The organism is Sphingomonas sp. P4_G3 (genome assembly GCF_056401105.1).
Genome location: NZ_JBFUJZ010000007.1, coordinates 1 through 111,873 on the forward strand (window position 1 = coordinate 1; position 111,873 = coordinate 111,873).

At 64.2% G+C, this 111,873-nt stretch carries 108 protein-coding genes, 2 tRNA genes and 1 riboswitch (1 of these 111 only partly in view); of the genes, 62 read left to right on the plus strand and 48 right to left on the minus strand.

Annotation, left to right across the window (positions count from 1 at the left end):
* Window positions 1–171: 171 nt before the first annotated feature.
* From arsC to aroQ, 8 genes are all read right to left on the minus strand, one after another.
* The gene (gene arsC / locus AC1DQQ_RS16405; RefSeq protein WP_478028850.1) at window positions 172–510 is read right to left on the minus strand and encodes an arsenate reductase (glutaredoxin); all 339 of its coding nucleotides are present in this window, start codon (window positions 508–510) and stop codon (window positions 172–174) included.
* Window positions 507–1,733, minus strand: a complete 1,227-nt coding sequence (locus AC1DQQ_RS16410) for an MFS transporter (protein WP_478045833.1) — start codon at window positions 1,731–1,733, stop codon at window positions 507–509. Before AC1DQQ_RS16410 ends, arsC begins: the two co-directional genes overlap by 4 nt.
* A 26-nt stretch (window positions 1,734–1,759) precedes the next feature.
* A complete protein-coding gene (locus tag AC1DQQ_RS16415) occupies window positions 1,760–2,422 on the minus strand; it encodes a hypothetical protein (protein ID WP_478028852.1) in 663 nt (220 codons plus the stop codon).
* A 176-nt stretch (window positions 2,423–2,598) separates the two neighbouring features.
* Complete coding sequence (locus tag AC1DQQ_RS16420; RefSeq protein ID WP_478045835.1) at window positions 2,599–3,108, minus strand: hypothetical protein; 510 nt, start codon at window positions 3,106–3,108, stop codon at window positions 2,599–2,601.
* A gap of 36 nt (window positions 3,109–3,144) precedes the next feature.
* Window positions 3,145–3,624 carry a hypothetical protein gene (locus AC1DQQ_RS16425; RefSeq protein ID WP_478045837.1) on the minus strand — a complete coding sequence of 160 codons (480 nt, stop codon included), beginning with the start codon at window positions 3,622–3,624 and terminating at the stop codon, window positions 3,145–3,147.
* Entirely contained in the window at window positions 3,621–4,973 is a 1,353-nt protein-coding gene (accC, locus tag AC1DQQ_RS16430) for an acetyl-CoA carboxylase biotin carboxylase subunit (RefSeq protein ID WP_478028855.1), read from the minus strand. The genes AC1DQQ_RS16425 and accC overlap by 4 nt, the downstream gene beginning before the upstream one ends.
* A gap of 115 nt (window positions 4,974–5,088) precedes the next feature.
* A complete protein-coding gene (accB, locus tag AC1DQQ_RS16435) occupies window positions 5,089–5,571 on the minus strand; it encodes an acetyl-CoA carboxylase biotin carboxyl carrier protein (protein ID WP_478045838.1) in 483 nt (160 codons plus the stop codon).
* A 48-nt stretch (window positions 5,572–5,619) separates the two neighbouring features.
* On the minus strand, window positions 5,620–6,054 hold the full coding sequence (gene aroQ, locus AC1DQQ_RS16440; protein WP_478028857.1) for a type II 3-dehydroquinate dehydratase: 435 nt from the start codon (window positions 6,052–6,054) through the stop codon (window positions 5,620–5,622).
* A gap of 63 nt (window positions 6,055–6,117) precedes the next feature.
* On the opposite strand from aroQ, the gene thiS reads away from it, so the two are divergent.
* From thiS to AC1DQQ_RS16455, 3 genes are all read left to right on the plus strand, one after another.
* Entirely contained in the window at window positions 6,118–7,122 is a 1,005-nt protein-coding gene (gene thiS, locus AC1DQQ_RS16445) for a sulfur carrier protein ThiS (RefSeq protein WP_478045979.1), read from the plus strand.
* A 14-nt stretch (window positions 7,123–7,136) separates the two neighbouring features.
* Window positions 7,137–7,931, plus strand: a complete 795-nt coding sequence (locus AC1DQQ_RS16450; protein ID WP_478045840.1) for an alpha/beta hydrolase — start codon at window positions 7,137–7,139, stop codon at window positions 7,929–7,931.
* Between the two features lie 90 nt (window positions 7,932–8,021).
* On the plus strand, window positions 8,022–8,225 hold the full coding sequence (locus tag AC1DQQ_RS16455; protein WP_478042124.1) for a CsbD family protein: 204 nt from the start codon (window positions 8,022–8,024) through the stop codon (window positions 8,223–8,225).
* Between the two features lie 307 nt (window positions 8,226–8,532).
* On the opposite strand, the gene AC1DQQ_RS16460 is transcribed toward AC1DQQ_RS16455, so the two are convergent.
* Window positions 8,533–9,438: an AraC family transcriptional regulator gene (locus tag AC1DQQ_RS16460; RefSeq protein ID WP_478045842.1), complete on the minus strand. Its 906-nt coding sequence runs from the start codon at window positions 9,436–9,438 to the stop codon at window positions 8,533–8,535.
* Between the two features lie 188 nt (window positions 9,439–9,626).
* Between AC1DQQ_RS16460 and AC1DQQ_RS16465 the strand changes: the two genes are divergently transcribed.
* The 6 genes from AC1DQQ_RS16465 to AC1DQQ_RS16490 all read left to right on the plus strand — a co-directional run bounded on the left by AC1DQQ_RS16465 (window position 9,627) and on the right by AC1DQQ_RS16490 (window position 15,125).
* Window positions 9,627–10,592, plus strand: a complete 966-nt coding sequence (locus AC1DQQ_RS16465; protein WP_478045844.1) for an SDR family NAD(P)-dependent oxidoreductase — start codon at window positions 9,627–9,629, stop codon at window positions 10,590–10,592.
* 350 nt (window positions 10,593–10,942) lie between these two features.
* Window positions 10,943–11,860: an SMP-30/gluconolactonase/LRE family protein gene (locus AC1DQQ_RS16470; RefSeq protein WP_478045981.1), complete on the plus strand. Its 918-nt coding sequence runs from the start codon at window positions 10,943–10,945 to the stop codon at window positions 11,858–11,860.
* Between the two features lie 5 nt (window positions 11,861–11,865).
* The gene (locus AC1DQQ_RS16475) at window positions 11,866–12,606 is read left to right on the plus strand and encodes a glutathione S-transferase family protein (RefSeq protein WP_478045845.1); all 741 of its coding nucleotides are present in this window, start codon (window positions 11,866–11,868) and stop codon (window positions 12,604–12,606) included.
* Window positions 12,607–12,620: 14 nt separating this feature from the next.
* Window positions 12,621–13,718, plus strand: a complete 1,098-nt coding sequence (locus AC1DQQ_RS16480; protein ID WP_478045846.1) for a DUF2855 family protein — start codon at window positions 12,621–12,623, stop codon at window positions 13,716–13,718.
* Complete coding sequence (locus AC1DQQ_RS16485) at window positions 13,715–14,371, plus strand: HAD-IA family hydrolase (RefSeq protein ID WP_478028865.1); 657 nt, start codon at window positions 13,715–13,717, stop codon at window positions 14,369–14,371. The genes AC1DQQ_RS16480 and AC1DQQ_RS16485 overlap by 4 nt, the downstream gene beginning before the upstream one ends.
* A 55-nt stretch (window positions 14,372–14,426) precedes the next feature.
* Window positions 14,427–15,125 (plus strand): VIT1/CCC1 transporter family protein, encoded by a 699-nt coding sequence (locus AC1DQQ_RS16490; protein WP_478045847.1) that lies wholly within the window; start codon window positions 14,427–14,429, stop codon window positions 15,123–15,125.
* Between the two features lie 83 nt (window positions 15,126–15,208).
* Here the strand turns inward: AC1DQQ_RS16490 and AC1DQQ_RS16495 are convergent, their stop codons facing one another.
* Entirely contained in the window at window positions 15,209–15,805 is a 597-nt protein-coding gene (locus AC1DQQ_RS16495; protein WP_478028867.1) for an outer membrane protein, read from the minus strand.
* Between the two features lie 219 nt (window positions 15,806–16,024).
* Here AC1DQQ_RS16495 and AC1DQQ_RS16500 point away from each other — a divergent pair, with 219 nt between their 5' ends.
* The 20 genes from AC1DQQ_RS16500 to AC1DQQ_RS16595 all read left to right on the plus strand — a co-directional run bounded on the left by AC1DQQ_RS16500 (window position 16,025) and on the right by AC1DQQ_RS16595 (window position 33,459).
* Window positions 16,025–16,735 (plus strand): CoA transferase subunit A, encoded by a 711-nt coding sequence (locus AC1DQQ_RS16500; RefSeq protein WP_478028868.1) that lies wholly within the window; start codon window positions 16,025–16,027, stop codon window positions 16,733–16,735.
* Window positions 16,732–17,916 (plus strand): HAD family acid phosphatase, encoded by a 1,185-nt coding sequence (locus tag AC1DQQ_RS16505; RefSeq protein WP_478045849.1) that lies wholly within the window; start codon window positions 16,732–16,734, stop codon window positions 17,914–17,916. Before AC1DQQ_RS16500 ends, AC1DQQ_RS16505 begins: the two co-directional genes overlap by 4 nt.
* A 4-nt stretch (window positions 17,917–17,920) precedes the next feature.
* Complete coding sequence (locus AC1DQQ_RS16510; protein ID WP_478042133.1) at window positions 17,921–18,244, plus strand: DUF5076 domain-containing protein; 324 nt, start codon at window positions 17,921–17,923, stop codon at window positions 18,242–18,244.
* Window positions 18,244–18,906, plus strand: a complete 663-nt coding sequence (locus tag AC1DQQ_RS16515; RefSeq protein WP_478045851.1) for a CoA transferase subunit B — start codon at window positions 18,244–18,246, stop codon at window positions 18,904–18,906. Before AC1DQQ_RS16510 ends, AC1DQQ_RS16515 begins: the two co-directional genes overlap by 1 nt.
* A gap of 63 nt (window positions 18,907–18,969) precedes the next feature.
* Complete coding sequence (locus AC1DQQ_RS16520; RefSeq protein ID WP_478045852.1) at window positions 18,970–19,917, plus strand: NAD-dependent epimerase/dehydratase family protein; 948 nt, start codon at window positions 18,970–18,972, stop codon at window positions 19,915–19,917.
* Window positions 19,918–20,312: 395 nt separating this feature from the next.
* Window positions 20,313–21,752: a 3-isopropylmalate dehydratase large subunit gene (gene leuC, locus AC1DQQ_RS16525; protein ID WP_478028873.1), complete on the plus strand. Its 1,440-nt coding sequence runs from the start codon at window positions 20,313–20,315 to the stop codon at window positions 21,750–21,752.
* A gap of 109 nt (window positions 21,753–21,861) precedes the next feature.
* On the plus strand, window positions 21,862–22,491 hold the full coding sequence (gene leuD, locus AC1DQQ_RS16530; RefSeq protein ID WP_478028874.1) for a 3-isopropylmalate dehydratase small subunit: 630 nt from the start codon (window positions 21,862–21,864) through the stop codon (window positions 22,489–22,491).
* The gene (locus tag AC1DQQ_RS16535; RefSeq protein ID WP_174543071.1) at window positions 22,454–23,455 is read left to right on the plus strand and encodes an NADPH:quinone oxidoreductase family protein; all 1,002 of its coding nucleotides are present in this window, start codon (window positions 22,454–22,456) and stop codon (window positions 23,453–23,455) included. The genes leuD and AC1DQQ_RS16535 overlap by 38 nt, the downstream gene beginning before the upstream one ends.
* Before the next feature lie 99 nt (window positions 23,456–23,554).
* Window positions 23,555–23,878 carry a DUF1476 domain-containing protein gene (locus tag AC1DQQ_RS16540; protein ID WP_478045854.1) on the plus strand — a complete coding sequence of 108 codons (324 nt, stop codon included), beginning with the start codon at window positions 23,555–23,557 and terminating at the stop codon, window positions 23,876–23,878.
* A 1-nt stretch (window position 23,879) separates the two neighbouring features.
* Window positions 23,880–24,110 (plus strand): BolA family protein, encoded by a 231-nt coding sequence (locus AC1DQQ_RS16545; protein ID WP_066812599.1) that lies wholly within the window; start codon window positions 23,880–23,882, stop codon window positions 24,108–24,110.
* Window positions 24,111–24,123: 13 nt separating this feature from the next.
* The gene (gene grxD / locus AC1DQQ_RS16550) at window positions 24,124–24,456 is read left to right on the plus strand and encodes a Grx4 family monothiol glutaredoxin (protein WP_478028877.1); all 333 of its coding nucleotides are present in this window, start codon (window positions 24,124–24,126) and stop codon (window positions 24,454–24,456) included.
* 27 nt (window positions 24,457–24,483) lie between these two features.
* The gene (locus AC1DQQ_RS16555) at window positions 24,484–25,770 is read left to right on the plus strand and encodes a glycosyltransferase (RefSeq protein ID WP_478045856.1); all 1,287 of its coding nucleotides are present in this window, start codon (window positions 24,484–24,486) and stop codon (window positions 25,768–25,770) included.
* A gap of 588 nt (window positions 25,771–26,358) precedes the next feature.
* Complete coding sequence (locus AC1DQQ_RS16560) at window positions 26,359–26,727, plus strand: BlaI/MecI/CopY family transcriptional regulator (RefSeq protein ID WP_066812593.1); 369 nt, start codon at window positions 26,359–26,361, stop codon at window positions 26,725–26,727.
* On the plus strand, window positions 26,724–28,256 hold the full coding sequence (locus AC1DQQ_RS16565) for a M56 family metallopeptidase (RefSeq protein WP_478045858.1): 1,533 nt from the start codon (window positions 26,724–26,726) through the stop codon (window positions 28,254–28,256). Before AC1DQQ_RS16560 ends, AC1DQQ_RS16565 begins: the two co-directional genes overlap by 4 nt.
* A gap of 570 nt (window positions 28,257–28,826) precedes the next feature.
* Window positions 28,827–29,681: an MBL fold metallo-hydrolase gene (locus tag AC1DQQ_RS16570; protein ID WP_478045860.1), complete on the plus strand. Its 855-nt coding sequence runs from the start codon at window positions 28,827–28,829 to the stop codon at window positions 29,679–29,681.
* A complete protein-coding gene (locus AC1DQQ_RS16575; RefSeq protein ID WP_478028880.1) occupies window positions 29,666–30,379 on the plus strand; it encodes a DUF4230 domain-containing protein in 714 nt (237 codons plus the stop codon). Before AC1DQQ_RS16570 ends, AC1DQQ_RS16575 begins: the two co-directional genes overlap by 16 nt.
* Window positions 30,380–30,492: 113 nt before the next feature.
* Window positions 30,493–31,263 carry a hypothetical protein gene (locus tag AC1DQQ_RS16580; protein ID WP_478028881.1) on the plus strand — a complete coding sequence of 257 codons (771 nt, stop codon included), beginning with the start codon at window positions 30,493–30,495 and terminating at the stop codon, window positions 31,261–31,263.
* Window positions 31,264–31,317: 54 nt separating this feature from the next.
* Complete coding sequence (locus tag AC1DQQ_RS16585) at window positions 31,318–32,118, plus strand: hypothetical protein (RefSeq protein WP_478045862.1); 801 nt, start codon at window positions 31,318–31,320, stop codon at window positions 32,116–32,118.
* A gap of 25 nt (window positions 32,119–32,143) precedes the next feature.
* Window positions 32,144–33,154 (plus strand): quinolinate synthase NadA, encoded by a 1,011-nt coding sequence (gene nadA / locus AC1DQQ_RS16590; RefSeq protein WP_478045863.1) that lies wholly within the window; start codon window positions 32,144–32,146, stop codon window positions 33,152–33,154.
* Window positions 33,151–33,459 carry a hypothetical protein gene (locus AC1DQQ_RS16595; RefSeq protein WP_478045865.1) on the plus strand — a complete coding sequence of 103 codons (309 nt, stop codon included), beginning with the start codon at window positions 33,151–33,153 and terminating at the stop codon, window positions 33,457–33,459. Before nadA ends, AC1DQQ_RS16595 begins: the two co-directional genes overlap by 4 nt.
* 36 nt (window positions 33,460–33,495) lie before the next feature.
* On the opposite strand, the gene AC1DQQ_RS16600 is transcribed toward AC1DQQ_RS16595, so the two are convergent.
* Window positions 33,496–35,280, minus strand: a complete 1,785-nt coding sequence (locus AC1DQQ_RS16600) for a DUF885 domain-containing protein (protein WP_478045867.1) — start codon at window positions 35,278–35,280, stop codon at window positions 33,496–33,498.
* 57 nt (window positions 35,281–35,337) lie between these two features.
* Window positions 35,338–35,853, minus strand: coding sequence for a DUF1697 domain-containing protein (locus AC1DQQ_RS16605; RefSeq protein WP_478045869.1), 516 nt, complete (start codon window positions 35,851–35,853; stop codon window positions 35,338–35,340).
* A gap of 240 nt (window positions 35,854–36,093) precedes the next feature.
* On the opposite strand from AC1DQQ_RS16605, the gene nadC reads away from it, so the two are divergent.
* From nadC to AC1DQQ_RS16620, 3 genes are read left to right on the plus strand one after another with little or no spacing between them, the layout of a single operon-like run.
* Window positions 36,094–36,945, plus strand: a complete 852-nt coding sequence (nadC, locus tag AC1DQQ_RS16610; RefSeq protein ID WP_478045871.1) for a carboxylating nicotinate-nucleotide diphosphorylase — start codon at window positions 36,094–36,096, stop codon at window positions 36,943–36,945.
* Window positions 36,946–36,980: 35 nt separating this feature from the next.
* On the plus strand, window positions 36,981–37,391 hold the full coding sequence (locus AC1DQQ_RS16615; protein ID WP_478042142.1) for a hypothetical protein: 411 nt from the start codon (window positions 36,981–36,983) through the stop codon (window positions 37,389–37,391).
* Window positions 37,388–38,098, plus strand: a complete 711-nt coding sequence (locus AC1DQQ_RS16620; protein WP_478045872.1) for a ribonuclease T2 family protein — start codon at window positions 37,388–37,390, stop codon at window positions 38,096–38,098. Before AC1DQQ_RS16615 ends, AC1DQQ_RS16620 begins: the two co-directional genes overlap by 4 nt.
* Window positions 38,099–38,353: 255 nt before the next feature.
* On the opposite strand, the gene AC1DQQ_RS16625 is transcribed toward AC1DQQ_RS16620, so the two are convergent.
* Window positions 38,354–38,776 (minus strand): DUF4112 domain-containing protein, encoded by a 423-nt coding sequence (locus AC1DQQ_RS16625; protein ID WP_478028890.1) that lies wholly within the window; start codon window positions 38,774–38,776, stop codon window positions 38,354–38,356.
* An 8-nt stretch (window positions 38,777–38,784) separates the two neighbouring features.
* Window positions 38,785–40,248: an ABC transporter substrate-binding protein gene (locus AC1DQQ_RS16630; protein WP_478045873.1), complete on the minus strand. Its 1,464-nt coding sequence runs from the start codon at window positions 40,246–40,248 to the stop codon at window positions 38,785–38,787.
* Between the two features lie 594 nt (window positions 40,249–40,842).
* On the opposite strand from AC1DQQ_RS16630, the gene AC1DQQ_RS16635 reads away from it, so the two are divergent.
* Window positions 40,843–41,754, plus strand: coding sequence for an OmpA family protein (locus tag AC1DQQ_RS16635; protein WP_478028892.1), 912 nt, complete (start codon window positions 40,843–40,845; stop codon window positions 41,752–41,754).
* A 109-nt stretch (window positions 41,755–41,863) separates the two neighbouring features.
* Here the strand turns inward: AC1DQQ_RS16635 and AC1DQQ_RS16640 are convergent, their stop codons facing one another.
* Entirely contained in the window at window positions 41,864–42,253 is a 390-nt protein-coding gene (locus tag AC1DQQ_RS16640) for a cupin domain-containing protein (RefSeq protein WP_478045874.1), read from the minus strand.
* A 167-nt stretch (window positions 42,254–42,420) separates the two neighbouring features.
* Between AC1DQQ_RS16640 and AC1DQQ_RS16645 the strand changes: the two genes are divergently transcribed.
* From AC1DQQ_RS16645 to AC1DQQ_RS16670, 6 genes are all read left to right on the plus strand, one after another.
* The gene (locus AC1DQQ_RS16645; RefSeq protein WP_478028894.1) at window positions 42,421–42,618 is read left to right on the plus strand and encodes a hypothetical protein; all 198 of its coding nucleotides are present in this window, start codon (window positions 42,421–42,423) and stop codon (window positions 42,616–42,618) included.
* A 40-nt stretch (window positions 42,619–42,658) separates the two neighbouring features.
* Window positions 42,659–43,702 (plus strand): rod shape-determining protein, encoded by a 1,044-nt coding sequence (locus AC1DQQ_RS16650; protein ID WP_478028895.1) that lies wholly within the window; start codon window positions 42,659–42,661, stop codon window positions 43,700–43,702.
* A 710-nt stretch (window positions 43,703–44,412) separates the two neighbouring features.
* Window positions 44,413–44,700: a hypothetical protein gene (locus AC1DQQ_RS16655; RefSeq protein WP_478028896.1), complete on the plus strand. Its 288-nt coding sequence runs from the start codon at window positions 44,413–44,415 to the stop codon at window positions 44,698–44,700.
* 168 nt (window positions 44,701–44,868) lie between these two features.
* The gene (locus AC1DQQ_RS16660; protein WP_478028897.1) at window positions 44,869–45,156 is read left to right on the plus strand and encodes a hypothetical protein; all 288 of its coding nucleotides are present in this window, start codon (window positions 44,869–44,871) and stop codon (window positions 45,154–45,156) included.
* A 351-nt stretch (window positions 45,157–45,507) separates the two neighbouring features.
* On the plus strand, window positions 45,508–45,915 hold the full coding sequence (locus AC1DQQ_RS16665) for a hypothetical protein (RefSeq protein WP_478045876.1): 408 nt from the start codon (window positions 45,508–45,510) through the stop codon (window positions 45,913–45,915).
* A complete protein-coding gene (locus tag AC1DQQ_RS16670) occupies window positions 45,915–47,252 on the plus strand; it encodes a hypothetical protein (protein WP_478028899.1) in 1,338 nt (445 codons plus the stop codon). The genes AC1DQQ_RS16665 and AC1DQQ_RS16670 overlap by 1 nt, the downstream gene beginning before the upstream one ends.
* Before the next feature lie 249 nt (window positions 47,253–47,501).
* Here the strand turns inward: AC1DQQ_RS16670 and AC1DQQ_RS16675 are convergent, their stop codons facing one another.
* On the minus strand, window positions 47,502–48,611 hold the full coding sequence (locus AC1DQQ_RS16675) for an acyltransferase family protein (protein ID WP_478028900.1): 1,110 nt from the start codon (window positions 48,609–48,611) through the stop codon (window positions 47,502–47,504).
* 538 nt (window positions 48,612–49,149) lie between these two features.
* Here AC1DQQ_RS16675 and AC1DQQ_RS16680 point away from each other — a divergent pair.
* Window positions 49,150–51,129 carry a hypothetical protein gene (locus AC1DQQ_RS16680; RefSeq protein ID WP_478045878.1) on the plus strand — a complete coding sequence of 660 codons (1,980 nt, stop codon included), beginning with the start codon at window positions 49,150–49,152 and terminating at the stop codon, window positions 51,127–51,129.
* A gap of 142 nt (window positions 51,130–51,271) precedes the next feature.
* Here AC1DQQ_RS16680 and AC1DQQ_RS16685 read toward each other — a convergent pair.
* The 3 genes from AC1DQQ_RS16685 to rpsA form a co-directional block, all read right to left on the minus strand.
* Window positions 51,272–51,357, minus strand: a tRNA-Leu gene (locus tag AC1DQQ_RS16685).
* A 178-nt stretch (window positions 51,358–51,535) separates the two neighbouring features.
* Entirely contained in the window at window positions 51,536–51,817 is a 282-nt protein-coding gene (gene ihfB, locus AC1DQQ_RS16690; RefSeq protein ID WP_478028904.1) for an integration host factor subunit beta, read from the minus strand.
* Window positions 51,818–52,029: 212 nt separating this feature from the next.
* Window positions 52,030–53,742, minus strand: coding sequence for a 30S ribosomal protein S1 (gene rpsA / locus AC1DQQ_RS16695; RefSeq protein ID WP_066812708.1), 1,713 nt, complete (start codon window positions 53,740–53,742; stop codon window positions 52,030–52,032).
* A gap of 392 nt (window positions 53,743–54,134) precedes the next feature.
* Between rpsA and AC1DQQ_RS16700 the strand changes: the two genes are divergently transcribed.
* A complete protein-coding gene (locus AC1DQQ_RS16700; protein ID WP_478045880.1) occupies window positions 54,135–55,058 on the plus strand; it encodes a hypothetical protein in 924 nt (307 codons plus the stop codon).
* Here AC1DQQ_RS16700 and AC1DQQ_RS16705 read toward each other — a convergent pair.
* The 5 genes from AC1DQQ_RS16705 to aroA all read right to left on the minus strand — a co-directional run bounded on the left by AC1DQQ_RS16705 (window position 55,005) and on the right by aroA (window position 61,128).
* The gene (locus tag AC1DQQ_RS16705) at window positions 55,005–55,298 is read right to left on the minus strand and encodes an acyl-CoA thioesterase (RefSeq protein ID WP_478045881.1); all 294 of its coding nucleotides are present in this window, start codon (window positions 55,296–55,298) and stop codon (window positions 55,005–55,007) included. The two genes, AC1DQQ_RS16700 and AC1DQQ_RS16705, sit on opposite strands and share 54 nt — an antisense overlap.
* Window positions 55,298–57,601 (minus strand): 5-methyltetrahydropteroyltriglutamate--homocysteine S-methyltransferase, encoded by a 2,304-nt coding sequence (gene metE / locus AC1DQQ_RS16710; RefSeq protein WP_478045883.1) that lies wholly within the window; start codon window positions 57,599–57,601, stop codon window positions 55,298–55,300. The genes AC1DQQ_RS16705 and metE overlap by 1 nt, the downstream gene beginning before the upstream one ends.
* A 110-nt stretch (window positions 57,602–57,711) precedes the next feature.
* Window positions 57,712–57,931: riboswitch (cobalamin riboswitch) on the minus strand.
* 214 nt (window positions 57,932–58,145) lie between these two features.
* Window positions 58,146–58,784 carry a (d)CMP kinase gene (gene cmk, locus AC1DQQ_RS16715; RefSeq protein ID WP_478042152.1) on the minus strand — a complete coding sequence of 213 codons (639 nt, stop codon included), beginning with the start codon at window positions 58,782–58,784 and terminating at the stop codon, window positions 58,146–58,148.
* A 23-nt stretch (window positions 58,785–58,807) separates the two neighbouring features.
* Complete coding sequence (locus AC1DQQ_RS16720) at window positions 58,808–59,800, minus strand: proline iminopeptidase-family hydrolase (RefSeq protein WP_478045885.1); 993 nt, start codon at window positions 59,798–59,800, stop codon at window positions 58,808–58,810.
* Window positions 59,797–61,128, minus strand: a complete 1,332-nt coding sequence (gene aroA, locus AC1DQQ_RS16725) for a 3-phosphoshikimate 1-carboxyvinyltransferase (RefSeq protein ID WP_478045887.1) — start codon at window positions 61,126–61,128, stop codon at window positions 59,797–59,799. Before aroA ends, AC1DQQ_RS16720 begins: the two co-directional genes overlap by 4 nt.
* 101 nt (window positions 61,129–61,229) lie before the next feature.
* On the opposite strand from aroA, the gene AC1DQQ_RS16730 reads away from it, so the two are divergent.
* Both AC1DQQ_RS16730 and AC1DQQ_RS16735 read left to right on the plus strand, forming a co-directional pair.
* Window positions 61,230–61,550, plus strand: a complete 321-nt coding sequence (locus tag AC1DQQ_RS16730) for a TIGR02300 family protein (protein ID WP_066817326.1) — start codon at window positions 61,230–61,232, stop codon at window positions 61,548–61,550.
* Window positions 61,551–61,639: 89 nt separating this feature from the next.
* Window positions 61,640–61,715: transfer RNA gene (locus AC1DQQ_RS16735), tRNA-Ala, on the plus strand.
* 572 nt (window positions 61,716–62,287) lie between these two features.
* On the opposite strand, the gene AC1DQQ_RS16740 is transcribed toward AC1DQQ_RS16735, so the two are convergent.
* From AC1DQQ_RS16740 to AC1DQQ_RS16750, 3 genes are all read right to left on the minus strand, one after another.
* On the minus strand, window positions 62,288–62,914 hold the full coding sequence (locus AC1DQQ_RS16740; RefSeq protein WP_478045889.1) for a hypothetical protein: 627 nt from the start codon (window positions 62,912–62,914) through the stop codon (window positions 62,288–62,290).
* Between the two features lie 145 nt (window positions 62,915–63,059).
* Window positions 63,060–63,653: a hypothetical protein gene (locus AC1DQQ_RS16745; protein ID WP_478045891.1), complete on the minus strand. Its 594-nt coding sequence runs from the start codon at window positions 63,651–63,653 to the stop codon at window positions 63,060–63,062.
* Window positions 63,654–63,674: 21 nt separating this feature from the next.
* Window positions 63,675–64,475 (minus strand): hypothetical protein, encoded by an 801-nt coding sequence (locus AC1DQQ_RS16750; RefSeq protein WP_478042157.1) that lies wholly within the window; start codon window positions 64,473–64,475, stop codon window positions 63,675–63,677.
* A 422-nt stretch (window positions 64,476–64,897) separates the two neighbouring features.
* On the opposite strand from AC1DQQ_RS16750, the gene AC1DQQ_RS16755 reads away from it, so the two are divergent.
* Window positions 64,898–66,136 carry a tetratricopeptide repeat protein gene (locus tag AC1DQQ_RS16755; protein ID WP_478045892.1) on the plus strand — a complete coding sequence of 413 codons (1,239 nt, stop codon included), beginning with the start codon at window positions 64,898–64,900 and terminating at the stop codon, window positions 66,134–66,136.
* 171 nt (window positions 66,137–66,307) lie between these two features.
* On the opposite strand, the gene AC1DQQ_RS16760 is transcribed toward AC1DQQ_RS16755, so the two are convergent.
* The 3 genes from AC1DQQ_RS16760 to AC1DQQ_RS16770 form a co-directional block, all read right to left on the minus strand.
* Complete coding sequence (locus tag AC1DQQ_RS16760; RefSeq protein ID WP_478045894.1) at window positions 66,308–66,676, minus strand: response regulator transcription factor; 369 nt, start codon at window positions 66,674–66,676, stop codon at window positions 66,308–66,310.
* A complete protein-coding gene (locus tag AC1DQQ_RS16765; RefSeq protein ID WP_478045896.1) occupies window positions 66,673–67,548 on the minus strand; it encodes a S1C family serine protease in 876 nt (291 codons plus the stop codon). The genes AC1DQQ_RS16760 and AC1DQQ_RS16765 overlap by 4 nt, the downstream gene beginning before the upstream one ends.
* Window positions 67,549–67,866: 318 nt before the next feature.
* The gene (locus AC1DQQ_RS16770) at window positions 67,867–71,142 is read right to left on the minus strand and encodes a PAS domain S-box protein (RefSeq protein ID WP_478045897.1); all 3,276 of its coding nucleotides are present in this window, start codon (window positions 71,140–71,142) and stop codon (window positions 67,867–67,869) included.
* A 316-nt stretch (window positions 71,143–71,458) separates the two neighbouring features.
* Between AC1DQQ_RS16770 and AC1DQQ_RS16775 the strand changes: the two genes are divergently transcribed.
* Window positions 71,459–72,100, plus strand: coding sequence for a hypothetical protein (locus tag AC1DQQ_RS16775; RefSeq protein WP_478045898.1), 642 nt, complete (start codon window positions 71,459–71,461; stop codon window positions 72,098–72,100).
* A 68-nt stretch (window positions 72,101–72,168) separates the two neighbouring features.
* Here the strand turns inward: AC1DQQ_RS16775 and AC1DQQ_RS16780 are convergent, their stop codons facing one another.
* Genes AC1DQQ_RS16780 through AC1DQQ_RS16795 form a run of 4 tightly spaced genes read right to left on the minus strand, consistent with a single transcriptional unit; the run spans window position 72,169 to window position 77,244 of the window.
* Window positions 72,169–73,140, minus strand: a complete 972-nt coding sequence (locus tag AC1DQQ_RS16780; RefSeq protein ID WP_478045900.1) for a ComEC/Rec2 family competence protein — start codon at window positions 73,138–73,140, stop codon at window positions 72,169–72,171.
* Entirely contained in the window at window positions 73,137–73,844 is a 708-nt protein-coding gene (locus AC1DQQ_RS16785) for a hypothetical protein (protein ID WP_478045902.1), read from the minus strand. Before AC1DQQ_RS16785 ends, AC1DQQ_RS16780 begins: the two co-directional genes overlap by 4 nt.
* Window positions 73,844–75,925, minus strand: coding sequence for a sensor histidine kinase (locus tag AC1DQQ_RS16790; protein ID WP_478045904.1), 2,082 nt, complete (start codon window positions 75,923–75,925; stop codon window positions 73,844–73,846). Before AC1DQQ_RS16790 ends, AC1DQQ_RS16785 begins: the two co-directional genes overlap by 1 nt.
* Window positions 75,922–77,244 (minus strand): class I SAM-dependent methyltransferase, encoded by a 1,323-nt coding sequence (locus AC1DQQ_RS16795; protein WP_478045906.1) that lies wholly within the window; start codon window positions 77,242–77,244, stop codon window positions 75,922–75,924. The genes AC1DQQ_RS16790 and AC1DQQ_RS16795 overlap by 4 nt, the downstream gene beginning before the upstream one ends.
* A gap of 263 nt (window positions 77,245–77,507) precedes the next feature.
* On the opposite strand from AC1DQQ_RS16795, the gene AC1DQQ_RS16800 reads away from it, so the two are divergent.
* Genes AC1DQQ_RS16800 through AC1DQQ_RS16815 form a run of 4 tightly spaced genes read left to right on the plus strand, consistent with a single transcriptional unit; the run spans window position 77,508 to window position 81,794 of the window.
* Window positions 77,508–79,658: a TonB-dependent siderophore receptor gene (locus tag AC1DQQ_RS16800; RefSeq protein ID WP_478045907.1), complete on the plus strand. Its 2,151-nt coding sequence runs from the start codon at window positions 77,508–77,510 to the stop codon at window positions 79,656–79,658.
* Window positions 79,658–79,963 carry a DUF3649 domain-containing protein gene (locus AC1DQQ_RS16805; protein WP_478045909.1) on the plus strand — a complete coding sequence of 102 codons (306 nt, stop codon included), beginning with the start codon at window positions 79,658–79,660 and terminating at the stop codon, window positions 79,961–79,963. The genes AC1DQQ_RS16800 and AC1DQQ_RS16805 overlap by 1 nt, the downstream gene beginning before the upstream one ends.
* Window positions 79,960–81,480 (plus strand): PepSY-associated TM helix domain-containing protein, encoded by a 1,521-nt coding sequence (locus AC1DQQ_RS16810; protein WP_478045911.1) that lies wholly within the window; start codon window positions 79,960–79,962, stop codon window positions 81,478–81,480. Before AC1DQQ_RS16805 ends, AC1DQQ_RS16810 begins: the two co-directional genes overlap by 4 nt.
* On the plus strand, window positions 81,477–81,794 hold the full coding sequence (locus AC1DQQ_RS16815; protein WP_478045912.1) for a DUF3325 family protein: 318 nt from the start codon (window positions 81,477–81,479) through the stop codon (window positions 81,792–81,794). The genes AC1DQQ_RS16810 and AC1DQQ_RS16815 overlap by 4 nt, the downstream gene beginning before the upstream one ends.
* Before the next feature lie 160 nt (window positions 81,795–81,954).
* Here the strand turns inward: AC1DQQ_RS16815 and AC1DQQ_RS16820 are convergent, their stop codons facing one another.
* Together AC1DQQ_RS16820 and AC1DQQ_RS16825 are read right to left on the minus strand one after the other, a co-directional pair.
* Entirely contained in the window at window positions 81,955–82,308 is a 354-nt protein-coding gene (locus AC1DQQ_RS16820) for a RidA family protein (protein ID WP_478045914.1), read from the minus strand.
* A 32-nt stretch (window positions 82,309–82,340) separates the two neighbouring features.
* On the minus strand, window positions 82,341–83,246 hold the full coding sequence (locus tag AC1DQQ_RS16825; RefSeq protein WP_478045915.1) for a dihydrodipicolinate synthase family protein: 906 nt from the start codon (window positions 83,244–83,246) through the stop codon (window positions 82,341–82,343).
* A 139-nt stretch (window positions 83,247–83,385) separates the two neighbouring features.
* Here AC1DQQ_RS16825 and AC1DQQ_RS16830 point away from each other — a divergent pair, with 139 nt between their 5' ends.
* From AC1DQQ_RS16830 to AC1DQQ_RS16855, 6 genes are all read left to right on the plus strand, one after another.
* Window positions 83,386–84,081 carry a GntR family transcriptional regulator gene (locus tag AC1DQQ_RS16830; RefSeq protein WP_478045916.1) on the plus strand — a complete coding sequence of 232 codons (696 nt, stop codon included), beginning with the start codon at window positions 83,386–83,388 and terminating at the stop codon, window positions 84,079–84,081.
* Window positions 84,082–84,132: 51 nt separating this feature from the next.
* A complete protein-coding gene (locus AC1DQQ_RS16835; RefSeq protein ID WP_478045918.1) occupies window positions 84,133–85,164 on the plus strand; it encodes a proline racemase family protein in 1,032 nt (343 codons plus the stop codon).
* A 238-nt stretch (window positions 85,165–85,402) separates the two neighbouring features.
* Entirely contained in the window at window positions 85,403–86,188 is a 786-nt protein-coding gene (locus AC1DQQ_RS16840; protein ID WP_478045920.1) for a pyrroline-5-carboxylate reductase, read from the plus strand.
* The gene (locus AC1DQQ_RS16845; RefSeq protein ID WP_478045923.1) at window positions 86,188–86,913 is read left to right on the plus strand and encodes a helix-turn-helix transcriptional regulator; all 726 of its coding nucleotides are present in this window, start codon (window positions 86,188–86,190) and stop codon (window positions 86,911–86,913) included. The genes AC1DQQ_RS16840 and AC1DQQ_RS16845 overlap by 1 nt, the downstream gene beginning before the upstream one ends.
* Before the next feature lie 251 nt (window positions 86,914–87,164).
* Complete coding sequence (locus AC1DQQ_RS16850; RefSeq protein WP_478045925.1) at window positions 87,165–88,265, plus strand: pyridoxal phosphate-dependent aminotransferase; 1,101 nt, start codon at window positions 87,165–87,167, stop codon at window positions 88,263–88,265.
* A 23-nt stretch (window positions 88,266–88,288) separates the two neighbouring features.
* Window positions 88,289–89,251: a threonine/serine dehydratase gene (locus AC1DQQ_RS16855; protein WP_478045927.1), complete on the plus strand. Its 963-nt coding sequence runs from the start codon at window positions 88,289–88,291 to the stop codon at window positions 89,249–89,251.
* Window positions 89,252–89,530: 279 nt separating this feature from the next.
* Here AC1DQQ_RS16855 and AC1DQQ_RS16860 read toward each other — a convergent pair whose 3' ends face one another.
* Both AC1DQQ_RS16860 and AC1DQQ_RS16865 read right to left on the minus strand, forming a co-directional pair.
* Window positions 89,531–90,466 carry a hypothetical protein gene (locus AC1DQQ_RS16860; RefSeq protein ID WP_478045929.1) on the minus strand — a complete coding sequence of 312 codons (936 nt, stop codon included), beginning with the start codon at window positions 90,464–90,466 and terminating at the stop codon, window positions 89,531–89,533.
* Complete coding sequence (locus AC1DQQ_RS16865; RefSeq protein WP_478045931.1) at window positions 90,463–91,128, minus strand: TauD/TfdA family dioxygenase; 666 nt, start codon at window positions 91,126–91,128, stop codon at window positions 90,463–90,465. The genes AC1DQQ_RS16860 and AC1DQQ_RS16865 overlap by 4 nt, the downstream gene beginning before the upstream one ends.
* Before the next feature lie 209 nt (window positions 91,129–91,337).
* Between AC1DQQ_RS16865 and AC1DQQ_RS16870 the strand changes: the two genes are divergently transcribed.
* Both AC1DQQ_RS16870 and AC1DQQ_RS16875 read left to right on the plus strand, forming a co-directional pair.
* Window positions 91,338–93,668, plus strand: a complete 2,331-nt coding sequence (locus tag AC1DQQ_RS16870) for an AAA family ATPase (protein ID WP_478045932.1) — start codon at window positions 91,338–91,340, stop codon at window positions 93,666–93,668.
* Window positions 93,669–93,670: 2 nt separating this feature from the next.
* Entirely contained in the window at window positions 93,671–94,603 is a 933-nt protein-coding gene (locus AC1DQQ_RS16875) for a hypothetical protein (protein ID WP_478045934.1), read from the plus strand.
* Between the two features lie 863 nt (window positions 94,604–95,466).
* Here the strand turns inward: AC1DQQ_RS16875 and AC1DQQ_RS16880 are convergent.
* From AC1DQQ_RS16880 to AC1DQQ_RS16890, 3 genes are read right to left on the minus strand one after another with little or no spacing between them, the layout of a single operon-like run.
* On the minus strand, window positions 95,467–98,517 hold the full coding sequence (locus AC1DQQ_RS16880; RefSeq protein ID WP_478045936.1) for an efflux RND transporter permease subunit: 3,051 nt from the start codon (window positions 98,515–98,517) through the stop codon (window positions 95,467–95,469).
* Window positions 98,514–99,539: an efflux RND transporter periplasmic adaptor subunit gene (locus AC1DQQ_RS16885; RefSeq protein ID WP_478045938.1), complete on the minus strand. Its 1,026-nt coding sequence runs from the start codon at window positions 99,537–99,539 to the stop codon at window positions 98,514–98,516. The genes AC1DQQ_RS16880 and AC1DQQ_RS16885 overlap by 4 nt, the downstream gene beginning before the upstream one ends.
* Entirely contained in the window at window positions 99,536–100,879 is a 1,344-nt protein-coding gene (locus AC1DQQ_RS16890) for a TolC family protein (RefSeq protein ID WP_478045940.1), read from the minus strand. Before AC1DQQ_RS16890 ends, AC1DQQ_RS16885 begins: the two co-directional genes overlap by 4 nt.
* 137 nt (window positions 100,880–101,016) lie before the next feature.
* Between AC1DQQ_RS16890 and AC1DQQ_RS16895 the strand changes: the two genes are divergently transcribed.
* The 4 genes from AC1DQQ_RS16895 (at window position 101,017) to AC1DQQ_RS16910 (ending at window position 104,659) form a co-directional block, all read left to right on the plus strand.
* A complete protein-coding gene (locus AC1DQQ_RS16895) occupies window positions 101,017–101,682 on the plus strand; it encodes a response regulator transcription factor (RefSeq protein WP_478045941.1) in 666 nt (221 codons plus the stop codon).
* Between the two features lie 2 nt (window positions 101,683–101,684).
* A complete protein-coding gene (locus AC1DQQ_RS16900) occupies window positions 101,685–103,052 on the plus strand; it encodes a sensor histidine kinase (protein WP_478045942.1) in 1,368 nt (455 codons plus the stop codon).
* A 36-nt stretch (window positions 103,053–103,088) separates the two neighbouring features.
* Complete coding sequence (locus AC1DQQ_RS16905) at window positions 103,089–103,823, plus strand: COG4705 family protein (RefSeq protein WP_478045944.1); 735 nt, start codon at window positions 103,089–103,091, stop codon at window positions 103,821–103,823.
* A gap of 65 nt (window positions 103,824–103,888) precedes the next feature.
* Window positions 103,889–104,659, plus strand: a complete 771-nt coding sequence (locus tag AC1DQQ_RS16910; protein WP_478045946.1) for a transcription elongation factor SPT4 — start codon at window positions 103,889–103,891, stop codon at window positions 104,657–104,659.
* A gap of 221 nt (window positions 104,660–104,880) precedes the next feature.
* On the opposite strand, the gene AC1DQQ_RS16915 is transcribed toward AC1DQQ_RS16910, so the two are convergent.
* From AC1DQQ_RS16915 to AC1DQQ_RS16940, 6 genes are all read right to left on the minus strand, one after another.
* Window positions 104,881–105,237, minus strand: coding sequence for a hypothetical protein (locus tag AC1DQQ_RS16915; RefSeq protein ID WP_478045948.1), 357 nt, complete (start codon window positions 105,235–105,237; stop codon window positions 104,881–104,883).
* A 381-nt stretch (window positions 105,238–105,618) separates the two neighbouring features.
* Window positions 105,619–106,044: a hypothetical protein gene (locus tag AC1DQQ_RS16920; protein WP_478045949.1), complete on the minus strand. Its 426-nt coding sequence runs from the start codon at window positions 106,042–106,044 to the stop codon at window positions 105,619–105,621.
* Window positions 106,041–106,427 carry a hypothetical protein gene (locus AC1DQQ_RS16925; RefSeq protein WP_478045951.1) on the minus strand — a complete coding sequence of 129 codons (387 nt, stop codon included), beginning with the start codon at window positions 106,425–106,427 and terminating at the stop codon, window positions 106,041–106,043. Before AC1DQQ_RS16925 ends, AC1DQQ_RS16920 begins: the two co-directional genes overlap by 4 nt.
* Window positions 106,428–106,436: 9 nt before the next feature.
* Window positions 106,437–107,819 carry a hypothetical protein gene (locus tag AC1DQQ_RS16930; RefSeq protein WP_478045953.1) on the minus strand — a complete coding sequence of 461 codons (1,383 nt, stop codon included), beginning with the start codon at window positions 107,817–107,819 and terminating at the stop codon, window positions 106,437–106,439.
* Entirely contained in the window at window positions 107,816–108,085 is a 270-nt protein-coding gene (locus AC1DQQ_RS16935; RefSeq protein WP_478045955.1) for a VapC50 family PIN domain-containing toxin, read from the minus strand. The genes AC1DQQ_RS16930 and AC1DQQ_RS16935 overlap by 4 nt, the downstream gene beginning before the upstream one ends.
* Window positions 108,086–108,119: 34 nt before the next feature.
* The gene (locus AC1DQQ_RS16940; RefSeq protein ID WP_478045957.1) at window positions 108,120–108,839 is read right to left on the minus strand and encodes a hypothetical protein; all 720 of its coding nucleotides are present in this window, start codon (window positions 108,837–108,839) and stop codon (window positions 108,120–108,122) included.
* Between the two features lie 373 nt (window positions 108,840–109,212).
* Here AC1DQQ_RS16940 and AC1DQQ_RS16945 point away from each other — a divergent pair, with 373 nt between their 5' ends.
* Window positions 109,213–110,238, plus strand: coding sequence for an alpha/beta hydrolase fold domain-containing protein (locus AC1DQQ_RS16945; protein ID WP_478045958.1), 1,026 nt, complete (start codon window positions 109,213–109,215; stop codon window positions 110,236–110,238).
* Here the strand turns inward: AC1DQQ_RS16945 and acnA are convergent, their stop codons facing one another.
* Window positions 110,239–111,873, minus strand: partial view of an aconitate hydratase AcnA gene (acnA, locus tag AC1DQQ_RS16950; protein ID WP_478045960.1) — the 3' portion only. It continues 936 nt past the right edge of the window; 1,635 of the gene's 2,571 nt are visible here — the last part of the coding sequence; the start codon falls outside the window, past its right edge — the gene reads right to left on this strand; its stop codon occupies window positions 110,239–110,241. It abuts the gene before it with no gap.

The window sequence follows — 111,873 nt, forward strand, 5'->3', positions numbered from 1 at the left end:
GGGTTGAGCATGCCCCGCATGCTCAAGGATCGTCCGGGGGACGATCCGACCCGATGTTGGTCTCACGCGGTGACGCGATACCGCTTGAGATCCCAGCTTTCGCTGGGATGACGAGTTTTGGAAATGGGTCGCTTTAAGAACAACGGCTTATTTTGGTTCTCGACCTAGTGATCAGAGGATCTCGCGCACCTTTTCGGGTGGCCGGCCCAACCGGACGCCCTTGGGCGTCTCGACCAGCGGACGTTCGATCAGGATTGGATTGGCGGCCATCGCATCGAGGATCGCGTCGTCATCGGCCTGTTTCAGCGCCTTGGCGCCATCCTCGCTCTTGCGCAGTCCTTCGCGCGGGGTCAGCCCGGCCGCGGCGTAGAGCGCGGCCAGTTCGTCGCGCGATGGCGGGTTTTTGAGATATTCGACAATCTCGACCTGAACGCCGGGTGTCCCTTCCAGGATCGCCAGCGTCTCGCGCGACTTCGAACAGCGCGGATTGTGCCAGATCGTCGCCTTCAATTCGTCTTCTCCGTCAGGAAATCCACATCGGTGCGCTCGGGCCCGATCGCGGTCCACACCACCAATACGACCACGGTGATGCCTGCGACGATCGCCATGGCCAAGCCGAAATTGCCGCCATGGCTCTCCGCGATCGACGCCTGGATCGGACCATTGCGCGACGCGATCAGATTGCCCAGCTGATAAGCGAAGCCGGGGAACATGCCCCGCACCAATGAGGGCGACAGCTCATTGAGATGCACCGGCACGATCCCCCAGGCGCCCTGGACGGCAACCTGGATCAGAAAGGCTCCCAGACCCAGCATGACCGGCGTGCTGGCGAACGCCCATAACGGAATGATCGGGATAGCGAGCAGACTGGCGATGATGATCGCGCGCTTGCGCCCGATATGTTCGGACCAGATGCCGAAGGAGATTCCGCCTACGATCGCGCCGACATTGCCGATCATCGCGAGCAGGCCGATCGTCTTGGTGTCGAAGTGATGCTGCTCCTTGAGGAACGTCGGATACAGGTCCTGCGTGCCGTGGCTGAAGAAGTTGAACGCCGTCATCAGGATGACGAGATAGAGCGCGATCTTCCAGTTCCTGACCAGTTCGCCGATCGGATTTGCCGGCCGTTCGTGACGACGTTTCTCGAATGCCGGGCTCTCCTCGACGTGCATCCGGATCAGGAAGACCAGGATCGCCGGCGCGATCCCGACCATGAACAGGCCGCGCCAGCCAAGCGCGTCGAACAACAGGAAATAGATCAGGCTGGCGAGGAAATAGCCTGAGGGATAGCCCGATTGCAGCAGGCCGGAGACGGGCCCGCGCAGCTTGATCGGGATCGATTCCATCACCAGGCTGGCGCCGATTCCCCATTCGCCGCCCATGCAGAAGCCGAACAGGGTCCGGATCACGAACAGGCTGGTCAGCGACCAGGCGAAGGCCGAAGCGAACGAGAAGAGCGAGAATAACAGGATCACGATCATCATGATCGGCCGCCGTCCCCAGCGGTCGGCCATCCAGCCGAAGGCGAACGCGCCGAACGGCCGCGCGGCGAGCGTCAGGAAGGTCGCTTCCGACACCGTCTTGATGTCGGTGCCATATTCCTTGGCGATCGCCGAGAGCATGAAGACGAGCAGGAAGAAGTCGAACGCGTCGAGCGTCCAGCCGAGATAGCTTGCCCAGATCGAATGGACTTGCTTGCGCTGCAATCCCTTGAGCTCTGCGACCAACGACATCCGGTTCTCCCCGATTTGGGAAGGGGCTACGCCAAACGCCGCGTCCGCGCCACCCACCAGGCGAGCATGGCGAGCACAGCATAAGCGAACAGCCCGAGCCAGCCGGTTGAAGCGGGGGCAGGGCCCGCTTCACTCGGCTGCGGCGTGGTCCAGTTGACCGCCTGGAGCACCGCCATGCCGATGGCGAGGGCCCAGGGCGACCATTTGCCCATTGCGCCGATCGCCCGCGTCCGGCTGACGAAGAACCACAATCCCCCGAACGCGAAGACGAGCTCCAGCGGGATTTCGATCCAGGGATGGTTCCACAAGCCGAGGCCGAGTTTGGGCGCGCTTCCTGCCAGCGTGAGGTCGGGGCGATGGACCAGCAGATCGATCAGCCAGTGCGACACCACCACCGCGCCACCGATCAGGCCCGCGGTCCAGCTACCGCGCAGCGCTTTCACCGCAACCGCGAACAGCACGCCCCAGCCGATCGCTCCGGCCAGACTGTGCGTCCAGGGCATGTCGTACAGGTCCATGCCGTTCATCACGGTCGCGCCGGGCAGCATCCGCATCTTTTCGACGCCCAGGATCAGGAAGCTGAAAAAGGCGATGTCGACCAGTTGCGCGGCGACGAACAGCGCGCCGAGCCGCGGCGATTTGGGCGATGTCGCGGCCGCGAAGGCCGGCGCGTAGTGACCGATGAACATATGAGTCCCCCCTCCGCGATTTAAGCCCTCTCCCGCTTGCGGGGAGAGGGTTTGGGTGAGGGTCTTCTTTCTTCTTTTTCAGTCTCTTCCACTTGGAAGAAGAAAGAAGACCCTCACCCTCCCACCGCTTCGCGGCGGGCCCCTCCCTCTCCCGCATGCGGGAGAGGGTTTAGGCTTCAGTCGGTCTTGCCCGATTTCCAGGCGTCGATCGCGCCCTTATATTCGCTCGACCCTTTGAGCCGCGCCATATAGCTGATCGGCCGTTTCGATGAGAGCGGGATCAAGTCGAATCCGCTGAGCGAACCGCGCGCGCCGCAATAGGATTGGCAACTGCCGTCGCCGTCGTCGAGCAACAGGCTCTTGCCCTTGGTCGTGATGGTCAGATGACAGGTCGGTCCGCCGTCATAGCTCGGCTGCTTCTCACTATAGACGAGCTTGCCGCCGGCCGCCTTGGCGACACCGGCGATCGAGCAGCTATGGCCGTTGTAGAAAGCGAGCTCGGCGCGAAAAAAGGCGTGGCCCGCGTCGACCGGAACGATCTCGACCACGTCGTCGGACCAGAATTTCGACCCGTCGACCATCCCGTTCTGGAAATGCTTCGAATAGCGTCCGGCCAGCGAGGTGACGGGGGAGACGGGCGCCGCGGCGATCACCGCGAGCGTTAAGATGACGATGGCTTTCTTCATCGCTCAATTCTCCCCGTTGAGAATCGGCGTTGCCCGTCAATAGCCCAGATCGGGAACGCCGGTCGGTTGGCACATCATCGAAAAGGTCATGCGCAGGGTGCGATGGTCCGGACGTTCCATCGCCACCATCATGTCGACATGGTTCGCCGCCCGGTCGTACCGAAAGCTCTGCGAGCCCGTGAGAGCTCCCATCGCGAACTTGCCGGTGTCCGCGACGATCAGCGTGTCGGAAAAAGCCGAATAACAGGCGGCGTCGCGCGACACGCACATGTCCTCCAGCTTCGCCGGCGGACCGGTTAGGAGGTGCGCGACGCGGCGGGCCTCCTCGTCGATCACGAAGACCTGGTCGGCCTTCTGGGTCTCGGTCCTAGGGAGGCCGCCGAGCGCGCGCTCGTCTATATTGAGCGTGCCGGCGCAGGCGATTGCGAAGCGCTTCGCCTCTGCGGCTGCCGGGGCGAGCGCTGCGGCCAGCGCCCACGAGATCAGCAATGCGGCAGCCCCCCGGCGCTTCATCATGCTCCCTGCCTGTCCAACCACTCCTCGAGCCACTTGATCGTGTACTGCCCCTGCAGGAACTCAGGATCCTCGATCAGTGCCTGGTGCAGCGGGATGGTGGTCTTCATCCCCTCGATCACGAATTCCTCGAGCGCGCGGCGCAAGCGGCGGATCGCGCCCTGACGGGTCGTGCCATAGACGATCAGCTTGGCGATCATCGAATCGTAATAAGGCGGCACGCGATAGCCGGCATAGAGCCCGCTATCGACGCGGACGTTCATGCCCCCAGGCGCGTGATATTGCTTCACCAGGCCCGGCGAGGGCGCGAAGGTTCGCGGATCCTCGGCGTTGATGCGGCATTCGATCGCGTGGCCGCGAAACTGCACGTCTTCCTGGCGCAGTGTCAGGCCATGGCCCTCCGCAACGCGAATCTGTTCGCGGACCAGGTCGAGGCCAGTGATTGCCTCGGTCACCGGATGCTCGACCTGCAGGCGGGTGTTCATCTCGATGAAGTAGAACTCGCCGTCTTCCCACAGGAATTCGATCGTGCCCGCGCCGCGATAGGCCATGTCGGCCATCGCTTTGGCGACGATCCCGCCCATCCGCTCGCGCTCTTCGGGCGTGATGACCGGGGAGGGCGCTTCCTCCAGCACCTTCTGGTGGCGGCGCTGCAGCGAGCAATCGCGCTCGCCGAGATGGATGGCATTGCCATTGCCGTCGCCGAACACCTGGAATTCGATGTGGCGCGGATTGCCGAGATACTTTTCGAGATAGACGGTGGCGTCGCCGAACGCGGCCTTGGCCTCGCTCCCAGCCTGCTGCATCTGGGTTTCGAGCTCTTCGGGCGAATTGACGACCTTCATGCCGCGCCCGCCGCCACCCGATGCGGCCTTGATGATCACCGGATAGCCCGCCGCCTCGGCGATCTTCTTGGCTTCCGTGATATCGCTGATCGCGCCGTCCGAGCCGGGCACCAGCGGCAGGCCGAGCGCGCCGGCGGTGCGCTTCGCCTCGATCTTGTCGCCCATCGTGCGGATATGCTCGGGCTTGGGCCCGACGAAGATGATGCCGTGCGCCTCGACGATCTCGGCGAAACGCGCATTCTCGCTCAGAAAGCCATAGCCGGGGTGGATCGCATCAGCATGGCTGATCTCGGCCGCCGAGATGATGTTGGGGATGTTGAGGTACGATTCGGTCGCCGAGGGCGGACCGATACAGATCGCCTCGTCGGCCAGCCGCACGTGCATCGCGTCCGAATCGGCGGTCGAATGCACCGCGACCGTCTTGATCCCCATTTCATGGCAGGCGCGGTGGATGCGTAGCGCGATCTCGCCGCGATTGGCGATCAGCAGTTTCTTGATTTCGGGCATCGGTCGTTTTCCTAGGCGGTGCCGGCCCGCTCCCCCACCCGGCCTCCCAACGGCAGCATCATATGGGGGGCCGGGTGGGGGAGCGGGCCGGAGCGGCACATCGGCAAGAAACTTCTTACTCGACCACGACGAGCGCCTGGTCGAACTCGACCGGCTGGCCGTTTTCGATCAGGATCGCCGATACCGTGCCGGCGGCCGTCGCGATGATCGGATTCATCACCTTCATCGCTTCGATGATCACCAATGTGTCGCCCGCGGCGACCTTCTGCCCCACCGCAATGAACGGCTTCGCTTCGGGGTTCGCCGCCAGATAGACGGTGCCGACCATCGGCGACTTGACCGCGTTGGCGCTGATTGCAGCGGGTGCCGGATCGGCAGCCGCTACGGGAGCACCCCCCGGCGCAGCGGGAGCCGCAACGGCCGCCGGTGCCGCATAGTTCATCGCCGGCGCGGCATGCACCTGACGCGCGACGCGGATGCGGCGGTCGTTATCCTCGACCTCGATCTCGGTAAGATTGGTTTCGTCGAGCAGAGACGCGAGCTGGCGGACCAGCTCGACATCGACTCGCATGCCCCCGTCATTGTTATTGTCTGCCATTCGACCCTTCTTCGCCCTGTTGAGGCTGACTCAAAGGCGCGCCCTCTGTCAGAGTCGGGCGGCGGCTTCAAGCGCAAGCATATACGAAAGTGCGCCGAACCCGGAAACGGTTCCGCGCGCGGCACGGCCGACAAAGCTCTGGTGGCGGAATTCTTCGCGCGTCAGCGGGTTCGACAAATGCACCTCGATCACCGGCACTTTGATGCCCTTGATCGCGTCGTACAGCGCCACGCTGGTATGCGTCAGCGCGCCGGCATTGAGCAGGATCGCCTTCACGTCCGATCCCTGCGCCTCGTGCATCCAGGTGATCAGATGCCCTTCGTGATTCGACTGGCGCATGTCGATCTCGAGATTGAGTTCCCTCGCGCGCTCTTCCAGTCTCGCCGCGATGTCGTCGAGCGTATCGGCCCCATAGATTTCCGGCTCGCGCGTCCCGAGCAGATTGAGGTTGGGGCCGTTCAGCACCAGGATCGTTTCGGTCACCCTTGCCCTTTCGGTTGTGGCGCTATCGGTCGCGTCCCTATATCGCGATTTGCCATGAATACCATGCACACCGACGGAACCGTCTCGATCCGCGTCAATGGCGAGCATCGCCGCGTCTTTGCCGGGCTCACGCTCGCCCAACTTGCCGAGGAGCTTGGACTCCTCGCCGAGAAGGTTGCGGTCGAGCGCAATCTGGAGGTCGTGCCGCGCTCGACGCTTAGCCAAGTCCTGGTCGAGGATGGCGACGAGATCGAGATCGTCCACTTTGTCGGCGGCGGCGACCATGCGTCCGCGGTGAAGGAAGATACCTGGACCGTTGCGGGCAAGACGTTCCGCTCGCGGCTGATCGTCGGTACCGGCAAATATAAGGATTTCGCGCAGAACGCCGCCGCGCTCGAAGCGTCGGGGGCGGAGATCGTCACTGTCGCAGTGCGCCGGGTCAATGTCAGCGACCCCAAGGCGCCGATGCTGACCGACTATATCGACCCGAAAAAGATCACCTACCTGCCCAACACGGCGGGCTGCTTCACTGCCGACGAAGCGATCCGCACCTTGCGGCTGGCGCGCGAGGCGGGCGGCTGGGATCTGGTCAAGCTCGAAGTGCTGGGCGAGGCGCGGACGCTCTATCCCGACATGGTCGAAACGCTTCGGGCGACCGAGATCCTCGCCAAGGAGGGCTTCAAGCCGATGGTCTATTGCGTCGACGATCCGATCGCGGCGAAGCGGCTGGAGGATGTCGGCGCGGTCGCGATCATGCCGCTGGGCGCGCCGATCGGCTCGGGCCTCGGCATCCAGAATCAGGTCACGATCCGGCTGATCGTCGAAGGCGCCAAGGTACCGGTGCTGGTCGATGCCGGGGTCGGCACCGCGTCCGATTCGGCGGTGGCAATGGAACTCGGTTGCGACGGCGTGCTGATGAACACGGCGATCGCCGAGGCCAAGGACCCGGTGATGATGGCGCGCGCGATGAAACTTGCGGTCGAGAGCGGGCGTTTGGCCTATCTCGCCGGCCGGATGGGCAAGCGGCGTTATGCCGATCCCTCCAGCCCGCTTGCCGGGTTGATCTGATCCAAGGAGGCTCGATGCGCCGTTTGCTGCCAATCACCGCGCTCGTTGCGCTCGCTGCCTGCCACTCCCAATCCAAGACCGACAATGCCGATGCGTTGATCAACGAAAGCGCAGCGGTGAAGGACCATGCGCCCCAGGCCGTGACGCTCACCGCACCCGACGGCGTGACCGTCTATGGCACTTATTATCCCTCCGGCAACGCGCGCGCGTTGATCCTGCTGTTCCATCAGGCGGGATCGTCGAAGGACGAATATGTCTCGATCGCGCCGCAGCTTCAGCGCGCCGGCTTTGCCGCTTTGGCGATCGACCAGCGCGTCGGCGGCGGCCTTTACGGCAACAACCAGACGATGGCCGGCTACAAGGACAAGGCCGATTATCTCGGCGCGCTTCCCGATCTCGAGGCGGCGCTGGCTTGGGCCAAGGACAAGGCGCAGGGCAAGCCGATCCTGCTCTGGGGATCGAGCTATTCGGCCAGCCTGGTGTTCCTGGTCGCCGCGTCGAAATCAGCGGATGGCAGCGTGAAGGGCGTGCTCGCTTTCTCGCCGGGCGAATATTTCGAGGACAAGAAGATGGTCGAACAGGCCGCGGCCAAGATCACCGTGCCGGTCTTCGTCACCTCGGCCAATACGCTGGTAGAGGAGCAGGAAGCGAAGGCGATCCTGTCGGCCACCAAGAGCACCGATCGGCAGCAATTCATTCCCAAAGCGGGCGTGCACGGGTCGTCGACCTTGATCGCCGCCAAGAATCCGGGCGGCGCCGACGATAACTGGCAAGCGGTGCTCGCCTTCCTGAAACGCGTTGCCCCTTAAGTCTTAGGAACTCCGCGTCCGTCAAACCGTTCTATTTCCGTAATTTCAACGCGCCGGCGATCCGCTGTCGCGAATGGAGAGGAACAACCGATGGGTGAGCTGACCGACAAGATCAAAGGCAATGTCAACGAGGCGGTGGGCAAGGTGAAGCAGGCGATGGCCGGCGACGCCGACGACCCCAACCGCACGCGCAAGGACGACGAATTGGCCGCCGAAGGCGCCGGCCAGGAACTGAAAGGCAAGGGCCAACAGTTCGTCGGCAAGGTGAAGGGCGCGCTGGGCGACGACATCTAGTCGCTGTCCGGCTTGCAGCGCTCACCGCGCTGACGTGGGGGCCGTGCGGTACCGCGCGGCCCCCTATTCGTGTGTCGCGACCAAAAGCCCTCTCCCGCGCGCGGGTGCACCGGGTCGGTCATGCCCCCGGCATGACCTGAACAGCGCGGGGCGCTGTTCACCCGGTGCAGGTTGGGTGAGGGTCTTCTTTCTTCTTCCCAGCAGCTATGGTCCAAGAAGAAAAAAGAAGACCCTCACCCTCCCACCGCCTCCGGCGGCGGGCCCCGCCCTCTCCCGCAGGCGGGAGAGGGGCTTCGGGCTAACTCGTTCACGCCAAGCCTGCCGCTTCCGCGAGATCCGCTACCTGCAGGCCGCGCAGCCGGTCGGCGTCGCGCGACGGCGGCGCGCCGAACATGCGGGCATATTCGCGGCTGAACTGCGAGGCGCTTTCATAGCCGACCGAATAGGCCGTGCGGCTGGCATCGTTGCTCGCGACCAGCATCCGCCGCGCCGCATGCAGCCTGAGCGTCTTTTGATATTGTAGCGGGCTCATCGCCGTCGCCGCCTTGAAGTGGCGGTGGAACGACGGGACGCTCATTCCTGCAATCTCGGCCAGCCCTTCGATCCGCATCGCCTGGTCGAAATGCGCCTGGATCCAGTGGATTGCTCGTCGCACACGCGACAATTGGCTGTCCTCGCGCGCGATCTGGCGCAGCAATCCGCCGTCTGGCCCCTGCAGCAAGCGATAGAGGATTTCGCGCTCGCGCAAAGGCGCCAGCACCGGAATGTCCTGCGGCGCGTCGAATAAGGCCAGCAATTGCGCCCAGGCGTCGAGCAAATCGGGCGTGACCGGCGTCACCGCGAAGCCGGCGGTTTGCCCTTCGGGAGAGGAAGGCATGGTCGCGAGCAGATCGGCCAAGATCGCGCGATCGATCGTCAGGCTGGCGGCGATATAGGGCTTGTCGGGCGACGCCTCGATCACACAGCCGGACACCGGCAATTCGAGCGAGGCGATGAAGGTGCATGCCGGGTCGTAGTGCAGAATGCGGTCGCCGATCATCACCTGCTTGGCGCCCTGCAGCACCAGGCAGATCATTGGTTCGTACACGGTCGGCATTGGCTTGCTCGGTTGATCGACCACCCCAATCCCGACTCGTGGGATCGCCGTGACGAATGCCACGCCTTGCGTGTGGCGCATGACGCGCCGGCTCATCTCGTCGAGTTTGTCCTGCATGATAGCGAAGGTGGTCGCGGCGACGGGAAGCGCAAGCGCTTCCGACCTGAAATCGTGCGCCGCTGATAGGATTGGGCAAGCGATCGAGACGATCGGGCTCCGCGGTGGCGACCTCCGCGCCCAAATAGGCGGCGAGGGCGCATGGCGATCGCTCCGGGCCCTCTTTCCGACATTCATGGAGAATGATGATGACGATCCAATTCGGCGAGAAATCGACTACCGAGGATGTGCTCGCTGGCGTTGATCTGACGGGCAAGCGCATCCTGGTCACCGGCGTTTCGGCCGGGCTTGGCGTGGAGACGGCGCGCGCGCTGGTCGCGCATGGCGCGGAAGTCGTCGGTGCCGCGCGCGATGTCGCCAAAGCGGAACGCGCGACGGCGGAGGTCCGCGCCGCGGCGGAAGCGGGCAAGGGCGCCTTTTCGATCGTCGAGCTCGACCTTGCCTCGCTCGCCAGCGTCCGCGCTTGTGCCGACGCGCTCAACGCCGATGGCCGCCCGTTCGACGTGATCATCGCCAATGCCGGCGTCATGGTCCCGCCGTTCGGACACACCGCCGACGGCTTCGAAACCCAGTTCGGCACCAACCATCTCGGCCATTTCGTGCTGATCAACCGCATCGCGCCGCTGCTCAAGGATGGCGGCCGGCTGGTGAATCTGTCCTCGGCCGGGCATCGCTATTCGGACGTCGACCTCGACGATCCCAATTTCGAGCACACGCCGTACGAACCGTGGATCGGCTATGGCCGGTCGAAGACCGCCAATGTCCTGTTCGCGGTCGAATTCGACCGGCGCCATCGCGATCGCGGCGTCCGCGCGACGGCGGTTCATCCGGGCGGCATCCAGACCGAGCTCAGCCGCCATATGGACGAAGGCCAGTTGGCCGCCTTGGTCGCTTCGATCAACGAAACCGCGGCCAAGGCGGGCGCACCGGCTTTCGAGCTCAAGACCATTCCGCAAGGCGCAGCCACCTCGGTCTGGGCCGCGATCGTCGCCGATCCGGCCGAAATCGGTGGGAAATATTGCGAGGATTGCCACGTCGCGGAACTACAGGAAGGCGAAGGCATCCGCGGCGGCGTGCGCGCCTACGCACTCGACGCCGATCACGCCAAGGCGCTCTGGGCGAAGAGCGAGGAACTGGTCGGCGAACGGTTCTGATTACTGCGGTGATACCCCTCTCCCGCTTGCGGGCGCATCAGGTCGGTCATGCCCCCGGCATGACCTAAACAGCGCGGGGCGCTGTTTACCTGATGCCGGAGGGGCCCGCCGCCAAAGGCGGTGGGAGGGTGAGGGTCTTCTTACTTCTTCCAAGCAGACGGGGCGAAAAAGAAGAAAGAAGAAAGAAGAAAGAAGAAAGAAGACCCTCACCCAACCCTCTCCCGCGAGCGGGAGAGGGCTAAGAGCGACGACCGCCCTCCGCCAAAACCATCTTCCTTTCGCCCGCGGGACGCGGCATGACCGTTTCGAAGACCGGGTATGAACCCGGCCATGACGAGCGGGAGTGGGGCATGGAGATCGTCGCCGACGGATTGCGGTTTCCCGAAGGCCCGGTGGCGATGGCCGATGGCAGCGTCATCCTGGTCGAGATCGCCGCCGGCCGCATCACGCGAGTCCGCCCCGACGGCTCGAAGGAGACGGTGGCCGAACCTGGCGGCGGCCCCAACGGCCTGGCGATCGGCCCTGACGGCAAGCTCTATTGCTGCAACAATGGCGGTTTCGATTATATCGACAATAAAGGCATGCTCGCGCCGCACGGCATCGCCCGCGACTATTCGGGCGGGCGGATCGAGCGGATCGACATCGCTACCGGCAGCGTGGAAATTCTCTACAAATCGGGCGATTTCGGCTGCGTGCTGCGTGGCCCCAACGATATCGTGTTCGATGGCGAAGGCGGCTTCTGGTTCACCGACCATGGCAAGGTCGATTACGACAAGCGCTGCCACGACATCGTCGGAATCTTCTACGGCAAGGTCGACGGCAGCCATCTCGAGGAAGTGATCTTCCCCAGCCAGAACCCCAACGGCGTCGGCCTGTCGCCCGACGGTAAGCGGCTTTACGCGGCGGAAACCTATACCTGCCGGCTGATGGCCTTCAACGTCATCGCCCCGGGCAAGGTCGACGGCAGCGCTGGTCCGGGCGGCCCCGGCATCCCGCTCTATCGCCCCGCCGGGTACAAATTCTTCGACTCGCTCGGAGTCGAGGAGTGCGGCAATATCTGCGTCGCGACGCTCGGCGAATGCGGCATTTCGGTGATTTCGCCCGGCGGCGATTTGGTCGAGTTCGTCGCCACCGACGACATCTTCACCACTAACATTTGTTGGGGCGGGGACGACATGATGGACGCTTATATCTGCCTGTCGGGGACCGGGCGCCTGGCCAAGCTCCGCTGGCCGCGCCCGGGCCTCAAGCTCAACTATAACGGATGAGCAGCATGATCCGCATCATCGGCAACCACGTCTCCCCTTATGCGCGCAAGGTCTTTCTGGCGCTCGACCATAAGGGCATCGACTATGAGATCGACCCGATCGTGCCGTTTTTCGGCGGCGACGAATTCACCCGGCTCAATCCGCTCAGGCGCATTCCGGTGCTGATCGACGGCGATCTGGTGATCCCGGATTCGACCGTGATCTGCGAATATCTCGACGATCGTTATCCCGAGAAACCGCTCTATCCGGCCGATCCCGCCCAGCGGGCGCGGGCACGCTGGCTGGAGGAATTCGCCGATAGCCGCTTGGGCGACGTGATGATCTGGAAGCTGTTCTTCCAGCGCAACGTCAAGCCGCGCGTGTGGAAGCAGGAGACCGATGAGGATGTAGTCGCCGCCGTCATCACGCGCGATCTCCCCGAAATCATGGATTGGCTCGAGCCCCAGGCGCCCGTCGCCGGCTTCGTGTTCGACGACCTGTCGATGATCGACCTGACTTTCGCCAGCTTCTTCCGCAACGCGGCGCTGGCCGGCTGGACGCCCGACGCCGCACGCTGGCCGCGCACCGCCGCGTGGATCGACCATGTCTTTGCGACCCCGCTGTTCGCGCGATCGGTGATGGTCGAGCAGATCATGCTGACCACGCGCGGCGCCGACCAGCGCGCGGCGCTTGAGGCGGCGGGATTGCAGGTTGCGGATTCGAGCGTGCGGGGCGACATAGCGCGACGCGGACCCATGTCGGTTTGACGCAGGAGACTATCATGGGCCGCTGGCAAATCGAGATCGCGCGCGACGACATCGCGCAGGCCAATGTCGCCGATTTGCCCGACCGCGCACCTGGGCCGGGCGAAGCCGAATTCGCGATCGATCTGGTCGCGCTGACCGCCAACAACATCACTTATGCCGCCCTGGGTCAGAAGACCCCGTTCCTCGGCGCCGACGCGGGCTATTGGGACTTTTTCTCGGCGCGTGATGAGCCGGGCCGGTTGCCGGTCTGGGGGTTCGCGACGGCGACGCGATCGGCGGCCGAGGGTATCTCGGTTGGCGACCGCTTCTACGGCTATTGGCCGCTCGCCAGCCACGCGGTGCTCGCCGCCGAGCAGATCCGCGGCACCGGATTCACCGAGGTGACGCCGCGGCGCAAATCGTTGCCGGGCGCCTATAACCAATATTCGCGGCTCAAGGCGTTGGGCGATCACCGTGAGGCCGATCACGATTGGTGGCCGGTCTATCGTCCTTTGTTCCTGACCGGCTGGCTGATCGCGGATCAATTCGAGGACGAAGACGATTTCGGCGCCGGCACCGTCATCGTCAGCGGCGCTTCGAGTAAGACCGCGTTGGCCTTCGCGCACGTGATGAAGGCGCGCGGACATGGCCCGCGACTGGTCGCGCTCGCCTCGTCGCGCAGCGCCGCCTTTACCACCGATACCGGATTGTACGACCAGGTCGTCGACTATGGCGCGATCGACGCGATCGCGGCTGAAGGGAAAGTCGCGTTGGTCGACTTCGCCGGTAATCCGGCGGCGACGCGTGCGGTGCACGAACGCTTCGGCGACGCGCTGGCGGTCGACATGGTAGTCGGCATCACGCATTGGGATTCCGAACGCGGTGGCGCCCCGCTGCCGGGGCCGCGTCCGATCGGTTTCTTCGCGCCGGGCAGGATGAAGAAGCGCTCGGCGGATTGGGGCGCGCACGGCTTGCGCCGGCAAAGCGAAGATGCATGGCTGGACTTCATGCCGATCGCCAAGCGGCTGACCGCGATCGATCGCCGCTCGGGCGCCGAGGCTGCGCTTGCCGCCTATCGCGACGCAGTCGCCGGCAATGTCGATCCGCGCATTGGTCTGCTCATCGAACCATGACGCGCGATACCGTGATCTTCGACTTCGGCGGGGTGATCACCTCCTCGCCGTTCGAAGCATTCAACCGGATGGAGGCCGAACGCGGCCTGCCGCACAATCTCGTCCGTCGGATCAATTCGGCCAATCCCGACGCCAATGCCTGGGCGCTGTTCGAGCGCGCCGAGATCGACTCCGACCGGTTCGATTCGCTGTTTGCGGAAGAGGCGCGCGCATTTGGTCATGAGCTTCCGGGGAGCGATGTACTCGCATTGCTGTCCGGCGACATTCGTGCCGACATGGTTGATGCGGTCGATTGGCTGAAGGCGAACGGCTATCGCATTGGCTGCATCACCAACAACGTTCCCGCCGGCCATGGCGCCCAGATGTCCTCGACCGCGGACAAGGCCGAGGCGATCGCGGCGATCATGGCGCGGTTCGACCATGTCGTCGAAAGCTCGAAAGTCGGCATCCGCAAGCCCGATCCGGCAATCTATCGCCTGGCTTGCGACGCGCTGGGCGTGACGCCCGACCGCTGCGCCTATCTCGACGACCTCGGGATCAACTGCAAACCGGCCGCGGCGCTCGGCATGGCGGCGATCAAGGTTTCCTCCAGCGAGCAGGCCTTGGCCGATCTTGAGGTTGCGCTTGGTCTTGAAGGTGGCACGTTAAGCTAAGGGTGCTCGGAAAAGCACTTATTGTTCCGGTCCGGAAACCATCTACGGGGGACGAATGGCGATCCGACGACATCGCGAGCGGCATCTGGTCCAGCGCATCGGCTGGCTGCGCGCGGCCGTGCTCGGCGCCAATGACGGCATCCTGTCAACCGCCAGCCTGATCGTCGGCGTCGCCGCCGCCAATGCCGACCGTACCACTGTCCTGCTGACCGGGATTTCGGGGCTCGCCGCCGGTGCCTTGTCGATGGCGGCGGGGGAATATGTGTCGGTCAGCAGCCAGGCCGATACCGAGCGCGCCGACATCGCGCGCGAAACCGCGGAATTGTCCGACGAACCCGAAGCCGAGCGCCAGGAACTCGCCGCCATCTATCGCCACCGCGGGCTCGACCATGATTTGTCGCTTCAGGTCGCCGATCAGCTGATGGCGCATGATGCCCTGGGCGCGCACCTGCGCGACGAATTGGGGATCAGCGAGGATCTCGCCGCGCGGCCCGTCCAGGCTGCGTTGGCCTCGGCCGCGAGTTTCGCCACCGGCGCGATCGTCCCGGTGCTGATGACCTTGTTGTTCGGCGGCCGCTCGCTGGTCCTCGCAGTGATGGCTGTCACGCTCGTGCTCCTCGCCGCGACCGGCGCGATCGGCGCGCATGCCGGCGGCGCGAGCCAGATACGCGGTGCGATACGCGTCGTGTTCTGGGGCGCGCTCGCCATGGCCGTCACTGCCGCCATCGGCCACGTGTTCGGGACGCAGGTCTAGCAACGAAAAGGCCGCGCGAGTTTCCCCGCGCGGCCCCTGCTGTCCGTATTGGGTCTGTACTCAGACCCTGGTCGATCGTCTGATCAGAACTTCACGCCGAAGCCGACCAGGCCCTGATGGCGAGCCACATCGCTGTCCGAATAGTTGGTGTAGCGATATTCGGCCCGAACGAGCAGGTTGTTAGCCAACGGCAGTTCGACGCCGGTGCCGACGCGCCAGCCGTCCGAATTGGTGCCATCCTTGGTGGTGGTCCCGCCGGCCGTGTAGGTCGCGTTGATGCGGCCATTGGCATAGCCGCCCTTGACGTAGAGCAGCGCCTTGTTGCCGACGACCACACCGGCGCGGACGCCGGCATAGAGATCGCGGCCAGCCTTGACGCAAAGACGATCGCCCGCGGCCAAGACGTTGTTGGCGCAATCCTTGGCGGTCGAACCGTCGATTTCACCTTCGACGCCGAACACGGCCTTGCCTGCCTGATAATCGTAGCCGACGACGCCGCCATAAGAGAGGCCGGTCTCGTTACCGGCCGAGCTGGTGACATGGTCGATGCCGGTCACGGCGAGGATCTTGAAACCCTGGAATTCCTTGCCCTCGGGGGCGGAGGCGGGGGCATCCTGCGCCAGGGCAGGGGTAGCGATGGCGGCACTGGCCAACAGGGCGGACGCGATAAGGAAACGCATAAAAACTCCTGTAAAAACAAAACCGGAGGGCCTCGCGACCCCCCGGTTCGTCGCGCTTTGAACACGGTTCATGGCGGGATTGGGGCGGAAGGACCGGGCGCCCGCCGCTATTTTGCCGCACATGCGAACAGTGAGTCCGGCCCGGCCGCAAAGTCGGTGCGCGCGCTTGCTCCTTCTCGCGCCGCCATCTATTCGGCGCGCATCACCCAAGGAGTCCGCATGGCCCGTAAGCTCTATTCCGATGCCGCCTCGGCGCTCGATGGCGTATTGTTCGACGGCATGACGATTTGTGCCGGCGGGTTTGGCCTGTGCGGCATTCCCGAGCGCCTGATCGACGCGATCCGCGATGCCGGCACCAAGGACCTGACGATCGCCAGCAACAATGCCGGCGTGGATGGGGAAGGGCTCGGCAAGCTGCTTCGCACACGCCAGGTCAAGAAGATGATCTCGTCTTATGTCGGCGAGAACAAGGAATTCGAGCGTCAATATCTGGCGGGCGAACTCGAGGTCGAATTCTGCCCCCAGGGCACGCTCGCCGAACGCTGCCGCGCGGGCGGCGCCGGCATCCCCGGTTTCTACACCAAGACCGGGGTCGGCACTCAGGTCGCCGAGGGCAAGGAAGTGAAGACGTTCGACGGCGAGGACTATATCCTCGAACGCGGCATCCGCGCCGATCTGGCGATCATCAAGGGCTGGAAAGCCGACGAGGCGGGCAACCTCATTTTCCGCAAGACCGCGCGCAATTTCAACCAGCCGATGGCGACTGCCGGCAAGGTCTGCATCGCCGAAGTCGAGGAAATCGTGCCCGTTGGCAGCTTCGATCCCGATCAGGTCCATTTGCCCGGCATCTATGTGAACCGGCTGATCGTCGGCAGCCCCTACGACAAGAAGATCGAATTCCGCACCGTGCGCGAGCGGGCCGCGGCGTGAGCAAGGCGCGCTTCGCACTGCTGATGCTGCTGGTCGGCAGCACCGCGACCAGCGGATGCGTCGCCGCAGCCGTGCCGGTCCTGGCGGCGGGCGCGATCGGCAAGAAACAATTCTTCGGCAAGAAGGATGAGGATCTGCCGTCGGCGACTCCGCCCGCGGTCGCCGCCGCCGGCACGCAGGCCGTGCCGACCGGAATCCCGGCGGCCGACGCAATCCCCTCCGCCGGCCCGACCACGCCAGCGGCACCTCCGCCGCCGGCGCCGGGCACCGTGCCGCCTGGAATGCAATATCTCTACGGCTCGGGCGAAGCGTCGGCGGTGTCGATCCAGGCCTATCTTACGCTGACCGATTTCCTGGTCGCGCGCGGCGGCGATTTCGCGGTCGGCCATCCGATCTCGTCGGTCGTGCTCGCACCCGACGCGACGTTGGATGCCCCCAAATTCCTCAAATGCGGCCCCAGGCAGCGCCCCGCGGTCGTGCTCGACATCGACGAGACCGCGCTGCTGAACCTCGGGTACGAAGCCGACGACAGCCAGCGCAGCGGTGCTTATGACCAGCAACGCTGGGATCGCTGGGAAGCGAGCGGCGTGACCGCGGTCAACCCGGTCCCGGGCGTGCTCGATGCATTGCGGGCGGCGCGTGCCAGCGGCATCGAAGTGGTGTTCAACTCCAACCGCGCCTCGGCAAACGCCTCGTCAACGATCGATGCGCTCACCCTGGCTGGCCTCGGTCCCGTGGTTCACTTGCAAAATCTGTGGTTGAAGGGCGACGACGCGACCGGCGGCAGCGGCAAGGATGCCCGGCGCTGGGCGATTTCGGCCAAATATTGCGTGATCGCGATGGTCGGCGACCAGCTCGGCGATTTCACCGACTTGTTCAACACGCCCGGCATGACGCCCGCGCAACGTCGCGCGCAGACCAACTCACCCAAGCTCAGGATGCTGTGGGGGCATGGCTGGTTCGTCCTGCCGAACCCGGTCTATGGGACCGCGCTCAAGGGCGATATCGACGACGTCTTCCCCAAGGACCGGCGCTGGACCGATCCGGGCGCGCAGCCGCTCGCGCCGGTCCCCGCGACCGCGCCTGTTCCCGTTGCCGCGCCGGTGCCCGCGGTACCCGCGCCGACACCCACAGCGCCCGCGCGCCCCGACCTGTGGCGGCGTCCGCCGCCCCGTCCGTGACGATATGACCGACAAACCGATCCCGATCGACCTCGTGTCGTTCGCCGAAACGCTCGGCGACAGCCGCGAATTCCTGCGCGTCTGGGCGAAGCACGGCGGCACGTTGAGTTTCGTCAATCCGCGCCCGCTCGGTGCCGACCCGGCCTTGTTCGGTATCGCGATGGTCGATGTCATCCGCAATGCGGCGTCGACCTACGCCAAGGCGATCGGCGTGCCCGAAGATCAGGCGCTCGACCGGATCTGGATGGGCCTCGATGCCGAGCGCGGCGCGCCCACCGAAGACGATGCTCTGCCGCCCGCCGTGGTGGTTGCCAGAAAGGATGATTGATGGCCCAAGAAAACAAGGGTTGGACTCGTGACGACATGGCCGCCCGCGCCGCCAAGGAGCTGCGTGACGGTTATTACGTGAATCTGGGCATCGGCATCCCGACCCTGGTCGCGAACCATATCCCGGCCGGCGTCGAAGTGACGCTGCAGTCGGAGAACGGCATGCTCGGGATCGGCCCGTTTCCTTTCGCCGGCGAGGAAGATCCCGACCTGATCAACGCCGGCAAGCAGACGATCAGCGAGCTGCCGCAATCGGTCTATTTTTCCTCGGCTGACAGTTTCGCGATGATCCGTGGCGGGCATATCGACCTGACCGTGCTCGGCGCGATGGAAGTCGCGGAGAATGGCGACATCGCCAACTGGATGATCCCCGGGAAGATGATCAAGGGCATGGGCGGCGCGATGGACCTCGTCGCCGGCGTCAAGAAGATCATCGTCGTGATGGAACATACCAGCAAGAACGGCGATCCCAAGTTCATCCCGGCCTGCACCTTGCCGCTGACCGGCAAGAACGTGGTCGACATGATTGTCACCGATCTATGCGTGTTCCAGCGGCCCGATCACCAGTCGCCGTTCCGCCTGATCGAGCTTGCGCCCGGCGTCACCGCGGACGAGGTCGCGGCGAAGACGACAGCCAAATACGAGGTGCTGGCCACGGCGTGACGCAAGCCACACCGAGCGGCAACCGGTGTGGACGGGAAATGGCGGAGATAGAGGCCGGATAGCATGCGCGTATTGTTGACGGGATCGACCGGTTGGCTGGGCCGCCATCTCGCGCCGATGCTGCGCGCCGCCGGTCACCAGGTGGTCGGAATGGACGTCGCGCCCGGTCCCGACACGCGCGTCGTCGGCAGCGTGGCCGATCGCGCCTTGGTAGAACGCGTGATGTTCAGCCATGGGATCGAGGGAGTGATCCACGGCGCCGCGCTGCACAAGCCGGATATCGTGCGCTATCCGCGCCAGGCGTTCATTGACGTCAATGTGACCGGGACATTGAACCTGCTCGAATGCGCGATTGCCGCGGGTGCCGACCGGTTCGTCTCCACCTCGACCACGTCGCTGATGATCACCCAGGCAATCCGCGACGAGACTGCCGACGAGGCGGTGTGGCTCGACGAGAGCAGCGGACCGCTCAGCCCGCGCAACATCTATGGCGTGACCAAGCGCGCGGCCGAGGAACTGTGCCGCTTGGTGCATGCCGAGACTGGCCTGCCGATCATCATCCTGCGCACCTCGCGCTTCTTTCCCGAAGATGACGACACGCATCGCGATCTGTCGGGCGAGAATATGAAGGCCAACGAGTTCCTCAATCGCCGGCTGACGGTCGAGGATTGTGCGCAGGCGCATATCGCCGCGCTCGAACGCGCCCCGACGATCGGCTTTGCCACCTACATCGCCTCGGCGCCGACGCCGTTTTCGCGCGACGATGTCGTCGAGCTGAAACGCGATGCACGAGCCGTGATCGCGCGGCTGTTTCCCGACGCCGCCGAGCTGTTCGCGGCGCGTGGCTGGCAGCTGCCGCAACAGGTTGGGCGCGTCTACGACGCTGGCGCGATCGAACGCGGGCTGGGCTTCCGCTGCGCGACCGATTTCCCGGCGATCCTCGCGGCGCTACGCGAAAATGGTCCGATGCCGTTCCAACATGACGCGAGCTATTCATCGCCCAAAGAGTGATTTAATCTCACGATAGGAAATTGGCCCATAATGGTGGCGAAATATTATTCGCCGCTTGGACTCTTGTCGAATCGATCTAAGGTTGAATCCGACGTAATTAATTTACGCAACTCCGTAAAAGTGCGTTTTCCCGCCAAAACATCATTTGTCAGCGGAAATTATATTTCAGCTGGGAGGAGAGCGGTCATGTCTGCTTCGGACGACGCCTTGCATGCGGTCGTGACGGCGACCGTCGATCAGATGGAATCTGAACCCGAACCAGCGGAATAGTATCCGGCCCACCCCCGGGCGGCGGCGCGGCGAATCCTGTCGCGTCGCCGTTTTCTTTCATTCTGACCGGCTGACAGTTTTCCTTTGTTGCTTGCGATCGGGCGCGGAGGGAGTAAGTCGCCGTCATGACCCCCCACCCGCAGACCCTCTATGAGAAAATCTGGAACGCGCACGTCGTCGAACGCCGCGACGACGGCACGTGCCTGATCTATATCGACCGCCACCTGGTCCACGAAGTCACCAGCCCGCAAGCGTTCGAGGGGCTCCGCGCCGCCGGACGCGCGGTGCGCCGGCCCGATCTCACGCTTGCGGTTCCCGATCATAACCTGCCGACGACGCCGCGCGTCGATGCCGCCGGGCACGCGATCCCGATCGCCGATCCCGAAAGCGCCAACCAGCTCGAGACGTTGCGCCACAACGTCGCCGAATTCGGCGTACCCTATATCGACGCGCTCGCCGCGGCGCAGGGCATCGTCCATGTCGTCGGCCCCGAACAGGGCTTCACCTTGCCCGGCACGACGCTCGTCTGCGGCGACAGCCATACCTCGGCGCACGGCGCGCTCGGCGCGCTGGCGTTCGGCATCGGCACCAGCGAGGTCGAACACGTCCTCGCCACCCAGACGCTGTTGCTCCAGCAATCGAAGACGATGGAAATCCGCGTCGACGGCGAACTCGGCTTCGGCGTGTCGGCCAAGGATGTCGTGCTGGCGATCATCGGCCGGATCGGCGCGGCTGGCGGTACCGGCTATGTCATCGAATATACCGGCGACACGATCCGCAATCTGTCGATCGAGGGGCGGCTGACCGTCGCCAACATGTCGATCGAGGCTGGTGCGCGCGCCGGCCTGATCGCACCCGACGACAAGACCTTCGCCTATCTCAAGGGGCGTCCGATGGCGCCATCGGGTGAGGAATGGGACAAGGCGGTGGCCTGGTGGCGGACGCTGCCGACCGATGCCCAGGCGGTCTATGACGCGACCGTCCGCCTGTCGGCGAGCGACATCGCGCCGTCGCTGACCTGGGGCACCAGCCCCGAAGACGTGGTTCCGATCACTGGACGCGTGCCCGATCCCGACAGCTTCGCGGATCCCTCGAAGCGCGTCGCGGCGCAAAAGTCGCTCGATTACATGGGCCTGACTCCGGGCACCGCGATGCAGGACGTTGGCGTCGATCAGGTCTTCATCGGCAGCTGCACCAACAGCCGGATCGAGGATCTGCGCGCCGCAGCCTCGGTGGCGAATGGTCGCCATGTCGCCGACGGCGTCCGCGCGCTGGTCGTGCCGGGCTCCGGTCTGGTCAAGCGGCAGGCGGAAATCGAAGGGCTCGACCGCATCTTCATTTCCGCCGGATTCGAATGGCGTGAGCCCGGATGCTCGATGTGCCTGGCAATGAACCCCGATAAAGTACCGCCTGGTCAAAGATGCGCTTCCACCTCGAATCGGAATTTCGTAGGAAGGCAGGGTCCCGGGGCGCGAACACATTTATTATCCCCGGCAATGGCGGCGGCGGCGGCGGTAACGGGCCGATTGACCGACGTCCGCGAGTTGATGGGGGATCGCCAATGAAACGCGTACTCGTTCTGCTGGTCGCCGGTTCCATCCTGAGCGGTATCGCCGCTTATGCCGCGATGGCGATGCCTGCTCCTCCCGAAAAGCCAAGTGAAAAGCCCAATAAGTGACCCCAGTCCGCAAGGTTGAAGGCCGCGCCTATCCCTGGGGCGCGAAGAACGTCGATACCGATGTGATCATCCCGGCGCACTGGTTGAAGACGATCAGCCGCGCCGGCCTGGGCAAGGGCGCGTTCGAAACGGTGCGCGCCCAGCCCGGCAATATCTTCGACGATCCGCGCTATGCCGGCGCGCCGATCCTGATCGCCGGAGACAATTTCGGCTGCGGGTCGAGCCGCGAGCACGCCGCCTGGGCGCTGATGGACATGGGTGTGCAGGCGATCATCGCGCCGAGCTATTCGGACATCTTTTCGGGCAATGCGGTCAAGAACGGGATCGTTCCCGTCGTCCTGCCGCAGGACGCGATCGATCGCCTGGTCGAGGTCGCGAAGACCGACGACGTGACCGTCGATCTCGAAACCATGACGGTCACCACGCCGTTCCAGGACCGCTTCGAATTCTCCATCGACCCTTTTCGACGCCAGTGCCTGATGGAGGGACTGGACGAGGTGGGATTGACGCTGGCAAGGGATACCGCGATTTCGAAATACGAATCCGCGGTCTCGTCAGAACGGCCGTGGTTGAGCCGGGAGAGAGACTATGCGGGCCTTGCTGTCGAAAGCGCCGGGCGGACCTGAAACGCTAATAATGGACGATCTGCCCGATCCCGTTGCAGGGCCGGGTCAAGTGGTCGTCGCGGTCAAGGCCTGCAGCATCAATTATCCCGACGTCCTGATCATCGAGGACAAATACCAGATGAAGCCGCCGCGCCCGTTTGCCCCGGGCAGCGAGATTTCGGGCGTGGTCGAGAGCGTCGGCGAGGGTGTGACCGACTTCAAGCCGGGCGATCGCGTCTTGTGCACGACGGGCGCCGGTGGCCTGGTCGAGAAAATCGCGGTGCCCGCCGCGTCGCTCTATGCGCTCCCCGCCGAACGCAGTTTCGAGGAAGGGGCGTCATTGCTCCTGACCTATGCCACCAGCATCCATGCGTTGCTCGATCGCGGTCACCTCAAGGAAGGGCAGACCCTGCTCGTGCTTGGCGCCGCCGGTGGTGTCGGCCTAGCCGCGGTCGAGCTCGGCAAGGCGTTCGGCGCGCGCGTCGTGGCGGCGGTGTCGTCCGAGGAAAAGGCGCAGGCGTGCCGCGACGCCGGTGCCGACGATGTCGTCATCTATGGCCGCGCCCCGTTCGACAAGGATCAGTCAAAGGCGCTCGCCGATCAGTTCAAGGCCGTGCTGGGCGCCGGCGGCGCCGACGTGATCTACGATCCGGTCGGCGGCGATTATGCCGAGCCGGCGTTGCGCTCGATCGGCTGGGAAGGGCGCTATCTGGTCGTCGGTTTCCCTGCCGGCATCCCCAAATTGCCGCTCAACCTGACCTTGCTCAAGAGCTGCGACGTCTGCGGCGTGTTCTGGGGCGCGTTCGCCGCGCGGGATCCCCAGGCCAATCGCGCCCATGTCGATCGCCTGTTCCGCTTGTGGAAGGACGGCAGCATCGCGCCGCGCGTGACCGAGGTCTTCCCGTTCGAACGCGGCGGCGACGCCATCGCCAAGATGGCGGCGCGCGGCGCGATCGGGAAGCTGGTGGTCAAGGTCGCGGACTAGCGCCTTCCCATCCGTGTTGGGGAGGAACGGATCCACCCCTTCCCATAGCCGCCGCGCAATCCTATCTCCCCAGGCGTAACGAAACGCCAGGGAGTAGCCATGACCACCTTCGACGACCGCGAACGCGCTTTCGAAACCAAGTTCGCGCGCGATGAAGAAATGGCGTTCCGCGTGATCGCCCGGCGCAACAAGCTGCTCGGCCAATGGGCGGCCGGGCTGATGAAGCTGACCCCCGAAGAAACCGACGCTTATGCCAAGGCAGTCGTCCAGGCCGATTTCGAGGAAGCCGGCGACGAAGACGTCGTGCGCAAGCTGTATGGCGACCTGACCGCTGCCGGGGTCGAGGTGGAGGAAGCCGATGTCCGCAAGGCGATCGAGGACCGAATGGTCGAAGCGCGCCGGCAATTGATGGAATCCAACTAAAATGCCGATGGCGGCCGATGACATACGCGCGTTGATCGTGGCGAATATTCCCGACGCGCGGGTCGAGATCACCGATCTGGCCGGCGACGGCGACCATTATTCTGCACGTGTGGTGAGCAAGTCGTTCAGCGGCCTGTCACGTGTGAAGCAGCATCAGGCGGTTTATGCCGCGTTGGGCGGCCGGATGGGCGGAGTGCTCCATGCGCTCCAGCTCACCACCGCCGCCGAATGAAGGAGTGAAGACGATGACCGACGCCGCACAGGCGCGTATTGCGGAACTGGTACAGCGTTCTGACGTACTGCTATTCATGAAAGGGAGCCCCTTATTCCCGCAATGCGGCTTTTCGAGCCGCGCTGTGGCGATTCTCCAGCATCTTGGGGTCGAGTTCGACAGCGTCGACGTGCTCCAGGATCAGGAAGTCCGTCAGGGAATCAAGGCGTTCAGCGACTGGCCGACCATTCCTCAGCTCTATGTGAAGGGCGAATTCGTCGGCGGCTCCGACATCATGATGGAAATGTACGAGAGTGGGGAGCTGTCGCAGCTTCTCGCCGCACAAGGAGCTACTCCCGCCGCCTGACCGGCGCGCGTGTAAAAGGGAATAAACATGCTGCTGCAAGGCGACCCCCCGCGCCGCGCAGGAGAGAGCGGTGCGCCGCTGATCCTATGCGATTTGACTCAAAGCTACGCGCCTTCGGGCGGTGGCGGTATCAGCACCTATCTGCGTGAAAAGCGCGATTATGTGCTGACTCACACCCCGCATCATCTGCTTCAGATCGTGCCGGGGCCGGAAGACAAGATCACGGTCAATGGCCGCCACATCTTCGCGGAGGTGGGCGCTCCGCCCGTGCACGGCAGCCCCAATTACCGGTTCATCCTGCGCACCGCCGTGGTCCGCGACATCCTGGCGAAATACCGGCCCGACGTGATCGAGTCGCTGTGTCCCTGGGTGCTGCCCTGGACCGCGATCAATCATCGCAGGAAATTCCCGGAAACGACGTTGGTCGCCGGCTATCGCACCGATTTCCCCAACGCGCATGTCTATCGCGTCGGCCGCGACAAGTTCGGCGAGACGATCGGCCGCGGATTGCAATGGCTGAGTTATGGCTATGCCGAGCTCACTTATCGCGAGTTCGACTGGGTCTATACGTTGAGCGAGGACGCCAGGGAGGTGCTGGCGCAGCGCCGGATCACGCGCACCGACGTGCTGCCGCTGGGTGTCGATATCGATATGTTCTCGCCGGCCAAGCGCGACCCTGCGTTCCGCCACGAGCTCGGCTTCGACTTTCGCGGGCCGCTGCTCGTCTATGCCGGCCGCGTCGATAACGAGAAGCGCGCCGACCGCTTGATCGCCATGTTCAAGCAATTGCCGCGCGATCTCGACGCCGCGATGGTGATGATCGGCGACGGCAAATTGATGGATCGGCTCAAAACCGAGGCGAGGGGCCTACCGGTCGCTTTCCCGGGGTTCGAAAAAAACCGCGCCGAACTTGCTCGCGCCTTGGCGTCATCGGACATCTATGTCTCGGCCATGGCCGATGAGACGTTCGGCATCTCGGTGCTCGAGGCCCAGGCTTGCGCATTGCCGGTCGTCGGCGTCGCGTCGGGCGCGATGCCCGATCGCGTGCCCCCGGGTCTCGGCCTGCTGGGGCCGGTCGACGACACGAGGGCAATGGCCGCGAACGTGCTCAAGATCTGGCGCGACGATCATCACGCGATCGGCATCGAGGCGCGCCATCACGTCGAAACCAACTTCAGCTGGAAGCGTACCTTCGAGCGCTTGCTCGGCGACATCTATCCCAAGGCGATGGCGCATAGCGCCGCGCGCGCGACCGCCGGCAAAAGCGGGTGGTTCGGCGGTGTCCGGGAGCCGCAACCGCTCGCTGCCGAGTGACCGCGAGGAAAGCTTGATCTGTGAGAAGCCGGGTGAGGGCGGACCGGCGCGAGATCGGGGGAGCGACCGGTCCGCCCTGCTGAAGCGGGAAACCGCTCGGGCACGCGATACATTGCAGAGGGCGTGCCAGTCCGTGCCAATGACGGATTTCCGCGGGACTCGATGGTTAACGGCCATCGGGTGGCCGTTGTCTCTGTAAGAAATCCCGACGTTTTCTATCGTCCGTCACGAATCCCTCTCCCGCTCGCGGGAGAGAGAGGGGCCCGCCGCCGAAGGCGGTGGGAAGGCGAGGGTCTTCTTACTTCTTTTTCTGCTTCTTGAATTTCATTCTCTTGGAAGAAGAAAGAAGCCCCTCACCCAACCTGCACCGGGTGAACAGCACCCCGCGCTGTTCAGGTCATGCCGGGGGCATGACCGACCCGGCGCACCCGCACGCGGGAGAGGGCTGATGGCATCACCGTTAGCCGCATGGCCAAGTCGATACCGGGACGAGCCCGGCATGACGGAATATCGCGAACGCCGCCCTCTGTTCTTGACTACACTCGTAATCAATGCGATTACATGCGTAGTCGTGAGGGAGAACGAGTCGTGGCCGAACGCATCAGCGATGCCGAACATGCGGTGATGGAAGTACTGTGGGAGGAAAGCCCCCTGACAGCACAGGACGTCGCCGAGCGCGTCCCGACCGAGCGCGGCTGGAGCGCCAATACCGTCAAGACCTTGCTTGGGCGCCTGCTCGCGAAGAACGCGATCGCGCATGAGGAAGAGGGTCGGCGCTACCTCTATCGTCCGCTCGTCGAGCGTGAGGATTATGTCGCGGGTGAATCGCAGCGGCTGATCGATCGCCTGTTCGGCGGCAAGCTGACCCCGCTCGTCGCGCATCTCGCCGACCGCGACCAATTGACCGCGCAGGACATTGCCGAGATCGAGGCCATCCTGAAGGAGCTCAAGGCGTGATTGCCTGGGCGATCGAGGCGCTGCTCGCCTCCACGCTGCTGATGGCGGTAGTGCTCGTCATCCGCGCGCCGGTCCGCCGTCAGTTCGGACCCGGAATCGCCTATGCGCTTTGGGCGCTTCCCTCGGTCCGGCTGCTGCTGCCGCCTCTGCCRCAACTGCACAGCGCGGCACCGCAATTGCTCAACCGGGCAAGCCAGACCGTCACCATTTACGTCATCGAGCCGCTCGGAGGCTCGGCCGCCGCGCCTACGTCCCTCTACTCCTCGCTTGGCGCGGCTCTGGCCGTGCTGTGGGGCGTGGGCGCGGCGGCATTCCTTGCCTGGCACGCGCTTGGCCATTGGCGCTTCTGTCGCCGGATGATCGACCAGAGCGTCTCCACCGAGCGCGCCGGCGACATCGAAGTGATCGAGACCTCGGCGGCGTCGGGGCCGCTCGCCTTCGGCATCTTCCGCCGTTACGTCGCCTTTCCCCGCGATTTCGCCGAGCGCTACGACGCCGACGAGCGTGAACTCGCGCTGCTGCACGAGCTTGGCCACCATCAGCGCGGCGACCTGATCGCCAATTGGGTCGCGCTGGCGGTGCTAGCCCTCCACTGGTTCAACCCGTTGGCCTGGCGCGCTTTCCGTGCATTCCGTGCCGATCAGGAAATGGCCAATGATGCGCTCGTTCTCGCTGGCCGTTCGGCGATCGACCGGCACACTTATGCCTGTGCGATCGTCAAGGCGGCGCATGGCGGCGCGGTGTCGGTGGCCTGCCACCTCCACACCATACAAGATCTGAAAGGACGTTTGAGGATGCTTACCACCGGACGCCGTTCACGGCTTCGACTGACGCTGGGCGGCACCGCCGTCACGGCGCTGATGATCGGCGGCCTGGCCGCCACCGCCAGCGGCACGCCCGCTGCCGCCACCGTCCGCGCCGGAGTCGAGAAGGCCACCGGGATCGACATCGCGACGATCGACGCGCGTGTCGCGGCGAAATTGCAGTCGGCGCCAGCCGCGCCCCCGCCCGCGCCCGCCGCCGAGCCCGAAGGCGTCGATCTGCCGGCGCCTCCGCCGCCGCCCGCCGACGTAGCGCCCTTGCCGCCCATCGACGGCAGTAATGTCGCGATCAGCGACGGCGGCACCAGGAAGGTCTCCAAGCGCTTCAAGATCGTTCGCGTCGGCAAGGACGGCAATTCGGTCACCGAGGATTGGGTCGGCCCGGTCAACGTTCCCGATGTGCGGTCGAGCAATTGCGGCGGCGGCGGCGATCGCAACATGGTCGTCAACAAGACGCGCGGCGACAAGCGCATCGTCATCATCTGCAACGACCGCATCGAACGCGTCGTCGCGATGAGCAATGCCAATATCGAGAAGTCCAAGGACATCCAGCGCATGGCCTATGCCCATGCCCTTGAAGGTCTCCACCGCGCCCGCGAGCGGGTCGCCCGCGATGAGCGCATGGGTGCGGAGGCGAAACGCGATGCGCTCGAGAGCATCGACGACTCGATCAGGGACATGCAGGCCGACATGGCCAATCCGGATTGATCGCTTTGCCCTCTCCCGCTTGCGGGAGAGGGTTGGGTGAGGGTCTTCTTTCTTTTTCCAAGCGTTTGCCGTGACAGAAGAAGAAAGAAGACCCTCACCCTCCCACCGCCTTCGGCGGCGGGCCCCTCCCTCTCCCGCAAGCGGGAGAGGAGCTGGCAGATCAGGGAGGAAGGGCGGCGGCGCCGCGCGACCTCGGCTATGCGGCCGCGGTAATGCCTAAAGCCCTCTCCCGCTTGCGGGTGCAGCGGGTCGGTCATGCCCCCGGCATGACCTGAACAGCGCGGGGCGCTGTTCACCCGGTGCAGGTTGGGTGAGGGTCTTCTTCCTTCTTCCAAGCGTATGTCGAAGCAGAAGAAAGAAGACCCTCACCCTCCCACCGCTTCGCGGCGGGTCCCTCCCTCTCCCGCAAGCGGGAGAGGGGTTCCCAGATCAGGTCCACAGCACGCCCGCCGCCCGACCAACTGACCGGGTTATTTGTGGTCGCACCGCTTTGCGGAAAACCGGTATCCACTTTTCCGCGCGATGCTCCAACCCTTGCCAAGCCCCGTTCCAGCCGCCATCTCGACCGGCATGGACGAGCAAAAGCCCGGCGTACCGCAGGTCCTCGAACCGCTGGTGACGCGGGTTCTGGCGGATAATCCGTCCCCCTTCACCCATACCGGCACCCAGACCCACCTGGTCGGCACGACCGATCTGGCGGTGATCGATCCCGGTCCCGACGATCCCCGGCATATCGACGCGCTGGTCCGCGCGATCGGCGGCCGCACCGTCACCGCCATCGTCATCACCCACACGCATCGCGATCACAGTCCGGGCGCGGCGCCGCTCAAGGCGCGGACTGGCGCTCCGATCGTCGGCTGCGCGCCGCTGGCGCTCGAGGATCTCGGACCGCGTGCCGATGCCAGTTTCGACGCCAATTACGCGCCCGACGCGGTGATGGCGGAAGGCGAGAGCGTGTCGGGCAGCGATTGGACGCTGACCGCGATCGCGACCCCGGGGCACACATCGAACCATCTCGCTTTCGCGCTTCCCGAGACGAAGGCGCTGTTCACCGGCGATCATGTCATGGGCTGGTCGACCACCATCGTCTCGCCGCCCGATGGCGACATGGCCGCCTATATGGACAGCCTCATCAAGCTCCAGGCGCGCGACGACCGCATCTATTACCCGGCGCATGGCGACCCCGTCGACAAGCCGCAGCGCCTGGTGCGCGGGCTGATCGGCCACCGCAAGCAACGCGAGGGGCAGATATTGCGCCTGCTCGACGCCGAGCCGCGCACGATCCCGGCGATGGTGGCGAAAATGTATGTCGGCATCGACCCGCGCTTGTTTCCCGCCGCCGAGCGATCGGTCCTCGCGCACCTCTATGAACTGCGCGACCGGCACATCGTCGCCGATCAGGGGGATATATGGCAGAAGATCTGAAACACAGCCGCAATGGTGCTGCGACCAGCTTTCTGATCAAGTTCGGCGGCGCACTGGCGCTGATCGCCTTGTTTTTCGCCGGCGGATTGTGGGTGGTGCAGTCCTACATCAAGGCGCGGGTCGATCCCGATCCGGTGACGATCGCCACCGCGAGCATCCAGGGGCTGCGCGAGCAGAACAAGCTGTCGGCCTTCCAGGCGAGCTATGTCGCCGTCGTCACCTCGACCCAATCGCGCTTCGGCCTGTCGACCGAACGCACCTTGATCATGCCCGGAACGGTCGATTACGATGTCGACCTCAGCAAGCTCACCCAGCGCGATGTCGTATGGGACGCGAAGAGCAAGACCCTGGGCGTGACCCTGCCGCAGCCGATGCCGTCCGCGCCGCGCATCAATATCAACGCGATCAAGAGCTATGGCCATAACGGCGTACTGGGCACCTTCACTGACGTCGGATCGCAACTCGACGACACCAACAAGGCCGCGGCGCAAAAGGAACTCGCCAGCCAGGCGCTCCAGCCCGAGCCGATGAAATTGGCGCGCGACGCGACCCGGCGCGCGGTCGAACAGAGTTTCGCGCTGCCGCTCAAGGCGGCGGGACTCGATGCGACGGTCCGCGTGCGCTTCGCCGGCGAGGGTCAGAATGACGAGATCTGGGACATGTCGAAGCCACTCGATGGCGTGACCTACAAGCGCTGATCGCAAGGTTCCCCACCCGCGAGCGGGAGGGGAGTAGGGGCTCCGCGCAATTTGGCTAATCGCAACGGGCGCGTTATGATCTCTCCGCGGGAAAATTCGTGGGGGGTACTCGAATGGCGACGCTGGCACCGGCCGGTCATGGCATGACGCGAGAAGATCGCGTGTTTTTTTGGGGTGGCATCGCGATGGTGCTGGTGCTCGTCGCCGGCTTCTCGATGCAACTCGCGGCGGGACGATCGAGCTTCGGCGCCCCACTTTACGTCCATGCGCATGCACTGACGTTTTTTGGGTGGACGATGATCTACCTCACCCAGACGTTGCTCGGCACCAGCGGCAACATCGCCCTGCACAAGCGCGTGGGGTGGATCGGCGCGGCGTGGATCCCGTTGATGGTCGTGGTCGGAACGATGGTCGCGTACCAGTCGCTCCGGCTGGGCCGTTCGGCGCCGATCTTCACGCCGGCCTATTTCACCGTGATGGCGCCGCTGACGGTCTATACCTTCGCCGGCCTGTCGACCGCGGCGATCATGCTGCGTCGCCGGACCGACTGGCACAAGCGCCTGCATTTCTGCGCGATGGCCGGGCTGATGGGGCCAGGGTTCGGCCGCATCCTGCCGATGCCGTTGTTCATTCCCTATACGCCGCATGTCGAGACCGCGACGATCCTGCTCTTTCCGCTGATCGCGATCACGATCGAGTGGCGGCGAACCGGTAGCGTGCACCGCGCCTGGCTGTGGGGCTTCGGCACGCTCGTCGCGGTGCGGATCGTGACCGACCTGCTCGGCGCGTCGCCGATCGCCGCGGCGTTGCATGAGTGGATTACCGCTGGTTCGCCCGGCGCCGCGCTGCCGCCATTCGCCTATCCGCCGCTGCCGGGGGCGTGAGAGCGCTACGGTACGGATCCTAGTGCAACTGTCGCCTGTCCGGAGGGAAAAAGCATGGCAACAATCGCGGCACCATTCATTGGTTCGGGTTCGGACGGCAAATTCTTTCTGAAGACGTCGGTCGCGATGGCGGTCATCATTGCCGCGGGCTTTTCGCTGCAACTGGCGATGGGCCGGTCGACCTTCGCATCGCCGCCGCTGGTCCACGCGCACGCCATCGTCTTCATGGGTTGGGTGACGATCTACCTGTTGCAGAACATATTCGCGGCGACCGGGTCGATGGTGCTGCATCGCCGGCTCGGTTGGCTGGCGGCCGCCTGGGCAGCGGCGATGGTCGTGCTCGGCTGCGCGGTGACCGTGGCGATGGTGCGGCGTGGACAGGTGCCGTTCTTTTTCACTCCGCTGCAATTCCTCGTCTTCGATCCGATGACCGTTTTCACCTTTGCCGGCCTGACCGCCGCGGCGATCGGGATGCGCCGAAAAACCGACTGGCATCGACGGCTGCATTATTGTGGCATGTCGCTGTTGCTCGGCCCGGCCTTCGGACGGTTGTTGCCGATGCCGTTGCTCGCGCCCTGGTCCTATGAGGCGACATTTGCCGCTACGATGGTCTTTCCAGTGATCGGCGTGATCGCGGACCGGCGCCGCACCGGCCGCGCGCATCCGGCGTGGCGCTGGGGCATCGGCACGATGATCGCGTCGCTATTATTGGTCGAACTGATTACCTTCAGTCCAATCGGCCGCGCCATCTATCGCGGCGTGACAGCAGGGTCCCCTGGCGCGGCAATCCCACCGCTCGAGCCGGGTGTGCCGCCCAGCGGTCCCTTGATCACGGGGCGTTCCGTGTCCACATGAGCCGCTTAGTGGCGGGAGCATGTAGATGGACGCGCGCAAAGGTATTGGTGGGACGCTGACGGGCCTCGATTTGCGCGCCGAGATCGATCGGCTGCGCAAGGAGCGCAATGCCGTCATCCTGGCGCATTATTATCAAAAGCCGGAAATCCAGGACATTGCCGATTTCGTCGGCGACAGCCTCGATCTCAGCCGCAAGGCGCAGGCGACCGACGCCGAGGTCATCGCCTTTTGCGGCGTGCGCTTCATGGCCGAGACGGCGAAGATTCTGTCGCCCGAAAAGATCGTCGTGCTGCCCGACATGAATGCCGGGTGCAGCCTGGAGGACAGCTGTCCGCCCGATCAGTTCGCAGCCTTCCGCGCGCAGCATCCCGATGCGATCGCGTTGACCTATATCAACTGCTCGGCGGCGGTGAAGGCGCTGAGCGACGTGATCGTCACCAGCTCGTCGGCGGAAAAGATCCTCAGCCAGATTCCCAAGGATCAGAAGATCATCTTCGGCCCCGACCGCAATCTCGGCGGCTATCTCGCGCGCAAGACCGGCCGCGACCTGATCCTGTGGCCGGGCGTGTGCATCGTGCACGAGGCGTTCAGCGAAACCGAATTGCTCAAGCTCAAGGCGCAGCATCCGGGGGCACCGGTCGCCGCGCACCCGGAATGCCCGCCGGTCATCCTCGATCATGCCGATTATGTCGGCTCGACCAGCGGAATCCTCAAATATGCCCAGGATTTCGAAGGCGACACGCTGATCGTCGCGACCGAGCCGCATATCATCCACCAGATGGAAAAGGCGCTGCCGAACAAGCACTTCATCGGCGCGCCGGGCGCCGACGGAAACTGCAACTGCAACATCTGCCCGTACATGGCGCTCAACACGATGGAGAAACTCTACGTCGCGCTGCGTGACCTCGAGCCGCGGATCGAGATGGCGGAAGACCTCCGCCTCAAGGCCAAGAAGAGCCTCGACGCGATGCTGAGCATGGCCTCGGCAACCGTCGGGATGGGCGATCTCGGGCCGGCGAAGGTGACGGGCGATTGAGTGCGAAATCCGACACGGAGATCGTCGTCGAGCGCGTGCAGTCGGAGGCGCTCGGAGCGCTCATATCGATCCATTCCTATCCGGAGATCGGCGACGCATATTTCGACCGGTTTCGTACCGCGGTATCCGCCGCTATCGAATATTTCGCGGCCGAACCCGCCGTGCCGGCAGCGTTGTTCAAAGAGCTCACGGGATCCGTGCAAATTTTGCGAAACGAGGCATCGACCCCCGCGGGGCGATCAGCAGCCTGTATGGCAATGGCGAATTGGCTTGATGAGGCGAGCAAAAAGCTCGCGAAAATTTAAGTGCCGAAATCCGAGAGATGATGCGCACTGGACGCCTCACTCGATCGGCAGGCCGAACACCAATTCCCGCACGAACCGTCCCGGCGGCGAGCCATGCGCCAGGACCGCGTCGTTATAGGTTTTGAGGCCGAACTTCGCGCCCCAGCGGCGTTTCGCTTCCTCGCGCATCGCCATATGCTCCTCATAGCCTGAGAAATAGCTGAGCAACTGGGTCGAGGAGAGCTGCGCGCGGACCCATTTGCCCGCCGCTTCGCGCTCCTGCTGGAACGCGCCCTTCATCATCAGGTCCATCGCCTGGTCGCGCGTCATGCCCTCGGTCTGGATGCCGATGTCGAGCAAGGTATTGGTGATCGACCGCAGCCGCATCTTGAGCACGGTCAGCTTGAACAGCGGATCGCCATTCAGATAGCCCTGATCGGCCATCATCCCCTCGGCATAGACCGCCCAGCCTTCGACGAACGGCCCCGATGACAGCACCGCGCGCAGCACCGATTTGTTCTGGTTCGAATGGTCGATCTGCAGCCAATGCCCCGGCATCGCCTCATGGATGCTGAGGTCGTGGATCATATAGCTGTTATATTCGCGCAGGAACGAGGTCGCCTGCGCCTCGCTCCAATCGTCTGGGATCGGCGAGATCGCGAAGAACGTATCCTGTCCCTTGTCGAGCGGGCCGGGCGAATCGCAATAAGCCACCGCATTGCCCTGCTGGAATTTGGGCATGGTGATGATCCTGACCGGCGCGGTCGGCATCGTGACCAGTCCCCTGGCCCGGACGAAATCGCTCGCGCTGGCCAAGGTCGCCTTGGCCGCGGCTTCCACCCCGTCGCGCGCCGGACGCTGCGCATAGGTCAGGTCGAGCGCGGCCTCGATCGCCTTTTGTTGCTGGTCGCGAGTCGGATTGGCGGGGAGGGCAGGGGCGTTCGCCTTGCCCGCCAGCACCTGTTGCGCCAGCCGGTACATCTCTGCGCGCGTCGCCGCCGCGGCGGCGGTCGCCTTGGCCTTGAGCTCGGGCCGCGTCATCGTCGACATCAGCGCGAACTTCATCTTCTGGTCGTAAAGCTTTGCGCCCAAGCGGAAATCGCCCTTGGCCGCGGGCACCAGCGTCTTGTCGAGCCAGACCTGCTGATCGGCCACCGCGGCCTTCAATCTGCTCAGCGCGGCATCGAACCGTGCCTTGTCGGCGGGCGCAAGCTCATTGGCGTGCGGGGCGAGCATGCCCTCGGCGATCTCGACGATCCCCGAATTCTGTTTGGCGACCGTGCTCGCATAGATTTGCGGCACTTTCGCCGCGATCAGCTGCTGCCGTGTTTCGAGCAGGAAGGCGGGGAGCGCCTCCATTCGCGCGGTCGCCGCCTTGAGCCGCTTGGGCCAGGGCGCGAAATCGCGCGCGGCCAGCGTGTAGAGCGCGCCGGCCGCGGCATCGTTGTAATTCTGCGCATTCCACGACCAGCTCTTGAGCACCTGGATATCCCAGAGCTCGTAATCGAGCGCGTTCTTGAGCAGCAGGAAATCGACCTGATTGTCGCGGCTCAGCGCCTTGAAATCGATCCGCGCCATAGAGCCCAGCATCGCCTGGTCGAACGCCGCCTGATTGCCGCGGCCGCGCGCGGTGATGTCGGGCAATTTGTCGTCGAAGCGATGGTCGCCAAGCTGCGTTCCGCCGACCGGCGAGAAGCGCGCCAGGCTGTCGACATAACGTTTCGATAGCGCCGCGAACTGCACGTTGGCGCTGATCGCTTTCGACACGGCAGGCGTCGCGGCGGGCACCGAGGCGCCGAGCGTGGCAGTAGCGGCTAGCAGCAGGAAGGCGGTGCGGCGCATGCAGATTTCCCCTTTTGTCGCGGGCTTGTGCGGAAGCCCTTGTCGTTGCGGGGATGTCTAGAGCTTCGCCGCCATCTCCGCCAGCTTTGCGACGGTGTTCATGTTGCGCGCCGTGCCGGTTTTCGCGCCAGGGATCTTAAGTTTCGAATCCGCCATGCCGTGCTCGGGATAACGGATGAAGATCTCACGTTTGCCGAGCGCCATCTCCTCGCCATTGACGTTCGTCGCCTGCTCGATCGCGTCCTTCGCCGGCGCCTCATCCAGAAACGTCGCGACGACGCGATTGCCCGGCGCATCCGCGAACGGATTGGCGTCGCGCACGGCGGCCATTTCGGCGGCGGTGCGCACCATCACCCCGACCGCTTTGCCGGCATAAGCCTGCATCGCCTGTTCGAGCGCGCCCTTCACCGCCGCTTCGCTCTTGCCCGAGGCGAAGACGACATTGCCGCTGGCGATATAGGTCTTCACCTTGGCGAACCCGGCCGCTTCGCACATCGCCGTCAATTCGGTCATCGGCAGCTTGCCGGTCCCTCCGACATTCACCGCACGGAGCAGGGCGATATAGGCGGTCATCTCGGTCTCTCTCCCTCTCGCGACAGGCACGGCCGCTCCTGCGCTCGTCGATTTGCCCTCACATAGTTGGCACAAAGATATTCGGCAGCAATTCAGATTCGACATCAGCCGGTTGACCTGGACCAACGCGCGGTTCGCCACGATCGGAAAGAAGCGTCAGGCGGGCGCGGTATCGGTAGTCTCGGCGGCGACCTTCTGACGATTATGGGGTCGCGCGCCCGATCGCGGCGCGCTACCAGCATGGCCATGTTCGACCTGCCTGGTTTCGACCTCTCCGCCTTCGTTCGCGCCACGCTCGCCGAGGATCTTGGCGATGGCGGAGACATTACCTCTGCCGCCGTCATCCCGGCCGATGCGCGCTTCACCGGCGTGATGGACAGCCGCGACGCGATCACCGTCGCCGGCCTGCTGATCGCCGAGGCCTTTTTTCGTGCGCTCGACCCCGGCGTGGCGATCGAGCGGCTGGTCGCCGATGGCCAGCGGGTTGCGGCCGGCACCGACCTGATGCGCCTCGAAGGCATGGGCCGTGCGATGCTTACCGCCGAACGCTCGGCGCTCAATACGATCCAGCATCTGTCGGGCATCGCCACGATGACGCGCGCTTATGTCGACAAGATCGCCGGGACCGGCGCCATTCTGCTCGATACGCGCAAGACCATCCCGGGCCTCAGGTTGCTCGAGAAATACGCCACGCGAATGGGCGGCGCGACCAATCATCGCATGGGCCTGTGGGATGCGGCGATGATCAAGGACAATCATGTCGCGGTAGCCGGATCGGTTGCTGAGGCGGTTCGCCGCGCCGCCGCCGCCGGGATCGAACGGATCATCGTCGAGGTCGATCGCGTCGATCAGATCGAGCCGGCGCTGGCCGCAGGGGCGACGCACCTGTTGCTCGACAATATGGATGTGCCGACCTTACGCGGGGCGGTGACCCTGGTTGGCGGGCGCGTGCCGACCGAGGCGTCGGGCGGAGTGCGGCTCGACACGATCCGCGCGATCGCCGAAACCGGCGTGACCTATATTAGCGTCGGGCGGCTGACGCAGTCGGCGCCGGCTGCGGATATCGGTCTTGATTTCGCCGCGATCGGCTGACCATTATAAAAGATATCAGGGGCTTAGGGGGATTTATGGCAAGACCGAAGTCGATCAGACTGTTCGAACTTTTCTATCTGGGGTCGGTGCTGGTGGAGGCGGTGAACACCGCCATGACCTGGGCCGCGACCGACGCCAACCCGCAGACGATGCAGGTCAAGCAGATGCTCGGCCCCTGGTTCCCGGCGCTGCTCACGGTATTCACGTTCACCTTGTGGCTGCTGCTATGGTATTTCGCCGCGCGGACGCGCAGCAATGTCGCGCGCTGGGCGATCGCCATCCTCTATGTGCTCGGATTGATCGGGTTCGTCTTCTCGCTCACCGTCAGCGGGCCGCAATTGGCGCTACCGCTCGGCCTGTCGGTGGTGTCGCTGATCCTGACCACGCTGGCGGTTATCTGCCTGTTCCGGCGGGACGCGTCCGCCTGGTTCGGAGCGTCGGCGTGAAAGCCCGCGCCACGCTCGCGGCCCTGACGGCCTTGGTCCTGCCCGGCATCGCCAATGCCCAGGCACTGGTCTGCACGCTAAGCGCCAATCCGCCGCGGCCCAACCCGGAATTGCCGACCGCCGACCAGCCGCAGCGCGTGCTGCCGATCGGCGGCTATACGCTGGCAATCACCTGGGGACCGCAATTCTGCCGCAACGGCGGGTTCACGCCCTCGGCGAGGTTTCAGTGCGGCAGCGGCAATCGCTTCGGCTTCACGCTGCACGGGCTGTGGCCCGACGGCGTCGGCAAGGACTGGCCGCAATATTGCACGGCAACCAATCTCGTGCCGCCGCCTGTGATCAAGGGAATGCTCTGTACTACTCCCTCGGCGCAGTTGATCCAGCACGAATGGGCCAAGCACGGCACCTGCATGGGAACGACCCCGGCGGCCTATTTCGCGCGGTCGAGCGCGCTGTACGCCAAGCTCCGCTATCCCGACATGGACGCGCTGTCGCGCCGGCCGCTAACCGTCGGCCAGTTCGCGGCGGCGTTCGCCAGGTCCAACCCGGGCATTCCGGCGAGCGCGATCCGCGTGACTGCGAAGAGCAGCTGGCTCGACGAGCTATGGCTGTGCCTCGACCGGCGCTTCGCTTACGAACGCTGCAAGCCCAATACCGGCGGGCTTCCGGGCAATGCGCGGTTGAAGATCTGGCGCGGCCGGCGCTGAGGCGACTGACGCAATTTTAGGTAGATCGGCATCCGGATTTTCCCCTCCCTGCTTGCAGGGAGGGGATCAAGGGGTGGGTTGAGCATCGGGCGAGGCTCGATGCCTCGTCCGATGCTGTTTTGCCCAGCGGAACCGGAGTTTTTGAGAGCGCGCAGACGCGCGCAGCCACCCCCAACCCCTCCCTTGCTGGGAGGGGAGTCTGAAATACCTATGCGCATGAGCGGTTGCGACGGCGCCTAGCCGCTACGATCGCAGCTACCCCTCGATCACCGCCGTCGACGGGTGATGCTTGTCGAGATGCTTGCGGATGATCTTCAGATTGCGGCTGTTCGACCGGAAGAAGAAGTCGGGCACCGCGCCGACCCAGGGGATCAGCCCCAGCGCGAAGTCGACGCCGACATTGCCGAACATCCGCGCCATCTGGGTTTTCGACATGCCCAGGTTGCGCGCTTCCCATACCATGTACGATCCGAGCGCGGCGCCGACCAGGTCGCCGATGCCCGGGACCAGGTCCAGGATCACGTCCAGGCCCAGTTTCTGGTTGGTGCCGGGGATCTTGATCAGCCCTTCGAGCAAATGCTCCAACCCCTCGATGCGCTTGCGCACGGAGGCGGCGTCGCGTCCCATCGGGACGATCTGGCTGATATCGGGACGCGGGATACGGGTCGTGTTGGCCATGGTCCGATCTAGTTGGTGTCGTTCCGTAGTCGATTCAACGGGTGCCATGCGCGCGGGTTCCCCTGCCATTGCTGCAGCCGCAGCGACACGAGCGACCAGCGCAACGGCGGGGCGATCGGGATGAAGGCGACATCGGCGGCCAGCGCGGCATCGGCTTCGGCGATATGGGTGGCGCGCTCCGCCATGGTCGGGGCGTCGCGCGCGGCGGTCAGCGCGGCCTGCGCGTCGTCGCTGCATGTCACGCAAGCGGTGGCGAGATACCAGCGCGCGCTGTCATAGGGGGCGACCTCGTCGATCAGCCGCAGGTCCGCCTCGGCCTTCATCGCCACGCGGATCGGTCGGATCCCGATCGTCGCCAGCCGCGCGCCGATCTGACCCCATAATATGTTGCCACCCGGCGTATCGGGCAGAGCCACCCGCAAGGCGATCTCTCCCGGATTGGCGAGGCGATAGGCCGCCACTTGCTGGCGGGCGTCGGCCAGCCGGGAATCGGGCGTCAGCGTCGCCCAGGCCGATACCGCCGGCGCGCTCGCCGAATCGAGCTTGTCGGGCAACAGGCGCTCGACCGGCTGCCCCCAATCGGGCGTGAAGGCGGCGATCAGGGTCGGGCGATCGATCGCCTCGGCGATCGCGGCGCGCCCGGCCGCCGCGGCGAGCAAGCCGTCGCGCTTGACGATCGCCAGGCCGAACAGCCCGGCGGCGGGGTCCAGGCGAATATTCGCCGGCGCGACCTTGGTCATCGCGACCAAAGGCCAGTCGCCGATCGCCCCGCCGACCACGAAATCCGAATCCTTGTGCCTGAAACGCAGCAACGCACGTGCGGCGCTTTCGCCGATCAGCTGGACATTCTGCTCGGGGCCGGGCTCGGCGACCTCGTCGTCGGGCGATCGTGCCGGATCGAAGGCCGGGCGCAGCATCACCGAATTGGCGGCCGCCGTGGACACCCGGAACGGTCCGCTCCCGCCCGGCGGATTCTCGCGCCGGACCGTCAGTTCGGGCTGCGCGAACAGCTTGAGCAGATCGGGGCGCGGCCGGCTCAGCCGCACCTCGATCACCTGGTCGGTCATCGACACGATATCGTCGATCGCGGTCAGGAACGGCTTGAGCGGATTGCGCGACGAGGGGGCGATAGCGCGCTTCAGGATGATCGCGACGTCGGCGGCGGTGACCTTGCCGCCGTCGCTCCATTCGGCCTCGCGCAGGCGGAAGATATAGGTGCGGCCCTGGTCGATCACGATCCAGCGCTCGGCCAGCCCCGGCTCGATCTGGCCGCTCGCGTCGAAACGCACCAGGCCCTGCGCGGTGGAGTCGAGCAACAGGCGCTGCGTGGTGTCGGCCGGGCGCTTGTTGACGTCGGGATAAGACGGCCGCCCGCCGATCGCGCTCACCACCACCGGCCCGGTGTCGGGGCGCGGATTGCACGATGCGAGCAGCAGCAGGAGCAGGGCAGGGATGCGGCGAGGCGCGGTCATAGACGCGTTGTGCCAAACTCCGCGGCGTGGCGCCATGGTGCGGACGGCGGAACCCCAAACCCGCTGCGAAGGAAGCGCAGGGCTTACAGGCATAAAGCCTTCAAGTTATTTATCATTTTATAGTTGCTGGACGCCCCTCCGGTCTTCCGATTTGGTCACGCAATCGGCCAAAACAGTCGGCGTCCGCAGTTGCTCTGCAGCCATAGCTGCGCACCCCGATTTCGTTCGTTCGCCGTATCGGTGATTTACCATGAAAGCAGGCGCTCGACTGTCGCCGGCCACGCTTTCGGCAATCGCGGTCAACGGCCGAGCGTTAACTATTGCGCTTTTGCGCCGGGCGATTTCATCGGCTCGCCGCGCAATGCGCTCCAATTATCCCTGCAACCACCACCATCACGGGCGGCGTTCATGTGCGCGAAAGGTTGGTCCGAACACCCAGCAAGTCCCTGATGTTCGCGTACGGCGTCGCGTCGCACTTGCCGAGGAAAACTGGTGTGGCGTGATCAACCTGCCCGATGGGCAACACGGAGAGGACGGCCCGGCGATGCGTGCGACCACCAACGCCCGGCTGGTCAGATTTCAAGGAGCAATGCGATGAGTGCAATTTCCAAAAACCCAAGAATGCTTTTCATGCTCGCCATGCTTACTGGCACGATGTCGGTCGGCGTGCATGCACAGCAGACGCCGCAAGATGCGGCTCCGGCTCAGGCTCCCGCTTCGGCGCCGGCCAACCCGGACATCACCGTGAACGGCACCGCGCCCGCCGACTTGACCGGGATGCCGGACGGGCCCGACGTCGAAGGCTTCATTTCGGCGCGCAATGATCAGAAGATGCAGGTGACGACCGCGGGCGGAACCAAGACGGTGGTCCTGATCAGCGATGGCACCAGGATCAAGTCCAAGGGCGGCCTGCTGGGCCTCCGGAGCAACAAGCTTGCCGCGGACCAGCTGCTCAACGGCCTGCCGGTCGACATCAAGACCGTGCAATGGGGCGGCGGCCTGGTGGCGAGCCAGATCGCGCTCAAGACCAAGGATCTCAGGACCGCGTCGATGATCCGTAACGGCACCGACCAGCGCTTCGGCGAACAGGCCGCGGCAACGGAAGCGCTGCGCGGCCGCGTGGCCGATATCGATCAGTATAACGTCAAGGGCACGACCAACGTGACCTTCGATACCGGCAAGGCGGTCCTGTCCCCGCAAGCGAAGGCCGATCTCTGCGCCGCGGCAACGCAAGCCGAAGGGATGAACAACGCGTTGCTTCTCGTCGTCGGCTATACCGACTCGACCGGAAGCCAGGATTTGAACCAGACGCTGAGCGAGAAGCGCGCCAGCCGCGTCGTCAATTTCCTTCAGCAAGAGTGCCATTGGAAGCCGTATCGCATGCTGACCCCGACCGGCATGTCCGAAGCGGATCCGGCGGCACCCAACGACACAGCGGCCGGCAAGGCACAGAATCGCCGCGTGGCGGTGAATATCATGGTCAGCAAGGGCCTCGACGGCATGTAAGGCGCTTCGGGGTGGGCATTGCCCACCCCGAGTTCCGCTTTGGCCTGGGCAGATCCGCATGAAGCCAAAAGCGGCCGGCGCGAACGCCCGCACGCAACTCAGCGCCGGCTCACTCCAGGTCAGTCTGGATCCATTGCGGCGAGTGATGGATGTCGATCGTCTGGAGCCGGCCCGGCCCCAGATTCTCGAACTTGTGCGGCACGCCCGCCGGACCGAGCACGACCTCTCCGGCGGACGCCTCGACCGCGGCATCGCCGACGAAAAAGCGTGCGCGGCCCTGTATCACGATGAAGGTCTCGTCATAGGGATGGACATGCAGCCGCGGACCAACGCCGATCTCATCGGTACCATAAGCGAGCACCGTGACCGGCCCGTCGAGGTCCAGCCCGGCGACCGAGCCTCGCCACGGTCCTCCCCCGGCGGGATCGAACAATGTCGCTCGTGACGCCGGCCGTCCATCCGGCTGAATGCTGGCCGGGTCAAAATCCGCACGACTCATTCTCAACCTCCATCTCCGTCGGCATTTCGGGGCGATCCATCGATCGTAACGGCTCCTGGCGCAGTCGGATGCTCCCGATTCGTCGTATTTGGCGTCGCGCCTCCCATATACGGTCTGGGAGAGCTGATTTGGACCGGACAATACCATCGGACGTCATCGAGCAGTGGATGACTCACCTTCGGCTGCAGCGGACGCGGGCACGCGACGCGGTCTGGCTGATCGAGGAGGGCGCCACCCTGCATGACGGGCGCATCGGCCAGCCGATGCACGATGCAACTCAGCGGTGGCTTAATGAGCAGCGAGAGGTCATTGCGGAAGTCGACCGGCTCGTCGCCCTCTATGACGAGCTGAACGCCAGACAATGATGCGCGGATGGTCGCGCGCCTCCTAAAAGATCGAGTAACAATGCGCGTACCCCGCTTTTTTTCCACGACGTCCAACGACATGGCGATCGACCTCGGCACGGTGAACACCATCGTTTACCTGCGCGATCGCGGTATCGTGCTCAACGAGCCATCGGTCGTGGCGATCGAGCTGATCGACGGTTTGCCGCGATTGCGGGCGTTCGGGATGGAAGCCAAGCTGATGATCGGGCGGACGCCGCAGGGCACCTCGACCGTGCGGCCGATGCGCGACGGCGTCATCGCCGATGTCGATATCGCCGAACAGATGATCAAGGCGTTCATCGACAAGGCGCATGGCGGCCCCTCGCGGCTCCCGCGTCGGCCGGAAATTCTGGTCTGCATTCCTTCAGGTGCGACCCAGGTCGAGCGGCGGGCGATACGGCAGGCCGGGACCAATGCCGGCGCGCGCAGGGTTCGCCTGATCGAGGAGCCGATGGCAGCGGCGATCGGCGCGGGCCTGTCGATCAACGAGCCGATTGGCACGATGGTCGTCGACATCGGCGGCGGCACGACCGAGGTTGCGGTCCTCTCGCTCGGCAACCTCGTCCATCACGCATCGACCCGCGTCGGCGGCGACAAGATGGACGATGCCATCGCGTCGAGCATTCGGCGCAACCACAATCTGGTCATCGGCGAGACGACGGCGGAGCGGATCAAGCTGGAGATCGGCGTCGCGCGGATGCCGGAGGACGGGCGCGGGCTTGTCATGGCCGTGCGCGGCCGCGACCAGGTCAACGGCGTACCGCGCGAGATCGACATCTGCCAGGCTGACATTGCCGGGCCGCTGAGCGACCTCGTCGATCAGGTGATCGAGACCGTGTTGCGCACGCTCGCCGCCACCGCGCCCGAACTCGCCGCCGACATCCACGAACACGGTATCGTCATGACCGGCGGCGGGTCGCTGTTGACCGGCATCAGCGATGCGCTGGCCGAGGCGACGGGCGTGCCGGTGATCATCGCCGAAGATCCCCTGACCAGCGTGGCGATGGGCGCGGGCAGGGCGCTCGAGGACGAGGCGTATTCGGGGGTGATGATCGATAGTTAGGGGTTGTGGGGGCTGGTCGGGGTTGCGGGGTTCTGACGGTAGGAGAGCTGCGATTGTGGGCCCGCGCGACCGGCAGTTCAATGTCATGACCGCAATGCGCCCAAACCCGGTCACTTAGCGATCGATTTCCGCTTCCCGAAGCCGCCATTCGTTCATGCGACGGTCTAATGGCCGTTTCTGGGTGGGAAGCGGAACGGCGGCTTGTGGGAGCCGAAGGAGCGATAGCTGCCGTTCAGGGGCGGACCCTCCGGGAATGCCTAACGACCCCAGTTGCGAACGCCTGTTAGAGTCGGTTACGTTCTGCCAATGAGAGAGCGTCTTAACGAGCGCATTCCTTGTTTCCGCGCTTCTAGTCGCTGCGCCGGCCTCAGCCGGGGGGCATGAGTACCTCTGCGCCAACGGCACGTTTCCGGATGAAAAAGCAAACTTTGGCTTGGCCGTCATAAACGGCGGAAATCGCGCTTATCTTTACGATGTGGACGATTGTTTAAACCCGTCCCGCTGCGAGAAAGTGCGTGCGGGTCACGTTATGCCAGGAGAGCGAGTCATCACCAGCCGCACGAAGGGCAATTACGTTTGTATCTTTTTCTTCAGCAACTGGGGATCGACGGGATGGGTGGAAAAGTCCAAGCTTCGCGCTCTCGCGGTCAAATAGCAAACCAGCGCGTTCTTCGTGGCTTGGACGGTGGTCGGTTGAGGGAAATCCAAGCGTGCGCATCACGAACAAGCGCGGGATGATGCACGTAGGAGGCGAAGCATATTGGCCGGGACCCGACCTCGATCCAGACTTGCCGCCACGTCATTCTGGAGAAATTGACGGCAAACTCACGCTGCTCGGTAACCGCGCGCGCTACGGTGATGATAACCGCGCGCGCTACGATGATTATTGCAAGATTGATTTCACCTTGGTCGGCGACATTCTAATCGCCAGTGACAATAGCTGGTGCGGCGGCACGAATGTCCGGTTTAGTGGGGTCTATCGTCGCGTTCGGGCCTAAGCCCGCTACCCACCACTTCCCGCTGTTCAGGGCGGCCACGTCGATGATCGCCGGCTAACGCCCGGGAATGGGTGGTTTGCGGCCCGTCTGCTTACGAGTGTGGCGGATTGGTTCGCTGCCGTTGCGCTTCCTGGGGCAGGCCGATTATCTTGCGCGGTAGGAGGCAAGATGACTGACGAGTTTCTGATCGACGGAATGCTATCGGGGACTGGTGTTCGCGACGCCATCAACGGTGGCTATGTCGATCCGAAATCTCTTGGATTGTCTGAGGCCCTCGCACGCAACCTCGCTTCTTGGCAGGCGCGCTACGAAGAGGCACAATTTGCCGGCTTTCCTGACGATCTCGTGGCCGAACTCGACGAGGAAGGTGTGGCGCTCGCATCGAGGTTTCAGGAAGAACAGCCCGGCGCAAAGGTTGGCTATTTCTCCAGCGGGCTTATGAAGCGCCTAGATTAGGTCCGCTTGCGGACGACGCACCTGCATCCTTTAATGGCCGGCCTTGGGTCGTTATCCGCCATTCGCGCCTCTCTCGATCCGGTGGTCGGCTAAGCGCCCCATCTTGGTCATTCCAAAGTTTGACCAGCGGTCCTAAAAGTGGTCGTTCGTTCAGGCTGACCTCGGCTGGGCGACACGGCCCTTCTGCTAAATACCCCGCATGGACAGAACCCTTTATGCGATCGGTCCACATCTGACCTTTTAGCTGTTGCCGTTTCGGAGCTGTGATGCATCAACTGCTCCAACGGAGTAGGGGGCATGATGGCACGGAAGCGAAAGCCCATTCAGCATATGGGTCGGCTAGTCGTCGACGTGCTGACGCGGAACCAACTGCGGCGCCGTCGGCGGCGGCTGTTGCGGCTCGCTCGGTTCGCCGCTCCGGCGCCGGCGATCAAGGCCGCTGGCTGGCTTGCCACCGAACCCTATCTCGGAGAAGTCGTGCAGGACGCGCTGGCCGAGGCCTATGGCAAGCACTTCTACAATGATTTTTACAAAAAGTTCGACGCGCTTAATTTGGATACCGACCGCATCGGTATGTTGGTGGACAAAACTGCCGCGATCCTAAAGCGCGCGTTCCCCCCTGTCGCATTGCCGGTCGAAGAGCATTTCCACGATCCGGCCAATCCGATGCTCAATTTTCAGGCCTTTCTTCAAAAGATGAAAAAGGACGAAACGCTCGGCGGACTTTCCGCGGCGCTGACTCCGCTGGCGCATTACTGATGGCGGGCCGTCCTTCCCGTCTGCTCTGTGCAGCAGCGCTGGTCGTGATACCTGCTCAAGCGATCGCCGCTGGACCACCGCAGGATGATTTTTGCGATACCGGCAAGCCCGTCGCGCGCGAGCGGCTCGCCTACACGCTCCTCGCCTATGCTGGCGTATCACCCTATCCGCTCGCCTGGGCGATAACCAATCCGATCATAAAGGACGATCCCAAGAAACCCATTCCGACCGCGGATCTGCCTTTCCGAGATCTGTCGCCAGCATGGCGAGTGATCGCCGACGACAAGTTCTGCACGGACAGCCCTGCGGTCACCGGCGATGTATTGCCACGCTGCGCCAAGGACGATTCCGCCAAGCTTGAAGTCGCGCGTCAGGCCCTCTTTCGCATGTTCCGGGCTGGCTCAAACTTCAGTTTCGAGCGTGGGACAACCGGTACTGATTATATGATGAAACCGGCGACCTCGTTAATCTGCCCCGCGGAAACGCCAAAGGCCGATCCGTGGATCACGGGACCGAATCTGGCCGGCGATCTCAAGCTGCGGATTCGCGGTTCGAGCGACGGCTTGCAATTCAACAGGACAGACGACAGCGAACAGTTCGCGGGGCTGGATCGCGCGACCATTTCCTGGGCGGACGACCGGACCAAGGATACGTCCACCTTTAAGCTGACACTGATCGCCGGCCTCGCCATTCCGGTGCCGGGTACTGCCGACAAGGCGCAAATCATTCCTTATGTCGGCTATAAGATTGGTCGAACGAAGAAGCTGCCCGACCCCAAGAAGACCGACGATGAAACGCTTCGTGTCGGTGCAGTCTATGCGTTCTATACGAGGAACGGTGATCTCACGAACCGGGTCGCCATTCGGGGCGAATATGCGGTGAACAAGGTCGAAGGTAGTGAGATCTTCAGCGAGAACGTGAGTTGGACGCCAAAATGGAAGTATCTCAACGGCTATTACGCGGTCCGGGATGCAAATGACGATTCACTCTTCTCAATCATGCCGCGGCTCGAGTTGCGTACGACGTTTGGCCGCTTCTTCGATCGGGGAACGCGCAGCGACGATGAAAGCCATAATTTCTGGCGAGCAGGATTTCAGTACGGCGCCACGGTCAAGAGCGACCTCGCCTGGCTGCCGGTTGACGTGACCGTGCTTAATACCAGGCTCTGGGCGTTCAAAGGCTATCCGAACAGGCTCAGTCAGTTAAAGGGCACTATCTCGGCTAATCTCAGCAAGGACAAGATGTTCGGCGTCGATCTCAGCTACGTTCGAGGACGGTTCGAGGATCTGTCGAAGCGGGAAGACGGGTGGTCGATCGGGTTCGGGGCCAAATTCTAGAAGCTGGGTGATGCGGTCTCGGCCAATCCGGTCTGGTAGCCGTTCACCACCGATCGCGACGATGTCAGCTTTTGCAGGAAGAGTGTCCAAAAGCTCCCAGTCCGCAACCGACTCAAATTCAGACAACGCCTTGGTGAACTGATCAGCTTTCGCTCCTGTGGCATCTAGCCTCGTGGCGCGCCTGCCGATGAGCGGCAGATTGGGGTTTATTTTGATCACAGCCTTGCCATGGCCAAAATAGAATCATCGCTAAGGCCCGCTATCCGCCGCCTGATAAGGCGCAACCGAGCCGCCAAGCGGCGCCACAGGATAGCGTCTGATCCACGCCGCGCGCACCGCTCTGCGCCCGGGACGCTCGATCAAATGGAGCGCTACGTTCGCCAGGGCCAGAACGACGATCGAGAACGTCACATAGAGCGCGATGACGCCCGTCCAGCTGGCATGCGACTTGCCGAGCGCGGCGAAAAAGATGTTCAGGACCGGATAGTGAACCAGATAGATTCCATAGCTGCGCTCCCCCAGCCACAGGAACGGGGGCGCTTCGAACGTCTTGATGCGCAGCACCAGCAATAGTGCCGCCGGCCAGGCCAGCAGGTCCAACGGCAGCAATGGACTGTAAGAGCCGACATTGATCGTCACGCCGATCGCCAAGGTCAGGGCAAGGGCGATCGTCGGCACCCGCGCCAGTATCTCACGATATTGCCACAATAGCTGCCCGATGAAGAACCCGAGCACGCCTCCGATCAGATAGTCGGCGCCCCAGGGCCCACCGGGCAATCCGAGCATGGCGAGTTTCGTCACGATGAGCGCGACGAGTGCTACCGAGATCCAGGTGAGCGCTCTTTTGCCCGAACAGGCCGCCAAAGCGAACAGGATGTAGCAGAGGATTTCGACGGAGATCGACCAGCTCGGGCCGACGAATCCGCTATCGGCCCCGGGCACGAGTCCCTGCAGCATGAAAAGGTGGCACAGGAAGATCGGGAGCGTGTTTTCCGGCCTACCCCAATCCAGGACGGCCACGATCAGCAACATGGTGAGATGGAGCGGATAGAGCCGCGCTATGCGTGCCACGGCGAAATCGCCGAGCTGACGCGCGGTTCGCAGCCCCGCGCCGCCGAGATAGACATGCGCGAAGATGTAGCCCGAGATGAGGAAGAACAGGTCGACGAAGGTCCAGCCCCAGCGGAAGAACCAACCGGCAACGCCGCCAAAGAAGTCACTCAGGCCGTTATAATAGAATATCTGGAGGTGATATCCGGCGACGACGCACGCGGCGATGCCACGCAGGCCGTCGAGCCGCGCCAGACGGGGAACGGCTGAAGCGTCACGCGGTCGGGGGGCATCTGAGAGCTGCTCCATGAAGGACCGCGCTAACGGCCCGACACTATTTTATGATTAACGCGACCGGCGCGCGCATCAGCTCCTCAATCTGGTGCGGGCGGCGGGACTGGGCCCTGCGCTCTAAAGGATGGGGGTCCTATTGCCGTCCAGACGCGCTCGTTGGCGCCGGCGATATTGCGATCACGGCCGGACGCGAGACCCCTGAGTCAGATCGGTACGGGCTTTGATAGCGCTACCTATTGACAGCGCTCGTGCAATAAATCAGACAAATGAAATACGCCACGATGATGGCGACCAGTCCCGCTCGGCGCTTGCCGCGCAGGGCTGAAAAAATTTGGGATGGGCGGGGATGAAAGGCTTATTCAAACCGGTTCTGGTTGCTGCCCTGTGCGGCGCGGCGCTTGTCGCGCCGGCGCAGATCGTGGCGGCATCTAAAGCTGCGGCGCAGTCTTTTACCTGGAAAACGGTGCCTTGGGGCGGAGGCGGATACATTCCGGCATTCCTGTACCATCCTAAAAGCCCGAGGATTCTATACGCGCGCACAGACGTCAGCGGAATGTACCGCTACGATTACAAGGCCCAGAAATGGATTCCCTTGCTGGACGATCTGAGCCGTAGCGACGCGGACCTGATGGGTGTGCTGGCCATGGCCATCGATCCCAACGACCCTCAAAAACTTTATGCGGCGTGCGGCCTATACATCTCCCAATGGGCGCGAAAGGGTGCGATCCTGCGGTCGAACGATCAGGGCCGGACCTGGCAGAAATTCGACCTCCCGATCGGCGTCGGCGGCAACGCTGATGGACGCGGCACGGGCGAGCGGCTGGTCGTCGATCCGGCCAACGGCAAGATAATCTATTACGGCAGCAACCGCGACGGCCTGTGGAAGAGCAGCGATGGCGGGGCCAGCTTCGCGCGCATTGCGGCGCCGGTGAGTTCGATCTCTTTGCTGTTTTTCGATCCGCGCGACCATGTGCTGTATCTCGGCGGCGTCGACGGCCAGGGCCATCTGTTCGCCAGCAAGGACGATGGCAAGACTTTCACGCCTGTCTCCTCGACCCCGGACATGATCCCGCAGCGCATGGCGCAGGGATCGGACGGCACGCTGTTCGTGACCTATGCCCGGGGCGACAAGGAGGGCGAGGTCAATCCGGCCGCTGCGACAATTGGAGGCGTGTGGCGCCGGGATCCGCAGGGCAAGTGGGCCGAGATCACGCCCGAGAAACCGGTGAACGGCGCCAAGTTCGGTTATTCGGGGGTCGATGTCGGTCCGGACGGAACGCTGGTCGTCACCACGCTCGACCGGTGGTGGCCGGGAGGGGAGATCTATCTCTCCCACGATTCCGGCAAGACGTGGATAGGCCTCCACGATCAGGCCAAGCGGTCGGAGGGTGATTATGCCTGGGCCAAGGACTGGCAGAGTAACGGCTGGTTCGGCGGCTGGATGTCGGACGTCAAGATCAACCCGTTCAACAAGAACGAGTTGATTTACCAGGATCAGGGCGCCTGGGTGGTCACCAACCTTAGCGATGCGGGCTCCGGCAAGGCGTTGAATGTCGTGTTCCCCGACGAGGAATTGGAGGAATCGGCACCGCTCGATCTTGCCGTCCCGCCACAGGGCGCCCAGTTGTTGCTGGGGATGGGCGACAATGCCGGCGGAGCCTATTTCGATCTGACGCTTCCCCCGGACCAGGGTCTGTTCCGTCCCGCCCGGGGGAACGTCCCGGGCATCGACTATGCCGGGTCGAAGCCGCTTTATGTCGTTCGCACGTCGGATTCGGCCAAGCACAAGGGCTTCGTGTCCAATGACGGCGGGATGAGCTGGGCGGAGCTGCCGACTTCGATCTTCGAAACGCCGGGCTATCCGAAGGCGGACTGGTATGATCCGGGACGTATCGCCGTATCGGCGGGCGCCACGTCGCTCGTCTGGGCGGCTGGTAGCGGTCCGCCTTATTATTCGAAGGACGGCGGCAAGAGCTGGACGAAATCGGGTGGCGTACCCGATCTCAAGGATCGCAATTTCCGCCCCATCGCCGACAAGCGGCTCGACGGCGTCTTCTACATCTTCGATCCCGCGGGCCGCATCCTGATCAGTACTGATGGTGGAGCCAGTTTCACGCCGATCGTGACGGGATTCCAGGAGGTCGCGCCGTGGCAGCGGGCGAAGCTCGAAGTTGTGCCGACCATCCTGCGCGACTTGTGGCTGGCCACTCCCAACGGCTTGTTCCACTCGCCGGATTCCAAGCACGCCGCTAATCAGATTGGCCATGTCGACGCGGCCTGGGCCGTCAGCTTTGGTGCTCCGCGAGCGCCTGGCGGTTACCCGACAGTCTATATGGCCGGGAAGATCAATGGCGTAAGCGGACTCTGGATGTCCGAGGACCAGGGCGGATCCTGGGCCGAGATCACCAATGAAGGTCGCAGGATGGAACTCGTCGGCATCGTCGCGGGCGACATGAAGAAGTTCGGCGTCCTGTTCGTCAACACGCCCCATGGCGGGATTATGGTAAGCAGCGCGGCGGAAGTGGTAAAATAGCGAACTATACTGGGCCCGAATCGCGATACACGGCGACGGCGCACGCAGCGATAACCGAGCCGTCCGTCAAGCCGCGCCGTCCGGGAAACGGCTAAAACGTCGCGCCGCGGGGGCCTTCGGGTCGCCGCGCCATCTTATAATCTGGTGCGGACGGCGGGACTCGAACCCGCACACCCATAGGGCGAGGGATTTTAAGTCCCGTGCGTCTACCAATTTCGCCACGTCCGCGTGTCGGCACAGGTCGCGCAGGCGCGCGGCTTGGTCAAGCGCGGAGTTGGCAGGCGAGGGGTGCCGTCACGCGAGTAAATCGCGTGACGTCGGTCAGGCGCGGCGCGCCTGCCGGCCGGCCTTCGGTGAGTCCTGGTTCAAGCTGCGCTTCGCGTCGCTTGAGCCAGGCCACCTTGGCTCAGGAAACGTTGAGCCGGACGCGCATTTCCTTGCCGGGCTTGAAATAGGGGACGCGCTTGGCGTCGACTTCCACTACTTCGCCCGTCCGCGGGTTGCGACCAGTGCGCGCACCGCGCGCACGCGTTGAAAAAGCGCCGAAGCCCCTCAGTTCGACGCGGCCATCGGCCGCCAAACGCCGCGAAATCTCATCGAAGAACGTCGAGACGATTGCCTCGACATCGCGGAGCGCAAGATCTGGATTGGCTTCTGCAAGCTTCTGAATCAGTTCCGAACGAATCATACGAACACGGTCTCCCCAGAGTCGAAGGACCACCGGGGCACGTCCCGGTCTTCTCCATCAACTACCCGTTTTTCCGAGAATTTCCCCCTCGCGGAAAAAGGGCCCCCACCGATGCTTATCATAAAGAAAAACCGTCGAACGCAATAGGACCGATTCGACAGTGAAACTGTAACAAAAAGGGTAGCGTCTTCAGGACGCTACCCGTTTTGAGCTTACTTCTTGGTGTCGCGGGCCTTGAGCGCTTCGCCCAGAATGTCGCCCAACGATGCGCCCGAATCGGACGAACCATATTGCGCGACCGCCTGCTTCTCTTCGGCGATCTGCATCGCCTTGACCGAGAAGGTCGGCTTCTTCGAACGATCGAAGCCGGTGACCATGGCGTCGAACTTCTGGCCGACCTGGAAACGCTCCGGACGCTGCTCGTCGCGGTCGCGGCCGAGATCGGTGCGCTTGATGAAGCCGGTGGCGCCATCGTCGCCGACCTGAACCTCGAGGCCCGCGTCGCGGACTTCGAGCACGATCACGGTAACGACCGAGTTCTTGTTGAGCTTGTCGCCGGCGCCCGAAACCACGGCGGCCGACGGGCCACCACGCTCGAGCTGCTTCATGCCGAGCGAGATGCGCTCCTTTTCGGCGTCGATGTCGAGCACGATCGCGGTCACCATCTCACCCTTGCGGTGCAGGTTGAGCGCATCCTCGCCCGAAATGCCCCAGGCGATGTCCGACATGTGGACCATGCCGTCGACATCGTTGTCGAGGCCGATGAACAGGCCGAATTCGGTGGCGTTCTTGACTTCGCCCTCGACCGTCGAGCCGACCGGATGAGCAGCGGCGAACGCTTCCCACGGATTGGCCTGGGCCTGCTTGAGACCCAGCGAGATGCGACGCTTGTCCTCGTCGACCTCGAGCACGACGACATCGACTTCCTGCGAGGTCGAGACGATCTTGCCCGGATGGACGTTCTTCTTGGTCCAGCTCATCTCGGAGACGTGGACCAGGCCTTCGATGCCCGCTTCGAGCTCGACGAACGCGCCGTACTCGGTGATGTTGGTCACGCGGCCGGTCATCTTGGCACCGACATGGTATTTGGCGGCGGCGCCATCCCACGGATCGCTCTCGAGCTGCTTCATGCCGAGCGAGATGCGCTGCGTGTCCTTGTTGATGCGGATGATCTGAACCTTGACGGTGTCGCCGATGTTCAGAACCTCGCTCGGGTGCTGGACGCGCTTGTAGCTGAGGTCGGTGACGTGGAGCAGGCCGTCGATGCCGCCGAGATCAACGAACGCACCGTAATCGGTGATGTTCTTGACCACGCCGTCGATGATCTGACCCTCGGCCAGGCTCTGGATGAGGCCCGAACGCTGCTCGGCGCGGGTTTCCTCGAGCACCGCGCGACGCGACACGACGATGTTGCCGCGCTTGCGGTCCATCTTCAGGATCTGGAAGGGCTGCGGGATGTCCATCAGCGGCTGGACGTCGCGAACCGGGCGGATATCGACCTGCGAGCCGGGCAGGAACGCCACGGCGCCGTCGAGGTCGACGGTGAAGCCACCCTTGACGCGGCCGAAGATGACGCCTTCGACGCGGGCCGACTGGACGAATTCGGCTTCGAGCTTGTCCCAGGCGGCTTCGCGGCGCGCGCGGTCGCGCGACAGCATCGCTTCGCCATTGGCATTCTCGACGCGGTCGACGAACACTTCGACTTCGTCGCCGACCTTGAGGTCGGCCTTCTGGCCCGGCGCGGCGAATTCACGCAGCGGCACGCGGCCTTCGCTCTTCAGGCCGACGTCGATGACGGCCATGTCGTTTTCGATACCGGTGACGGTGCCGTGCACCACGCGTCCCTCGAAGCCGTCGGCGTCGCCAAGGGTCAGTTCGAGCAGTTTCGCGAAATCGTCACGTGTCGGGTTTGCCGTAGTGGCCATAAAAATATTATTCCTAATCAACTGTTTCCGGCCAACCGGTTGTCTCCGGTGGTCTTGGCCAAAACGCCGCGGCGGCCGAACGCCGACGCGGCATCCGCTGGGCAGACGCTGCGGAGGATGGGCTCAACGCTAAAATGCGAAAAGGGCGCCAGAGGGTACCTCCGCGCCTTCCTCCGCGAGAACCTGCTCGCCGGACGGGCGGGCTCATAGCCATTTAGGCCCTCCAAGACAAGCCACCGCATGCGGCCCGTAAGAACCTTGCGACGAGACGACCTGAGCGCGGGTCAGCCGTGATCGTGACGTCCCCTTTTGACCTGGCTAGTTGTAATAGATCGTTTCTCTAGCGTACCGGTGAGTTCGGGACGAGCCGGAGCGTAGAAGGAGGAAGCCGCTTGTTCAGTCGATTTTTTCATCATCCGACGGTGGCAGCGCTCGCTAACTGGTTGGGCGTCGCAACCGTATTTGGCGGCCTTCTAGGCTGGCTGCTTAGTCGCGTGCCGCAATGGACCGGCGCAATGACTTGGCAGCAGATCGTGCTCCTTGGCTTCGCTTCTTCGGTGGTCACGTTGTTGGCTCTTGCAACTACGGCTGCGCTTACCGCTCACGCGCTCCGTCTGCTACGATCACCGAAATCGATAGTTGCGCAAATTCCGACTGAGCGAGCTAGCGAAGTGAACCGCGCGTTAGAGGCTTGTAAATTGGCAGATGGCTCTCTCGATTATCCGCGTCTTCGTATCGAAATGGATCGAATTACAAATCCGAATAGAGAATACGAAGAAGCGTTTGATAAGTTTGCAAACGGAGGCAGTCGGCCGGGCGATCAAGTTCTGCGAACGTTTTTCAGGTTGGTAGGGGAAACTTCGACGCGCGCCCCTCAAATCGTGCGCACGGGGCTAGCGATTGCCGCGAACCGGCGATTGGCGAACGTGAGAGTCTATATGCAGAATGGGAATATGGCTTCCGGTTGGGGGCGGCCGCCGCCGCATTGGACGCCATTGTCCGAACGCAAAATGATATACGAAAGCGCCTTGATACAGGCGGGCGAGATCGAAGAGATCTTGCTAATCGAGCGAGATTGGGCGGCGACTGATGATATTATCTTGGCCGGAGAATCCATCGAGGCACCATCCATCAGAACCTGGCCTTATCGGAGGCTTGTTTTCCAACTTTCGTGCGACGATTATCAAGAGACACGCGAATTAGTTCTATTTGCGCCTGGCTATCAACCGATCATGCTTGTGGATATCGCAGCTGTTCCGCTGTCACGCAGTGTAGAAGCTGGCCCTGTTACGCTCAACGATCCTTTGTTGCGTTAAAATAGTCGAGATCAAGGGGATCGAGCATTCTGCGGCCTCGATCAGTTCTCCCTTCAGCGCCAGCGCGGTGAAGTCGATCCGTTCTGAGGCGGCGGTGACGAAGGGCGCCCGGCCATGGCGCGAGGCGGCGAGGAACGCCACCTTGTCCATGTGCGCGAGCGCCACCCCGCCAAACAATGTGCCGTGATGGTTGGTGTCGCCCGGGAACACCATGTCGATGAGGCGGACGACACCCGACATCAGGCCGGTTCCACCACGCGGACGCGCAATTCGCGCGCGGCCGCGACCATCGCGTCGATCGCCGGCTTCACTTCCTCCCATTTGCGCGTCTTCAGGCCGCAATCGGGGTTCACCCACAATTGCTCGGGACGGAGGTGATCCTGCGCCAGCCGCATCAGCGCGACCATCTCCTCAACCGTCGGCACGCGCGGGGCGTGGATGTCATAGACGCCCGGCCCGATCGCGCTCGGATAGCGATAGCGCGCAAAGCCTTCGAGCAATTCCATCTGCGACCGCGCGGTCTCGATCGAGATCACATCGGTGTCCATCGCACCGATCGACGGCAGGATGTCGTTGAACTCCGAATAGCACATGTGCGTGTGGATCTGCGTCGCGTCGGCGACCCCGGCGGCGGACAGCCGGAAGCAATCGACTGCCCAATCCAGATAAGGCTGCCAGTCGCGCCGGCGCAGCGGCAGACCCTCGCGTAGCGCCGCTTCGTCGATCTGGATCGCCTTGGCGCCGGCTTTCTCCAGGTCGACAACCTCGTCACGGATCGCCAGTGCGATCTGGCGGCACGATGCCTCGCGCGGCTGATCGTCGCGGACGAACGACCAGTTGAGGATCGTCACCGGACCGGTCAGCATGCCCTTCATCGGCCTGTCCGTCAGGCTCTGGGCATAGCGCCACCAGTCGACCGTCATCGGCTTGGGCCGCGACACGTCGCCGAACAGGATCGGCGGCCGCACGCAACGCGAGCCATAGGACTGGACCCAGCCGCTGACGGTGAAGGCGAAGCCCGACAATTGCTCGCCGAAATATTGCACCATGTCGTTGCGCTCGAACTCGCCATGGACGAGCATGTCGAGCCCGGCTTCCTCCTGCCAACGGATCGCGCGCTCGGTCTCCTCGCGGAGGAAGTGTTCGTACGCCGTGTCGTCGAGCGTGCCGCGATTGTGATCGGCGCGGGCGCGGCGCACCTCGGCCGTCTGCGGGAACGATCCGATCGTGGTGGTCGGGAAAGCCGGCAGGTCGAGCGCCTCCGCCTGTGCCGCGCCGCGAACGGGGTAGGGGGATTGTCGCGCGCGATCGCCCGGCGTGATCGCCGCCAGCCGCTCGGCCACCGCTTCATTGTGGATCCGCGGCGAAGTCTTGCGCGCCGCCGCCGCAGCGCTCGATGCCGCCAGATCGTCGGCGACGCTGTCACGGCCTTCATTGAGCGCACGCTTCAGCGTCGCGAGCTCGCCGACCTTTTGGACAGCGAAGGCCAGCCATTGCGCGATTTCCGGATCGATCTTGCGTTCGAGCGCGAGGTCGACCGGGGTGTGGAGCAACGAGCAGGACGGGGCAAGGACGATGTCGCGCTTCGCGGCGATCGGCTCGAGCCGGTCGAGCAACGCGGCGAGATCGGCGCGCCAGACGTTGCGCCCGTCGATCACGCCGAGCGAGAGCAATAGCGACTTGGGCGCCTTGGCCAGTACCGCATCGAGCTGTTGCGGCGCGCGGACGAGGTCGATGTGGAGCCCGGCGACCGGCAAATGGATCGCGAGGTCGATATTGTCCTCGAGCCCGCCGAAATAGGTCGCGAGCATCAGCTTGACGCCGGCGCGCGGCAGCTTGGCATAAGCGCGGGTGATCGCGTTGCGCTGGCGTTCGCTCAGGTCGAGCACGAGCACCGGCTCGTCGATCTGCACCCATTCGGCGCCGGCCTGGCCGAGCTGGGTCAGCACGGCCGAATAGAGCCCCAGCACCTCGTCGAGATAGTCGAACGGATCGACCCCGCGGCCCTTGGCGAGGCTCAGCCAGGTGATCGGTCCGAGCAGAACGGGACGCGTCTCGAACCCCTGCGCCTTGGCCTCGCGATAGTCGTCGACGATCTTGGCCGAGCTCAGCGCGAGCTTCTGCCCGGCGACCAGCTCGGGGACCATATAATGGTAATTAGTGTCGAACCATTTGGTCATCTCGCACGCGGTGAGGCTACCGTGCCCATGCCCGCAGCCGGCATCCTCGCCGGTCGTTCCACGCGCCATCGCGAAATAGGTGGCGAGGTCGGAATCGCCCGCCGCCTTGCCATAGCGTTCGGGGATCGCGCCCAGCATCAGGCTGGTGTCGAGGACATGGTCGTAGAGCGAGAAATCGTTCGACGGCAGCCAGTCGGCGCCAAGCGCCCGCTGCCGCGCCCAGGCGGCGGTGCGCAGCCCGGCGGCGGCTTCGAGCAGATCGGCCTCGGACGATTGGCCCGACCAGAAGGATTCGAGCGCGAACTTCAGCTCGCGGCGCGGCCCGATGCGCGGGAATCCGAGTGTGGCAACAGTGACGGTCATGGTCTTCATACCCCGATGAAAGGCGGAGGCAGAGACCAGACACGAGCACGCACGGGCGACACGGGGCCGACCGCGGGATGCAAGCGGCCAGCCCGGACACCCCGCCGGTGGACGTTATCGCGTCGGAGGCAGGTCTCCTGGCTCACGGGTCAACACGCCGGTCCGGCCTTCCCAGGGGATTGGACGCCCCCAGTGACACTCATCGACCGCCGCTCGCCGCTTACAGTTGCGGGGGCAGCGCCGGCCTTGACCCCGAAGGACCGCACCGGCTTCCCGTCTTAGCTTCGACGCGGGCGAACCCGTCCGAAGAACCTCGACACACGCCTTATCCTGCGCCGAACGAGTCGGGTCAAGCGGGATATAAAGAAATCTTTATATGATGGGGCGAAACTCAATCCTCCCCGTTCACGGGGAGGGGGACCAAGACGCGCAGCGGCTTGGTGGAGGGGGCGAGCCCCAAGCGATGTAGATGAGGAGGACCCCCTCCACCACTCGCTACGCGAGCGGTCCCCCTCCCCGTAAACGGGGAGGATTTAGACCGACGCTACCCGTTCGCCGCCTTCAGCCGCAACTGCCGCTCGACCAGCTCGATCGCGCGCTTCACCGCGGCTTCGATCGACAGGAAACTGGTGTCGAGGATGCCGGCGTCGGCCGCCATCACCAGCGGGGCGGCGTCGCGGCCCATGTCGCGCTGGTCGCGCACGCGGATATCGGCCAGCACCTTGTCGAAGCTGAGCGTGCTGCCGCGCTCTCTCAGTTCGGCATGCCGCCGCCGCGCGCGGATCTGCGGCGTCGCCTTGACGAACAATTTGGCGTCGGCGTCGGGTGCGATCACCGTGCCGATGTCGCGCCCATCGAGCACCGCGCCGCCTTCTTGCTGCGCGAACTTGCGCTGGCGCTGCAGCAACGCCGCCCGGATCAGCGGGTGCGCCGAGACGATCGAGGCACGCTGCCCCGCTTCGTCGCTGCGCAACACGGGGTCGTCGAGCAGGCTGTCGTCGAAATTGCTCGCCGCAACGGCATCGGCCTCCTTGGTCGGATCGAGGTCGAGGCGATGCACATTCTCGGCGACCGCGCGGTACAGCAGGCCGGTATCGAGGTGCGGCAGGCGATAATGTTTTGCCAGGGCGCGGGCGACGGTGCCCTTGCCGCTGGCGGCGGGACCGTCCACGGCGATGATCATACGCTAAACTCCATCGCGACCCTCTAGGACTTAGCGTCCTGTCGCGCCAGCCAGCCGCGGATCAATGCGACCGTTTCCAGCGTCCGATCAGCGAAGATACCATGCGCCGATCCGGGGATGGTGCCATATTCGGCGCCCGGCACGCGCGCGGCAAACCCCGCCAAAGTGGTCGGGCGCGCTTCATCATATTGCCCGCCCAGGAAGATCGTGCGCCGCCCATCGAGCCTGGCCAGCAACGGCTCGCCGTCATAATCCTTGAGGCTGCCGGTGCAGGCGAATTCGCTCGGCCCCCACATCGCATTGTAGAGCTTGGGATTGAAGCCATTGGGATGCGCGCCGGCATAAGCGATCGCCGCGGGCTTGGCCGGCTCGCGGCCGTTGAACGCGCGGTAAAAGGCGTTGACGCCATCATCGCAACCCCGGCTGGGCCCGGTGTCGCAACTCGCGATCTGCGCCTGCACCGCCGCCGGCAAGGTCGCCCGCAAGGCATTGGCGTCGGCGATCCAGCTCTTGGTCGAGACCAAAGGACTGGCCATCGCCAGCCCACGCAACGCCGCCGGCCGCCGCGCACCATATTCGAGCGCGAGCGTGCCGCCCCAGCTATGCCCGAGCAGGTGCCAGCGATCGACGCCGAGCGCTTTCCTGACCAGCTCGATCTCATCGACGAAGCGGTCTACCCGCCAATTCTTCGCATCGTTGGGCCGGTCCGACTGCCCGCTGTCGAGTTGGTCGTAGAGGATCACCGCGCGCTCGTCGGCCAGCGCGACCGCGGGCATGAAATGCTCATGATCGCCGCCCGGGCCGCCATGCAGCATGACGATCGGGGGCTTCGCGCCGCTCAGTCTGCCGTTGACGCGGACATAGACGCGCCCGCCTTCGACCGGGACCATTTTCTCGAGATCAGGCGCCGGATAGCCGTCCGCCTTGCGCGCGAACAGCAAGCGGGGGAGGGCGAAGCTGGCACCGAGCGCGAGGCCACCGGCGAGCAGCTCGCGGCGGCCGAACATGCGGCTCATGCCCGGCCCGTCAGATACACTAGCGTGTCGAAGAACACCGGATAGCTCGTCGCGACCGGGGCGACGTCGTCGATCGTGATCGGCCGCCGTGCGACCAGCCCAGCCACCGTCATCGCCATCGCAATGCGATGGTCGAGCAGCGACGCGATCGTCGCGCCGCCGGGGATCGGCTCGCCGCCGCTGCCGGTAATCGCCAGGCCGTCGTCAAATTCCTCGACGCTGACGCCGCACGCCTCGAGCGCCGCCGCCATCGCGGCGATGCGGTCGGATTCCTTGACGCGCAATTCGTGCGCGCCGCGCGCGACGGTGCGCCCCTCGGCCAAAGCCGCGGCGACGAACAGCACCGGATATTCGTCGATCATGCTCGGCGCGAGATCGGGCGGCACGTCGATCGCCGTCAGCGCGGCGTGGCGCACGATCAGATCGGCGACCGGCTCGCCGCCGACGGTCCGCGCATCGACCTCGGTGATGTCGGCGCCCATCATCCGGAGCGCGGTGAAGATGCCCGCACGCGTCGGGTTCAGCCCGACATTGGCGATCGTCACTTCGCTGCCGGGCACGATCGACGCCGCGACGGCCCAGAACGCCGCCGAGCTGGGATCGCCCGGCACGACGATCTGCTGCGGCTTCAATTCGGCCTCGCCATGGACCGAGATCACGCGCCCCCTGTTGCTCGCCTCGACCGTCAGATTGGCGCCGAACCCGGCCAGCATCCGCTCGCTATGATCGCGCGTCGGCACCGGCTCGATCACCCGCGTGATCCCCGGCGTGTTGAGCCCGGCCAGGATCACCGCCGACTTGACCTGGGCCGAGGCGACCGGGAGCGTATAGTCGATCGGCACCGCCGGGCAGATGCCGCGCACCATCATCGGCAGGCGGCCGCCTCGGCTCGACGTGAAGTCCGCCCCCATCAGCGACAGCGGGTCGATCACCCGCCCCATCGGCCGCTTGCTGAGCGAGGCGTCGCCGATGAACGTCGCGGTGATCGCATGGCTGGCGACCAGCCCGGCGAGCAGCCGCGTCGACGTCCCCGAATTGCCCATGTCGAGCGCGCCCGCCGGCTGCAGCAATCCGCCGACTCCGACACCCCAGACGCGCCAGATCCCGTCGTCGTTGCGCTCAATAGTGGCGCCCATCGCCCGCATCGCGGCGGCGGTCGCCAGCACGTCCTCGCCTTCCAGCAGTCCTTCGATCCGGCTTTCGCCGACCGCCAGGCTGGACAACATCAGCGAGCGATGGCTGATCGACTTGTCGCCAGGCACGGTGACGCGGCCGGTCAGGCCGGCGGACGATTCGATCAGGAGAGGTTTGGGAGCAGCATGCGACATCGGTCGCGGGCTTTGACAGCCACCTTGCGCTATGGCAAGGCGCGCGCCACTTTAGGGGTCGATCCCCGAAATTTGCATTAAATCGAAAGGTACAAATCGGCATGGTTAAGCCGGAATGGGGCACGAAGCGTACGTGCCCGAAATGCGCAACGCGCTTTTACGATCTCGGCAAGGACGACCCGGTGACCTGCATCAATTGCAACACCGCCTGGGCGCCCGAGCCGATCCTGAAGTCGAAGCAGCCGCTGCCGTTCGAGGTGGTCAAGGCCGAGAAGCCCGAAAAGGACGATTCGGATCTCGAGGGTGACGATCTGGAGATCGGCATCGAGGACGAAGGCGAGCCTTCGGCCGATGATGAAGTCGATCTGGGCGGTGACGACGATCTCGGTGTCGAGACCGGCGGCAACGAAGACGAGAACTGATCGACGCAATTTTTTAAGGCAAGCGGGCTAACCCCCGCTTGTCAAAGGGGCGCCGTCCGGTTAGGGGCGCCTTCCTTCCCGGAAAGTGTGGGGCCGTAGCTCAGCTGGGAGAGCGCTGCAATGGCATTGCAGAGGTCAGGGGTTCGATCCCCCTCGGCTCCACCAACCCTTTCCATAGGACTGAAAGAGCCCGCAGCGCCTGATGGCGCGGCGGGCTTTTTCGTGACGGTTTAAACTGGCACGAATCTCCCGACCGCCACCGAAGTGTAGCGGGGGTGGTTCGCTACCGGGCGCTCCGCTTGCCGCTGGATAACCAAGAAGTCAGTTAGCAGCTGCCACGATGGTTAGCGCTGACTGCGTAGCCCCGGAACCCCAGTGGGCCGCCGACTGAAACAGTCTCGGTGCCCGGAATGCATTTGGTTGTGACGCAGGTGTGAATCCTTTTTGCTCGCTTCTTGGCGGCGGCGTTTGCTTCGCCGCAAGCAGCTTGCGGGGACTTCCCGTTCGCCCAGTGATATGTGCCAGCAAATGACGGCGTCGCTACGCAGAGTAAAGCGATACCAAATACGATACGCATAGGCCCCTCCTTATGGAGGCGATAAATTGCCACCGTCCGCCGACGCCGTCGATCACAAACGCTACCAGAATGGGGCTAATGGTCTGGGCTCAGACAAGACTTGGTTTGCGTTGCCTCAATGGGGAGCTTTTCGTGCCCGTTTAAACTGTCCCGTATCTGCCTAGCGCTTTTTCGCTAAGCAGCGCAGAAATGCTTTGCGCACAAAGCCGGGTAGTTCGCCGCGGCTTTTCATGCCCAACAGTTCATCGAGCTTCGGTGATCTGTCATTCGGCTGAGCCACGCGCATCGATCGATAGGCATTCAGCGCGCTCTCTACCCCCGCCAATTGCAGTGCGTCCGGATCATTCGACTTGCTCGGATTCTCGATGACGAAAGCGGCCATGCCGAGCATGTACTGAACGACGATTTCCGGATTATGCACATAGCCCTTTTCGGAGACGCCCCCGATCGGGTCCGCGCATACGGTTACCGACACATCCGGCGCATCCGTCAGCCACTGAATCGCCCATCTCCGATCGCTCTGCAGGCCTGGATCCAGCGGAGCGCGTTCGAGATTCTGCACGACGGTCACGAAACGTCGCCGATCTTCGGGCGACGAAACCGCGCTCGTTTGGGCGAACGTTGGAGGTGCGCAGACCAGAAGCGCGAACAGCGCGGAGAGCAGAGCGGCTATCTTCATCCGGCGGGTTTGGAGCAAAGGGCAGATGTCCGCAATCGGGTCGACGGCTGCTATTCCAGGTGAAGATGAAGCTTTCTCGTGCCCGTTTAAACCGGCACGGGTCTCCAAGCATCAGTATCGCCCAGGTCGCCGGTTCCGGGACGCCAGCCGTGCCGCGCCCCGGAACTCTCCCGATACCTGGCAAACCGTCATCGCAACCGGCTCGGCTTCCGACGCCATAAGTATCTGCCGAACCGCATACTGACGAGCTTCATCAAGAGGCGAAGTAGGCTTTTGCCGCGTCGCGGGCATATTTGCCCGCTTTTCCTTTGGCGACGTCCCAAACATTATCCCAAAACCCGGGGGTGCTCGGCCAGCCAATCTGACCGCCAACCGTTCTTTTGTGATAGATAAAGAAATCCGGATCGGAATCGTCAGCTTGTTCGTTCATAATCGCAACAACTGAACCAAGTTGAATCGGCACGCCCAGCTGGTCGTCTTCGCGAAACAAGCGCCACTGAAACACCGGAGTTTTCGACCAATTCAAGTTTATACCGTAGTCGCGATGCGAGTAGAATAGGAACTGCTTTTCCTCGCCACCGACCGCGAAAGCTACCAGTTCGCCGGATAAAATGTCGCGCTCGGCATTATCGGGTGTACGGAAATGTCCCGTGCGTCGATTCGAATCGCCAACAAACCCCAGGTTAATTCCCCAATCTTGATGCTTATACGTCAGATATTCTTTATTCGGAGAGCTATACATCGTGTATCCGCTGTTGTCCGAATAACTGTTGGATGAACGGATGTTGCCGGAGCCGCTGCCGATCGTCCAGGTCTTGACCACGCCGGGAATTGTTAAATCTGCCATTTTATTCTCCTTAGGTTGAACTCATCCACTCCAATTCATGCCTTTCATCCGAACCGGGATGGCCGGCCCGACCACCCCGCGTAACAAGCGGAACACGCCGGCCTGCGCGCTGTTCTCCGCATAGGCCGACCATCCTCGAAACAATCCGTCCTTACCCTCAGGCTGGTGGACCGCGTGCGTCGACTCTATGGTGCAAATCGCAGGGGCCTGATCGATCCCCAGCTTGTTCTTCAAGCCGTCTATCGACGTGCTTTCGCCGGGACCGGACAGCAGGATATGGCCATAGCCGCTGCTTCCGCCCGGCTTCACTTTGCCGTGTTCATCGACGAGCACGACCAGAATTAGTTGAGCGGGATCGACGTCGCCGACGTGCTTATATTCCGTGCCCGAGAACCGATTCCAGATTATCGAAATGTCGCTATCCGGCCCGATCTCGTTGGTCGAATTGACGTCGTCCCAAGCGACCCCGTACAAGACGTGACGAAGATAGTTTCCGACAAGGCCGTTGCAGTCGAGGCCAAGCCAGGTGTCGCAATACGATTGGAAGTTTTCCGGCGAAACAATTGCCGGGCTGCCCGGAAGATCGACCGCGGCCAGCTGGAGCACGATCGAGACTGCCTCCGGCGAGCCCTTGCCGACGAACGGATAGCGCAGCAATGCCCAAAGCTGATCCGTCGCGTTGGTCGTGAACGTTGCGAAGGTCCTGCGCTCCGCGCCCGAGCCGCTGTCCACCGAGACCGATATTCCCGCCGCCGGGTCGGCTGCTCTGAGGATTGATAAATCCTTCAAGACCTTACGCGCCAGCTTGGCGCGCTCGTTCATGATGCCTTGCTGTCTAGCGGGCGTATTCAGCAAGTAGCGATCAACTGAAATTGTCGCCGGATTCCAAGCGCCGCTAGCGCTCGAGACTATAATTTCCCGATACCGCTGCATGTATTGTGGAGGTGACAGCATCACAACTCCCCATCCGAGAATCGGCTAACGCCTGTTCGTGTGTTGATCCTGAAACGACATAATCACTCGCCACTCTGCCGCGTCGCGTTGCAAATTGTTGCAAGTTGAGGAAATGTGAGGCGCGCGGAGTAGGTCTAATGCAGGAAGATCGGCTTGACGGCTGGAAGGCGATAGGCAACTTCCTCAACCGCGATCGCACGACCGCGCTGCGCTGGGCCAAGGAACGGCGGCTACCCGTTCACCGTATTCCCGGCGGAGGTACGAGCAGCGTTTACGCGCTTCGATCCGAATTGGCTCTCTGGCTCGCTGGCGATGGTGAGGGCGATGGGGTGCCGGCCGTTGAAAGCGTTGTTTCAACCGGCACCACGTCTCGACGAGCATTGGTGACGGGCGCTGCGGTGCTTGGTGCCGCTGGCCTGGCGGGCGCCGGCGCGCTGTGGCTGCGTCCGCATGCTTCGACGCCGGCCCAGCCTCCCGAGGTCGAGGCACTTGTGACGCGCGCCCGTGACGCGCTCGAGACCAGCGGCGACGACGGCCAGGACCAGGCGATTGCCCTGATGCGCAGAGTCGTCGCGCTCTCGCCGCGTTACGCGGACGGCTGGGGGTTGCTTGGCCTTGCGAATGCCGTCGCCTCGCATTTCCGCGATCGCGCGCTCGGCCTTAGCTTGCGCGCTCATGCCGAGGCCGCGGCGCGCCATGCGCTCGACATCGCGCCGGACAACGGACTGGGCGAACTCGCATTGGGCGTGGCGCTGCCGCTGGTTGGTGCATGGAGCAAGCGCGAGCGCCACCTTGAACGCGCTCTTGCTACCGCGCCCACAACGGAGGAAGTGCTCGAATACGCGGCGGTGTGTAGAATCTTCAATGGGCAAGCGAGCAGCGCACTTCCGCTTTACGATCGGATGCGGCGGCCCTTCCAACCCCAGACCTTCGCAAATTACACCCAGGCGCTCTGGAGCGCAGGTCTGCTTGAAGAGCTCGATCGAGCGCTCGATGAGGCTGCCTCGCTCTATCCTGCACAGCCGCGCGTCTGGTCCAATCAGATGCGCATCTACCTCTACAGCGACCGCGTCGACCGTGCCTTGGAGATGATTCGTCAGCCGATCGGACGGCCACGCTACATCGACGCCGAAACGATCGCTGAACTTGAGGGAATTGCCGGCGCGATCCGCGATCCCCACAGCGCGCTGGCCGATAAAGTCGCTGCAAGGCAGGTGGCTCACAAACGGCGCATCTACCCCGCGACCGAAGCTGTGCGGGTGCTCGCTGCGCTTGGGCGCATCGATGAGGCCGTCGCGGTGGTCGAGGCGCTATATTTCGGCAAGGGGTATTTGGTCGCCGACCATTATGGCGCGGCTGACGCATTTACGCCGGAACAGCGCGACAGCCGGGTGCTGTTCGAGCCGGGAACCCGCCTCATTCGCGCCGATCCGCGCTTCGAAAGCGTGGTGGCGCGGCTCGGGCTGGACGCTTTCTGGCGCACGAGCCGCTTCTTGCCCGATTATCGCCGATCGGGGTCACTAGGTTGAGACTTATGTCGGAAGTTTCTGCGTCGAACGTCGTCTAGGCGCTCTCGATGCGGCCGTTCGCGGCTAGGACTGTCATCCCAAAAGCTGCTGTGCAGTCATCTTTCACCGCCCATCGCCTTCGAAGCCAGCGCAGCTCGAGCTTTCTCGTGCCTGTTAAACTGGCTCGGATTTCTAAAGATGGATGATCCCCCGCCGCGCCGCGTGCGCCACCGCATCCGTGCGCCCCGTCGCGTCGAGCTTGTCGATCAGCCGGCCGACATGGAATTTGGCGGTGTCGGGGGAAATGCCGAGCCGCTGGCCGATCGCCTTGTTGGACAGACCTTCGGCCAGCAACGCGATCACGTCGCGCTCGCGCGGCGTCAGGTCGAACCCGTGCTCGCCCGCGTCGGACGCGCTGAGGACCAGGTCCGACGCTTCGTCGGCGCCCACGATCCGCAATTCCGGGATCCGGCCCAGGATGTCGGCGAGCCGGGCGGCGAGCGTCGGGTCATCGACCTGGATCGCCAGACGCAGGCCCGCCGCGGGATCGCGACTGCTCACCGGTCCGGCCGATCCCCGATCGTCACCGTCACCTCCAGCGGCGCGCCCCCGCGCCGAACGCCAAGCACGACCTCGGTGCCGATCGGTGTCGCCCGCAGCGTCCGCAGCAGCGCGCCGACATGCGGCAGTCGCTGGCCGGCCCAGGACAGGATGATGTCTCCCTGATGCAGGCCGGCGCGCGCCGCCGGGCTCTCGCGATCGAGCGTCATCACCATGGCGCCATGGCCACCGTCGTCGAGCGGGACATCCTTGAGACCGACGCCGAGATAGGCGATCTGGACCCGGCCGTGGTCGAGCAATTGCCGGGCGACGCGATCGATCGTCGCCGCCGGGATGACCAGGGTCCGGCCACGCGGGCCGCGCACGGCCATGCCGAAAGCGCTGCCGGCGCCATCGACCGCAAGCCCGCCCTCGGCGCGACGCCGCAGCCGCAGATCCAGTTCGATCCGGGCGTCGATCGTGCCGCCGCGCATCGATTGCCAGGCCGCGCCGACCGCGGCGATGCCGCCGAACGCGATCAACGGTGCGCTATCGGCCGCCGCGACTATCAAGGCGAGCGCGCCGGGCCGGACGGCCATGTCGGCAAGCGCCGCCACCGGTGCCTTCAAACCCTCGACCCGGAGCAGGGCAATATCGGTCGCCGCGTCGCGCCCGATCAGGGTCGCACTGCGCACCGTGCCGTCGCTCTCCTCGATCTCGATCGACCCTTCATCGGCGAGCGTCTCATCGGGCGTGATGACCAACCCGTCGCGCCAGACGAAGCCGCTCGCCAGCGAATGGCGCGACTGGACTTCGACGATCGAGGGCGTGGTGGCAGCGGCGAGGTCGGCGATCGATGCGGAAAGCTCGGCGAGGGGCGATGAGGTTGTCATGGGAAATCTCCTGAGCACGGGAGATAGGGTGCCGCCGCGATGTTTCGCTACTGCCCGGTCGGGTAGGCTCGTCCGCCCGATCGCCGGTGCCAAAGGCATTTTCGTGCCTGTTTGAACTGGCCCGGATTTCCGGGTCACGGTCATGGGGCTTGCACAAGACACGTCAGCGTTTTTCGATCGAAGCAAAATGCCGAGTTGTAATTGAATCGCCATTAGTTGCGGTATTTTTGGTGAAGTGTGCATAGCCCTTAAATAATAATCCGATTTTGCTGCAGGCGTTTATAGTACGACCGCGCCCAACCGTAGAGCCCGATGGCGCTAACCGAGCCGAGCCAACACTTCGCGCAACTCGCCCAGATCAAGCGGTTTTGGCAGCAGAAAATCGACATGCGCCGGCGCTTTTCCTCCCATCGCGAGACGCCGCCCCCAACCAGTCAGCAGCACCACCGGCGTCGCGGGGAACAAGTCCTTGGCCGAGCGCGCGACCTGGTTGCCATCGACATAAGGCATACCGAGATCCGTGATCACCACGTCGAACGTCTCGCCGGCAGCAAGCGCGGCGTGTAACGTGTCGATTCCGGCCTGCCCGCCGTCAGCCGCGGTGACGTCATGCCCCATGGTCTTGAGGACTGTTACAGTCGACGTCAGGACCGCGGGATCGTCATCGACGATCAGAAGACGCCGCGGTGTGTTGGCGGCTGGACCTTTGGTCGATTTGCGCGGCCGCTGCGTATCGCGAACCGCATCGAACTCCAGAAGGATACGCGTCCCTTTCCCGGGTGCGCTGTCGATGTTGAGTTCGGCCCTGTGGCGCAGCGCCACGCCTTGCACCATGGCGAGCCCCAGGCCCGTGCCGCGCTCGCCCTTGGTGGTGAAAAAGGGGTCCAGACAGCGACTGCGGATTTCTTCCCCCATCCCAAGGCCAGTATCGCAGACCTCCAGGCACACTCTGGGTCGGTTTTCGGTCCTGGCCTCGACGAACGTTTTGATCGTGAGCGAACCCCCTTCGGGCATCGCATCGACTGCGTTGAAAACAAGATTGGTCAACGCTTCCCGGAGTTCGGAGGCATTTCCCATCACTTGGGGAAGACCCGCATCGAGCTCGCTTGACACCTTGATCACCGTGCCGCGCTGTTGGGGCATGTCGCTCCATCGCGCGCGCGTCAGTTCAATTACCTGTGGTACCAACTCATTCAAGTCGAGCGGCGCGAGGTCGACGTCCTCGTCTCCCCGGTAGAAATCGCGCATCCGTCCGACCGTGGCGGCGACGTCCTTGGTCACCCTGCCGACCAACTCGAGATACTCGCGCACTTCCTGCGGCAGAGCGAGCTCGCGTTCGATGATTGACTGCGTATAGACAGCGACCGGCGAAATGGCGTTGTTGATGTCATGGGCGATCCCGCTCGCCATCTGCCCGATCGCACGCAGCCGTTCCTGTTCCAACACCGCCTGCTGCGTTTGCTTCAGGTCGTCATAGGCCCGTTGCAGACTGTCACGCAGCTGCGTCTGGTGCGCGGCAAGCGCGACATGTTCGCCCAATTGCCGGAGAAATTCGCAATCGGCACTGAGAAACGCCTCGGCGCTGAGGCGCGCGACCACGAGCACGCCGAACACTTCGTTCTCGATGGAGAGTGGCGCGATCACCAGCGAACGGAGGCCTTCGCGCGCGAGTCTCGCCGGAAACGGGAAATCGACCTCGGCCAAATCGGGCTCGTAGACCAGCTCGCCAGCGACGCAGCGCGATAGTCCGTTTCTGTCGATCGGAACCTCGCCTTTCTCGATCATCCCGAGTTCGCGACCGAGCGGCTCGCTTCCGACCCCGACATTCGCGACGGTCAGCATATGCGCAACGCGATCGTAACGGCAGATGCAGACGAAGTCGGCGGGAAGACGATCCTCGAGCGTTCGAACGACGACCTGGAAGATGCTTTGCACGTCGTGGCGCTGGCCGATCGCACGCGTGATCTGCTCGAGCAGGTGCAGTCGGTCGCGCTGCGTCTGGAGTTTCGTTTCAGCCACCTTGCGCTCGGTGATATCGCGGACGAAGGCGCTGAAGCTGAGCGCGTCGTCGGTGCCGATCGACGTGATCGAGAGCTCGATCGGAAATTCCTCGCCACCGCGACGAAGCGCCGCGAGCTCGATGCGCTTGTTCAATACGCTCGTCTCGCCCGTGGCAATATAACGCGCGAGCCCTTCGCGGTGGGCGCTGCGGAACCGCTCGGGCATGATAATCCCATCGACGCTACGCCCCAGCACTTCGGATTGCTGCCACCCGAAGATCGTCTCTGCCTGAGAGTTCCAGCCGGTAATCAAGCCGGTGCCGTCGATCGTCACCACCGCGTCGAGTGCCGATTCGACGGTCAAACGGTTACGCTGCTCGCTGGCCCGTAGCGCATTCTCGGCGCGACGTTGCTCGGTGACGTCGGTCGAGATTCCGAATATCGCATAGACTTGGCCCGATTGATCCCTGAGCGGCGACTTCACCGAAATATAATGATGTGGTCCATCGGTCTGCGGCGCCACTTCTTCCTCGGTCAGCGCCTGCGCGGCATTCGCGACACGCCCGTCCATCGCCCGGAAGGCGTCCGCTTCTTTTTTGGGGAAGAGCTCGTGATCTGTCTTACCGGTGATTGCCGCTCGATCGAAGCCGAAAATCTCGGCATAGCGCTGATTGACCATGAGGTAGCGGCCTTCGAGATCCTTGACATAGATCACAGCTGGGCTGTTCTCGAAGATGGTTTCGATCAATTGACGGCTTTGCTGCTGCTCGGAACGCAATTCTCGATTGAGCGCGAGCAGTTCGCCTTCCGCGAGCCGGCGCCGGACGGTATCGGCGGCACCGATTTGCGTCAGATTGAACAGCAGCAGCACGTCGCCGACGACCTTGCCGAGATGGGCAACCATCGCGATCGAGTCACTCGGCGAGCGCGAATAGAGCATGGCGAGATGAGCAAGAAGCAGCACGGTCGCGGACAGGGCGATCGCGTGAGCGATCTGGGACTTTTCGCGCTGCTTCCAATATGCCGCACCGACCACCAGCCATAACAGGGGCACCGCTGCGAGCGTCGGCCGGGTGATCCAAAGCAGACCGGGCGCGGTGTAGCGCGGCACGATAAGGAAAAACGCGGTCAATGCGCCGCCGAGCACCACCAAGCCCAACGCGAACAGCCAGGCAAAAGCGCGTGGGCGATCGCGCAGCCATAGAGCGGCACCCACCCCGAGCGGCAGCAGATATGCAGCCGGTCCCCATGTTCCGGCGCGCATTCGAACGTCGAGCTCGACCCCGCCGCCGAGCCAGCCGAGCACGGCCATCACGTGTAGCGTCTCCGCGATCGACAAGAAGGCAAAGGAAATCGCCAGCAATAAGGGCCAGCTCTGGTCGACGCGGCGGCTGATATCCCACAACAGCAGCGCAACCAGCGCACCGGTCAGCGCGACGCTTGTGTCGAGGACGGTATGAAGCGCCGGATCATGCGCGTCCCCCACAAATATCGCGATCGCCCCGGCGATGAACAGGGCCAGTGCTATCGAAAGGTTGTGGGCGAAGCTGAGGACGATCGGCGCCCGCGGAACGGACACGACGTCGGCGATCATGGTTTCGGTTCCTCCCACAGCTGCGATTTGCGCCGTCAGCTCGCCGGCAAGGCGTTCCGCCCCTGCTTCAGACTGCATCTATGCATAGCGGAAGTCGAGCCGGATTGGATCCGACTTGGTGCGATCGACGACCTCGATCTCACCAGCATTTGTGGTGACGGCATTTGCGACGACGTGTGTATAAATTCCTAAATAACAATTCGGTATTGTTGCACCCGACACCGTATTGAAATTGGCTGGAAAGCTGCCACGAGCCCCCTTAATGTCGCCACATGAGCAAGCCTGATGCTTTCGGCGCTCGCATGGGGGGGAATGAATGTTACGCACCGGTCTTTTCGTCTTGTCGGCAGCCATCGCGGCCCTTGCGGCCGGCTCGGCTGACGCCAGGCCATCCGTTGGCGATTCCTCGCAGTGCGAACTCCACATCTGGCCGACCGAAACCTTTTGGGGAATTCCGTACAAGGTCGGGTACATCACCGGGCGGGCCTCGAAGGATGAGATCGTCGGGTCGATGGAAAGTCTCGTCGGACCGTCGGCGCAGCTTGCCGCCTTGCGCGATGCCGACCCGGTTCGTGCGCTCGGGCTGCCGGCCGGCACTCGGATCGTCGAGCATCAGGACCTGCTCGACCGCAAGACGGTCACGAAGATACGGACACGCCGGGCGGCATCCACCTCGCCCTGCTATTCGGAACTGATCGTCTTGCAGCACTTCCTGACCGAAGACATCGTCTGGGGCGACCGTTTCGGCTCCGCGTTCATGTTCCGCAATTTCGGCGACAAGCCGGAAGCACGCGGGTCGATCAAGGGCGTGGGCGGCAACAAGCTGAAGGTGCTGACCCTGCCCGAGGCAGCGCGTCCGGCCAACACGGCCGAACTGGTCGCGACGGCATTGAAGGGCAACTTCCTGGAATTCGCGAAAAACGCCCATCCGCAAATGGCGGCCGGTTCCGCGCGATAGGTCATTGCGACGTCGGTGGCGTGGAGGTTTTTCGTGCCTGTTTAAACTGGCACGGATCTCCCGCTAGGCTACCGGCACATCGGAGATGCGACGTACTCGGTGATGAACTCCTGATGGCGCTCGACCAAATCCGGCGATCGGCCCACGTTTGGAGATAATTCGAAGGTCATAGACCCGCCGCAGCACGCGCCGCGCTCGCGGCCACTCGCGCGTAAGGGTTCAAGATGGGCGGTCGAATTCAGCTTGGCGGCGTGGCACTGACGCGAAAGCTGGGTGCACGCAACCGCACAGCCACGCTCCAGCGTCGCTTTGACGATTTCGGGTCGCGGCGTGTCGTGACCTCCCCGCCCGTTCGAAAACACCACTGACCGGGGCTCGACTGCCGCGATAAGCCGATTGGCAAAGAGCGCCGGATCGGCGCTGCCGGGAAGTCCACCGTGATGCGGGAAGACCAACACATCTGCGACAAGGTCGATGTTCGACGCGAGGGCCGCATCTAAGCTTACCTCGTCCATATCGGCAGCCAACAATATGCCTCCGGCGTCGCCGCACCTGATCCGCAAGACACCTGATAGGGTATTGGCGGTGACGGCCTTGCCTGTATCCGGGGTCTTCCCGCCGACCCCCGTCAGCGCAAGGGACGCCGAGGGACTGAGCACCGCAATCTCTGCATCGCCGACGGCGATAGAGCCCGGTGTCGTCGTCGACAGACTGGTCATGATCTCAACGGTGCCCCGCTGCTCAGCGTCGGCGACAGCGACGCGAAAATCCCGCCAGATTTTGGTGTTCTTCTGGCCGTCGGGGTTGACGAAGATCCGCTCGACGCGGACGGGATCGCTGCTCAGCAGCGAAAGAATGCCGGCGATGTGATCTTTGTCAGCGTGCGAAATGATCGCGGTCTCTACTGTCTCAACGCCGAGGTCGTCCAACGTATCGACCAGCATTGCCCCCGTGGGACAATCGATCACTGCGGTCGTCGCGGCGCTGCGCACGATGGCGCAGTTGCCGTGCCCGACGTCCAGCAGGATGACGCTCGTCATGCGAGATGCTCGTTCGGCGGGGGCGCGATCTTGCTAAGATCGTGGAAGAAAAGATCATCCTCGTGCGCGGCGCCAATGTTTACTTCGCCGAACAGATAAACGCCGGGTTTGAGATCGCGGTGGAGCTCGTGGGCTACGCAGGATATCGGGATGGATACAGCGTGGTCCGGGCGCCAAGCCGGCACCACGACGTCGAGCTGAGACATCTGACCGTCGCTTACACCGTCTACGCGAATGAGCGAGCGATGGGGACGGCGGTGATCCACCGGATCGGCGGCGATTTCGCGCCTGCAAACTTCGAAATAGTCGCCAAGCCGTTCAGGGTCGAATTCGCCGCGGTCGACGATGACCGGAACCTCGAAGCGCGACGCGCGCAAGCTTACGCGGTCCGGTGAAGCATAGGTGGTTAGAAGCATTGCGGGTTGTTGCCGCTCGACCAGTGCTTTCACCACCGAAGAACCGTAAAACTGCGCCATCTGGCGCGGCTGAAGGCGGTTATCGCAAATGACGAAACTGGGAGACGTTGCCTCGATCGCCGCGATCATATCCCCCAACCGGTCGTCGAAGCGTCCGGTGACTGCGCGGGGCTCAAATCCGAAATCCCGAAGAAGATCGCTAATTTCCTCGCAACCTTCCTCGTCATCGTCGATCACCGCGACGCGACTCGCGGGTAACAGCGTATTGATCTGCACTGCCACGTTCATCAGCACAGCACCGTCATGGCAGCGAAGCGTGCCGTAAAGCGTGCACCTCCGAACTCCGATCGTGCGATCACGTCGATCGCGCCGCCAAGATCTGCGACGGAGTCGCGGACGATCGTTAAGCCGAAGCCGGTGCCTTCCGGCGACGTCGTCACGCCGGGTAGCCAGATATCGTCGACCTCAAGACCGTCGATGCCACCGGCATTGTCTTCGACGACCAATATAACGTACGAATCTTCCAACCGCGTCTGGATGCGGATCGTGCGATTTTCCTGCGAGTAACCTTGCCGCTGAAAGGCATTCATCGCGTTCATGATCAGGTTTAGGCAAATGCCGTCGATCAGCGCGGCGCTGCCGTTGATATCGGTATAGGATTCAGTCAGATCCAGTTCGACCGATACCTTGAAGAACTGGTTGATGGGGTCGAGCAGGCTGACAAGTTCTCGCACGCAGTCATTAACGCTGATGCGCCCCGAGCGTCGCTTGCGCTTCGCCAGTAATGTCAGCGGGATCGACATGAACGAGTTCAGGCGCTCTTTGGCAACCGCGATCCGCCGGACCTTACGTTCGGCATCTTCTTGCCTGTCGGTCGGGATGAGTCGTCGCAGCGACACGATCGCTTTATCGATCATATTGAGCGGCCGCCCAATTTCATGCACGAACACCGCCGACGCCATTCCCGCGGTAGCTAGCGAGCGATAGAGTTGGAGTTCGTCTCGCAACGAACGCGCTTCGACCCCCGATTCCTTGACCAATTGCTCGATTGCTCGCTCGACGCTTTGGCGTTCTGTGCTCTTGACCGACTTTGCGAGTACGGTTTCAAGTTGTGACCGGGCTCGCCCTGTCGCGCGCTTTACCTTCTCGCTCTCCGTACGACGGTATGCGTCGCGCGCGCGGATTTGAATCCGCGCGGCCCAATCGAGCACATCGGTGCAGACCCGCTTTAATTCTTGAAATGCCTCGTTCTCGATATAGCCATTGCGATCGGTTTTCTGCGCAAGTCGGCCGGATTTGTTGGTAACGCGCACCAGTCCGATCGACGTGTTTGTCGAAGGCCGCCCTTCCGGGCTTCGGGCACGGCGCAAGTTCATCTCAAGCCAGTCGTTGCCCGAGCCGCCGTACGGCGGAACCCTGATGCCGTCCTCATAGACGTGAACGCCGCCAACCTCGGTCAGCCAATCACGCACTTCGCCAATCGTGGCGGATCTAGTGGAGAATGATTGCGCATCGAGGATGAACACCCAAAGCTCGAACGTCATCGGCGGTGCGTCATAGGTGGTGCCGGCAATTTCTTCGTCGAGTAGTTGGCCTTGCCAGTCCAGTCGTCGAAAAATGACCGTACCTAGCTCGTTGACGACTGCCTGCACGCGATATTGCGCGTCGGTGAAATAGCCACTCGCTACCTTAGCCGCGAGGTCGGCGAATTCCGGGGTCTCTAGTTTCGCTCGAAAGCCCGGATCGACCGTCGCATCCTCGGCGGTAGCCACCTCCCTAACGCGGTTCGCTGCTCCCTCGAACGGGTCCGATAGGAGCAGAAGGTTGCGGGCCAGTTTGTTGACGGCAACGCGGCCGAACCTTGTCGCCACCGACTCGATGACGATGTCTGTCCCAGGCGCGAGGTCAGTCGGGCCACTTTCGACGACGAGCGATATGTCCTCAACATGGTCAGCGCTTGCGAATGCCGACCAGTCGATCGTGAGCTGGTGCTGGACGCCGGGTTCGCTGGCCGGCCTAGTCATCAGCCGCACACGTTCCCCGAGCCGTAACGCTGCGAGACGACCCAATCCTTTGTCGCCTGCCGGGACGCGTCGGTAGACGTCGGTCGCAATTTTCTGTTGCTTGGCCGAACGACCAATGACGAGCCAGCCGTTCCGTATTGTATCGGCGGTCATGCCAACACCATCGTCGAAAATGCTGATCGTGCCGTTTCCGGAATTGACAGCGTCGAGCTGAACTACGCAAACTGAGGCGTCGGCATCGTATGCATTCTTGGCAAGTTCGATGATGCCTTGGTCTGCATCTGGCACAAGTTCCTCACCCAAGCGGGCGAGGATGTCTGGGGAAAAGCGGAACCCGTCGCTCACGCGTCGGCCCACGGGATAGCGGACACCGAGCCTGTCGTTAGATGACGGCATCGGATGCTGCGATTGAGGTAGTCCGAAGTGCGGTCCGATCTCAATACTTCCAGCAGTGCACGGCATCGCTCATAACCACCGTCGATCGGCATTATGACGATCAGGTGGTTTTCGACTGCGACCGGCGCATCTCCAACGATGATGGCGCCGACGGCGCGCTTACGATCGCTCGGGCTGGAGGTGCGCCGCACAACGACGAAGGGCGGGTCGAAGACCGTTCCCTTGAAGCGGCGGCTCGCGGTCGGTCTAAAATCCTCACTCCACGCCGGCACGCTTTTTGCGCAAATGAAGCGACGCCACGGTCCCTTATTCTCGTGACGATGCGGCACAACCGGACCCACGCGTACCAAATAGTGGTCACCCACCGTATCGCCTTGCGGTTCGGCTGCCGACCAGAGGGGGCCAGGTGCAGCCCGCAGCATGGTTGTGAACACGTCGACGTCGGTCCAGGCGTCAAACTGTCCCCTTGATGCAAAATCGCCGCTTATCCCGCGCTCGACCAGCATCGTCCGGAACGACGCATATCGGGAGCCGCATCGTAACACTTCGGGGAGAACCGCTGCGATTGGGGCGTCGGCGCGCGCAGCCGTGATCAGCGCGTCTAAGAAGAGTGCCGCCGAACTAAGCTTGCCGCTTCCCCAGCCTGCAACCCTATGCTCGCTCGTGCAGCCAAAGGGTGGGTTGAAAAGGAACCCCGCCGCGGCCGCAAGTCGATCTGCCTCGGCGAACATGTTTCCTACGATGATGTGCGGGAATAGCTGCCCGAGTTCGTTCAGCGGATCGCAAAAGCGACCGCGTCCGCGAGCGAGGGCGACGAGACGAGCCTTAGCCATGGCGACAAGTTCTGGACGCGGATCTATCCCTGCAATTTGTTCGCCCCACCGGGCGAGCGTTTCGGCAAGAGTGTCGCCGAGGGGTAATTCCGCAGCATAAGCAAGCAGCAAATCGCCCATTCCGCAGGTTGGATCCAACACACGGGCGCCCTCGGGCACTATAGATCGCAATCTGGTAGCCAGCTCGCGCGCTAACGTTGCACCAGAGAAGAAGGTACCCGCCTGTCGACGGTCATCGAGCGCCACCGACTGCCGGAAGGCTTTGTAGGGTACTCCGTTCAACAACGGCTGCTGTGCAAACGGGATGTGGGCGGCAGCACCACTTAACGCTTCTTCTTGGGCGCGACCGAGCAGCGCGTCATACGTCGATAATGTCACGGTCGGCGTGGCCGTATCAGCATGCGCGGATCGCTCTTCAAATATCTCACGCCCCATGCCGATACATTTGGCGAACCGTAGCACTAAGCGCAATGGGCGCTCTATCGCGCTGACGCATCGCGTTTTTCCAATTCGGCCCAGTTCGAGCCATATTCATGCTACCTCGTCGGCGTCCGCTTTGGAAGCAACAGAGCGCTGTTGGCCACGTCGCCGCCAGCGCTCTCTCCTTGCGCCCATCCAATTATTGATAATGACATTGACTCGCAATAGCGACAATCATACGAGCCGCGCTTCCCGATCGCATCATGGAAGGCTCGTCGATGACCATTGCCCGCAGGCACCTCGCTCTCTCTGCCGTATTGGCGCTGGCGTGGAGCCATCCGGCCTGGGCCGCCGGGCCTGAGGAAGAGGGGGATGATCAGGCGAAGGCGGAAATCGTCATCACCGGCACGCTGGCGGCGAATCAGAGCGCGTCGTCGACCGGCCTGCCGCTGACGCTGCGCGAGACGCCGCAATCGGTGACCATCATCGACCGCAGCCGGATCGACGACTTCGCGCTGACCAACGTCAACGACCTGCTCGATCAGGCGGTCGGGATCAATGTCGAGCGGGTCGAGACCGACCGCACCTATTTCAACGCGCGCGGCTTCGACATCACCAATTTCCAGGTCGACGGGATCGGTATGCCCTTGCTCTGGGGGCTGCAATTCGGCGCGCTCGACACCGCGCTGTGGGACCGGGTCGAGACGGTGCGCGGCGCTAATGCGATCATGACCGGCATCGGCAATCCGTCGGCGACGATCAATTATGTCCGCAAGCGCCCGACCGAAGACTTCCAGGCCTCGGCCTCCGTCATGGCGGGATCGTGGAACCAGCTGCGCTTCGAAGGCGACGTGTCGGGGCCGCTCGACGCGTCGGGCACGGTTGCCGCGCGGCTGATCTACGCGCACGACAATCGCGATTCCTGGCTCGACTTCAACCACGTCAACCGCAACGTCTATGGCGGCATCGTCTCGTGGAAGGTCACGCCGCGGCTGACCGCGACGGCCGGCTATACGCGGCAGGAAAACCATGCCGATGGCGTGATGTGGGGCGCGTTGCCGCTGACCTATAGCGACGGGACGCGGATCGATTACCCGGTCTCGGCCTCGACCTCGGCGCCCTGGACCTATTGGGACGTCACCGATCAGAGCGCGTTCGGCGAGCTTGCCTATGATCTGGGCGGCGGCTGGTCGGCGAAAGGCGTGTTCACCTACAAGCGCTTCGAGGAAGAAGCGAAGCTGCTCTATGCCTATAATTTCCCCGACCGCGCGACCGGTTTGGGCGTCGCGGGCATGTCGGGCATCTATCCCTCGGCCTACGATCAGTATCTCGGCGATTTCTACGCGTCCGGCCCGTTCACGCTGTTCGGGCGCCAGCACCAATTGGCGTTCGGCGTTTCGACCGCGCGCTCGCATGGCCGCGAGTGGGAGAATTTCTCGACCGACGCGATCGCCTTTCCGGCGGTCGGCGATTGGGGCAAGACGATCGTCCCCGAGCCGAGCTATCCGGGCGCCTATCTCGCCGCCGATTATACCGACCGGCTGACCCGCGCTTATGGCGCCGCGCACCTCAACATAACCGACAGGTTGAAGGCAGTGGTCGGCGCCAGCGCGATGTGGCTCAAGTCGACCGGCACATCCTATGGCACCGACCAGTCGCGCGACGCGCATGCGGTCAGCCCCTATGCCGGCGCGGTCTATGACCTGACCAGCAACGTCTCGCTCTATGCGAGCTATACCGACATCTTCAATCCGCAGAGCGAAGTCGACATCGATAACCGCAAGCTCGATCCGGCGCGCGGCAGCAGCATCGAAGGCGGGATCAAGAGCGAATGGTTTGGCGGCAAGCTCTATGCCACCGCGTCGCTGTTCCGCGCCAGGCAGAAGGGGCTGGCCTCAGCGATCGGCGCGTTCGGCGATCCCAATGGGCCGTGTGTCAACGGGCCGGTCGGCGGCACCTGTTATGCCGGCGTCGACACCACCTCGCGCGGGTTCGAGATCGAGATCGCGGGCAAGGTCACCGACAATTGGCGCGTGAGCGGCGGCTATACCGGGCTCGAGATCGACGACCAGGCCGGCAACCCGACGCGCACTTTCCTGCCGACCAAGTCGCTCAAGCTGTCGACCACCTACACAATGCCGCGGCTCAACGATCTCAAGCTCGGCGCGCAACTGCGCTGGCAGAACGCGATCCGCTACGCCGATGCCACGGTGCAGGCGATGGGCGTGGTCAGCGGCGACGTCCTGCTGCGCCAGGACAGTTATGCGGTGCTCGACCTGATGGCGGGTATCCGGTTGCTCGATCACGTCCGCGCGACGGTCAATGTGCGCAACGTCACCGATACCAAATATCTCGCCAGCCTGATGTGGGGCCAGGCCTATTACGCCGCGCCGCGCAGTGTGGCGGTGACGATCGGGCTCGATTTCTGATGGGCGCGCGCGCGGCGGAGCGGCGCGGCTGGCGTTATCGCGGCAATGTCGCCGCGCGCGTGCTTGCCGGGAGCCTGGGCGCTTATGGGGTCGCGTCGTGCCTGGCGATGGCGGTCGCGCGGTTGGGCGCGGGCGGGCGGATCGACGGCGTGATCGCGGGGACTCTGTGCGCCTATCTGGCGGTGCCCGCGGTGGCGGTCTGGGCCTTCCTCGCGCGCGGGCCATGGCGGGCCTGGGGCGGGGTGGTTGTGCTCGCCGCATTGTTCGGCGGCCTGGCCTGGATGATCGGATCGCCGGTAGGATGAGCGCGATCCGCGAGGGCACGCGGCAGGTCATGGCCTGGCTGCACGGCTGGACCGGGCTGGCGCTCGGCTGGGTGCTGTTCGTGATGTGCCTGGCCGGCACGATGAGCGTGTTCAAGCCCGAGATCAGCCGCTGGATGCGCCCGGAAGCGACCGCCAGCGCGGGGCGGGTCGAGGCGATTAATGCGGCAACGCGCTGGCTGGCGGCGAACGCGCCCAAGTCGGCCGGCTGGTACCTGACCGCGCCCGACGATCGCGCCAATAACGTCGAGGCGACCTATGACAGCGGCGGCGACTATGTCGCGCGCGCGCTCGACCCGGTCAGCGGCGCACCGGTCGCGCGCGAGACGCTGGGCGGCGAGTTCTTCTACCGGCTGCATTTCGAACTCGAACTGCCTTATCCCTGGGGCCGCTGGCTGGCGTCGATCGCCGCGCTGACGATGCTGACCGCGCTCGTCACCGGGATCATCGCGCATCGCCGCATCTTCCGCGACTTCTTCACCTTTCGCCCGCGAAAAGGACAAAGGTCGTGGCTCGACGGGCACAATGCGCTCGGCGTGCTGGCCATGCCGTTCCACCTGATGATCACCTTCAGCGGGCTGGTCACGCTCGCCTCATTGAACATGCCCTGGGGGATCGTCGCCAATTACGGCAACGACCTGGCCGCGGCGTTTCACGACCTCGCGCCCGGCGCGGTCGATCGGCCGGCGGCGGGACGTCCCGCGACGCTGGCACCGATCGCACCGATGCTGCGAGAGGCCGAGCGGCGGTTCGGCGGCGCGCCATTCTCTCGCGTATCGATCGCCAATCCCGCCGACGCCGCCTCGGTCGTCACCGTCTATCGCAGCGACGCCGCGCAGATCGGCGCGACCACGGCAGAGGTCAGCTTCGACGGGCCGAGTGGCCGGGTGATCGGCGCCTGGGCCGAGACGCGGCCCGCGGTCGGCACCTATGCGGTGATCTACGGCCTGCACATGGGGCGGTTCGCGAATGGATTGCTGCGCTGGCTCTATTTCCTCGGCGGCGCGATGCTGACCCTGGCGGTGGCGAGCGGGATGATCCTGTGGGTGGTCAAGCGCCGCGAGCGCGCGCCCTTGTCGCTGGCGAACCGGATCGTCGAGCGGCTCAATGTCGGGACCCTCGTCGGGGTGCCGGTCGGTTTTGCCGCTTATCTCTGCGCCAACCGGTTGCTGCCGCCGGGGCTCGCCGATCGCGCACAACTGGAAGTGACGGTCGCGCTCGATGCCGCCGGCCTCGCGCTTCTCGTCGCGCTTGCCGTGCCGCCGCGTCTGGGGTGGTCGCTGCTGCTGGGAGTCCTCGCTTTGCTCTGTCTTGCGGCACCAATCGTCGGGGGCGGGCTACCCTATTTGGCTCAGGCATTGGCCCGCGGCGACTTTGCGCTACCCGTGACCGACGCGTTGCTCATCGCCGTCGCCCTGGCCGCGTCGGTCGGCGTGCGGACCGTGACACGCCGCCGCGCCGATACCCGCCGCACGGTGCGGGCGAGGGCGATCGCATGACCTTCGCGATGCTGGAATTCCTCGGCCTCTACCTGCTTGCCGCCTCGATGCAGCCGCATCGCGGCGTCCTGCTCGGCAACTGGCGCACTATCGCCACGCCCCGCGCGACCGTGATCGCCGGCTGGGTGCTGCTGTCGCTGTCGCTGGGGCTCGCCGTCGCCAGCCGCCAGCCAACCGACATCGTCACCTGGTTCGGCTTGCTGCCGCTAGCCTGCGGCACGATCCTCCTCGGCCTGAGCTTCGCCCCGCATCTGGTGCGCGCGGTCGTCGTCGCCGGCCTGGCTGGCGGGCTTGTCGCGATTGTCCTGCACTAATCCGTCACCCCAGCCCATCCTCCGTCACCCCGGCCTTGTGCCGGGGTCCACCGGGCGGCAATCCCGGGAAAAGAGGTTCTGCTACTGCGCTAACCTGCACGGTGGATGCCGGGACAAGCCCGGCATGACGGTTGAAGCTTATCGGGCTCGACTCCAGCGATCACCCCGCCGCGATCACGCTAATCTCAACCGCATATTCCGGCCCGGTCAGCCGCGCCTCGACCGTGGCCCGCGCCGGCTTGGCGTCAGGCGAGACCCACGCATCCCACACCGTGTTCATCTCGGCAAAGCCGCCGATGTCGGCCAGATAGATGGTCGCGCTGAGAATGCGGCTCTTGTCGCTGCCGGCCTCGGCTAGCAGGCTGTCGATCGTGCGCAGGATCTCGGCGGTCTGCTCCGCCACGCTCTTGCCGGCATTGTCCTCGGCGACCTGGCCGGCGGTGAAGATCAGGCCGTTATAGGCCACCATCTGGTTCATGCGGGCGGTCGGGTGCCAGCGTTTGATCTCGGTCATGCGATTGTCCTTCGATAGGGATGATGGTGGGCTCAGGCCCAGGCGGAGCCGGCGAGCTGATCCATCGCCCCGCGGATCGTGTCAACGACGAAGCTCCGCTCCTCGTCGACCAGCGAGAGGCGCGGCGAGCGGGTCCATTCGGGCGCGCCATAGACGAGGTTCTCGGCCAGCTTGATATACTGGACCAGCTTGACGTGCGTATCGAGATGGAAGCTCGGCGTGAGCATCCGGTAGAGCTCGCGCGCCTTGGCGAACTGCTCGTTGCGGCACAGCTCGAACAGCGCGACGCATTGCTTCGGCCAGACATTGGTCATGCCCGACACCCAGCCGGTCGTGCCCAGCGCCATGCTCTCGACGATCAGATCGTCGACGCCGCAGAAGATGCTGAACCGGTCGCCCAATGCCACGCGCAAATCGGTGACGCGGCGGATGTCGCCGCTCTCTTCCTTGACGCAGACGATCTCGGGCACGTCGGCCAGGGTCTCGAGCACCGCCGGGGTGACGTCGACGCCATAAGCGATCGGATTGTTGTAGATCATGATCGGCAAATCCGACGCGCCGGCCACGCCGCGATACCAGGCCGCGGTCTCGCGCGGATCGCTCTTATAGCCCAGGCTGGGGAAGACCATCAGGCCTTGCGCGCCCCAGGATTTGTAGAGCTTCGCATTCGCTCGCGCGGTGTCGATCGTGATCTCGGCGAGGCCCGACAGGACGGGGACGCGCCCGCCGACGGTTTCGACCGCGGTACGGATGACGGTCTCGCGTTCGGCGAGAGTCAGCGAGGCATTCTCGCCGAGCACCGGGAGGACGATGATTCCCGACACGCCGTTGGTCACCAGCCGCTCAATACTTGCACGAATCGCGTCAAAATCGAGATTTCCCGCTTGTGTCATTTTCGTCGTCACCGCCGGGAAAACGCCCGTCCAAGCCTCAGTCATGCCTTTTTTCTCCGTCAACAATTGTATTGGATACATATAAAATACAAACTAGGATGTCGATAGCGATTGCCGCAGGGGCTCGATTTCGCCACATCGACCCCGGAAGCGGCGGCGTTTCGCCAGGGCAAAGGACAGGAAAATGGCAGTGCTGGAGTCGCCATCGGAGCGGCATGAGATCGAACGGCGGAGCCTCCCCGCGGACATTCGCGAATCGCTCCAGGAGCGTATCTTGAGCGGCGAGTTCCGCGATGGCGAGGCCCTGGTCCAGGATGTGCTTGCCGAGGAATATGGTGTCAGCCGAATGCCGGTGCGCGAGGCGCTGAGGCAATTGGAAGCGTGCGGGCTGGTGTCGATGGAGACCCACAAGGGCGCCGTCGTCACCTCGATCCCGACCGAACAGGTGGAAGAATTGTTCGAACTCCGTGCCTTGCTCGAAACCGACATGCTGGCACGCGCGATCTGGCGGATGACGGACAGCGATATTGCCGAGGCGCGGGACGTCCTTGGCCAGCTCGAGCAATCCTATCGGCGCGGCGACATGGCGAGCTGGGGACGGCTCAACTGGGCCTTCCATCGCCGGCTCTATCTTCCCGCCGGGCGGCCGCAGACCCTGGCCGTCCTCCACGGCATCAACCTCCGCGTCGAACGCTATATCCGCCTGCATCTGTTGATGACCGACGGCCTCGACACGGCCGAGCGCGAGCATCGCGAGATACTGCGCTTCTGCGCGCTGCGCGACGCCGAAGCGGCGGTCGCGTTCCTGAAACTGCACATTCTCGACGCTGGGCGGACCCTCGTCATGGCGCTGCGCCAGGCCAGGGCCGCGGAGCACTAAAAGCGCATCGATGCAAAAATTGTATCCAATATCCAATCGGGAAGCTGAATTATGCGCTTGCAACACCTCGTGACGGTCGTCGGCGCGCATGCCGAAGGAGAAGTCGGCCGCGTCATCACCGGCGGCGTCATCGCGCCACGCGCTTCCTCGATGTTCGAGCAACAACAAGCATTTATCCGCGATCAGGACTGGCTGCGCGGCATGCTGCTGTCCGATCCGCGCGGCAGCGTGAACGCCGCGGTCAACCTCGTCACCCCACCGATCGCGCCCGAGGCCGATATCGGCCTGATCGTGATCGAATCGGATTATTATCCTGCAATGTCAGGGTCTAACCTGATGTGCACGGTCACTGCCGTGCTCGAAACCGGAATGGTGCCAATATTAGCACCAATCACGCACCTAATCGTCGATACGCCGGCCGGATTGGTCCATGTCGAAGCCGAATGCGACAACGGCAAATGCCGCCGGGTATCGTTCCGGAATGTGCCCGCTTTCGTCATGCATCGCGATGCGGCGGTCGAAGTGCCGGGGCTCGGCACGGTCACGGTCGATGTTGCCTATGGCGGGATGATCTATGCGATCGTCGATGCCGGAAAGCTCGGCTTCACCCTGGCACGCGATGAAGCACGCGCGCTGGTCGAGATGGGCGAGCGGATCAAGCTCGCCGCGGCCGAGCAATTGCCCTCGGTCCATCCCGAAAATCCGGGCATCCACACGATCAACCAGACCCTGTTCGCCGGGCCGTTGACCGAGCGCGACGGGGTCAAGACCGCGAAGAATGCGGTGGTGGTCTCGCCCGGCCGCATCGACCGCAGTCCGTGCGGCACCGGCAGCTCGGCGCGCATGGCACTGATGCACGCGCGCGGTGAGCTCGCGATGGGCGAGCGGTTCGTTCACACCTCGATCCTCGACACCGAATTCCTCTGCGGGATCGAGGCGGAGACCAAAGTGGGCGGCGAGCCCGGCGTCGTGACGCGGGTCGCGGGGCGGGCATGGCTGACGGGCGTTTCCTATTACGGCGCCGATCCCGACGATCCGTTTCCGCAGGGGTACCGGCTCAACGATACGTGGCTGGCGTGCTGACCAAAAGCGCGCGCATTTTTAAACGCTTCCCCGGCGAAGGCCGGGGCCCAGTGCAACGCATTCTCGGCGGCGGGATGCCATCTCGGCATCATAGGTACTGGGCCCCGGCCTTCGCCGGGGAAGCGTGGGTTTTGGGTCTGCTGAAGTAGCCCAAGCGATTCAGTGCCGCCCATCGACAAGGCAGTAATTGTACTGTATTTATCTGAAGAACAATTGTGGTGGGGTGAAGGTGGGATCGTTGGTCGGAACATTAGGCTTCGTCGGTACGGGTACGATCGCCGCGGCGATGATCGAGGGGCTGGCGTTGTCGGGCAGCGAGCCCATTATCGTCTCGCCGCGCAATGCCGATATCGCCGCCGACCTCGCCGCGCGTTTCCCGCACGTCACGATCGCAGCTGGCAACCAGGCGGTGGTCGATGCCAGCGACATGGTCGTTCTGTCGGTCCGTCCGCAGATCGCCGATGAGGTACTGCGGCCGCTGACCTTCCGCCCCGACCATCACGTGCTGAGCCTGATCGCGACGATCTCGCTCGACTATCTGCACGAGGTCACCGCGCCGGCCGCGACCGTGACCCGCGCCGTCCCGCTGCCGCCGGTCGCGCGCGGGCAGGGGCCGACCGCGATGTTTCCGCCCAATGCGCAGGTGAAGGCGCTCTACGACCGGCTCGGCACCGCGATCGAGCTCGCCAACGAAAGCGAGTTCGACGTCTTCTCCTCGGCGACCGCGACGATGAGCAGCTATTTCGCCTTCGTGCGGACCGTGACGTCGTGGATGGAAGCGAACGGTGTCGATGCCGGCAAGGCGCACGCCTTCATGGCCCAGATGCTCGAAGGTCTCGGCAGCGCTTCGCCCGCTGCGCCCGAGCGGAGTTTCGCGCAGCTCGCCGACGAATATCAGACGCGCGGCGGGATCAACGAACAGGTGTTCCGCGCGATCACGCGCGACGGCGTGCTGCCCGATCTCGATGCCGCGCTCGACGGCGTGCTGGCGCGGCTGCGCGCGGGCCGCGGGATCAAGGATTGATGCGCGCGGTGCACGACCTGATCGGCGACGTGATCAGCGCGATCGGCGCGCCTGATTTCCTGGCCACGGCGGCCGACAGCGTGCGGCGTTTCGCCGGCTTCGATCTCGCCGCCATCGTCCTCCATCCCGATGGCGAACGGCCGCGCGTGCTGTTCGACGATTTCGACCGGATCGGGCGGCGCGACGCGATCGAGACCTATGCGCGCGTCACGCATCGCATCAATCCGATGCTGGCGCGGCCGGGCGTGGTCCGCGCGCGCGATTTCGCTGGCACCGCACCCGATCGCATCGCGGCGCTGCGGCCCTGGTTGGTGCCGGCACCCGAAGAGGAGCTCGGCTTCCGCACCGCAGGCTGGCCCGAGCGCCAGGAGGAGCTTGGACTCCATCTGCGCGGCTGGGGTGGGACGATCGAGCTCGGCCTGTACCGCGAACGCGGGCGCCATGCGGCGCCGGCCGCGACGTTGCGTGCGCTCGATGCCGCCGCGACGCCGATCGCCGCGGCGTTCGAGCGCCATCGCGTGCTGACCGGGGAGGGCGCCACGCTCCGCAATTGTCTCTCGCCGCGCGAGAATCAGGTGTGCGATTTGCTGCTGCTCGGCTGTTCGAGCGATGCCATCGCGTTGCGGCTCGGGATCAGCCGACATACGGTCAAGGATCACCGCAAGCAGATCTTCCGCAAGCTGGGGATCGCGTCACTCGCGGAGTTGTTCGCGTCGGTTCATTAGGGACTCTTCTCCCCTCCCTGAAAGGGAGGGGATCAAGGGGTGGGTTTAGCGGCGGGCGAGGCTCGATGCCTCGACCGGCGCTGTTTTGGCGATCGGCTAATGAGTCTTTTTGGGCGCGCAGACGCGCGCACCCACCCCCAACCCCTCCCTTACAGGGAGGGGAGTATCAGCCCCCTCTCAAGAGGGATGGCGCCGACGCGCCGATCCGGCACAATCGCGCGTGCCCGCCCGGGGCCAGGAAAGGGAAGACGATGCGTTACGTCCGGATGCCGATCGAGGTCGAATCGCCCGAGGAATATGGGTACGGCAACATCCGCAACAATCTGTCCGAGAGCTCGATCGTCGATCAGTCGATCGGCAGCCTCGGCCTGACCGTCCCCGATCTGACCCTGCTGTACGGCGAGCATCGCGGCAGCGAGCGGTTGCGCTCGCTGATCATCGAGGAGACGCCGGGCCTCGCGGTCGACGACGTGCTGATCTGCGGCGGTGCGGCCGGCGCGCTGTTCATCATCGCCACCGCCTTGCTGAGCAAGGACGATCATCTCGTCGTCGTGCGTCCCAATTACGCGACCAATATCGAGACGCCGCGCGCGATCGGCTGCCAGATCGGCTTCGTCGATCTCGAGTTCGACAACGGCTTCGCGCTCGACCTCGACACAATCGCCGCGACGATCACGCCCGCGACCAAGTTGATCAGCGTCACTTGCCCGCACAACCCGACCGGCGTGATGATGAGCGAAGCCGAACTCACCGCGCTGGTCGCGCTCGCCGCCGAACGCAACTGCCTGCTGCTGGTCGATGAGACCTATCGCGACCTCGCGATCACCACCAGGCTGCCGATCGCGGCGTCCCTCGGTGACCACGTGATCAGCGTCGCGTCGCTGTCCAAGGCGTTCGGCGTGCCCGGCATCCGCGTCGGCTGGATGATCAACACCGATCCCGCGCTGATGGAAATATTTCTCGCCGCCAAGGAGCAGATCAGCATCTGCGGCAGCGTGATCAACGAATGGGTCGCCGAGGAAATCCTCGCCAGGCGCGACGCCTTCCTGGCCCCGACGCTCGCCGAATGGCGCCGCCGGCTCGACCGCGTTGCCGAATGGATGGCGGGCGAGGAATTGCTCGAATGGGTGCGCCCGTCGGGCGGCGTGGTGTGCTTTCCGCGGATGAAGGCCGACCCGCCGGGCGGCACCGACGCTTTCTATCGCCGTCTGCTCCAGGATCACGGCACCTATGTCGGCCCGGGCCATTGGTTCGAGATGTCCGACCGCTATTTCCGCGTCGGCTATGCCTGGCCGACCGCCGACCAGCTCGAGGCCGGGCTCGTCGGTATTTCCGCCGCGCTCCGCGGCTGACCCTCCCAGTCCAAGGATCCGACATGACCGCCCTGATCGACCGCATCCGTGACGCTCATGTCGCGATCCGCCCGCACGTCCTGGTCTCGCCGCTCCAGCGCAGCGACGCGCTGTCCGACGCGCTCGGCTGCGACCTCTGGCTGAAATGCGATCACCTCCAGCCGACCGGATCGTTCAAGCTGCGCGGCGCGACCAACAAGGTGCGGCTGCTCGCGCCCGATCATGAAGAGGTGTTCACCGCCTCGACCGGCAATCACGGCCGTGCCGTCGCGCATGCCGCCGCGGCGTTCGGGATCGGCGCCACCGTCTATGTCAACGACAGCGCGCCGCAGATGAAGCTCGACGCGATCCGCGCGCTGGGCGCCAAATTGGTGACGGTCGAGGGCAATTCGCTCAACGGCGAGTTGCAGGCGCGCGCCGAGGCCGAGCGGCGCGGCGTGCCGTACATCCCGCCGTATAACGATTACGACACGATGGGCGGGCAGGGGACGATGGGGCTCGAACTGATCGAGCAGGCCGACGACCTCGACGCGGTGTTCATCTGCACGGGTGGCGGCGGTCTGACCGGCGGCGTGGGGACGGTGTTCAAGGCGCTGTCGCCCGAAACGCGGATCGTCGCGGTATCGCCCGCGGCCTCGACCTGCATGCTCGACTCGCTCGAGGCGGGCGAGATCGTCGAGACGCCCGAAAGCCCGACCTTGTCCGACGGCTCGGCGGGGGCGATCGAGCCGGGATCGGTGACCTTCGACGTCTGCCGGCAAGTGATCGATGAGACGGTCCGGGTCAGCGAGTTGGAAATTGCCCGGGCGATGCGGCGGCTCGCCGAGAGCGACCGCTGGATGGTGGAGGGCGCGGCCGGTGCGGCATTGGCTGGGTTGGTCCAGGTTGCCGAGCGCTATCGCGGCAAGAAGGTCGCGGTGGTGTTGTGCGGGCGGAACGTCGCGCTGGATACGTATCTGGGCGCGCTGGAGATGGGGCGGGGCTGACGGGGGCCTGCAGTCCGTTCACCCGATTTCTAGCTGGGTCGTAGTCTCATAAAGCGGTCTGTTCGGCGAGCGACCCAGTTGCGGTCGGTCGATCGCCGCTAAAAGGAATGGCAGGAAGTGGGCCGCTTGGAGACTAGCAGGTTTCAGGACCGCAAAGGCTATAGCTGCCGTTCCTTCGCCGTCCTCGTGGGGCAGGAGCCGTCAACAAAGCCGGCATTCCAGGGCAAAATCAGATCGCCCAACCTCCCTCTCATTTGTTGTACTGCGATTGGGGACGCTTCAGCAGTTCCCGTATTCCGGCTCGTATTCGATCTGGCGCTCGTCGGTTTCGGTGTGTTCCAGTTCGTACCCCGCCGCGAGAACCTCGGCTTGGCCGGTGAGGTGCAAATCGCAAACGGGGCAGGCGAACTCGTCTGCTGAGTAGGTAATCTCGACAGTTTCCCACGGACCATCATCGTAAGTCTCGTCGATGACTTCCTCACTAACGCTGTCGCCTGCCAGAAAGCCTTTGGCGGTGCAGACGATGCACTTCGCTTCCCAGGTATTGTCATTGGTCCACTTGAAGAGATCGGTGTAGTGAACGACGCTACGGGCCGCCGCCTCTTCTATAAGTTGCTCTCTCAATTTCTGTGAAATTCCCTGTATTTTCACTTTGGCGGCTTCGATTTTGACCGCCACGGAGGCCTTTAGCTTCTCGGCGGCGATTGCCAGAAGCTGTTGTTTTTCTTTCGCCTCGCCTTCGCCGATCCAATCATCCAGATTGCGCCCCATCGAGGCGAGGATGATGTTGCAGGCGTACCAGTAGCGCGCCTCCCACGCCTCCACCTTCATCGCTCTGAACGGGACATCGCCGGAATGCAATTCGGCGTTGCGTCTTTCGGAGATGGCTTGGCAATTTTGACGGACATCCTCATCGAAGGCCGGGATCAGATGGCGGAGCCGTTCGAAGAGCGTCTTTGCTGTGATGGTCTTTACGTCCGTTGTGGCGGTGACGCCAGCGGCGACAAAAAGCGAAGGGGAGTGGGTCGGATCGACCACAAGGCACGGGTGACGGTGAGCGAGCGCCGCCTTGCCCAGCAACTCAAGCGCCAACGATGCCCACAGCTGGTATTCCTCAAGATCTTTCTCGCCCTTTCGGTGCAATGCCTTCGCGATGTAGGCCCGCGACTTCCCGAGCAGCGCCTCCTCTGAAATGGCGGTATTTACATCGGTCATTGAACGCTCACTCGAAAGAGAAGGCGGCCGTCTGCTGCCGTCGCAGTTCGGCCATGTAACATGCTCCAATTGTCTATCAGCAAGATTTCGCCTCGACGCCATTCGTGCTTTATTACTTCGATGCGCTCAATCGCATCACTGACGATTTGAAGTGCTTCTTCGCCGCGCGCGTCCAAGGGCTCCAGGCATCCCGGATCATAGCGGAGGAAGGGACGGCCCTTATCCAAGATGGTCGAATAGAACGAGCGCCGTCCGGTGCGCACCAGCACCGCAGCAGAGGCTAACAGTGAAAGCTCGGCGGGGGAGAACTTGAGGGCGCTGATGGGGGCTAGCCGGGTCTGCGCTCCCGAGTGCCCGGGATTGGCGCAGCCGAGCAGAAGATAGCGGGCGGGCCGTAGATAATGGGCCGTATCAATATGCATCGGCAATTCGCTCAACCCATACGCCGCGCTCAGAGATCGCTCTTCGGCTGCTTCGGTCGGGCGCGGGACAATTGGTTCAATGAGCGCGCCATTGCGGCCAGCAACTACAGCGCCGATGCGCCGGGCAAACGCGAGAAGAAGCGCTGCGAATGCTTCGTGACTTTCTGCCGATGTACTGTAGCATCGCCAGCCATCCTGCTTGTGGGTCCGGATTATTCGCTGCCCGGACATATGAACCATTCAACTCCCTCTGACTTACATCTATTTTCCATTTCATATAGATTAGAAGTTTGGTCAAATCACGCTATTGATGCGACTCGACGTCTTCGAGCGGACCGTGTGACCGCATCCCCCTCCGCTTTTCGACACCAATCGACCGTGATTTATTTGCGCAAACCGGCAATAACACCGATGCTGTTCGTCGCAGTCGTTGAAGTGTCGAGGTGGGGATGCAGGCATTCGATCGATCCGAGGAGGAAACCCCGGCCTATCTGCGCAGCGAGGAGGCCAAGCGCTCGCGCGTCCTAATGGCCGACTACATGTTGACCGATCCCGCGCGCCGCAACCAGATGGACTCACCGCGCTCCATCCTGAAGCTCGACGACACCACCGTCACCGAAGCGCTCAATCGACTGTTCCGCGGCAAATGCGCGTTCTGCGAGGCGCGCGAACCGACCACCGCCTACCGCTTCCGCCCGCAGGCCGAGGCGCTGCCCTCGCAGTCGCCCGAGACTGGCCATCTTTACTACGTGTGGCTGGCCGACGCTTGGGAGAACATCTACCCGATCTGCTCCAGTTGCCGGCCGGCCGAGCCGAATTATTTTCCCGTCAGGTCGAACCGCGCACGGATCCCGACCAAGACTCAGATCCAGCGCTATGCCGAGAGCGAGCGCGGCCTGTTCTGGCGCAACGACCCGCCCGACGAGCTAAACCTGCTGCTCGATCCCTGCCGCGTCCGCACCGATTTCTCGCGCATGCTCGTGCCGCGCCTCGACGGCGTCATCTGGTCAGATCGCGAGGAAGGCTCGCTCACGATCGATACTTTCAAGCTCGATGCCCCCGCCCGCGTCAGGGCACGCGCGGTCGCTTACGAAGGCAATGTTGATCGCCTGCTGCAGTGCTTCGACAATTTCGGACACGACGACAGCGGCGAGCAGATCAAGGCATTGTTCGACTTTGCCGAGCTCGAGTTCGGCGGCACCTGGTTCCTCCTACTGCGCCGCCTCGCGCGGATCGTTGCGCGTGCGTACGAAAAGACTCCCGTGCTGTCGCGGGTCCAGCTGCCGATCTTCTATCGCCGCCTGATGAACGAGGACGGCGCCGAGGCGCGGATGCGCACTGCGCTCGTCGCGCTGCGCGCCGAAGACGAGCGCGGTCCCGACCAGCCACAAAGGGAGGTTGCGGCGCGCCCCAGTCGGGCGCGGGTCAAGTCGGTCAGCCTGACCAATTTCAAGGGCGTGGAGTCCTTGACCATCAAGCTTCCCGAGGACGCCGAGGCGCCGACCATTCCAGGACGCGAGCAGTCGGTGCCCGCGCTTCTCATCGTCGGCGAGAATGCCACCGGCAAGAGCTCGATCCTTGAGGCGATCGCCTTGGCGATGTCGCCACGCGAGGCGCGAGACGGCCTCGACCTCGACCGCCATGACTTGCTGCTTGACCCCGAATATCTCGGCCAGGAGGCGGGCAAGCGGCGCGAGCGTGCGGACATCCGCATCGACATGAACGACGGCAGCTCGCGTACGCTCACGATCACGGAGGCGAGCTATCGGGTCGTGACCAGCCAAGCCTTCCAGCTGCCGCCGGTGTTCGCCTATAGCGCCTTTCGCCAGTATCGCGACAGCGCGCGCCGTTACTCGGCGATCAAGTACATCCAGAACCTGTTCTACTCGGACACGTTGCTGTCCAACCCCGAGCAATGGCTGCTATCGCTCGACGACGATCATTTTCAGATGGTCGCCCGCGCCTTGAACGACATCCTGTCGATCGAGCGCGATGATATCGACACGATCCATCGCGATTTCGACGCGCGCCGCTGCATTCTGACGCTCGATGTGAGCGAAGGCGCCGGCGAACGCTTCAGCCGCACGCCGCTCGGCGTCGTTTCCTCCGGCTTTCGCTCGGTTCTCGCCATGGTGTGCGACGTCATGGCCGGCCTGATGAACAAGCGGGTCTTTCCCGAATTCGAGACCATCCGCTCGGCGCGCGGCATCCTCCTCATCGACGAGATCGAGGCGCACCTCCACCCACGCTGGAAGATCCAGATCATGCGCGGCTTACGCAAGGCGTTGCCGAACATGACGATCATCGCCACCACCCACGATCCGCTGTGCATCCGCGGGATGGGCGACCGCGAGGTTCGGGTATTGCAGCGGATCGACGGCGCACAGGACCCCGACACGCAACTGCCGATCGCGCTTGAGATCATGACCGACCTGCCGCCCGCGTCCCTCATGCAGATCGATCAGTTGCTCACCTCGAACGCCTTCCAGTTATTTTCGACCGACTCTCCCGACTTCGACGATAAGTTCGCCGAGATCGGCGACCTGCTAACCAAGCAACTCGCCGGCGAACATCTCGACGAGAGGCAGCTCATCATGATCGACGCCTTCGAGCGCGACGTGGCGGCGGCATTGCCGGTCGGCACCAGCGCCGCGCACCGGCTCGTCCAGGAGGCCGTGGCCGATTATCTTCGCGAGCGCCGCGTGCTGCCCGAGGCCGAGCTCCGCACGCTACGCAACACCCAGCGCGCGCGCATCGTTGAAGCGCTGAAAGGGATCTAGCCGTGCGCTACGTCGATCGCGGGACCGCCGCCGCGCCGAAATCCCTGACCAAGCTGAATGCCGCCGGCCAGACTGAGTTCGACCGCGCCAAAGCGCACGACGCCAACACCGATCCAAAAAAGGGCGCGTTCAAGTATTCGGTCTACAAATCGGATGAGGTCAAGCGGCGGCTCGAAGCGCTGTTCTTCGGCAAGTGCGCCTATTGCGAGTCCTTCTTCGCCGCGGTGGGGCCGGTCGATGTCGAGCATTATCGGCCCAAGAGCGCCGTCGCCGAGAGCCCAGGGCATGGCGGCTATTGGTGGCTTGCGATGGCATGGGACAATTTGCTGCCAAGCTGCATCGACTGCAACCGCAAGCGCAAGCAGACCGTCCCGGCCGCCACCACGAGCCTCGTCGACCTTTACCGATTCGGCCTGGCACCGGGGACTGGGCAGTCGGGCAAGAAGGACAGCTTTCCGATCGCCGGCGCCTATGCGGCAAAGGATGGCGACGACCTCGCCGCCGAACTCCCGTTGCTGCTCAACCCGTGCCGCGACAAACCCGAGGATCATCTCAAATTTGACTTGGGTGCCGGCTCTACGCTGGCACTCATACTGCCGCATGGTCCGGCTGGCCCGAGCCCGCGCGGCGCGACCTCGATCCAGGTCTATGGGCTGAACCGGCTCGGGCTCGTCCAGGCGCGCACGCGGTTGGTGCGCCAATTGCGCTTTCTCGGCTGGCAGGTCCTCGAGCTCGGCAAGGTCCTCGGCGCGCTCGAAGCCCCGGCGGTCAGCGACGCTCTCCTCGCCGCCGGCACGCCGGAGGTCGCGAAGATGGTCCGCCAGCTCCTTGATCGCACGCTCGACGAAATGAAGGCCTTGGCCGACGAAAAATCCCCCTTTTCAGCGCTCGCTGTCGCTTGGCTTCGTCAATTTCGTGCCGGCGCCGAAGGATAATGTGGCGCCGTTCGCTCGACGGGACTGTCGTGTCGTAGCTTGTGGCGACCGGTAAATTCTGCGCGCCCAACCTAGAGTGCGGCGACGTTTCGACTTTAAGTAAGGCAACTTCCGCTGCGCGAATGTCTGCTTTTGCTCGACTAGCTGACTTCTGAGTGTCCGAAATTGGGCGCCTTGCTGACGAACCATCCAAAGCGGCTCGCATGGCGGCTCCCGACCCAGTTGCAGACGTTCGTCCAAGGCAGTTATAGTTGCTAGTGCGGGGGAATGATGCGGCTATTTGGTAAGAAGGAAACACCGCACCCTCTGGCAGAGATGCCCGTGTGGATTGTTCCCTTGCACATTCGAGCGGGAACAGAGCAGCTTCCTGCTCCGCTAATTGGTGCATACGTTCAGGTTTTCTGCCGTGGCGACGAGCCGGTAGCGGCGGCGTGGGCGGCCATTCAAGCCGTCGAAGCGATGGGGTATTCGGTTCCAGAAAACCCACCACGGTTAACCAGATGCCAGCCGCAGATTACGATAAGTATGTTTCATCGCAGTGGCCGGAGCAACGGACGGCGATGCCTAGCCAAGCGGAGTTCTACGAGAGCATGGCTGAATTTCGCGTCGTGTTCGGCCCCTTTGGCGGATACGATACTCCGGCGTCGAACAACTAACCTAACGTCCACTTCCCACCCATTTCAAGCCCCTCGGCCCTTGTGCTTATGGGGGCGTTCACGGCCCCACGGCCCAGATCACTCCCAACTTCCCCCGTCACCCCGGACCCATTTCGGGGGCCAAGCCTCCCAAATGGGCTCCGTCCGTCGTGGCACGTTGGATGCCGGGACAAGCCCGGCATGACGACGGGAGACCGTTGCTATCGATCACGCCGCGCGAGCATCCCGCCGCCGTAGGTTCGCGATCGACCACAAAGCCGCCGGCAGGAACAGCAGTACCAGCGGCACCGCCGCCACCAGCCCGAAGATAATCGCCGTCGCCAGGGGTTGTTGCAGCCCGGCTCCACGGCTTACCCCCAGAGCCAGCGGCGCCAGGGTAAGCACAGCGATCAGCGCCGACATCAGGATCGGCCGCAGTCGCTTGGCGCCCGCTTCACGCAGTGCGTCCAGCGTCAGCGGGGCATCGCGATCGATCTCCGCCAGGAAGAAGATCACCAGCTCGGTGACCATCCCGACCACCATCGTCAGCCCCATCAGTGCCGAGATGTTGAGCTCGATCCCCGTCGCCCATAGTCCGGCGAGCACCGCCGCTGCGGACAACAGGATCGTCGCGAGCGCCGCCCCGGTCCAGGCAAGCCGCTCGAACAACAAGGTCAGCAGCAAGGCAGTGAGCAGGACGGCAGCCGCGAACACCAGGCTGAGGTCTGCGAAACTCTTCTGCTGCTCGGCATAGAGGCCGCCATAATCGACCCGGACCGACGCGGGCAGGTGCAGCCCATCGACCGTCGATTTCACATCGCGCATGCCTGAGCCCAGATCGCGCCCTTCGAGCCGCGCGGTGACCGCAATGAACGGCGCGAGATCCTCGCGAGTCAATTGCTGCTGGCCCGGATCGATCGAGATCCTGGCGATCGATCCCAGCCGGACGGCGTGGCCGTCGGGCGCGGTCAGGACGAGCGCCGCGATCTGGTCGGTGCGGCGGCGCAATTCCTCGGGCGCGCGGACGCGGACGCCGACCAGTTGTTCGCCGGCGCGGACATTGGTCGCGGCCGATCCGCCGACCAGCGCCTCGACCTGGCTCGCCACCGCATCGGGATCGAGCCCTTGTTGCGCGGCGGCGCCCGGGTCGACACGCACGCTCACGGCATCGCCCGCGACGCGCAGGCCGTCGACCACTTCGACCACGCCGTCGATCTTGCCGATCGCTCCGCCGACCTTGGCGGCGGCATCGGCGAGCTGCTTGGGATCGTCGCCGAACAATTTGACCTCGATCGGCTCGGGCACCGCGGTGAGGTCGCCGATCAGGTCTTCCATCAGCTGGATCAGCTCGACCTCGAGCCCCGGCACCTTGGCCGCAACCTGCTGGCGGATATCGGCCATCACTTCTTCGATCGGCCGGCGCGATCCGCCCTTCAATCGGATGAAGTAATCGCCTTCGTCGGCCTCGGTCAGGCCGCCGCCGAGTTGCAGGCCCGTGCGCCGCGAATAGCTGGCGACTTCGGGCGTGGCGCGGATGATATCCTCGACCTGGCGGAGCAGGCGGTCGGTATCCTCCAGGCTGGCGCCCGATTGCGCCTTATAGTCGAGCACGAAGCCGCCTTCGTCCATCGCCGGCATGAAGCCCGACGGAACGTGGCTCCATGCGAGGACGCCAAGCACGACGAGCGCGGCAGCGACGATCCCGGCGAACACCGCCGGGCGCTTGAACGCGCGGTCGCCAGCCGAGCCGTACCATTTGCCCAGCCGCCCCATGAACCCATCGGCGCGCTCGGCCGCTTCGGCATCCTTGTCGCGCAGCCAGTGCGCGGCGATCAGCGGGATGACGTAGCGCGCGTAGAGCAGCGACACCGCGAGCGCGGCGACCATCGTCACCGCGAGCGCCTGGAAGAAGCCGCCGGTGACGCCACTGACGAACGCGAGCGGCAGGAAGACGATGATCGTCGCCATCGTCGATCCGACCAGCGGACGGCCCATTTCGGCGGCGGCCTCGAGCAAGGTCGGCGGCGTCGTCGCGCGTCCTTCCTGTATGCGGCGCATGACGTGTTCGAGCATCACCACCGCGTCGTCGACGACCAGCCCGACCGCGGCGGCCATGCCGCCCAGGGTCATCATGTTGAAGCTCATGTGCAGCGCAAACAAGGCGAGGCAGGTCGCGGCGAGCACGGCGGGCAGCATCAGTCCGGTGATCAGCATCAACCGGCCCGACCGCAGGAACAGGAACAACACGAGGCCTGCCAAGATCGCGCCCAGGATGATCGCGTCGCGCACCGCGTTGGCGGCGCCGGTGACGAGTTCGGACTGGTCGTAGAATGGCGTCGCCTTGACGCTGGGCGGGAGGCCGGCCTGTTTCAGCCGCGCATCGACCGCCTTGACGATCGTGACGGTATCGCCGGTCAGCGCCTGGCGGACATTGACCAAAACGGCGTTACGGCCGTTCGAGGTGACCTTGGTGAAATCGGGTGCGGGGGCGGGATGGATCCGCGCGATCTGGCCGAGCGTGACCAGGCCGGCGCCGCTGGTCTGGCCCGACTTGACCGGGATCGCGGCGATATCGGCGGCCGAGGCGACGCGGTTCTCGACCAGCACGAGGTAGAGCCGGTGGCGATCCTCCATCTTGCCGACGCCGCGCACGCTATTGGCCTTGCCGATCGCGGTGGCGACATCGGGCAAAGTCAGGCCAAGCGCCTGGAGACGGCCGGGATCGACATCGACCGCGAATTCGCGTGGGGAACCGCCGAGCACGTCGACGCCGGCGACGCCGGGCACGGTCGACAGCGCGGGCAGCACCTTGAGTTCGGCGATCTGGCGCAGTGCCTGCTGGTCGAGATTGTCCGAGGTCAGCGCGATCCCGAGCACCGGGAAGATCGTCGGATCCGAGCGGCGGACGTCGAACCGCGTACCGGCGGGCAGATCGGGCAGGATCGTCGCGATCGCGCCCTGCGTGGCGAGCGTCGCCTGGGCCATATCGTCGCCCCAGTCGAAATTGAGCGCGACCTCGGCCGAGCCGCGGCTAGTGGTCGATCGGATGCGCGTCACGCCGGGGACGGCGCGCAACGCGACCTCGATCGGGCGGGTGATCTCGGCCGCCATCTGCGCGGCGTCGCGATCGCCGGCATCGACCGCGACGACGACGCGCGGATAATCGATATGCGGGAACAGGCTGACCGGCAGCCGGGTCGCGGCGAGCAGGCCGCCCAGGGTCAGCAGTGCGACCGCGAGCCAGATCGACCGCGCGTGACGCGAGAGCGCCGCGCTCATTTGGTCCGCACCTGCATGCCGTCCTCGAGCGCGGTGCCGCCCTCGGTCACGACCTGGTCGCCGGGCTTCACGCCCTTGACGATCACGATGCGGTCGCCGCTGACCGCGCCGGTCTCGACGTCGCGGCGATGCGCGACGCCCTTGGCGACGACGAAGACATAAGGCTGGCCGGCATCGTCGAGCAGCGCGGCATAGGGTATCGTCAGCGCCGCGCCGTCACCGGTGCTGCCCAGATCGAGCTGGCCGTTGAGCGCGGAATTGGTGCCGATCCCCGATCCGGCGGGCACGTTGACGAACAGCGACGCGAGCTTGGTGGTCGGGTCGACCACCGGATCGACCGACAGCACCGGCGCGGAGAAGGGAATGCCGCTCGGCGGCGTGACGCGCAGCACCATGCCGCGCCTGACGCGCGATGCCTGGGCAGGGTCGATCCCGAAGCGCGCGCGCAGATTGCCCGATCCGGCGATCGAGGCGACCGCGGTGCCGGGCGCGACCAGATCGCCGGGTGCCGAGGCCACGCTTTCGACGAAGCCCGCAGTGGGCGCACGCAAGGTCAGCGCGCCGTTGCGGGCGCCCAGGCTGGCGCGGGTCGCACCGGCCGTCTGCGCGGCGGCGCGCGCGGTCTCGACATCGGCATCGCTGACCAGTCCGTCGGCGCGGAGGCGTTGCGCGCGGGCATAAGCTGCCTGCGCGGTGGCGGCGTCGGTCGCGGCCTTGGCGTAATCGAGCCTGCTGGTCGGGCTGGGCGCTAGGCGGACCACCACTTGTCCGGCGCCGACCTTGGTACCGACCGGCGCTTCGATCGCGACGACGGTCGCTTCGGCCGGCGCGGCGAGGACATGCTTGCCCATCGCCCCGGCCTCGACCGCGCCATAGACGGTCAGCGTCTCGTCGACCGCGCCTTGTTGCGCGGCGGCAAGCGCGACCAACGCGACCGGCTTGGCCTCGCCATCGGCGGCATCCTCGCTCGAGCCGCAGGCGGCGAGCAGGATCGCCAGGGTCAATGCCAGTCCGGCCTTCATTTCCAATCCTCCCTGGGCACGCCCGTCAGCAATTCGAGCGCGATCATCGCTTCGTCGATCGTCTGGTCCGCGGTCGCGAGTTCGACCCTTTTGTCGCGCAGCGCACCTTCGGCGGTTTCGGCGGTCGCCCGCGACACGTCGCCACGCGCGGCGGCGGCGCGGCTGACGCGCGCGAGGCGGTCGAGCTCCGGCAGCTGCTCGCGGACCGCGTCACGCTGGCGCCGCGCCAGGCTCACCGCGCTGGCCGCCGCAGCGATATCGGCGCGGGTCTGGAACAGCCGTGCGTCATATTCGGCCTTGAGCTGCTCGCGGGTCGCGCGCTCGACCGCGATCCCGCCGCGATTGCGGTTCCATAACGGCAAGGTGAAATCGACCGTCGGCCCGAGGATGGCATTGCCGCCGGTGTCGCGGGTGAAATTGAGGTTGAGCGCGAGAGTCGGGAATTGGTCGAGGATCGCCTTGTGCACCGCTGCTTCCTGCGCGTCATAGCCGGCGCGCAACGCCTGCAAATCGAGGCGATTGTCGAGCGCGATCCGCGTCAGCATGGTGGGGTCGAGCGCGGGGGCAGTGTCGACGCTCGGCGCCAGCCGCAGCTGGGTTTCGGGGGGCAGGCCGAGCAACTTGACCAGTTCGAGCCGGGCGGCGTCGAGATCGTGTTCGGCCGTCCGCAATTTGTCCGCGGTGGCGACGGCATCGGTTCGCACCGCTTCGACGCTGGTCGAGGCGACATCGCCGCGTGCCGCCGCGCGCAGATTGCGCCCGAGCAGGGATTGCGCCGCCGTATCGTCGATCCGGAGCAGATCGATCGCGCCCTGGAGCCGGCGGATGCGGACTGCCTGCAGCCGCGCTTGCCCCGCGGTCTGCCATTCGGCCCAGGCGAGATCGAGCCGCACCTGCTTGGCCTGCGCCTCAGCCGCCTGACGGCGGACTTTTCCGGTGCGCAGGGCATTGAGGTCGAGCCCGAGGCCACTGGCGATCTCGCTGAACGGATCGGGCCCCGACAGAATGCCGCCGAGTCCCAGGCTGAAGGTCGGATCCGGCAACAGGCGCGCGGAGAACACCTGGGCATCGGCGACGCCGGCCTTGGTTCGCATCGCCTTGAGATCGGGATTGTTGAGCACCGCGATCACCGCAATGGCATTGTCGTCGAGCGGTGCGGCGAGATCGACATTGGCGGGTCTGAGATAGGGCCGGTCGATCGTCGCCGCGTCACGACTCAGCGCGGCGATATCGCTGTCGGACGGCGTCGTCGCGAGCGGCCGCGGCGTATAGGAAGCGCACCCGGCGAGAAGAAGCAGGGCGAGCGCCGGGCCGGAACGGGGGGCGAGCGATTGCAACATGACTCCTCCCTAGCAAATCTCTACTGACACGGTCCTGACGAATGCGAAAATACAATCTGTCAGCCGAGTGTCAGCGAACCAGGCGCATAGGAGACAGTGATGACGATCAACGGGCATCATCCTGAGGAGCGGCGCTGATGCGCGCGCTGGTGGTCGAGGACGATCCCGATATCGGGATCGATGTCGAAAACGGCCTGGCCGAGGCCGGGCTGGTGGTCGACCGCATCACCAATGGCCCCGACGCCTGGTTCGCCGGCGATACCGAGGATTATGCCATCGTCGTGCTCGATCTCGGCCTGCCTGGGCTCGACGGGCTGACCGTGCTGCGCCGCTGGCGGGCATCGGGGCGGACGATGCCGGTGCTGATCCTGTCGGCGCGGGGCGACTGGACCGAGAAGGTCGAGGGGATCGAGGCGGGGGCGGACGATTATCTCGCCAAGCCGTTCCAGCTCGGCGAACTCGTCACGCGGGCGCGGGCATTGCTGCGCCGTGCCGGCGGTCATGCCGCGCCGATACTCGAAATCGGGCGGCTCAAGGTCGATACGCGCAATCGCCGCCTGCTGGTGCGCGATGTCGAGACGCGCGTCTCGCCGCTCGAATTCCGCCTGATCAATTTTCTCGCCCACCAGGCCGATCGCACGATCGCGGTGGGGGAGATCGCCGACCATCTCTACGGCACGTCGGAAATCGGCGACGTCAACGCGATCGAAGCCTTGATCATGCGGCTGCGGCGCAAGATCGGCAGCGACAGTATCGAGACGCGGCGCGGCTTCGGCTATCGCCTGACCGGCGGGGCGAGCTGAACGTGCGCTCGATCCGCCTCCGCCTGATCGCCTTTGCCGCGCTGGCGATCGCCGTCGCTTTATGGGCGGCGTGGCACGTCATGGGCATGCTGTTCGAACATTATACCGAGCGGCGCATGGCAGATGCGCTGGTCCGCGATGGCAATGCCGTGGCGGCCGCGGTGCGGGTGGATGCGCAGGGGCGACCGTCGGTCGATCCCGGCGATCTCGACGCGCGGTTCCGGCGACGCGCGAGCGGGCTGTACTGGGAAGTCCGCGCGCCCGGCGGCATCGCAGGATCGCCGTCGCTCGGTGGCAAGGTCCTGTCGGCCGATGAAGATGATCGTGAAGCTACCGACACCGCCTGGCAGGAAGCTGAGGTTCCGGGTCCTTATGAGGACGATCTGATCGTGGTCGAGCGACGCGTGTCGGTCGGCGGCACTATTGTGCTGGTGCGGGTCGGCGAGGATGACGAGCCGATCGACCGCGCGGGCGCCGCGTTTGCGCGCGAAATGGGAATGTTCCTGCTCGCCTTGGGAGTCGCGCTGGCGCTCGCCGCCTGGGTGCAGGTCGAGCTGGGGCTATGGCCGCTCCGCCGCGTGCGGCGCGAACTGGCGGCAATGGCGCGCAACCCGGCGCAACGCCTGTCCGCCGATCATCCGCGCGAGATCGACGATCTTGCTCAGGCGATCAACGCACTCGCCGATGCGCGCAGCGATGATCTCGGGCGGGCGCGCCGCCGCGCCGCCGACCTCGCCCATGCGCTCAAGACACCGCTCGCGGCACTTGCCGCGCAGAGCCGGGTCGCGCGCGCGGCCGGTGCTACCAGTGCCGCCGATGCGATCGACCAGACGTTGAGTGCCGCCGCCGCGGTGCTGGAGTCCGAACTTGCCCGCGCCCGCGCCGCCGCGAGCCGGGTAGGCGAGGGGGTAACCGCGACGCGGCCGATGGCGCTGATCGAGGGCCTGTTCGCCGTGCTCGAACGCACCGATCGCGGGATGAGCCTGGTGTTCGACGCGGACATTCCCGCCGATTGGGAAATCGGCATCGACGCCGGCAGTTTCGCCGAGATTTTCGGCAATCTGCTCGATAATGCCGCGCGCCATGCGCGTCGCGTCGTTCGCGTCGATGCCGCGCACGATGCCGGACGATTGAGCTTTACGGTCGACGATGACGGCCCCGGCATTCCCGCCGACCAACGCGACGGCGTGCTTCGCCGCGGCGTTCGCCTCGACGAAACCGGCACCGGCCATGGCCTTGGCCTGTCGATCGTCGCCGATCTGGTCGAGGCGACCGGCGGCACGATCGCGCTCGGCGAAGCACCCGATCGCGGGCTCCGCGTCACGCTGAGCTGGCCCGATACCCTTCTCACCCGCGCCGAGCCGAGCTGATCGGCACGCGCCTTCTTCCCCTTCAAGGAGCCCCCCATGCAGATTGCGCATATTCCGAAGGTCAACGCGCGCTATTGGTCGGCGATCACTTTCGCCAGCCTGTTCGGCACCAATATGGGCGATCTCTACTCGCACGAACTCAAGCTCGGCATCGTGCTCGGCACGGCGATCCTGGCGGCACTGGCGGCGGCGGTGTTCCTGGTCGAGCGGCGCGATCATGGCCCGCGCGAACTCTATTACTGGCTGGTGATCATCATCATCCGCACCGGCGCGACCAACATCGCCGACTATTTCAAGAAGATCATCTACTGGCCGCTGTTCGCCGCGATCCTGACCGCGTTGCTCGCCGGGTTCGCCTGGCTGTCGTCGCGCAGCGACGCCAAGCGCGAGGCCGAATCCGAGGCGCAGGGCATGCCCGCGACCGGCACGGCATACTGGCTGGCGATGCTGAGCGCCGGCGTGTTCGGCACCTTTATCGGCGACGTCTGCTCGAAGCTGATCGGCAAGGGGTTCGCGTCGCTCAGCCTCGGTGCGTTGCTGATCGTCGCGTTGTTCGCGTGGCGGCGCGACAGCGGCAACCGCTTCTGGTTCTACTGGATCGCGCTCGCGGTCGCGCGCACTGCCGGCACCGCGATGGGTGACTGGCTCGCCGAGACCGAGGCTTTGGGCATCGGCCTGCCGCTGTCGACCCTGATCACCGGATCGATCTTCGTGCTGATCCTGCTGCTGTGGCCGCGCAAGGGTGGGGCGGCGGTGCCGATCCACGCCTAGCCTTTTTTCGTCTCTATCGGCCGGCTCCGGACGGGGCCGGCCCTTACCACAAAAGGGTCACGAGCATGTTCGGTCGCTTCCTTCTCAAGACGCTCTTCGTCGTTCTCGCCGTCCTGCCGCTCGCCGCACCCGCGGCGGCGCAGGAGGAGCTCAACGACGGTCCCAAGTCGCTGGTGATCAGCTACCGCGCCAGCCTTGAGCATCGCGTCGCGTTCCGCCACTACCTCGCGACCAACCTCGCGCCCAGACTGCGCGCGATGAAGGCGCGCGGGGAGATCGCCGATTTCCGCATCTTCTACAGCTGGTATCGCCAGCCCGCGGTGTGGGACGGGTTGGTCATCCTGCGCTTTCCGACCTTTGCGGCGGTGGGCAAATGGAACGTGCTCGAACGCAGCGAGCCAGGCGGGCTCGACCCTGCCGGGATCGCGCTGGCCGATCCGGTGGCGAGCTATTCGAGCGACCTCGCCTGGTCGCGCAATCCCGATGCGCTCAAGGACGGCGAGGTCTATTACGTCATCCCGTACGAATATCGGAACGAGGGCGAATATCGCGATTACGTGAAGGGTTATGTCCAGCCGCAATTCGACGGCTGGATCCAGACCGGCGCGCTGACCGGCTATGAGATTTACATGAACCGCTACGGCACCGGGTCGCCCTGGGATTCGCTGTTCATCCAGCATTATCGCGACATGGCGGCGTTCGGACAGCGCCAGAAGATCACCGCCAGCGTGCGCGACAAATTGCGCGACGATCCGGCGTGGAAGGCATGGAGCGACAAGAAGGCCGGGATCCGCAGCGAAAGCGAGAACAGCATCGCGGAGTTGGTTGCGCATTGAGGTGTGAGGCGGGGGGGGGGGAAGGGCTGGGGTTGGGTGGGAAGCGGCTATTGTCGCCGATCCGGATTTGATCGACCGCTTCGCGCCCTAAATATGGTCATTGAACATTGGCGGCGCCGATCCCGAAAGCGGTCATCCGCGCGATACACACAGGAAGGGCTGCTGTGGGATGGAAGCGGTCATTTATTGGGGTTCACTTAGAGCCGATAAACCACCCCAGTTTAATCGGGATCAGGACGGTCGATGCGCCAACCTTTGACGGCTCTAAATGGATCGCCAGAATACGGGTCATATAAGAAAACGCTAGTACGCTGACACCAGCGAACTTTACCGAATCCACATTGATCAACGAGATATGTGCATTCAGCTTTGCCCATGCCTATTGGTTTACAAGTCGCGCTGCGAACACGAATGCGTGATGCCCGGTTGAAGGCTTGGAAGTCGGTAGGTAGGCCGACACTCTGCAGACCATTTAACACCGACAATGCCGTTTCGAGGCGTTCGACCGTACGCCGGCTCGGCACCTGCGGCGCGTTATCGGCGGCGGCTGACAACAGTAAAAAGGCGAGTAGGAGCATTTCGGACTTCCTGCGCCGATTTGTTATTATTGACCACGAGATATAGAGCATGGCGGCCGCGATGTCCGCAACTGGCTCAGGAGCGGCCAGAAGACATTCATGACTCATGGTGGCGGGAATGCGCCCTAATTGCGGTCGTTCGCGCTGGCAGCAGCCTTGCCTCAAAAGCTGCCGTTGAAAACTTGATTTCTGCCACGGTTGCCGTGAACAACTTGCGCGATCTGGTCCAGCCCGGACGCGCCTTCGTTCTCGTCTAGTAGCCGGGACAGCCCGTCACGTGCGATGGCGGGGTAGCCGATTCAATCCTGCCGCGTCTCAACCACGCCTTGAAGTCGCCGCTCGATGGGCGGCTACGCCCCTCGGCTTTGAAATGGGCGAAACTTAGAAATCGTGCTCTTCCTCACTTACTTCCTCATCATCCGCGTCCCACTCCGCCACCCGCTCGGCGGTGACCCAAAGATGTTTGCGGTCGTAACCAAGCCTCACATAGCGGAGATACCTCTTCTTGAACGCATCAAGCGCCGGATTGTACTGCACCATCGTCAACAGCGCGTCGCTCACTTGTGGGAGGTCTGCATCTTCGAGGCGCTCGAGATACTTGCCTTCCGGTTCGTCCTTTAAGATCGTCAGCAGGTCGTCGATCACCTTGTTGATCACTTTGACCTTGCTCGAACTCATTGTGGCGTCGGGCTTCTTCTTCGACAGCTCGCGGATTTCGTGGAGGAGCGCGGAAAAAGCGCCGGTCGCTGAATCATAGGTCGCGACCGCAGCGTCGGTCGTCACTGGATCAAATTCTGAATCGCTCATTTCCTGGTGACCTTTTTCGGTGCTCCGGCGGGTATGTCGGTCATGCCGCCGCCGATGACGTAAACCCATTTGTTGTCGTAAATCTCGGTGACGAAGTTCGCGCGATAGCGTTCGGCTTCTTCGAGATACTGCGCCAGAACCATCGTCACGTCGCTGGTAGAGGGTACGTCGTCGGCATCGAACTGATCAAAATCGTCGAAGGGCCGGTGCGATGGGCCGAGAACCGTGTTCGCGGCCGCTAGCACCCTGTTGATCAGCTTGAGCTTGAAAGCGTTGACCCCGTCATTGGCGGACTTGCGGGCAAGCAGGCTGATCTCGTCATGGAGACCGCGCAGCTGGCCCATCAGCTTCTCAAACCGCTCGAGTTCGTCCCGATCCTTCATATTCCTCTCCTACGGGCAGCTGCGCCGGAACTCGGCGTATTTCTTGACCATGACATCGAGCGGGTCGCGCTGCTTGCTGTCGAACACCTCGACCATCTGTTCGAGATCGGCATCGGTCAGCGTCACGATTGCCTTGCGCTGGCCCGACCACAGATCGACGATCCGCTGGTTGATCGCCCGCTTTGGCGGATGCCGCGTCACGAACACCCCAAACTTGCCTAGCTCATCGGCGAGATAGCGGTTCAGCTGATCGACATGGGTGCGATCGAGCTCGGCGACATTCTTCAGTTCGAACGTGATCTGGCGCGAGCCATAGTCGGCATAAACTTCCTTCAAGAACGGCGCGCGCTGTGTGTTGTAGAAAATGAGGTCACGGATGCTGACCCCGCTGTCGGTGCGGGCCTGCGCCTGCGCGAAGTCGAGATTGGGATAAAGCAAAGACGGCAGCAATTGCCCCACCGCAGTCTCGTATTTGAGGTCGGCGCCATCGATTTTGCCGGTCGGCAGCTTCCTGATCTGTGCGAGCTTTCCGCGCGCCGAGCGCACCGGGATCTGCGCGAACAACGGATCATTGGCGGCGTCGGCGAACGAGCGTTCCTTCGCTTCGATATATGCAGCGACGACCCCGTAGTTGTCGCGGTTGTAGGTCAGCACCTCGACTCGGGTAAGCTCTTCGGCTTTGTGTGCGATGTCGTCCTGCGGACAATGCTTCTCGTAATAATCCTCATAGTTGATCCACGGCACGAACCGCAGCCAACGCTTGGGCACGAACAACAGCGGGCGACCATCGGTTGGACCGACGGGTAGGTCAGTGGTGACGCTGGCGAACTGCCGGCTGCGGACATCCCACACATTGGAAATGGTTTGGCGCTGCGTCGGAATGCCGAGCCGGCTGCATTGATCGATCGTGAAATCGATCAGGAAGGACTTGAGGAAACTGCACGCGAAATCGCTGATCCGGTCCTTCGAAATGCCTTCCACGAAGAATTGCAGCTCCTCGATATGGCCAAGCCCGTGCGTCGCGTAGTGCGGAATGCGGCGGAAGATGTCGAGGATCTCGCCCGCCTTGTCCCGGCCGATCCGCTTGCCCTTGCGCTTGGCGGATGATCCCAGGCCGACCTCGTCGCACTCCGAAGCCGTGACCAGCATGGCGATCGCAGCATCGCGGCCGCCGCCCTGCGTCAGCTTTCCGACATGGTTGAATGCTGCCATCAGCATCTCGTGCAGCGAATTGTCCTGCATCGAGGGCGAGCGCCACATCAGAAAGGGATCGACGTAGAGCGGGATATCCTCGTCGAAGAATGGAATCGCGAAATCGGCGTCCTCCTGCGCGAGCGTGATGCCGTGATAGTCGGTGAGACGTGGCCGGATGAGGAGCGTGTCGAGCGTCATAACAGGTTGATGCTCTCCTTTAACATCGAGACCAGCTTGGGCAGGCCTTTGGCCTGTAGATCGAAGATGAATTCGCCCGGCGAGAAGGGTGGGTTGCCATAGGCGCGGCGCATTGTGCGCATCGCCCGGCATGCGTCGCTAGGATACAGCTCGAGCGTGCTCGACAGGAAATCATCGGCCAGTTCGATCTTGCCCAAGGCCAGCAGGGTCGCCGCGCTGATCACGCCGCCTGCCACAAAAAACCCGAGCCGCTCCAGCCATCGCATAACCCTCTCCTCTCAATATCTCAGCCGGCGATCCTCATGGCACCGGTCGCTGCCGTGGCTCGCTTTCCTCAAGCGGCGTCCCCGCCACGAGCGGCTCGCCCCGCAGGCTGCGCTCGGCATTCTGCATCCACAGCGAATTGCTGATCAACTCCGAGCGCGTGATCGTTACAGTCTCGCAATCCGGGATGGCGTTGAGCGCCCTGCGCGTCGCGTCGAGCAACGGCGCAGGCATCCACGGGCTGAGCACAATGCCCTCGACCGTCGTCAGCGGGATCGGCACCGCATGCGTCGGCGCGGTGTCGGTCTTCGATTCATAGATCAGCCGGTATTCGAGCTCATGCCGGAACGCGTAGCGTTTGATGAACGGGAGGCGGTTTAGCCGCGGCGGCTTTTCGGCGATCTCCTCGAGCCGCATATAATTGACCTTGCCATGCCGGACACCCTCGGCGGCATCGATCACGTCGAGCAGCGGCTGGCGGTGGAACGCGATGCACACGCCGCTGGCATGACCGCAGAACACCTTCCAGTGATGATAGGTCTCGCCGACCGTCGACAGGCACAGCGCGAGCACCGACTTGTAGTCGCTGCGCGCGCGATAATGGTCGATGAAATAGCTGTCGTTCTTGTCGTCCCAGCTGGCCGGATCGAGCAATGTCAGGCGCTTGTGGGTGAGTAAGTCGATCACCGAGGTCAGATCGGTGTAGCGCCGCAGCAATGGCGGCGGTGTCGACGCGCTCATGCGGCGTGCTGCCATGTCGAGGCCCTCCCGTGACCGCTATGATCGCGCCTCGCGCGCGACAGTCCAGCGCGAAACGCATGGCATGCGATGCACTACAGACAGTCGAGAGTCGATTGGCGGACGGCAGCTTTGCACGGTTCTTGGCCAAGAGCTCCCTGACAGCAACCGGCCCAGAACCTGCCATTCCCTTTGGCGGCGATCGAACGACCGCGATTGGGTCGATAACCGACCGGCCGCTTCATACGCCTACTTCCCGGGTCGCTTCCGGGTTTTCCGGCCGCTAACGCCGTCGTTTCCGCTGACGAACCGCCTTGCGCCAACGCCATGCTTGCGGATCGTATTATTGTGCGTATGAGTGCAATATCGGATTGAACGCGAGGTGATCGAGATGCGGCGGTGGCTCCTGGCATTGGCTTTGGCGGCGACCGCCGGCGTTGCGGCGGCGGATACGGCGAAGGTGCCCGCGATCTCGGCCAGGTCGGTGCGCGACGATACCTTCCCGATCGCCGAGGCGCGCTATCCCGGTGGGATCGTCGCGCGCGGTCATGTCGAATTTGCCAATTATGTCGGCTATCGGCCGCTTCAGCTCGACCTCTATCTCCATGCCGATCGCGCAACGGCGAAGGCGCGTCCGCTGGTGATCTGGGTACATGGCGGCGGCTGGAGCCGGGGCGATGCGCGGCAGTCGGGAGCGTTTACCGACTGGCCGGGCGTGCTCGCGATGCTGGCGGCGCGCGGCTATGTCGTCGCCTCGGTCGATTACCGGTTGAGCGGCGAGGCGAAGTTTCCGGCGCCGGTTCAGGACGTGAAAGCGGCGATCCGTTTCCTGCGCAGCCGGGCGGGCGATTACGGGATCGATCCCTCGCGGGTCTATCTGTGGGGAGGATCGGCGGGCGGACATTTGGCCGGGCTGGCGACGGTCACGTGCGGGGTGGCGGCGTTCGATCCGTCGCCATCGACCGGGCGCTTGTCGGGCTCCGCGGCGAAGCTCGCCAAACCGTTGCCGCAGTCGGATTGCGTGCAGGGGGCGGCGCTCTGGTACGGCGTGTTCGATTTCGCATTGGGCGGCGACCAGCCCGGAACGGCACTCAATGCGAAGACGCTGACTGCTTTGCTGGGATGCGATCCGGCGGTTTGCCGCGACACGGTCGCCGCGGCGAGTCCGGTCAGCTATGTCAAGCGCGACACGCCGCCGCTGCTGCTGATCCACGGCACTGCCGACGAGGAAGTCGCGTTCCGTCAGAGCGAGGCGATGGCGGCGAAGATGAAGGCGGCCGGCGCCTCGGTCGAGTTCGTGCCGGTGGCGGGCGCCAATCATGGCTTTATCGACGCCACGCCCGAGGCGACGAAGCGCGACAGCCTGATGGCGCTCGATCGCAGCTTCGCCTTTTTCGATCGGTTGTCGAAGCGCTGATCAGCGCCGATGCGCCGCCCGCAGGATCAGCGGGATGATGCCGCCGGCGCGGAGCACCGACAGTTCGAGCGCGGTTTCGACCTGCGCCACCGCAGCGAACCGCTCGACGCGACCGTCGCGGCGATGGATCGCGACCGGCACCACCGCGCGCGGGGTGAGCGTGTCGGCCGGCGCATCGATCTCGATCCGGTCTTCGGGCGCCAGGGCCAGTGTCGGCGGATGCCGGTCGGCCGGCAGCCGCAGCGGCAGGATGCCCATATTGACCAGGTTCGAGCGATGGATCCGCTCGAAGCTCGCCGCTAGCACCGCGCGCGCGCCGAGCAGGCTCGCGCCTTTCGCCGCCCAGTCGCGCGACGATCCCATGCCATAGCGATCGCCGGCGACGATCACGACTGGCTGACCGGTCTCGGCATAACGCGCCGCCGCGCGCCACAAGGGCAGCGGATCGCCGCCTGTCGTCATGGCGGTGCTGCCCGGCGGGATCGCCTCGCCGAGCAGGTTGCGGACGGTGCGGTTGGTGAACAGCCCGCGCAGCATCACTTCCCAATTGCCGCGCCGCGACGAGAAGACGTTGAGATCGGCCGGATCGGCACCATGGTCGATCAGCCAGCGCGCGGCGTCGCTCTCCGCCGGGATCGCGCCGGCGGGGGAGATGTGATCGGTCGTCACGTCGTCGCCGAGCACGATCAACGGTGCGGCGGAATAATGGCCCAGCCGGTCGTCGCGCTCCATCCGGGCGAAAGGCGGCGGGCGCAGATAGGTCGAGCCGGGATGCCAGGGATAGAGCGGGGTGTCGGGCGCGGGCAGCGCCGCCCAGGCCGCGCTTGCCTCCGCCGCATCGAACGCCACGGCATAATCTTGCGGCCGGATCGCCATCGCCGCGGCGGCATCGATCTCGGCGCCGCTCGGCCACAGCCGGTCGAGCGTGACCGGCGCGCCGTCGGCATCCTGGCCGATCGTGTCGCGGGCGATGTCGATCGCGGCGTTGCCGGCCAAAGCGTAAGCGACGGTCAGCGCGGGCGAGGCGAGGAAGGCATCCTCGATCTGCGGATGGACTCGCCCGGGAAAATTGCGGTTGCCCGACAGGATGCCGACCGGACGTGCGCTGCCGGCCTCGATCGCCTGCAGCATCGGCGTGGCCAGCTTTCCCGAATTGCCGATACAAACGGTGCAGCCATAACCGACGATCGCGAAGCCGACCGCCTCGAGGTCCCCGAGCAGGCCCGCGCGGGCGAGCAATCGCTCGGCACTCGGCGATCCCGGCGCGAGGCTGGTCTTGACCCAATCCGGCGGCGCCAGCCCCAGCGCCCGCGCCTTGCGCGCGACCAGGCCCGCGGCGAGCAATTGGCGCGGATCAGACGTGTTGGTGCAACTGGTGATCGCCGCGATCGCGACGGGCCGTTCGGGCATCGCCGTTGCCGGACCGGCGCCGAGCAAGGCAGGCACGTCGGCCGTCGCGACGAGATCCTGCGGGCGGCGCGGACCGGCGAGCGAGATGCCGATCGCGGACAAGTCGATCTCGATCGTCTCGGCATAGACGGGCGAAGCTTCGGCCTCGAACCACAATCCGGTCGCGCGCGCATAGTCGCCGACCAGCGCGATCTGCGCTTCGCTCCGTCCGGTCTGGCGCAGGTA

What these genes read in the sequence shown, in the direction of transcription:
- AC1DQQ_RS16920 (WP_478045949.1), bottom strand. Translation starts at nt 106,044, where the DNA reads ATGAGCGATTCAGAATTTGATCCAGTGACGACCGACGCTGCGGTCGCG.
- AC1DQQ_RS16465 (WP_478045844.1), top strand. Translation starts at nt 9,627, where the DNA reads ATGACGATCCAATTCGGCGAGAAATCGACTACCGAGGATGTGCTCGCT.
- accB (WP_478045838.1), bottom strand. Translation starts at nt 5,571, where the DNA reads ATGGCAGACAATAACAATGACGGGGGCATGCGAGTCGATGTCGAGCTG.
- AC1DQQ_RS16640 (WP_478045874.1), bottom strand. Translation starts at nt 42,253, where the DNA reads ATGAGTCGTGCGGATTTTGACCCGGCCAGCATTCAGCCGGATGGACGG.
- AC1DQQ_RS16540 (WP_478045854.1), top strand. Translation starts at nt 23,555, where the DNA reads ATGACCACCTTCGACGACCGCGAACGCGCTTTCGAAACCAAGTTCGCG.
- AC1DQQ_RS16535 (WP_174543071.1), top strand. Translation starts at nt 22,454, where the DNA reads ATGCGGGCCTTGCTGTCGAAAGCGCCGGGCGGACCTGAAACGCTAATA.
- AC1DQQ_RS16775 (WP_478045898.1), top strand. Translation starts at nt 71,459, where the DNA reads ATGTTACGCACCGGTCTTTTCGTCTTGTCGGCAGCCATCGCGGCCCTT.
- AC1DQQ_RS16895 (WP_478045941.1), top strand. Translation starts at nt 101,017, where the DNA reads ATGCGCGCGCTGGTGGTCGAGGACGATCCCGATATCGGGATCGATGTC.
- AC1DQQ_RS16805 (WP_478045909.1), top strand. Translation starts at nt 79,658, where the DNA reads ATGGGCGCGCGCGCGGCGGAGCGGCGCGGCTGGCGTTATCGCGGCAAT.
- AC1DQQ_RS16945 (WP_478045958.1), top strand. Translation starts at nt 109,213, where the DNA reads ATGCGGCGGTGGCTCCTGGCATTGGCTTTGGCGGCGACCGCCGGCGTT.
- AC1DQQ_RS16500 (WP_478028868.1), top strand. Translation starts at nt 16,025, where the DNA reads ATGGCCCGTAAGCTCTATTCCGATGCCGCCTCGGCGCTCGATGGCGTA.
- AC1DQQ_RS16485 (WP_478028865.1), top strand. Translation starts at nt 13,715, where the DNA reads ATGACGCGCGATACCGTGATCTTCGACTTCGGCGGGGTGATCACCTCC.
- AC1DQQ_RS16645 (WP_478028894.1), top strand. Translation starts at nt 42,421, where the DNA reads ATGACTCACCTTCGGCTGCAGCGGACGCGGGCACGCGACGCGGTCTGG.
- cmk (WP_478042152.1), bottom strand. Translation starts at nt 58,784, where the DNA reads ATGATCATCGCCGTGGACGGTCCCGCCGCCAGCGGCAAGGGCACCGTC.
- AC1DQQ_RS16420 (WP_478045835.1), bottom strand. Translation starts at nt 3,108, where the DNA reads ATGAAGAAAGCCATCGTCATCTTAACGCTCGCGGTGATCGCCGCGGCG.
- rpsA (WP_066812708.1), bottom strand. Translation starts at nt 53,742, where the DNA reads ATGGCCACTACGGCAAACCCGACACGTGACGATTTCGCGAAACTGCTC.
- AC1DQQ_RS16820 (WP_478045914.1), bottom strand. Translation starts at nt 82,308, where the DNA reads ATGACCGAGATCAAACGCTGGCACCCGACCGCCCGCATGAACCAGATG.
- AC1DQQ_RS16870 (WP_478045932.1), top strand. Translation starts at nt 91,338, where the DNA reads ATGCAGGCATTCGATCGATCCGAGGAGGAAACCCCGGCCTATCTGCGC.
- aroA (WP_478045887.1), bottom strand. Translation starts at nt 61,128, where the DNA reads ATGTCGCATGCTGCTCCCAAACCTCTCCTGATCGAATCGTCCGCCGGC.
- AC1DQQ_RS16915 (WP_478045948.1), bottom strand. Translation starts at nt 105,237, where the DNA reads ATGCTCCTACTCGCCTTTTTACTGTTGTCAGCCGCCGCCGATAACGCG.
- AC1DQQ_RS16650 (WP_478028895.1), top strand. Translation starts at nt 42,659, where the DNA reads ATGCGCGTACCCCGCTTTTTTTCCACGACGTCCAACGACATGGCGATC.
- AC1DQQ_RS16890 (WP_478045940.1), bottom strand. Translation starts at nt 100,879, where the DNA reads ATGTTGCAATCGCTCGCCCCCCGTTCCGGCCCGGCGCTCGCCCTGCTT.
- AC1DQQ_RS16865 (WP_478045931.1), bottom strand. Translation starts at nt 91,128, where the DNA reads ATGGTTCATATGTCCGGGCAGCGAATAATCCGGACCCACAAGCAGGAT.
- AC1DQQ_RS16660 (WP_478028897.1), top strand. Translation starts at nt 44,869, where the DNA reads ATGACTGACGAGTTTCTGATCGACGGAATGCTATCGGGGACTGGTGTT.
- AC1DQQ_RS16795 (WP_478045906.1), bottom strand. Translation starts at nt 77,244, where the DNA reads ATGGGGCGTGAGATATTTGAAGAGCGATCCGCGCATGCTGATACGGCC.
- nadC (WP_478045871.1), top strand. Translation starts at nt 36,094, where the DNA reads ATGGCCATGTTCGACCTGCCTGGTTTCGACCTCTCCGCCTTCGTTCGC.
- AC1DQQ_RS16925 (WP_478045951.1), bottom strand. Translation starts at nt 106,427, where the DNA reads ATGAAGGATCGGGACGAACTCGAGCGGTTTGAGAAGCTGATGGGCCAG.
- AC1DQQ_RS16860 (WP_478045929.1), bottom strand. Translation starts at nt 90,466, where the DNA reads ATGACCGATGTAAATACCGCCATTTCAGAGGAGGCGCTGCTCGGGAAG.
- AC1DQQ_RS16940 (WP_478045957.1), bottom strand. Translation starts at nt 108,839, where the DNA reads ATGGCAGCACGCCGCATGAGCGCGTCGACACCGCCGCCATTGCTGCGG.
- AC1DQQ_RS16720 (WP_478045885.1), bottom strand. Translation starts at nt 59,800, where the DNA reads ATGAGCCGCATGTTCGGCCGCCGCGAGCTGCTCGCCGGTGGCCTCGCG.
- AC1DQQ_RS16855 (WP_478045927.1), top strand. Translation starts at nt 88,289, where the DNA reads ATGACCGCCCTGATCGACCGCATCCGTGACGCTCATGTCGCGATCCGC.
- AC1DQQ_RS16825 (WP_478045915.1), bottom strand. Translation starts at nt 83,246, where the DNA reads ATGACTGAGGCTTGGACGGGCGTTTTCCCGGCGGTGACGACGAAAATG.
- metE (WP_478045883.1), bottom strand. Translation starts at nt 57,601, where the DNA reads ATGACCGTCACTGTTGCCACACTCGGATTCCCGCGCATCGGGCCGCGC.
- AC1DQQ_RS16675 (WP_478028900.1), bottom strand. Translation starts at nt 48,611, where the DNA reads ATGGAGCAGCTCTCAGATGCCCCCCGACCGCGTGACGCTTCAGCCGTT.
- AC1DQQ_RS16765 (WP_478045896.1), bottom strand. Translation starts at nt 67,548, where the DNA reads ATGACAACCTCATCGCCCCTCGCCGAGCTTTCCGCATCGATCGCCGAC.
- AC1DQQ_RS16520 (WP_478045852.1), top strand. Translation starts at nt 18,970, where the DNA reads ATGCGCGTATTGTTGACGGGATCGACCGGTTGGCTGGGCCGCCATCTC.
- AC1DQQ_RS16885 (WP_478045938.1), bottom strand. Translation starts at nt 99,539, where the DNA reads ATGAAGGCCGGACTGGCATTGACCCTGGCGATCCTGCTCGCCGCCTGC.
- AC1DQQ_RS16905 (WP_478045944.1), top strand. Translation starts at nt 103,089, where the DNA reads ATGCAGATTGCGCATATTCCGAAGGTCAACGCGCGCTATTGGTCGGCG.
- AC1DQQ_RS16605 (WP_478045869.1), bottom strand. Translation starts at nt 35,853, where the DNA reads ATGACCGCCTATATCGCCCTGCTCCGTGCGGTGAATGTCGGAGGGACC.
- AC1DQQ_RS16575 (WP_478028880.1), top strand. Translation starts at nt 29,666, where the DNA reads ATGGCAGAAGATCTGAAACACAGCCGCAATGGTGCTGCGACCAGCTTT.
- AC1DQQ_RS16930 (WP_478045953.1), bottom strand. Translation starts at nt 107,819, where the DNA reads ATGACGCTCGACACGCTCCTCATCCGGCCACGTCTCACCGACTATCAC.
- AC1DQQ_RS16730 (WP_066817326.1), top strand. Translation starts at nt 61,230, where the DNA reads ATGGTTAAGCCGGAATGGGGCACGAAGCGTACGTGCCCGAAATGCGCA.
- AC1DQQ_RS16835 (WP_478045918.1), top strand. Translation starts at nt 84,133, where the DNA reads ATGCGCTTGCAACACCTCGTGACGGTCGTCGGCGCGCATGCCGAAGGA.
- AC1DQQ_RS16800 (WP_478045907.1), top strand. Translation starts at nt 77,508, where the DNA reads ATGACCATTGCCCGCAGGCACCTCGCTCTCTCTGCCGTATTGGCGCTG.
- AC1DQQ_RS16425 (WP_478045837.1), bottom strand. Translation starts at nt 3,624, where the DNA reads ATGATGAAGCGCCGGGGGGCTGCCGCATTGCTGATCTCGTGGGCGCTG.
- AC1DQQ_RS16495 (WP_478028867.1), bottom strand. Translation starts at nt 15,805, where the DNA reads ATGCGTTTCCTTATCGCGTCCGCCCTGTTGGCCAGTGCCGCCATCGCT.
- AC1DQQ_RS16670 (WP_478028899.1), top strand. Translation starts at nt 45,915, where the DNA reads ATGGCGGGCCGTCCTTCCCGTCTGCTCTGTGCAGCAGCGCTGGTCGTG.
- AC1DQQ_RS16680 (WP_478045878.1), top strand. Translation starts at nt 49,150, where the DNA reads ATGTACCGCTACGATTACAAGGCCCAGAAATGGATTCCCTTGCTGGAC.
- AC1DQQ_RS16705 (WP_478045881.1), bottom strand. Translation starts at nt 55,298, where the DNA reads ATGTCGGGTGTCGTCCGCCTCATCGACATGGTGTTCCCGGGCGACACC.
- AC1DQQ_RS16770 (WP_478045897.1), bottom strand. Translation starts at nt 71,142, where the DNA reads ATGATCGCCGACGTCGTGTCCGTTCCGCGGGCGCCGATCGTCCTCAGC.
- AC1DQQ_RS16490 (WP_478045847.1), top strand. Translation starts at nt 14,427, where the DNA reads ATGGCGATCCGACGACATCGCGAGCGGCATCTGGTCCAGCGCATCGGC.
- AC1DQQ_RS16880 (WP_478045936.1), bottom strand. Translation starts at nt 98,517, where the DNA reads ATGAGCGCGGCGCTCTCGCGTCACGCGCGGTCGATCTGGCTCGCGGTC.
- AC1DQQ_RS16845 (WP_478045923.1), top strand. Translation starts at nt 86,188, where the DNA reads ATGCGCGCGGTGCACGACCTGATCGGCGACGTGATCAGCGCGATCGGC.
- AC1DQQ_RS16510 (WP_478042133.1), top strand. Translation starts at nt 17,921, where the DNA reads ATGACCGACAAACCGATCCCGATCGACCTCGTGTCGTTCGCCGAAACG.
- AC1DQQ_RS16635 (WP_478028892.1), top strand. Translation starts at nt 40,843, where the DNA reads ATGAGTGCAATTTCCAAAAACCCAAGAATGCTTTTCATGCTCGCCATG.
- AC1DQQ_RS16515 (WP_478045851.1), top strand. Translation starts at nt 18,244, where the DNA reads ATGGCCCAAGAAAACAAGGGTTGGACTCGTGACGACATGGCCGCCCGC.
- AC1DQQ_RS16480 (WP_478045846.1), top strand. Translation starts at nt 12,621, where the DNA reads ATGGGCCGCTGGCAAATCGAGATCGCGCGCGACGACATCGCGCAGGCC.
- AC1DQQ_RS16415 (WP_478028852.1), bottom strand. Translation starts at nt 2,422, where the DNA reads ATGTTCATCGGTCACTACGCGCCGGCCTTCGCGGCCGCGACATCGCCC.
- AC1DQQ_RS16810 (WP_478045911.1), top strand. Translation starts at nt 79,960, where the DNA reads ATGAGCGCGATCCGCGAGGGCACGCGGCAGGTCATGGCCTGGCTGCAC.
- AC1DQQ_RS16785 (WP_478045902.1), bottom strand. Translation starts at nt 73,844, where the DNA reads ATGAACGTGGCAGTGCAGATCAATACGCTGTTACCCGCGAGTCGCGTC.
- AC1DQQ_RS16935 (WP_478045955.1), bottom strand. Translation starts at nt 108,085, where the DNA reads ATGCGATGGCTGGAGCGGCTCGGGTTTTTTGTGGCAGGCGGCGTGATC.
- AC1DQQ_RS16585 (WP_478045862.1), top strand. Translation starts at nt 31,318, where the DNA reads ATGGCAACAATCGCGGCACCATTCATTGGTTCGGGTTCGGACGGCAAA.
- AC1DQQ_RS16830 (WP_478045916.1), top strand. Translation starts at nt 83,386, where the DNA reads ATGGCAGTGCTGGAGTCGCCATCGGAGCGGCATGAGATCGAACGGCGG.
- AC1DQQ_RS16475 (WP_478045845.1), top strand. Translation starts at nt 11,866, where the DNA reads ATGATCCGCATCATCGGCAACCACGTCTCCCCTTATGCGCGCAAGGTC.
- AC1DQQ_RS16545 (WP_066812599.1), top strand. Translation starts at nt 23,880, where the DNA reads ATGCCGATGGCGGCCGATGACATACGCGCGTTGATCGTGGCGAATATT.
- nadA (WP_478045863.1), top strand. Translation starts at nt 32,144, where the DNA reads ATGGACGCGCGCAAAGGTATTGGTGGGACGCTGACGGGCCTCGATTTG.
- AC1DQQ_RS16570 (WP_478045860.1), top strand. Translation starts at nt 28,827, where the DNA reads ATGGACGAGCAAAAGCCCGGCGTACCGCAGGTCCTCGAACCGCTGGTG.
- AC1DQQ_RS16780 (WP_478045900.1), bottom strand. Translation starts at nt 73,140, where the DNA reads ATGACGAGCGTCATCCTGCTGGACGTCGGGCACGGCAACTGCGCCATC.
- AC1DQQ_RS16600 (WP_478045867.1), bottom strand. Translation starts at nt 35,280, where the DNA reads ATGCGCCGCACCGCCTTCCTGCTGCTAGCCGCTACTGCCACGCTCGGC.
- AC1DQQ_RS16580 (WP_478028881.1), top strand. Translation starts at nt 30,493, where the DNA reads ATGGCGACGCTGGCACCGGCCGGTCATGGCATGACGCGAGAAGATCGC.
- AC1DQQ_RS16815 (WP_478045912.1), top strand. Translation starts at nt 81,477, where the DNA reads ATGACCTTCGCGATGCTGGAATTCCTCGGCCTCTACCTGCTTGCCGCC.
- thiS (WP_478045979.1), top strand. Translation starts at nt 6,118, where the DNA reads ATGCACACCGACGGAACCGTCTCGATCCGCGTCAATGGCGAGCATCGC.
- AC1DQQ_RS16450 (WP_478045840.1), top strand. Translation starts at nt 7,137, where the DNA reads ATGCGCCGTTTGCTGCCAATCACCGCGCTCGTTGCGCTCGCTGCCTGC.
- ihfB (WP_478028904.1), bottom strand. Translation starts at nt 51,817, where the DNA reads ATGATTCGTTCGGAACTGATTCAGAAGCTTGCAGAAGCCAATCCAGAT.
- AC1DQQ_RS16555 (WP_478045856.1), top strand. Translation starts at nt 24,484, where the DNA reads ATGCTGCTGCAAGGCGACCCCCCGCGCCGCGCAGGAGAGAGCGGTGCG.
- accC (WP_478028855.1), bottom strand. Translation starts at nt 4,973, where the DNA reads ATGCCCGAAATCAAGAAACTGCTGATCGCCAATCGCGGCGAGATCGCG.
- AC1DQQ_RS16410 (WP_478045833.1), bottom strand. Translation starts at nt 1,733, where the DNA reads ATGTCGTTGGTCGCAGAGCTCAAGGGATTGCAGCGCAAGCAAGTCCAT.
- AC1DQQ_RS16850 (WP_478045925.1), top strand. Translation starts at nt 87,165, where the DNA reads ATGCGTTACGTCCGGATGCCGATCGAGGTCGAATCGCCCGAGGAATAT.
- leuC (WP_478028873.1), top strand. Translation starts at nt 20,313, where the DNA reads ATGACCCCCCACCCGCAGACCCTCTATGAGAAAATCTGGAACGCGCAC.
- AC1DQQ_RS16910 (WP_478045946.1), top strand. Translation starts at nt 103,889, where the DNA reads ATGTTCGGTCGCTTCCTTCTCAAGACGCTCTTCGTCGTTCTCGCCGTC.
- grxD (WP_478028877.1), top strand. Translation starts at nt 24,124, where the DNA reads ATGACCGACGCCGCACAGGCGCGTATTGCGGAACTGGTACAGCGTTCT.
- AC1DQQ_RS16455 (WP_478042124.1), top strand. Translation starts at nt 8,022, where the DNA reads ATGGGTGAGCTGACCGACAAGATCAAAGGCAATGTCAACGAGGCGGTG.
- AC1DQQ_RS16460 (WP_478045842.1), bottom strand. Translation starts at nt 9,438, where the DNA reads ATGCAGGACAAACTCGACGAGATGAGCCGGCGCGTCATGCGCCACACG.
- AC1DQQ_RS16630 (WP_478045873.1), bottom strand. Translation starts at nt 40,248, where the DNA reads ATGACCGCGCCTCGCCGCATCCCTGCCCTGCTCCTGCTGCTGCTCGCA.
- AC1DQQ_RS16470 (WP_478045981.1), top strand. Translation starts at nt 10,943, where the DNA reads ATGGAGATCGTCGCCGACGGATTGCGGTTTCCCGAAGGCCCGGTGGCG.
- AC1DQQ_RS16745 (WP_478045891.1), bottom strand. Translation starts at nt 63,653, where the DNA reads ATGGCAGATTTAACAATTCCCGGCGTGGTCAAGACCTGGACGATCGGC.
- AC1DQQ_RS16615 (WP_478042142.1), top strand. Translation starts at nt 36,981, where the DNA reads ATGGCAAGACCGAAGTCGATCAGACTGTTCGAACTTTTCTATCTGGGG.
- AC1DQQ_RS16750 (WP_478042157.1), bottom strand. Translation starts at nt 64,475, where the DNA reads ATGAACGAGCGCGCCAAGCTGGCGCGTAAGGTCTTGAAGGATTTATCA.
- AC1DQQ_RS16625 (WP_478028890.1), bottom strand. Translation starts at nt 38,776, where the DNA reads ATGGCCAACACGACCCGTATCCCGCGTCCCGATATCAGCCAGATCGTC.